Source organism: Oribacterium sp. FC2011, assembly GCF_000701645.1.
Lineage (GTDB): Bacteria > Bacillota > Clostridia > Lachnospirales > Lachnospiraceae > Oribacterium.
Map to the genome: position 1 here is coordinate 57,672 of NZ_JNJM01000012.1, position 85,549 is coordinate 143,220.

The window sequence follows — 85,549 nt, forward strand, 5'->3', positions numbered from 1 at the left end:
TTATAGTTTGATTCTTCCAGAGCTCCGATCATTTCGGTCAGCTGCTTTATCTGATCCTCTTTAAGTCTGCTTTTATATATGTAAAAAACCTGCTGAAGCTCCTGCCTCGAAACCAGTGAATGAAAATACTCCTGCACATGATCCATGAAGAATATGATTTCTTCTGAAGAATTTATATGGGATTCCAGCCACCGGCAGTGGCGAAAGGCATGATAGTACCTGGAAAAAGTGGTCTGAAGTGAACCTACATAAAAAACTGCACCGATGCCGGCTTCTTTCAGCTGTCTGATGGTGTACTCAAGATATATCGAAATCTCTTCTCTGTAATCAGTAAGATTCCTGTGTCCATCGACCTTTACCGTCTTAAATACCAGAAGGTGGTTGTCATCCATTACAAAACTGAAATCCTGGACCCAATGTCCTTTTCCCTGTCTGAGAACGGCAAGCACTTCATCAGGCTCCATAGCTTTGTTTCCAGACCTATCAGTTTTTCCAATCTTCGCGAAATTCAATTTACATAAAATCGGAACTCTGACCAGTGACTCATCATATTCCAACTGCTTTGCGATGCTTCTGATCTCAGCTGCATCTGCATATTCCGCCTGGGTTAAAAGATTCAGGAAATGTTCTTTCCTGCTTCTTCTGAGGCGAATGCTCTCCTGCTGCTTTTCAAATTTAAGCATGGTCTCAATGGCCATACGGGTAATGAGCGCAACATCATGTATCTGATCCGGATCTCCGGTAACTCCCACAACTCCTTCTTTACGCCCATCGCAAACTATAGCCATATTTATGCCCGGAAGCACTCCGGGGAATAATGAATCTTCCCGAACCACCAGAACATCCTGTGAACTGTGAATAACTCGATTCGCAGCTTCGTGGTACTTTCCCACACGTTCCTGATCCCGGCTTGCTATGATCACTCCCGATTCATCCATGATGTTAATGTTGTAGCCCGTATATTGGGTGACCTGCTCGATAAATTTTCTTGCTAACTCAGGTTCGATCATGAGAGGATTTTCCTTTCTGCAAAGAAATCAGCTTTAAAAACATCCCAACCCATCCACGCAAGGAGCAACAATTGATTTGCGTGATGATAAAATTCATTTTGAAGAAGCTATGACAAAACCATTTGACATTGGGGCTTTTGGCATTCTCGTTATGCCAATTATTTCATCAGTAATCCAGCGCCAACTTTGCCATGAGGACTGCACCCCGACAGAGGACAGCTTCATTTCCTTTATAATGGGCTGAGTGAAGAGGCCAAACCTTATCACCTTCATCTGTGGTTCCCAACCAGTAAAAAGCTCCCGGAGTTTTTTCGAGATAAAAGGCAAAATCTTCTGCAGTCATGGCCGGTTTATCAAGTCTTATGGTGTCTTCTTTTCCAAAAAGTTCTTCTGCCTTACATAAAACGTAATCTGCCATTTCAGGGTCATTCATAACAGCATTATAACCATGTTCATAGGTCAGTTCTCCGTCTATGGAGAATGCTATCTTTATCCCTTCAAATATTTCTTTTATACGCTTCTCGGCAGTTTCTCTGATATTTTTCTCGAAACTTCGCACAGTTCCTTCAAGCCTACAGGAACCCGGCACGACATTATACCTGGATCCAGACTGAAAAGTTCCTATGGTTATAACTCCTGACAGCATAGGATCCATATTTCTGCTAACCACAGTCTGAACAGCATTAACAAACTGACAGCCTGCAACCAGCGCATCATTTCCCTGATCCGGCATGGCGCCATGGGAGGTTTCTCCCAGAAACTCTATGGTGAATCTGTCAGAAGCTGCCATCTGTGGGCCTGCTTTTACACCAATTTTTCCGGCGGGAAGGTTTGGCCACACATGAAGTCCGAAGACCGCATCTGCATTCTGAAGCGCACCTTCCGCGATCATGTTTCTCGCACCGCCTCGGGGATTAAATTCTTCCGCCGGCTGGAAAATGAGCCTCACGGTTCCTTTCAAATCCTCCTGATGAAGTTTCAAAAGTCTCGCTGCTCCAAGAAGCATGGTGATGTGATGATCATGACCACAGGCATGCATTACTCCTTCATTCTCGGAAGAAAAGCTAAGACCCGTGTCCTCTGTGACGGAAAGCGCGTCCATATCCGCCCTGAGACATACGGTTTTACCGGCTTCTTTTCCTTTTATCTCCGCAAGAATCCCATGGCCTCCGACATTATCCCTGATCTCATAGCCGCCTATATCAGAAAGCTCTTCCAGTATCTTTTTTGAAGTTTCAATTTCCTGATTCGAAACCTCCGGATGCCTGTGGAACCAGCGCCTGAGATCTATAAGATGGGCCTCAAACCCTTTTGCCTCATTAATAAGATCCATAAATTCTCCTTCTTGCTGCCGCTACATACTTCGTAGCCATTATAACACCGCAGTGTCTATTTGTAACAGTTCGGCTGGGGAGAAGCCGATCGATTCGTTCGTTTAAATATATCACATTCCTTTTAACAGTTGAATCAATCCTAAAAAAGACCCCTATACCATATCTGATATAGAGATCTCTGTTTGTTATCTTAACTTAATGACTTTGGTTTTTTACACTCTTCTTGGAAAAAATACATACCTTGTAACACATTGTTAAACTATGGACAGCTTATAGATACTATTTCAGCATTGAATGATTTAGTACTGTACCAATGCATTTACATCAATATATCTTATCCAATCCGTTTCCGTCATGATGCCTTCAGAACTTCCAAGCCAGTTTCCAGCTTCAAATAAGGTGGGCACGTTTGTGGGATCAGATCCGATTTCATTGCTAAATTCTGACTTTCCATCACTTCTCAATTCACAGGCATAATATTTATTATTCTCATCAAAAGCAATATAGTAATCGCGATCTATATAACCATATTGTGATCCATTTTCACGGCGATGATAGACCGGTCCCGGAAATAAACTACTATTTTCTAGTGTATATACGATTTCATAATATGTTTCAGGATAGATCTCTCCGGTAATAAAATTCTTCGAAGCAGGCGAATAGCGAAGCACAGTGATGGTCTTACCATTATTGCTGACAGTTACAGTATCTTCATATTTTTGTACTTTATAACTATGACCATTCTCATCAACATTATAAAGGACACTATTAGAATAGACTTTCTGCTCTCCATCAGAAAGAACCTTTGTTCCTCCTAGTTTCCAAGGGAAAACCTTTACTGGTCTTAAAAAAGGATCAGATTCAGCATATTTAGCACTATATTTATATAGAGGTTCATAATAATACCCTCTACCAATCGAGTACGCATATGACAATCGTCCATTGGCATCCGAATAGAAATAATCTCCTGTTTCAGAATCCGAATAGGCATGATCTTCTACGATAACATTTGTTGTAATATCTGCATTTAAAGTGCCTTTTCCTGTAAGGGTTTTAAAGAAACCGTTAGTCAGTAAATACCCATTTTCATCAAACACATAGGGATCAGCTATGCCATCTCCATCTGAATCAATCCATTTTTTTACTTCTTTGGCATACTCCCCACCATTCATCTTGTATCTAAGACCGTTAGAATCAGTCTCCCATGTACCTGCATAAGTGTTGGTGCATACCGCAGCCATAACCGCCACGGCTGCAACCATTGATAATAATCTCTTCACAATAAAATCTCTCTCAACATTTTATAACATTATTTTTGATATTTGGCACCTATTAAAAACTATTCCAAAATCTTCTTCAAGTCTTTGTCTATCTTCATCAGATAACTCAAAGGTACCTGAACTATCCCGGATTCTCACCATAGTTATAATCACTTCCGAAAGCGAAAGCTCCATCTAAAGTTGATGGGTCTATATAGGTGTATCCATCATTGTTATATGGGTTTGTATAAGCATCAGCAGCTTTTGGCATGACCATGATAGACTGAGCAATAGCTTGTAACACAGAGGCATCTTCTCCTGCATATACATTGCATACACGAGTGTTTAATTCATCAACTGTCATGGACGTATTTCTCCATTGATCACAGATATTAGTATAACAAGTGTAAGCTTCTTCTGTCGAAGAAACATCAATACCCTGTGATTTCAAAGTCTCAAATGCAATATCTTCATAATAATTTCCGAATGCAAAACTACCATCCGTAAAATATCCACTATAATCGCCTACTTCGTCAATGTTTTTGGTGAAACTAACAACATCCTTCCAACTACTTGCCATTGAAATCATTGGCATCGCAGTACAGATTCCTGCTGTCAAAATCACCACTGTTGCAATTCTTAATTTGTTGCTGATCAAATTGATTCTCTTCATTTTTCTACTCCATTTACCTTATTAACATAAAAAACTCATGACCCTGCCTATATTGTTTTATACGAGTATATCCCTCGAAATTATTAATGTCAACGCAGCCAATCGCATTTATGTGGCATATTTTAAGTTTGTAGTAACAGTTCAGCCAGGATGCCTTATTTTCGCAGTGAACAAGGCATTACATTGACCCATATTCCGGTTACCAGCATTTGAGTCATCCTGAATGGCAGGTTATAATGACTTAATTTCAGGTAATCTGGATTTGGGTCATCCTGAATGGCAGGTTACATTGACTCAATTTCAGGTAATCTGGATTTGGGTCATCCTGAATGGCAGGTTACATTGACTTATATTCTGAATTCTTAGTTTTAAGGTCAATCAGTGGTTCCAATAACTCCGGATGGTGGGGAAAAGAGTCGACCACGGTCTTCGCGAACCATTGCCGGCTGAACTGTTACAAACTTTTTCATTCATATTCTCAAGAATTTCTTTTCTGTTCTCTATATATTCTTTTGTATCTTTGATTTTTTGTTCACATTCTTCATTGTTTTGTTTTATATATCGCATTCATGCTGGATTTTATTAATTGCTTCTCTATGTTCATTATTAATAGATTCAAGAGACTTATTGAATTGAGCTTTAGCTGCTTCAATTGATGAAGTGGCATAAGTTTGAGCATTTATAACATCATTCTGAGCCTTTTCAATTATTTTTTTATTCTTATCCTTTAGTTTTATTACATCATATATGAGTCCGATTACTATAATTACTAGGATTATGATTACGTAAATAGCATATAGATTATCCACTATTGAACCTCCTAGTGTGGTTGGTTGATATATCAAGGATAGCAGAAACATTTAAATTTAATCAATTAGCAATGGTGGCTTTACCCACTATAAATGACGAAAGGCCCAAAAAAGCCAATAAAAAAACAAGCGAACTAAATACCATCAGACCGTCCTTCCTAGAAAAATCCCAGAATTCTTTACCGTAAAAGAGAATTATTCAAATACAAACAACACTGAAACGCCACAAAACCGTGTTAATTACCTTTATTTCACCAAATGTATAAGTGCTGAGTCACCAAAATAAACGTATTGAACTCCATATCCCTTTTTCTCAACAATCGTCAAAAAGGTCTGTAAGCTTTCACTATAGTTTATAACCGGTGTCACGTAGTAAAAATTATCCATCTCCAGATATCCCATCTGCTCCAGCTTGCAAGTCATTTCTATTTCATCTGCAGATCGGATCCACATTCCTGCTGTCTCAATATTTTTGTTAAAACTATCTTCATAAACTTCATTGTGACGAAGGTAGAAATTAAACATTGCATCATCCCATTGATGTAAAAGTGTTTTTGATTCATATGCTCCATCAGCATACCAGAACGATACTGCCTCCCTGACATCATCCTTTTTCCAATTAGTAACATCAATCATGATAATTTCTGTCAAGCAAAAAATCATAAATCCAATAATACATATTTTCATTATAATCCCAGGATAAAAATTTATAGAAACTATATATGTCATAAACTGTCTGATTCCAAGAATGAGTGCAACCAGAACTGCAGGGATAAAAAACAGAGCATATCTCCCACCCAGATTGTTACATCCATAGCTATCTGCCCAAGAATTGTATCCGTAAAATGAGCAGGCTACAGCAATAAAATACATTATCCATGTAATGTTCAATACCCAAATAAGCTTTAACAAAACGCCTTTGGTTTTTATGCTCATGATAATGGTAATTATGGCAGCAACCATCGATGCCCCTAGAAACAACAGCCCCATTGACTCATATGTGTGGATTTTAAAAAACGTTGATAAACATACAATCATACCTTTTATAAAATCCACAAAAACATTAACCGTAAAATATGGCACATGTGAAACTGATATGCTTTCTTGCAATGTCATTTGAGGTATAAGAAAAAACGTGAGCAAAGGAAGGGCAGCCACAACTCCCGTGATCATGGTTCCGGCTATATATACTTTTATTAAAGATTTTTCTTTTGCATTGACAATGTGAAAAAGCAAAACAATATACATAGCCACTATTAGAAATACAACTCCGTATTGACTGTATACCGAAAGACTTGCAAATACAAAAAAACTAGAAATTGCCATGACATTAGGCTTTAGTAAAGTGCTAATAAAGAAAAAGGTTGTCCATGAAGCAAAAGCAAGCATCAAATTATATTCCGCGCATTCAAGTCCGTAATATGCCACAGAAGATGTAAATATGTATGCCAGAGCACCGATGTTGGGATAAATGTCATCATCAGATACTTCTTCTACAGCCTTAAAGATGCCTATTGATCCAATTAATGTAGTCAGGATACCGGCCAATCTGAACCCAAACTCTGAGTCAAATATATTAAGCCAGAAAAACATCAGGAAATTATACAGCGGTGGCTGATATGTACTGCATATTCGTTCATACATATTTAATTCATCCCCTGTGCTTCCCGGCACTTTACCGGTCATGTATTTTGAGAAAAAATATTCAACCGATTCATCATACCATAGTCCACTCCTTGTTGCACCAAACACGTATACAATCGTACCTAATATCAGGATCACGATGAGGTATAAATATTTCTTTTCCATCTTTATGTTCATTTGATATCCCTTTAAAATCTATAACAATGATCAGATTCCAGAACTGCTCTTCTTGAAAATAATCAGTCTGCTGGCAATATAATTCAATATAATAACCAAAATGTTGGTCGAAAGCTTAACAAGTACATCCTTCAATGCAAAAACTTGAACAAAAATAAACATGCATATCCAGTCAACAGCACCGGTCGCTATACGACATCCAAAAAAAGAGATGACTTCCCTAAGCACCATTTTTAAGGTCTTTGACTCACTATGAAATACCCATTTTCGATTAGTAAAATAGGCAAATAAAACCGCCAAAATCCATGCAATTGTTGTACTTACCATTGTATTTAATATAAACACATGTGCACACACCCAATACGTAGCGGTATTAACAAGAGTTGTGCAAACGCCAAAAAACAAATATGGAATTACATCCTTGTATTGCACTATTAGCTTTTTAAAATTTCTCAATTATCTCATCCCTCTCTTAAATTCGCTGAAATCACCCAAAGCATTCCACCCAATTTTAACTATTTTAGGAATGTTTAGTGAGTTTTTACCGCCTTGCCGAGGTTTAAAGGTTATTTCCTTAAATGCTATTTTTTCTTTATAGAATGAAAAAAAAGTTGTAATCATTATATTGGGCAAATTGTAGTTATCTGAAAATCTGTCCATATATTTATCCAAAACGCTTGCTTTCATCAAACGAAAAGGAGCATTTGCATCAGGAATATTGACCCCAAAATATAATTTCAAGCACAAACATACAACTTTCTCTACAAAAGCTCTATCATTTCCATCCCCTCTTACGGTTCTATTACCAAAGAGTCCTGCATATTGCTCCCTCAAATTCCAGAAATCATCAAATTCCATGGGATTTGTCTGCCCATCTGAATCGGTCTGGAATATATAGTCTGCACCGTTTTCTATGGCGTACCTATAAAGGGCTAATACCTTGGGTCCATGGAACTGATTATCATTTTTAAGAATCTCCAATTTAGGGTACTTACTATTTTTCAGGTCCTCCAAAATTTTATGAGTATTGTCATTGCTCCCAAAATCCGCTATGACTATTCTGGAATATTCACTTTTTCCATCCAATACCTGATACCAGTCCGTCACGACCTGCTCAATATTGTCTTCTTCATTATAAGCCGGCATCACCACATACAAAGAATCCATCTATCTCCCTCCCAAAAAAGAAAAAGGGCGCAGAAAAAGCGCCCTTCAAAAGCATAAAATGAAGCGTTCTACTCACTTATGTTATTGCAATTACATTCTTTACGCCAAACAATTTCCAAAAAATATATAAAACACTTCAATAAGTTTATCGAAAAGTACGAAATTTTCAACAGTTTAACGTGATGTTTGCCGGATATTTCTTTTTTATTGAAAAAACGGACGCTGATCTCGGATTATCCGCTTCTGTCAGTTCTCAGAAATAATATCAATAAAAATATATTATGAATATTCGGATCTTTGACACCCCAAACCCTCAGAAGGCGCACCACGCCTTATTTTTGTCAATTTTTAAATATTCATAATGCGTAATAGCGTAATTTGATGAATAATCAAAGCAGTATTCTTTTATACTGGAGATATTAAAGATTTATTAAAAAAACATCCTTCACTAACGATGGAGAAATAGCAGAAAAAAGTCCTATGAAATCGATGATGATGTGATTTCAGAAGAAGAAAAATACGACGGGTTCTACGTTGTTTTCACAAATCTCGAAGATGATGCTTCAGAAATCGCAAAGATTAATCACGACCGCTGGGAAATCGAAGAATCGTTTCGAATTATGAAAACAGAATTCAAATCAAGACCTGTATATCTGCAGAGGGACGATCATATAAAAGCACATTTTTTAACTTGCTTTATTTCACTTTTGATATATCGAATCTTAGAGAAAAAGCTTGATGATAAATATACTTGTGAAACACTGATTAATACGTTAAGCAGCATGAATATGATTGACATTCATGAAGAATATATTCCTGCCTATACCAGAACAAAGATAACCGATGCCCTACACGAAAATGCAGGATTCAGAACTGATTATGAAATCATAAGAAAACGAGAAATGCGAGACATCTGTCGAAGATCCAAAGAATGATCATAAACGCCCCTTTCGCGTCGGGGCGGAACCGTGAAAGTTAATTATTATCGAAACGTCAAAAGGGGTGGGTGAAAGGGGCAAGAACAGCCATGAACAACTAATTATTACGCACTTCGCGAAAATTAACAAAAGTCTCAGGAATGGCTTATAGAGCCAATCCTGAGACTTAATAGACACTTGTACTGTCAAAGACAGGGATATTAACATCTTTCGTCAGAGCAGTCAAATGCCCTCCTTCACAATGAAGAAAGCCATTAATTTAATTCAACGGAATATTTCACCTAACATCCCATTGAGCAGATACCGGGTTAATAAAATAATAAAAATCAGGAAGTAAATTAAATGTGCTCCATATCTCATCACCAGATAGAGATTGTTCGTATATCCAAACATCACCATCGTCATCGTCTTTTGCTTGTAGAAGGCCCTTCCATGAATAATCATGTCCTCCTAAACTAAAACTAATTTTATTCTGGAATGTAGTACCATAAAATGCTGCATGCATATTACCTCCGGACCACCCTGTTCCAAGCTTTACACCATACTTTATCTCTGGTTCACAGACAATATTAGTCGCACCTGAGTTTTGCAAAACTTGAGCTATTTCGTTCATACTATATTCTCTATTTTCAAATCCGGAAAATAGCTCTAAACCATAATGTGTTTCTGGCATACTACTGTATTTCCATTCACCATCAACCTTTACACCTATAACTGAATCATATTGACTTTTTTTGAAATCAGGATTTACAGTAATAACTTGATTTGTCGACACAACACTATTAGCTCTTGCAGTATCAAAAGTCATTATCTGCTTAACGCCATTAAAAATCCATGCGCCACGATCATCTACTGTGAGTCCATCTGGTGTTATTCCTGATCTAACGACAACTCCATCTTTGAAATAAATACGTTTCTTAACCCACTCAGTATCATCACTCTCCCATCTCCAGCCATCTGCAAAAGATGCCATCGACATTAATAAAATAAAAGAGACAGTTAATAGAATTGATAAGCTTTTTTTAAACAACTTCTTGTTTCCTCCTACTTTACATCCTCATACATCATCCTTTACAACAAGTAAGTAAAGTTCACGCTCGTTTTAAGAATTGTCTGTGTGCACACAAGTATTGACAGCGGCAGTCTTCAGCAACTAATCCATTTATAAATCACTGGTATTCTTAACTTAATGCCAGTGATATTTGCCACCTATTAAAAATCTCTTCCAAAAAGTTCTCTTAAAGCCGCCTTTTCTTCTTCTGATGGCTGCCAATTAGCAGGCATATAAAAATTTTCCCCATAGATTGTCTTTTCCCCTGTTGTAGCATCATTAAACTCATAGCATTTACCATCAGCACCATAAGAATATCCATTATAAGTTTCATTAGCTCTCATACGGCCAGTCTCATCAAAGCCATACATATAGCTATCTATCCACTGTTCTCCTGTTGCAAAAGTTCCGTCATCCTGATAGTAGTACCAATTATCTCCAAACTGAACCCACTGTCCCGCATATACGCTCATGCTTGCTACACCGATTGCGGCAGTTGTCATCGCTACTGCTGCTGCAATTTTCACCTTACTGCGAATTGAATTAAAAATTTTCATACTATACTCCTTGATTACATGTATTTTTCCTTTTTTTCATTCTATCCCCCCCGCCATTAAATTTCAATTATAATTTCAAAATTGATATCTGCTTTTTAACATAGTTTTATTTATGTCTCTATTTGTTTCTTTCCAAAAACATATATTGGCATACCTTTGGGTCAAAAATTAACGGCAAATTGAACTAAACCCTCAAAATATTGCCTTAATTCAGGACCTAAAAAAGTGGCACATTATATAGGTATTATCGACTGATATTCACAAGTTGTTTCGGATCTTTGATACCACAAACCCTCAGAAGGCGCACCACGCCTTAATTTTTGTCAAATTTTAAATATTTGTAATGCGTAATTGCGTAATTTCCGATATAATTATATTAGATTCATTCTGTTGTTGGAGAATTCGATATGCGTATTACTAAATCCGGGAAAAAATACTACATAATTCGTTCCATAAAGCGTGATGGAAAACGTTCTTCAGAAGTTGTGGAGCGTCTTGGGACTGATGAAGAAATCATGGCTCTGCATAATTGCACAGACCCACGTGCATGGGTAGATCAACGTTTAAAAGAGCTTAATGAAGAAGAGAAAAAATCAATCACAAAAGTTTTGGTTCCTTTTGAATCTAAAACTCTTATTCCAATGGGTGAGAAAAAATCATTCAACGTGGGATACCTTTTTTTACAACAGATCTACTACGATCTTTATCTGCCAAATATCTGTGAACAGATCTCCAGAAGACGCGGATTCCAATACGACCTGAACAGCATTCTTTCAAGACTGATCTACGGGCGTATTCTTTTCCCATCTTCAAAACTCTCATGCTATGAACAGTCGGGAAGTTTATTAGAGAAGCCTGAGTTTGAAGCACACCAGATTTACCGTGCATTATCTGTTATTGCTGATGAGTCTGATTACATTCAAAGTAAGCTTTATGAGTACAGCAAAAAAGTTTTAAAAAGGCAGACTGGAATACTGTACTATGACTGCACAAATTTCTTTTTTGAAATCGAAGAAGAAAGCGGTATGAAAAAATACGGCAAGAGCAAGGAACATCGTCCAAATCCGATTGTTCAAATGGGACTGTTCATGGACAAAACCGGAATACCTCTCGCATTCTGCATTAATGATGGAAACAAAAATGAGCAGACTTCTCTCATACCTATGGAAAAGCAGCTATTTAAAGATTTCGCACTTTCAAAGTTTGTGGTCTGCACGGATGCCGGTCTATCTTCGGAGACAAACCGGATGTTCAACAACTTTGGCGGGCGATGCTTCATTACAATGCAGTCAATAAAAAAGCTCAACAAAGAACTTAAAGACTGGTGTCTGGATCCCACGGGATGGAGACTGAAAGGTTTCAAAGAGAAGTTTGATATAAGAGAAATAGAAGAAAACGAGGATACACTTAATCTTATTTTTTATAAAGAAAAATGGGTTGAAGGATACGATGATGAACGAAGAGTTGAATTCAATCAGAATCTTGTGGTTACATACTCTATCAAATACCGGAACTATCTCCGCAAGATAAGAAAAAATCAGATCGATCATGCAATTCGCGCCATCAATAACAGCGACAAGATTGAGAAGCGAAATCAAAACGACTATCGCAGATTCATCAAAAAAACTGCCTTTACCAATGACGGTGAAATTGCAGAGAAAAAGAGTTATGACATCGATGATGATGTGATTTCAGAAGAAGAAAAGTATGACGGTTTTTATGCTGTTTATACAAACCTCGAAGATGATGCATCTGAGATCGCGAGAATAAATCATGACCGATGGGAAATTAAAGAATCTTTCCGAATAATGAAAACAGAATTCAAGGCAAGACCTGTGTATCTGCAACGTGACGAGCGAATCAAAGCACACTTCTTAACATGTTTCATTTCACTTCTTATCTATCGAATCCTGGAGAAAAAACTGGACGATAAATATACCTATGAAACTCTGATTAATACATTAAGCAGCATGAACATGGTCGATATTCATGAAGGATACATCCCAGCATATACAAGGTGTGAAGTAACAGATGCCTTACATGCAAATGCAGGATTCCGAACCGATTATGAGATCATCAGAAAACGAGAAATGCGGGGTATCTGCCGAAGATCCAAAGAATAATCATCGAAGACCCTTTCGCGTTGGGGCGGGCCGTAAAAGTTGACTATTGCCAAAACGCGTCAAGGGGTGGGCGAAAGGGGCAAAGATGATTTAGGAAAACAGAAAATTACGCACTTCGCGAAAATCAAGAAAAGTCTTGGAACTGGCTCGTAGAGCCAATCCCAAGACTTAATAGACACTTGTACTGTCAAAGACAGGATTTTACCCCATAGAGAGGATTGCCTCAATAATCAATATATTATGGGTGAATTTCTTTCAGTTATATTCCTTCAGAAGCTCCATCAGCCGTTTCATGGCTTCGCTGCACCTTTCCTCATCATGTATGGCGTATACGAGGTAATAGTAAATAGGCGGTTCCAATGACACAACATGGCAATCCCTGCCATAGTCTGAAAGAGCATGCTCCGGAAGAAGGGCAATGCCGGCTCCGGAGGCAACCATATTGGCCATGGCTCTGAAAAGATTGATGCGGCAGATCACATCCGGACTGCAATTATGTTGACTAAGAGCCGCAGATACTATGTGCTGAACCGCGGTGAACTCCTGCTGCAGAATAAAACGTTCCCCATCCAGAGCCTCTAAAGAAACCGGTCCCGGATACTTTTTCTTTAGAACTGGTGGCGTGATCAGTTTCAATTCTTCTCTGTAGATCTTTGTATATTTTAATGAGCCACCACTTAAGCCCTGTACCACAAGAATCGCCATATCAACATTATCCTTTAAAAGCAGTTCTCTGGCGCGATCTGTATCTGCTTCAGTGATATCGATCTGAATGTGTGGGAATTCTTCCAGAAATGTCGATAGCACCCGGGATATCATGAGGGATCCGGTCTGACGGCTTAGAGCAATACGGATTTTATGTGATGTTCGCCTCAGATGTGTATCAAGCTCAGTTCGAAATCCCCTGTCTATTTTTTTGGCAGCTTCAGCTATGGTTACATATCTACGTCCTTCATCTGTAAACTCACAGTGTCCACGATGATGGCTAAACAGTTTCTTCCCAAGATTCCTTTCCAAAGAGTTCAGATACTGCGTAAGTGCCGGCTGGGAGATATACAGATTTTCTGCCGCACGGGTTATACTTTCGGTTTCATATATTTCGTAAACATAGGAAAATGCCCGGAAGTTCAATGCCTCCTCTGCCACTTTCTCATCCCCCACAAACTGAGACAGTTCACTTTTTATATGGACAAGTTTTGCTCCATATCGAAGATAAAGCTTTCCCGTAAAAGTAAGCTCACGATTTTTCCTGTCAAATAACGTGCATTCCAGTGCAGCTTCTTCCGCCATAAGGCGACGGCTGAGAGTTGACTGAATGCATCCACGCTCATCTGCCGCTGAGGTAAAGGTTTTATATTCTTTTAATGCGGATAGATCTAAAAAAACCTGATAATTCATTCCGGTGTTTTTCCCATCAATGTTGATGCATTATTCAAAGATATCAATGCACAAAACTTATATATATTATGTCTGGATTTTATTAGACTCAGAAAAAGCTGTCAAGCTATACTGAGCTCATAAGTTGAATGTTATCAAAGCTGGTTAGAGCAAATTATCTCTGTATTTCTATGCCAGAAATATAACCCTTAATATGCGTATATTAGATATATCTGCTTAGCTTACTTTAATTTCAAGGAGGTAACACATGGCCACATATGACAAAGATTTTGAATTTAAGGACCCCAAATACCGCAGCGCTACGTTAACAAACGGAATCGCCCGTTCCGGACAGCGTGCTCTTCTTTATGCCAACGGCATGGACGAGGAAGACATGAAGAAGCCTTTTGTAGCAGTTATCGGTTCTTTTTCCGAGATGGTTCCGGGACACCGTCATCTTCAGGAACTTGCCGAGTACGTAAAGATGGGTGTTATCGAGGCAGGCGGTGTGCCTGTTCGTTCAGAAACCATCTGTATCTGTGACGGATTATGTCAGGGCCATATGGGCATGAGATATCCTCTCGCAAGCCGCGAGCTCATCGCCGATTCCGTAGAAATGGTGGTTGAGGCCCATCACTTCGACGCCATGGTTCTCCTTGCAGGCTGTGACAAGATCCTTCCTGGTATGATCATGGCAGCTGCCAGACTGAACATTCCTACCGTCATCGTTCCGGGTGGTCCAATGCTTCCGGGCTACGTTGATGGCAATCCTCTTTTCTGTTCTTCCGAGCTTCGTGAATTCCCGGGCCGTGTTGAGGCCGGTGTGGTAACTCCCGAACATATGAAGGAGGTTGAAAAGCTGACATTACCGACAGTTGGCTCCTGTGCGCACCTTGGAACCGCAAATTCTATGTGCATGCTTTCAGAGGTTCTGGGACTTGCACTTCCCGGCGCCGGAACAGCTCCCGCAGTTTCAAACAAACGTAAGCGTATCGCCAAAGCCTCAGGCCGCGAGGTCATGAAGATGCTGAAGGAAGGCATTACCCCGAGAAAGATACTGACAAGAGAAACTCTTCTAAATGGTATCACCGGTGCCATGGCAACAGGTTCTTCAACAAACCTGGTTCTCCACCTTATGGCTATAGCTAATGAAGCAGGCGTTAAGCTTGAACTTTCGGATTTCGACAGAATAAGCCGTGAGGTTCCGTTTATCTGTAACCTTCAGCCATCAGGAAAGTATCCTATCGCATCTCTTGATAATGATGGCGGTATCACAGCGGTTCTTAAGACTGTTGAGAGCAAACTCAATTTAAATTCGCTGACACTTACAGGTGAAACCATCGGCGAGCGAATCAAAGACGTTGTGGTTCAGCACGGAGACGTTATAAAGACCATGGAAAATCCTCAGAAGCCTGAAGGCGGTATCGCTATTCTGAGAGGTAACCTTGCACCTAACGGCGCCGTCATAAAGCAGTCCGGCGTTAAGGAATCCATGTATTACTTCAAGGGAACCGCAAGAGTTTTCAACTCCATGGAGGAAACAGACGCTGCCATCTCCGCAGGGGAGATCAAGAAAGGAACTGTCCTTGTCATCCGCTATGAGGGTCCCAAGGGAGGCCCCGGCATGAGGGAAATGCTTTCAACCACCTCTCTCATCATGGGACGCGGAATGGATGAAGACGTTGCTCTCGTTACAGATGGACGTTTCTCAGGAGCCACTCACGGACCATGCATCGGTCATGTATCACCTGAAGCAGCCGACGGCGGTCCTATCGCCTTTGTTCAGGACGGTGACGAGATCACCATCGATATACATAACCGTAAGCTGGAGATCAATGTAAGCACCGAAGAATTTGAAAGAAGGAAAGAAGGCTGGAAACCACTGGTTAAGCCTCGTCTTAAGGCTCTTGCAAAATACGCAACCCTTGTTACCAGTGCTGATACCGGTGCTATTGTTGATGAAAGCAAGCTGATACAGTAAATAAAAGATTGTTCCATCAATCCAATTCTTGGAGTAAAATATACCCATCGGGGACGGTTCTCAACCGCGAGAATCGTCCCCGATGGATTTTTTGTAATAGGGGACATTTATGAAAACAGTTGTAGCAAAGTTCGGCGGTACATCTCTGGCTGACGCCGGCCAGTTCCAAAAAATAAAGGATATCATCGAAAAAGATCCTTCACGAAGGTTTATCGTGGCATCCGCACCGGGTAAAAGATTTCCGGAAGACATAAAGGTTACAGACATGCTTCTGAGATGCTATCAGAATGCAAAAAACGGTGAGGATTATGAACAGGATCTTACTGAAATAAAGAAACGCTTTCAGGAAATCATGGAAACTTTGAACATTGACTTCCCAATCGATAAAGAAATAGAAATTATCAGAAAACATCTCAGTGAAAACCCTGACGATCAGTATATGGCCAGCCGCGGCGAATATCTCAACTCTCAGATTCTCGCTTCATACCTCGGATTTACCTTTGTTGATCCGGCGTGGTGCGTCTGTTTCAATGAAGACGGTACCCTGGACAATGTCATGACTAAACGTGCCATGAGCGCTGCTCTCCGCCCCCTCAAAAACGCTGTTGTGGCAGGTTTTTACGGTGCCGATGCAGAAGGCAGGATCCATACATTTTCCAGAGGCGGCTCCGATGTAACAGGAAGCCTTGTGGCAAGTGCCATTGAAGCAGATCTCTACGAGAACTGGACCGATGTTTCCGGTCTCCTGGCTGCAGACCCCCGTATAGTGGATTCTCCAAAATCTGTTGAATATCTCAGCTATCGTGAGCTTCGTACCCTTTCCTATATGGGTGCCTCCGTACTTCACACAGATGCTGTTTTACCTGCATCGAATTTGGGCATTCCTATCAATATAAGAAACACCAACCGTCCCGAAGACCCGGGAACCACTATTGTGCGAAAACTTCCGGAAGGTAAAGTAAAGTATCCTGTAGTCGGTGTCGCAGGTCGTATCGGTATGTCTGTGATTCAGGTTGAAAAGGTCATGGTCAGTGATGGATCAGGATTCAGCGCTGTCATGCTTGACATCCTTAAGGAACGTAATCTTCCCTTCGAGCAATGTCTCACAGGAATTGACACCATCACCCTTGTTATCAGAAGTGATCTATTAAACCCCTGCAAAGATGAGCTCCTGGAGGAAATAAAGGCAAAGCTTAGCCCCGACTACCTTGGCATCAAGGAAAACCTCAGCATGATAGCTGTTGTTGGTGAGCGCGGCACCGAGTCCAGCGATGCCAATGTTAAAGTCCTGCACGCTCTCGACGAAGCCGGCATCGAGATCAGCACCATAAATCAGGGAGCCGGCAAACTTAATCTCCTGATAGGTGTACCGGAGGAACGTTATAAAGACGCCATCCGAGCCGTCTATTCTTCCATCGACAGCTCACTGAACGAAGCTTGATAACCCGAACAAAAATGAGGCTTCATGCCAACGTACCACTGAATTTTCAAGTACATTACATTAAAAGAGTCCGTCAGAGATTTACACTTCCGTGTTCATCCCTGACGGACTTTTTTCTTCATGTTCTTTCAATCAGCAAGCCTGGCTGGCATTGAAGCCTCTTTTTATGTGTTTCAAGAGACTCAATGTTTTTTCTTTCTCTTCTTTTTCTTACTGTTCTCCGAAATATCTTCTCCGTTGCCGGATTCAAGTTCAGCTTCCTTTACAGTTTCCTCAGCAGCTTCTTCTGTCTCGGGGACATCTTCAGCCTGCTTCTCTGGAGCTTCCTGAGTAACTTCTTCGGCAGCATCACTCTCTTCGGATTCAGAATCAGTCTCTTTTTTTTTTCGGATTCTGAAGCCTTCTCATCTTCCACAGAATAGAACTCAATCTCAACATCCTCATCATCCACAAGATCTTCGTCATCGATATCATCGAGGTCGTCATCTTCTGAAGTCTGGAAACCGAGCTTTTCGTTCAAAGCTTCCTTCACAGTTCTGTAAGCATCCTTACCTGCATCAATGGCAAGATTCTTGGTATCAACCGCAAGATTCTTGGCTGCATAACCGAGATCCTTAGCTGCCGCCTTGAATTCTTCCTTACCCTGATTGTTCTTTAAAGTTGTATAAGACCTCTTTGCAGAATTCTTAACCTCATTTGCTGACTCAAGCACATCTGTAAAATCCTGATCAACTTCCTCAGAAAACTTCTGATACTTGTAGAGATAAGAAACAACTGCCGCAACGCCGCCGGCCAAAGCCGCAAATCCGATAAGTCCACCTAACCCTTTTTTCTTCTTAGACATATTTATATCCTCCATTCGGGCAAACAGTTGCCCCAATTTTTTCAAAAAACTATAAGAAAATGATACCACCAATAAAGAGCGATGTAAAACAAACATTTTTCAAATTATAAAAATAAAGCCGGAGGGCATGCCCTCCGGCTCGTCTGCCATTATTTACCCTGCTCCGGAAGCTTGAAGGAGGACTTAAGTCCTACGATACGGTTATATACCGGATGTTCAGGAGTTGAATCCTTGCTGTCCACACAGAAGAAACCGTTGCGGACAAACTGGAAGCTGTCATAAGGCTTAACCTTCATAAGCTCCGGCTCAACCATGCAGTTTGTTACTGTTGTAAGTGAGTTAGGATTGAAGTTAAGGGTTCCGTCATCGTTCAGCTTACCCTTCTCCTCATCGATAAGCTGCTCATAAAGACGTGCTGTCACCTGACCTGCGGTAGGAGCATTTACCCAATGGATAGTTCCCTTTACCTTACGGCCTTCGAAACCTGAACCTGACTTTGTGGCAGGATCATAGGTACAATGTACAACTGTAACATTACCCTCGGCATCAGTCTCATAGGACTCAGCCTTAACGAAATATGCAGACATGAGGCGAACCTCGTTTCCTACATAAAGTCTCTTATACTTCTTTGGAGGCTCGATCATGAAATCATCACGCTCGATGTAAAGTTCTCTTGAGAATGGCACCTGACGGGAACCAAGAGCTTCATTCTCGAGGTTATATGGTACCTCAAGCATTTCTTCCTGTCCCTCAGGATAGTTGTCGATCACAAGCTTGATAGGATCGATGACTGCCATCATTCGCTTAGCTTTAAGCTTCAGATCCTCTCTGATGCAATACTCAAGAAGTGAATAGTCAGAGCTTGAATTTGCCTTTGAGATACCGGAAAGCTCAACGAACATACGGATGGACTCAGGTGTGTAACCGCGTCTTCTGAGAGCTGCGATGGTCACAAGACGAGGATCATCCCAGCCGTCAACCACGCCATCCTCAACCAGCTTCTTTATATATCTCTTACCTGTTACAACATTGGTGAGATAAAGCTTTGCGAACTCGATCTGTCTCGGAGGATTCTCAAAGTCACAATGCTTAACTACCCAGTCATAAAGAGGTCTGTGATCCTCAAACTCCAGAGTACAGATGGAATGAGTGATTCCCTCACAGGCATCCTCGATAGGATGAGCAAAATCGTACATAGGGTAGATGCACCACTTATCACCTGTATTGTGATGATGCATGTGGGCAACACGATAGATGATCGGATCTCTCATATTGAGGTTAGGTGATGCCATATCGATCTTTGCACGAAGTGTGAGGGTTCCGTCCTCATACTTTCCATCTTTCATATCCTGGAACAGCTTGAGGTTCTCTTCCACACTTCTGTTTCTGTTTGGTGATTCCTTACCCGGTGTAGTGAAATCTCCGCGGTACTCTGTGATCTGCTCTGCTGTAAGATCATCCACAAATGCAAGTCCCTTCTTGATAAGAAGTACTGCCTTGTCATACATAACATCAAAGTAATCGGAAGCAAAGAATACTCTGTTCTCAAAATCTGCTCCCAGCCAGCGAACATCTCTCTCGATGGCCTCAACAAACTCTGTTTTCTCCTTCATAGGATTTGTATCATCAAAGCGAAGATTGAACTTTCCACCGTATTCCTTTGCAAGTCCTGAATTAAGGATTATGGACTTTGCATGTCCTATATGAAGATATCCGTTTGGTTCCGGCGGGAATCTGGTCTGTACATGATCATATACTCCCTCCGCGAGATCCTTGTCGATCTCACGCTCTATAAAGTTCTTTGACTCCTGTGGCTTCTCCACAAGCTCGCCTTTCTCGTTTCTGATTTCTTCAGACATAAATGTTCTCCTCTGTAAATGCTGATTTTTTGCCGTTTCAATCCACCATAGGGATGTCAGTCAATCCGGCTTCTTATAACATTTGCAGTTAATATGGCGCAAATGTTTATCTTTCTGTTTTTATGAATAAAGCCAGATGGCTGAAATCAGACTCTCAGCCAATCTGGCATCTTATCAAAACCCTTTGGATTTTACAACTTTCCCGGTTTATACGCAATAATCTGCGTAGTTTTTTATTGCATAAGTTCGGTATCTCTCATAGAAATGCCCGGAGCCTATGACTTTTTCTTGTTTTTCAGCCTTTCGCTGCTCATTCTGTTGAATCCAACCCGGTGCATCTCATTAAGATCTTTTACCTCAGAGTATCTTACTATACCTACGGACGGGTGAAGAGTACAGTTATAGCCATTAACATTATTAATATCCATGATAAGCTTACGTATCTTGTTAGCAACTTTCTCTATATCCCCAGGTTTTCCCGACTGAGTAAATGCCAAAAAATCATCTCCGGAATATCTGACAAGTGTTGCACTGGTGCCAAAGGAAGCTGCCAGTTTCTTTCCTACAGCATAAAGTATCTCATCTCCGAAGGCATGTCCGTACTGACTTATAAGATCCTGGTAGTTATCTATGGAGAAATATAATTCGGCGAAATCAACGCCTCTTCTGTCGTACTCATCCTTGTAGGAAGATACCGCCGCCATCATTCCCCTGGTATTGAGAAGTCCGGTAAGGTTATCAGTTTCCTGAATATCGAATTTGCTTACTCTGTCACGCTCTACCTCTGTAACATCCTCGAAATAGCCAATGAGACCAATGATACGTCCGTTGTCATATACCGGCATCTTTGATGCTCTGATATCTCTGATGCTGCCATGGGCGATACAACGTCCCGGTACCCTCAGAGTCACCGCTCCTTCTCTGAGAACACGATACTCATCTCTCTTATATGGCTCTGGAGCAACGTGCCATCCCATTTCCTCGTCAGTCTTTCCGATAAAATCAGACTGACTCCTAAAGCCATAATAATCCATGAACTTCTTATTGGCCCCCACGAATCTGCGCTGCTTATCCTTCCAGAACATGCCGAGTGAAGTATTGCGGTTAAGATTATCCCAAAGAAGTTCTTTGGTAAGCTCAGATCCAAGATTATTGCTGCTTCTCACGGCAGCCATATAATTCTGATAAGCTGACAATTCTGTTGATTTTATGTTGTCAGCATTTCTTATGAATACAAGGGCGTGATCCGAGGCCACCAGAACCGCCAGATATATCTTCCAGGTGTAATCCCCGCTAAGGGTTTTTGTCCTTATGTAAGCATTTATAAATCTGCTGTCTGTCTGCTTTATTCTTTGCTTGAGAGTACTCGTATCAAAGAAATTCAGATAGTTGTTCCTGTCCGCTTCATAAACATAGTTTTCAGCAAATTGTTTAGTCAGTTTTTCAATGTTTCCGCTTTCAAAATCTCTTTTTTCCGAATCCCTCAGATACAGTACTTCAAGGAAATTCTTATCAAGATCCAGCATTGAAACACTGTTGTATATACCATACAAATGCTTCAGACTGGCATCCAGCTTCTCAAGCTTTACCTTCTTGCCATCCTTGTTGCTGTTAGTGAGGCTGAAGAGTATCGCACATCTGTCAAAATTGCGGGCCACCACCCGGGCCTCGAAATAACAATAGTAACCGTTTATGGTGAAATCCGAGTAGCAGGAACCTAATTCTGTTGTTTCTTCTATTGCTTTCCTGAGCTTCCGTTTATCGGAATCTCCGGAAATATCGTTTAAATCATCATCCTCATACCCTATCACCTTCAGAGTCTTCAAGTACTCGGCGTTACGGTAAAGATACCTGAAAGAATTTCCGTCATACTCCACCATCGCATAGGGAATAACACTTTCGTAGGCTGATTCCACAGGCATATCTGTATTTCCGGCGGGATTTACCCTGGTAAGGGAAGCCGGGCTCAGGATGTTGATGCTTCCAACTTCATCAAAGTACTTTACCTCATCGGGATGCTCTATCTCAATTCCCTTAAGGGAAAGCTCTTTCATACAGTCTTCCACAGGAAGAGGCTTGCAGAAAAGAAAACCCTGAATCATCTCACAGCCAATGCTTCCTAAAAATCTTGACTGCTCCTCAGTCTCCACTCCTTCAGCTATGGTAAGGATACCTATCTCCTTAGCCATGTCCACAACAGATGCCACTATACGGCACGCTTTAGGACTGAAATCCCTGAGGAATTTCATGTCTATCTTTATCTCATCAATTTCAAAATCCTTAAAAATATTTAATGAGGAGTATCCTCCTCCAAAGTCATCCATGCAGATCTGATAACCTGCATTTCTGAACCGGTCAAGCTTCTCCTTTATCTTTTCCGTATCCTGATTGAAAGCATCTTCATTTAGCTCGATAATGACAAACTCTCTGGATATTTCATATTTTTTTACAGAAGCTTCCACAACTTCAAAAATATCGCACAGCTCAAAATCCTTCCTCGATAAATTCACTGAGAAAGGAACTATCTTCTTACCTTCATTGATCCTGTTTCTGAACTGTCTGCAGGACTCCTCTATCACATAACCGTCAAGCTTATAAATAAGTCCATGCTCTTCCAGAACATATATAAAATCCCCAGGCATAATCAAACCATGTTCAGGATCCTGCCATCTGGAAAGTGCTTCAAATCTGCTCACCTTTCGGCTTATCCCTCTTATGAGCGGCTGAAAAAACACCTTTATCCATCCCTTGGATATGGCATCATCTATGCATTCGACGATATATTTTTCAAGATCAAAATTACCCATACTACACCCTACGCGCGCTTACATGAAGTCATCTATCTATAACCAGAAAAAAATAGTTAAAACAACATTATCCGAACTTAATCTATTATTCTGATTATAATCATTTGCCCATTACAAAGTCAACGAAACCAACATGAAACTAAGGAAAAACCATAATTAAATGTAAAAAATCCGCGGAACTTTATCGCTCCACGGATCTTTATTGAATCACTGATTATTTATTTACGAGATCTATCATGACATCGGGAAGTATACCGTCATTTCCGGCCCACATTTCTTCGATCTGTGACTCATCTACAGGTGAAGTTCCGATACCGCACTCTATGGTAACAGAAGGTATGTCAAGCTTCTGAACTGCCCAGTCCTTGAATCCTGCTGCGTCCTTTTCCGCCCAGGTATTGGAAATCCTGTAACCTGTATTCCGGTTTACGATAGAAGCAAGATTGTAACCTTCGTTTTTATAGTTTCCGGTCTCTCCGAAATACCAGTAGATAACCTTTCCCTGTGTGTGGTAGCTGATGGTTCTGTCCGGCATCAGACTGCGGGTGAGGTCTGCAAGCACCTTGGTCTCGATCTCACACTCAGGTGCTGTTCCCTTATAGTTCATGGATGACGGATGGTCTACCTTGGATGGAGTCTCCTCCCAGTTTGCATCGAAATTACGGTTAAGGTTTACACCGTTAAGGTTGTTCTTCCAGGTTCTCAGATACTGTTCCATATCGGATGCGTTGTCCATTCCTGCGATGGTCATGACTGACATTCTGGCATCTTCTGAATTGAGGGCTTCCAGTCCGCCCTGAACCAGGGTAATTCCGTCAGGATCCACCATTGGCACAAAATGAATACAGGTGTTGTTCAGAAGATCCGGAATTGAGCAGCCTTTGTAAACTGTTCCGGCCTGCTGCATCTCAAGAAGTGACGCTATCTGTCTCATGACAACCTGACAAACTATATACTCTCTTGCATGGATTCCGGCATGAACCAGAATCTTGTGTTTAGCCAGAGGATTACCAACCACAACATGGTAAAGATTACGGCTATCTGCTGTGGCGGCAAGGACGTCCATCTGCATATTGGGATATTGAGCCTTAAGTACTGTAAGATCATCAACCATATTCTGATAGGTGTAAGGCGCAATATTGTTAAAATGGTATCCTGATGGAAGTGGTAATGTCTCCTCCTGCACCTCAGCCGTCTGGTCTGCTGCAGTCTGGTCAGTTTGTGCTGTCTCTGCTGCTATACCGCCAACTGATGGTCCAAACTCTGAAGCTGCAGTCTGTTCTGTGCCTGTTCCTGCTACCGGACCGTTTGACTGTATTCCTGTTGTATCCGTTGAAGTATCATTTCCTGTCATAACCGCTATCGGACCCTCTTTTTCCGTTAAGGCATCCTGTGCTTCTGTGTTTGTAGTTGCTTCCTGCTGAGTTTCATTCCCGGATACAGCACTCTGATCTTCTGCATTATTCAATGCTTCCTGAGCAGTACCGTCTGCTTCAACTATAGCAGTGACATAGCTTTCTCCGCTTACAGTTTCTTCCGCATAACCATTTAAACACAAAATTGCACTGATTGCAGAAGCTGCAGCCATGGCAAATAGAAATTTTTTCATAAACACCCCTGATGATTTATTTCTTGTAGTATTATAATCATGCTACAGTATAGCCTACCTGAATTTGAGTGTGTACCTACGATTTTTTTAAGATTTTATCCTGACATGCCGAATAAAATATCACTATTTATACTTTTTCTTGATGTAATATCGTTTTTGATAAGTCATTTAGCGGCAACCTTCCGTGGATTTGCTGATTTTTACTCTCATAATATTTATCGCTATGTGAGCCTTGCAGTAAGCAGCATTACGGGACTGCTGCCTTTTTCTCTGACTGAGCTTTTGCTGTATGCATTGATTATTTTCGTTATATGGGATTTTGTGAAACAGCTGAGTAATTCTGTTAAGATTTTCATAAATAGTAAAGATAAAGCTTCAGTGTCGGTTTCAGAGAACAATGCTTCTGTCTTGAGAAAATCATTAAAGCCTATGGTTCTTTTCGCCCGGCACATCTTTTTTACTGCTTCTATTCTTTTTATTCTTTATGTGTTTAACTGCGGAATAAATTACAGACGGACCAGCTTCTCATCCGAAGCAGGGATTACCGGCTATGACAGTCAGAGAAACATTCCCTCTGAAACTATGAATACAGGTGATACTTCAACTTCTCAAAATGATGAAGATTACGGCCTCGTGGAGCTTTGTACTTATCTTGTAGAAAACATTAATCTTACGGAAGAAAAGCTTCTGGAAAGTTCACAAATGTCGAATGACACCACATTAGCCTCAGGTTTATACAATGGGAACGAACATCCTGTAATATCTGGTTCTGAATCCCAAAACCGGGGTGATTACGGCTATGATCTGCCTCTGTCTCCTATAAAGCTGTATAACGGAGCTTATCTCGGGGAAACTTCTGCTTCTGAAAGAGCCTCTGTAACCTACCTTTGGGAAACAGGCAAACTTGGTCAGAAAGCAATGGAAAGTCTCGGAACACGTTTTTCACGACTTTCGGGACATTATCCTTTTCCGAAGCCCCTCATAAATTCCTGGATTCTAAGTATCCAACAAGTTACGGGAGTTTACTCACCTTTCACTATAGAAGCAAATTACAACCGGGATATCCCCTACTATGACATTCCCTTCACCATCTGTCATGAATTATCACATCTCAGAGGTTACATGCAGGAGGAGGAAGCCAACTTCATCGCAGTTCTCGCCACCGTCGGTTCCGAGGATCTTTACTTCAATTACTCGGGCTTCGTTTCTGCCTGGGTCTATGCCGGAAATGCCCTTGCCAAAACCGATCGTGAAAAATTTTCAGAGCTTTATATGAAGATAAATCCTTACACCCGTCAGGACATGATGTACAACAACGAATTCTGGAACCGATACGATACGAAAGTGGCCGAAGTGCATGAAGAGATTAATGATACATATCTTAAGTACAACGGCCAAACGCAAGGAGTTAAGAGCTACGGTCACGTGGTAGATCTCATGTTGACATACTTTTCGGAAAACAGAAGTCTGAAATAACCTTAATGTTCAAATCACGATTATTCAGAGCTTTCAGATCATCCTTCCAGAAAAACCAGGAATTTGAGAGCAATATCTTTCCTGTCGGAAACCACCGGCACTCCGAAAACCGGAACCGTGGCCGCAAAGAAGCCACCGTCAGATATGATTTTTGTGTCTGTTACGATTATTCCGACGGGAATGGGATCCTTCATCTTTTCGGGATCGGGAACTTCAAATTCTTCTCTGTCAACCACATCCGGCTTCCCCATAAGATCAGCCGCAAACTGCTCCATCTCATCGAGAGTTTCCTCTGAATCTCCGTCATTCTTGCCTGAGTCAATGTTTTCACCGGAAGTCTGATCACTGTCAACCTTATCTTTCTCTTCTGTTCTTCCGGATTCTGAGCTATAGGCATCAATTTCTCCTGCCTCGATACTCTTCATTTTTTCTTTGATATAGCCATCTATATAGTAGATTTTGTTTGCTTCCTCATATCTTCGGAACTCTTCTTCACTGAGCACTTCTCTCAGATCCGAGAAGGCACCACTCAGGGCATAATAAGTAAAAACTCCAGGATCGATAACCATGGCGTCAAGGTCATGAGATGCAAAAAGAGCTGTGATCTTGGCATTCTGGGCTATGGTGTACTGGCTGTTAACATTGGGATTGAAAGAGGCTGTTGTATCGATGACAACCTTCTCCTTTCCGCCATCTATTTCGGCATATTCCGCAAATCTCTTCTCCAGCTCATCGGCACCTATGGACATCTCCTGACCGGAACCATTGAGAAACATAGCGTAAAATCCCAGAGGTTTGTTGTTTATCAGAGTCTTCAGTACAGAAACCACCAGTATGATCACTACCAAGGTAACAATTATCGGAAACTTGTAATATTCAAATATGTACTCAGCCTTCTGCCCGAAAGTCATCCTGCTAAGCTTCTTCTTTTCATTTTTGATTTCATTCTTTAATTTTTCGTTCATATCTGTAAGCCTGTCTTTGATTTTTCTTCTATCATTCTGTATTCAAAGGTCTCCTCTCACTGTGATGAATCACTTTTTTTACATACTTATCAGCATCATCAGGGTAATTTCGTTTTCTCAGCGATAGGACTTTACCAGCTATACTATCAGAATGCCGGAAAAATATCCACTTTACCAATTACTGGTTTTGATATACATTGTAGGTGAAACTAAACAAATTTTTTTAGCAGAGTAGGCAATCGAGCGTACAGTGCCTTCCGAACGGGGAGTTTGTCGGAGGGACGAAGCCAATGCAAAGCACGGTCAGGGAATTCGTTTGAATATGAACCTTAAACTGACCGGGAAATATCCGAACAGGATAATGCATCGGCGCGGTTCGATGGTCGCATCCCGCTGCAGTGGAGTATAACCTCCTTTGTAGTCAGGGGCTGCAAAGGAGGTATTATTATGAAAAGATTCTCAACGAGAAATCTGGTAACCCTTTCAGTTCTTGTGGCTCTTCAAGTGATCCTGACAAGATTTTGTTCCTTTAATGCCTGGAACGTCAGAATAGGCCTTGGATTCACAGCACTTGTTATCGCCGGAATTTTCTACGGACCCGTTGCTGCGGCTCTTGTGGGCGGTTTAGGTGATTTCATCGGTGCGGTGGCATTTCCTACAGGCCCATACTTTCCCGGCTTCACCCTGACCCAGGTTCTTATGGGGGCTGTATTTGGGCTGATGCTCTATCAGAAGCACTCCTCGGAACCCTTATTTTCAAAAGCTTCTGATTCCGATGCTGCGTCCTTTTCTTTTAAAACAGGTTCAGCTTCGATGATCCTTCGTATTGCAGTGGCCGTTCTCATTAACCAATGTATACTTAGTCTCCTGCTGAACACCTTCTGGATTTCCTTTGTATACGGCTCAAGCTTCACCGGACTTCTGGCTACAAGAGCAATGCAGGCAGCTGTAACAGCTCCGATACAGATGATAATAATTTATGTTCTGAGCAGCGTACTGAAGCGTGCGGATATCAGAAATGTTCTGGCTGTCTGATACTCTCCCAATCCGGACTTGCAAAACACTCTCGAAGAACAATCTGTCCGGGGATATGTTTCTGTAAACCTCATGTATCACTAAAAAAACTTGCCCGTCATGGAGGATGATCACAATTCACAGCATCCTGCATGACGGGCTTTTCAGAGAAATAATTAAAGAATGAAAGGCAACTTGTATGGATTGGAATGAAGCAATAGCTCTTTTACATGGCGCAGACTGGAAACATGCGAAGATTGGTCTTGATCGTATGAAGGCCCTCATGAGCGCCCTGGGAAATCCTCAGAAAAAACTAAGATTCATACATATAGCAGGAACCAATGGAAAAGGATCCACCTGTTCCATGGTGAGGTCCATTCTTACGGAAGCCGGCTTTAAGACCGGATTATATATTTCCCCTCACCTCTTCAGTTTCAATGAACGTATCTCCGTAGACGGCACAGACATTTCAGATGATGACCTCCGTCGGATTTCCGGGAAGGTTAAAGCAGCCGTGAAAGATCTCAATGAAGAACCTACTGATTTTGAACTGATAACCGCCATGGCACTCTGCTACTTTTATGAAGAAGGCTGTGACTATGTAGTTTTGGAGGTTGGCATGGGCGGTCGTCTGGATGCCACCAATATCATCGATGCTCCGGAAGTGGCTGCTATCATGAGCATAGGGCTCGACCACACAGAGGTTCTGGGTGATACAGAAGAACTGATCGCCGCAGAGAAAGCCGGAATAATCAAATCCGGGGCTCCACTTGTTGTTCTGAACCAAAAGGGTTCTGTCCTTCAGGTCATCGCTGACAAATATATCGAGGTTAACGGAGCTAATGCCGAAGTTTCTGCTCTCATTCCTTTCCGGAAAGATTCTGAATACAGCCTGGAAAAGCCACTCTTACACTGTGACTTAACAGATAAAACTGAAAAGATGGTCAAGTCATACCCTGACCAGATCGTAAACCGTTTTTCAGGACGGGGTTATCTTACCGTCACAGATCCTGAGAAACTGATTGTTCACTCCTATTCTCTGAAAGGAGAAGTTTTCAGCTACAGATCAATAAAAAATATAGAATTACCTCTGCTTGGTTCTTACCAGATTGATAACGCCATGACCGCCATTGATATCATTTTGAGCCTGAAAAGCCGAGGCGCAGACATTGACGATGAAGCCATAAAACAGGGACTCCTTAATTCCCGGTGGCCGGGAAGGTTTGAACTTCTGTCCGGAGATCCGGTATTCATACTGGACGGAGCCCACAATCCAAACGGTGCAGAGGCCCTCGCGGAATCCATAAAAGTGTTTCTGCCGGATCAGAAGATAATCTTCGTCATGGGAGTTATGAAGGACAAGGATCATCTGGAAATGCTGAAAATCATTACTCCATTTGCAGACAGCTTCATAGCAGAACTTCCATACGATGGTCGAGGACTTGAACCTGAAGAACTGAAAAAAGAAATTTTTACTGTCTTTGAGGGACCGGTCTTCACTGCTCCTTCCATTAAAGATGCCATAGCCATGGCAGTAACCCGGGGAAAAGAATTGAATCTCCCGATAGTTTGCTTCGGTTCACTCTACCAGGCGGGAGAAGTCAGAAGATACTTTCTGCATTGAAACAGTTCTGTCCGGGATGAGGTAAACCGGAAGCACCTGACATCCATTTATAAGCTTTATGTACAAACGTGAATAATCATAACCCAACGACTTATAGTCTCAGCTTATATCCTCTACTAATCAGAATTTATTATGAAAACATATTCTTTTGTGGTTAAATATAAAGAAAGACTGTTTTGGGAAATTTTTTAAAATAGTCTCTGAGAAATTACTTTTTTCAGTTTATATTTCTTTTTCAGGAGGAATCCATGAGGATAATTGACATACTAAATAACGGCAAAACAACTTTATCTTTTGAGGTCTTCCCGCCAAAAAAAATAGAGAACTTTGACACTGTTCAGCAGGCTACTGAGGAAGTCGCAGCCCTTAATCCAAGCTTCATGTCCGTAACCTATGGTGCCGGTGGCGGAACATCGGAATTTACATTAAATATCGCAAAAACCATCCGGGATAAGCACGGAGTTGAGGTTCTCCCACATCTTACCTGTGTTTCCTCCACCAAAGAACATGTTCACAACATGCTTTCCAAATTCAAGGAATACGGCTTTGAAAATATCATGGCTCTGCGAGGTGATATCCCAAAGGACGGCACTCCTCACCATGATTATCACTATGCTTCGGAGCTCATCGCTGACATCAAGGCCCACGGAGATTTCTGTATCGGAGGTGCCTGCTATCCGGAAGGTCATGTGGAGTGCACCCACAAGGACGAAGACATTAAGAACCTGAAGAAAAAGGTGGATGCCGGCGTTGATTTCCTTACGACCCAGATGTTTTTTGATAATGCTGAGTTCTTCAACTTCCTATACAGACTCAGGGAGAATGACATCCGCGTGCCGGTGCTTGCGGGTATAATGCCTATTACCAATGCCAGGCAGCTGGGCAGGTCTGTTGCTCTCTCAGGAACTTCTGTTCCAACAAGGTTCAGAGAGATAGTCGACAAGTTCGGAGACCATCCGGAGGCCATGAAGCAGGCGGGAATCATTTACGCAACCGAGCAGATCATTGACCTCATAGCAAATGATGTAAAGCACATACATGTTTATTCCATGAACAAGCCGGATATCGCTGAAGCGATACAGAAGAATCTTTCGGAGATACTGAAGATCTGAAGTTATATCGACTACATCGGTTTTTCTCCATGATTTTGCAGAATGTGAATCTCTCTTCTGCCCTCCGGTGAGTGCATATCGGAACAAACATTGATTTACACACTGCGATTCAAATTTACCGTGCCGTCGCCCCGCGGGGTACGGCACTTTTAGTATTTTATGATAGAACTAAGACAAAAAGAAATATACCGTTTCCTGGGCTACCAAAAGATCACCCCGTCACCGGAGGTTGATGAGCGGATAAAGGAATGCGTTGAAAAAATGCAGAATGCTGCGGCTCCCCGATGCTTCTATAGAAGCTTTCAGGTTAAGCAGACTGCCCCTGATATCACAGAAATCGCGGGACTCAGCATTAAATCAAAGAATCTGTACAAAAACCTGGAAGGCTGCGATCATGCCTATATGTTTGCGGCAACTGTAGGCATCGGCATCGACATGCTCATAAAGCGAAGCGAACTGACAAGCCTCATGGAAGCCTCCATCTATCAGGCGGCCGGTGCGGAAATGGTGGAGTCCTTCGCCGATTCGGAAGTTAAAAAAATAAGAGAAACGGAGAATGCCTCCGGCTATACATTGAGGCCACGATTTTCTCCCGGTTACGGCGACCTGCCTCTTGCCCTGCAAAGCGATTTTGCAAAGATACTGGATATGCAGAAATGGTGCGGGATAACACTCACGGAAACCCTTCTTATGGTACCCAGTAAGTCCATCACAGCTTTTATTGGATGCGCGAAATCCTCCGACCTGCCGGAATCCGAATATCTTGCAAAAACCATCAATCCTTTGGAACTCTCTTCATGCACTCTGTGTAGTAAGGCGAAGGATTGTTTATACAAAAACAGCTCCAAAGGAGAACAAACGAAATGCGAAAAAACATATTAGACCGCCTGGGAAAAGAATGGATATTTTTTGACGGAGGCACCGGCTCCATCCTTCAGGAAAAGGGACTTCAGCCGGGAGAGCTTCCTGAAACCTGGAACCTTTTGCATCCAGAAGAGATCATTGACCTTCATCTCGGGTACCTGAATGCCGGCTCCCATATCTTCAACACCAACACCTTTGGTGCCAACAGGCTGAAATTTCAGGACAATCTTGATGAGATAGTTACTGCCGCCGTGAACCTTGCAAAAGAAGCAAGAAAAAGATCCGGACGTGAGGAGGATGCTTATATCGCCCTGGACATCGGTCCAACAGGAAAGCTGCTTAAGCCAATGGGGGATCTTTCCTTTGATGATGCGGTGGATATATTCGCCGAGGTTGTACGAATCGGAGCCCGTGAAGGCGCGGATCTGGTACTCATCGAGACCATGAACGATTCATATGAAGCTAAGGCTGCTGTCCTTGCGGCAAAGGAAAACTGTGACCTTCCGGTTTTCATAACCTGTGTTTTCGATGCGTCAGGAAAAATGCTTACTGGTGGCACTCCCGAGTCAGCCGTTGCCATGCTGGAGGGCCTGGGTGTTGATGCCTTGGGAACAAACTGCTCTCTCGGACCTGAACAAATGATTCCTATCGTGGAACGTCTGGTGAAGGCCGCCCACGTTCCGGTGCTGGTGAATCCCAATGCAGGTCTCCCGAAATCCGTGGATGGCCGGACTGTCTACGATGTGGATCCGGAGGCATTTGCAGGATTTATGAAGACCATAGCAGGCCTGGGCGCTGTTGGGCTCGGCGGCTGTTGCGGCACCACCCCCGCCCACATCAAAAAGGAAATTGAAGCCGTGACTTCTCTTCCATTCCGGGCTCCGAAGGCTGAGGCTCACACCGTTATCTCCTCCTTCTCTCAGGTGGTGGAGATCGGCGGAGGTGCAAAGCCTGTCATCATCGGCGAGCGCATCAATCCAACAGGAAAGAAGCGCTTCAAGCAGGCTCTAGTGGAGCATGACATCGATTACATCGTGGATCAGGGCTTACAGCAGGAGGATGCCGGAGCTCATGTTCTGGATGTTAATGTTGGTACTCCGGAAATCGACGAAACGGAACTTTTGGATGAAGTCCTCACCAGACTTCAAAGCGTGCTGGCACTGCCCCTTCAGATCGACACTTCAGATCCTGTAGCCATGGAGCGGGCACTGAGACATTATAACGGAAAGGCTCTTATCAATTCCGTAAACGGCAAAGAGGAGGTAATGCACAGCGTATTTCCGCTTGTGAAAAAGTACGGCGGAGTTATCGTGGGACTTGCCCTGGATGAAGGAGGAATCCCTGATACTTCAGATGGTCGTATCGCCATTGCGAAAAAGATTTACGATACCGCAGCATCCTACGGAATTCCTAAAGAAGATGTGGTTATCGACGGTCTCTGTATGACCATATCCAGTGATCCACGGAGTGCCCTTGTGACCCTTGAGACTATAAGACGGATCCGTGATGAGTTGGGTGGAAGTTCCATCCTGGGAGTTTCCAACATAAGCTTCGGACTTCCTGCGAGGGAGTTGGTGAATTCCTATTTCTTCGCCATGGCACTTCAGAACGGACTGTCCTGCGCAATCATTAACCCGAACAACCAGGCAATGATGCAGGCCTACAGAAGCTTCTGCGCTCTTACCGCTCAGGATGAAAACTTTCAGAATTTCATCGGGGCTTATCAGAATTACAAAACACCCGACAAGCGGGTTTCAGAGGCAGTGGATGCCTGCCGCTCCAGGGTTCTCAATGCACTTGGAATTTCAGCCGGAGACCTTAAGTCTTCCGGCAGTCCCCTAGGGGGTAATGCTTCCTTCGTGACATCAAACGGAGGTATTTCGGGAAATTCAGGTGGTTCAGGTGCAGGCCAAAACGGAGCATCCGGAAGCTCAGGTACAGTTACCGGAGGTGCGTCCGGTGCTTCATCCCAGGGCGGCTCCGGCAACGGTCAAGGCTATCACTCAAAACTCATGGAAGCCATCGAACGTGGAATGGCAAAACCTGCTGCCGCTGCAACAAAAGATGCTCTTTTAACAAGGTCTGCTCTCGATATCATCAATCAGGATTTAGTACCTGCCCTTGATATAGTCGGAAAAGGCTTTGAAAAGGGAACTCTCTTCCTGCCACAGCTTTTGATGGCGGCTGATGCCGCAAAGGCTGCCTTCACTGTAGTAAAAGAATCAATGTCCGACACACAGCAGGAATCAAAGGGAAAGGTTATCCTGGCTACCGTAAAGGGTGACATCCATGATATCGGAAAGAACATAGTGAAGGTTCTTTTGGAGAACTACGGTTACGATGTTATTGATCTCGGAAAGGACGTTCCGCCTGAAACCATTGTTGAAACCGCAATTCAGCAGGACGTAAAACTCGTTGGTCTCTCCGCCCTTATGACCACCACCGTCGTGAATATGGAGGAAACCATCAAACAGCTCCACGAAAAAAAGCCCGACTGCAAGATCGCAGTGGGCGGTGCCGTCATGACTCAGGACTACGCCGACAAGATCGGCGCCGACTGCTATGGCAGTGATGCCATGGCAACCGTAAGATATGCGGATGAGCTGTGCGAAAAAGGATTGCTGTAAATCGAGCGGGAGGGGCTGTGCCCCTCCCGCTTCTATCTTACTTACTGAAATCCACCGCATTTCCAAAGAAATCCGTTCCCTTCATGGTCTTTACATTTACGGTATACCATGTCCAAGTAGTTTCATGGAAAGTGCTGCCATCATTAACGTATTCATACATCCTTATGGTGATGGTGTTATCATCATCCCACTGTATTTCCGCTTCCGGGGCGCCGCTGAGCTTCTTAGCTCGATCCACAATTTTCAGGACTCTTTCTCCGGTCTCATCTCCTTCGCCCATATCGTAAAACTCATTCGCTTTCTCGGGAGTCATACGCATAAGCCCGATATGATCAACCTCTCCCGAACTCCAGGTCACGGTTCCCATCGCGTACTCTTCATCCCGGTTTTTTGAAATATAAAAATCGGTGAAATCGATGTTTCCTATGTCCGCTACAGTATGTACTGTTGCAGTCTTGGAATTCCATTTTCCTTTTCCTATGTCATATCCACTTTCAACGATAGACTGACTGGCATCTCCCGGATTAAATAACCACCAGTTAAGCTTCACAGAGAAGTTATCGCCATCAGTATCTATCACTGCATTGAGATACCTTTCATATCCGTTGAAGTAACCTGAGTCTGCACTGAACATGTAGCACTTCCAGCCACCCTTCAGAAGATAGGGTTCATCTCCGGTAACGCGATCCACAAACTGTTCGTCGAGAGCATTGGGCCACTGTCCCATTGAAGAGTTGTAGACTTTATCGATCATCCAGTCGAAATCCATGGCAAGAGCCGTGTCTGTAGTGGACATCGAATTGGCGATGTTTTCCTGGGCAGCTCTGTCTATTGACGAAGACTTATTTTTCTTCTCACTTCCGCTATTTATACCGAATTTTTGTTTGAAAAAATCCTGCTTGCTGGTTCCGGCATAGGCGGTTAAGGTTGTCACTGCTGTAGAAAGCGCCAGAACTCCAAGTAATATATTATTTTTAACTTTTTTCATGCCACTACTCCTCTCAAAAATCCCTACAAAAGTCCATTCATGTAATAATATCGTTCATTTAAGAGAATTTTATAATAGTAGCACTTTTTCTGTGACATACTCTGATTAAGATGCCTTATCAATCATATCGTGAATATATGCCCTCAGACCCTCATCTGTATCTATACCGTATTTTTCATTAATTCTGATATAATACTTCATAATTCTCTCTTTAGAAAGAAGTTCACTGGACGATATACTGTCGCCATATCCTTTGCTCGCCTCCATCCACGGATCCTCATTATGTGTGATCTTTTCCAATACCTTTCCGCTATACATTCCAAAAGTATTCACAACTCGATTGACCACACGCTTCTCAGTTTCAATCAATACATCCTCAGTTCCGCCAAGAAGCGCGAAACGCGCATCATCGACCGGATTATATTTAAAATCCCTGAAAAGGTCATAGACCTCAGGATAAACCGGACCGTGAGCACATGCTTTGCAATCCTCTTCAAAAAGTGATCTTCCGTAAAGCGCAGAATACACCCCCTGAATAAAGTAAAGCAGCTTCTGCAGCATAAGAGGCGTTACCTCTCCCAACTCATCAAAAATATATGCTATAACCCCGAGCATCTTATCAGAAACAGAGAATAGACTTCCTATACTTTCTGCGGCAGTAAAAGCTTTCCTGTATGCCGCATCTGTCAGCTTTCCGCGGTTCTCCATGAGTTTCTGTTTCATAAACGTCGGAGAGGAAAGCGCCGCTTTAATAACATCCGAATACTCTTTGGACGGTATCTGCCCTTCCAGATATCTCGGTATCGTAACCTCACCGAACCCAAGCGCCAGAGAAAGCGGAGCCTTACCAATTTTATATATCTTCATAAGCCTCTCAATGTCATCCATTGAAACAAGCCCCTCTGCAGCCCTGTACTGATCATCGATTTCCTGAACATTCTTATCAATAAGACCGGGGATACTCATTTCTTCTCCGCACTCTGCACAGACAGCTACGGTGATTGCAAATGTATATTCCTTATCCCTTATTGTTTTTACAATGTCTTTCTTTTTCAAATAGTATTCAGTTTCTTTCCTGCACTCGATACAGAAATCTCTTCTTCCCTTATCTGACATAATGATCACCTCCGATTTGACTACTGATCATTTAAAATAATACGTAAGTGGATACTTCTGTTCATGGAACGAAATTACAATTACAAAACAGTTCTCCAACTTGTTGAACTTGATATACAGAGCTACTGTTTTTTCTTCTGTCCCATTTCTCTCCAAAAGATTCACATTTTTGCCGAATACATACAGATTCTCATGTTCAAAACCCTTATGTTCATTTTGCAATATTTCTGAAAAGTCCATCACAGTCAAACTCAATATGATTTCTTTTGCTTTTGCTTCATCGATAACATAATCGAGAAACAGATTGATGTTGTCTTGGCGTTTAGAGTTACGATCAAGCCGGTAATTGTCATTTTCAACAGCTTTTTTTACCTCGGAGAGATACTTCTCGATGTCTTTTTTATTTATGATCAATGCTTTATCCTCCGCGATGTATATGATTGCTTTTTTTATTTTTTATATCATTATCATATACTTCTGATTGCTTTTTTTCAATATCCAATCACCAAAAAGGAGGGGCTAAACCCCTCCTACCTTAATACTTTCTCATTTAGTTAAGGAGGGTATAAACCAGAAGTAATTGCTGCATAAAGATGATTTAGGCTTTTTTGAGTTGTAATAATACATGTAATGTAAAGGCGGACATGCAAAATAGACAGATTTCCATCTGCCTTATAAAAGATGTATACTACTATTGTTGTTTTAGAGGGGCTGTCGCACTAAGATTAAGACAGCCCCATCATAATTTATCATCAGTTTATGTTTTGCTTTTAATCAACTCATCAAATTTATATATTTCAAGGGTGCTTTTCCCTGATTCAAGTTCCCGAATAATCTCCTTCTCGTGCTCGTATTTTTTACATGCTTTTTCAAATACCTCATCTTCTACGTTTTGAGGAATAACAACTACACCATCACAGTCTCCAAATATGATGTCCCCCGGATTTACCTGCACTCCTCCACAACTTACAGGTATGTTAAGCTTTGCAAGGCTCTCCTTTACCGTCCCTGAAGGATTAAATCCCCTGGAAAAAACCGGGAAACCAAGCTCACGTATATCCTCTGAATCACGGCAGCTTCCATCTATCACAACTCCGGCAAGTCCCCGTAACTTACATGCGGTTGCCATTATGTCGCCAAAGTGTCCTGCCTCAGAATAGCCGTTAAGATCCAACACAAGCACATCCCCCGGCTGCGCACCGTATATTGCCTGATGAAGTGCCAGATTGTCTCCCGGATAGCACTTTGCAGTATAAGCCCTTCCTATCATTTTCATTTTAGGACTTACGGGTTTGATGCCGGTATCCATAACACCATGATTTGATACTGTATTGTTATTATCAGCTATATTCCCTGTAGGAAGTTTTAAAAGGTCATTTCTTATTCTTTCTGTGAGTTCCATGTTTATTCTCCATTCGTATATTCGATCACTTGAAACAATTTATGAAAAATGTGATGATCAACGGGTTTGTAATATTTATGAAAATAACTGTTACAACCGGAAGTACAAACCATGCGGTTGGTGCAGGTCCATTTTTCTCTATGATCGCCGACATATTGGCAACAGCGTTGGGTGTCTGTCCTAATCCTACTCCACAGTGTCCGGCAGCCATGACAGCTGCATCATAATCCCTTCCTGTAGTATTAAAGGTCACAAAAGTAGCCCACAATGCCATTACTACTGCCTGAGATATAAGTATCACAATCATCGGAAGTGCAAGGTCAACAAGTTTTGCTATATCAAGTGACATAAGAGCCATGGAAAGGAAAAGATTAAGGGCAATGTTTGATATGGTATCAATTTCATGCATCCTGAGGTCGATTCCTCTTGCATCCGCAATATTTCTCACCAACGCTCCTCCGAAAAGGCAGCCAACGTAATAAGGGAATGAGAGTCCGGTCAGCTTAAGTGCCGCTGAAATATAAGACCCTATAAATGCAGCAAGAAGAAGCAGTAAAACACTGTCAAACAGACTCTTTTGATTCAGTTCAAAAACCTTCTTCTTTTCTTCAGCCATCGACTGTCCTGAGCTCTTAAGATCATATTTTTTGATAAGACGTTCCGCCACAGGGCCTCCGGTAATACTTCCAAGAAGCAGTCCAAAGGTTGCTGCCGCAACACCTATTGTTGTGCCACCAACAGCTCCCAACTCTTCAAGTGTCGGTCCAAAAGATGCTCCGGATCCTACGCCACCGGACATTGAGATGGATCCCATTGCGATACCCAGAAGTTTATTGATCCCGAAAACCTGACAAAGTCCGACTCCCACCAGGTTCTGAACAAATAAAAATATCACTGCTCCTACTGCAAGCTTTGCTCCAAGTTTTCCTGATTTTTTCAGCACAGCAAGACTGCATGTAAAACCTGTTCCTGTAAAAAACAGGTTCATAAAGAAATCCTGCAGAGTATTTGTCATCTCAATAGTAAATAAACCTGTACTCTTACCTATAAAGATCAAAATACTGCATATCAAACCACCAATTACCGGTACCGGAATAAAATATTTCTGAAAAACAGCAACTTTACTCTTTATATAACGTCCAAGCATATAGACCAGAACTGCAAGTCCCGTCGTTTGAATCAGATCAAATTGAATTGTCATATCTATCTCCCTTTTTACACGTAACATTTTCTACTTCTTGAATAATTTGAACCGGTTCTTTATTTTCTATGACTAATCTACCATTCGGAAAATAAGTTGTAAAACAGATATATTTGATTTAATATATCGTTAAATCAGATATTTAATCCAATACTATTTCATCCCCACTTTTATATTTTAAATTTGTTTTGGAGATTCTAATGACTTACGAACAGATAGAAACATTTCTTATTGTAGCAACTTACAAGAATATAACCGCTGCATCGAAATACCTTTTTGTATCTCAATCCACTGTTTCATCCAGACTTCAGCAACTGGAAGACGAGCTGGGTACTCCTCTCCTTATCCGTCACAAAGGACAGAGAAATGCAGAGCTGACAAATTACGGCTCGGCATTTATCCCTATAGCAAGTCAATGGGCATCCCTATGGAAAGATACCCAGCATCTAAAAGCTCTTCCTGATATAAAATCATTGAATATTGCGAGCGTTGATGCTGTTAATAACTACACTTTAGTCCCAATGTTCCAAAAGCACCTTGAGGATCATCCAAGAGTCAAACTTTCGATAATGACCTACCATTCCAGTGAAATATATTCCCTGGTTCAAAACCGTACAGCTGACATCGGCTTCGCATTTTCTTCGATTTCTTATCCCGATGTCATTGCAATTCCTGTATATAGGGAATTAATGTATTTGATCTGTAATAAAAAGAGTAATTACGGAGATAATATTTCCTGTAAGGATCTCCCCGTAGAAAAAGAGATATATCTTCGATGGGGATCAGACTACCAGCAGTGGCATGACAGACATTGGAGCCCCGGTGTATATCCTTTGATATCAGTTAACACCGGCTCTATGCTACAACGATATCTGGATTATCCGGATAATTGGGCGATTGCACCAATGTCTGTAATTCAAGGTGCCATGCGATCCAATCCGGAACTGACTTTCCACAGCCTAAAGGAGCCACCTGCTCCAAGGATCTGCTATGAAATTAAGAATCGTTTTCCAAATGTTACACTTTTGGAACCAATTGAACTTCTTGAAAAAGAACTTCAGGAATTTATTGAAAAAGACGAAAGCATATGCTCTTTTGAAAGCTGGATGCTCAATAGCTGAGAAATGGCCTGTCCCTGGTACATAAAAGATGACACTGTTTATATTGAGCTTATTTGAAGACATTTTGAAATCCGCAAAATAAAATGATGTGAGCGTCAGCCCTTCGCTAAGCGAATTTTGATGGGCTGACGCTCCAAGTGAGTAAAGGTATTATTCCTACATATAACCCAGAATATGTAAGGCACTGATAAAACCTGATATCTAAGATTCTCGATTAAAATTCATTTTTTATCTGATTTAACTCTCTGTTAAGTTCCTTTAGATCAAGACCCTCAGGGATATCTCTGCTAAGTATGCTCTGCATGGAAAGCCCAAGGGGGATCACATCCTTTTCAGTCATAAACTTCACAAGTTCCGGCAGATATTTCTCAAGCACTGCCCTCGCATCAGGATCATCGAGAAGATCATTGGCGGTATCCTTTAAGGAAAAATACCCTTCCCTTACGACATCATCATCTGAAAGAAACCAGTTTTTTACCGCCTGTCCTGCATTATTGCCCGGTAAACGATAGTTTTCATCCTCTGAATCTACACGGACGAAAACACACTCATCCGTAAGTCCCTCCGCAGCTACCTTTATCCGGTTTTCTCCTTCGTGAAGAGGTACATCAGAAAATATGATCCTGCCGTTACCATCATTCGTACCACTGCCGAATTCCTTTTCATCAACATAAAGCACCGCATCGCTGAGATTGGTATAAACCTTGATCTCGATACTCTCTTTTGCCCTGTTCACGAATCTCTTGGAACAGATATGCAAAAACTTTTCCTCAGACCACTTTGCTTTGTAGTAGTAGAATGCATCCTTTCTGGTATTTCTGTCATAGGTCACGAGGCCCTTGGCATTGATATTTTTCTGCCCGCCTTCATTTCGAAGCCCGCTGTGAAAATCAAACATATTCCAGACATAGCTTCCGTACAGGTAATCCCTGCTCTCGAAAATAGGATAAACAGTCTCATGATAGAGAGCCTGATACTCCTCTGAGTAATCTCTGACCATGGGGTTCTCTGCATGCAGGCTAATGTTTGCGTCCACACCGTACTCACTTACACCGAGAGGCATTTCCGGACGCTCCTCGTGGAATCTGTTGAGGTAGTCACGGTAATCCTCCATCTCTCCATAGTACCATCCGAAGTAAATATTGTAGCCGACCATATCCGTAACAGAATTAAGCTTACTCTTAAACTTAACTGTATAAAGATTGGCAGCCGTAACAAGTCTTGAAGGATCCAGTTCATGGGAAAGCTGCTGCATTTTTTTCAGCTCTTCATGCATAAACTCCGCATCCCGGAACATGCCGATTTCATTCTGGATTCCCCAGCAGTAGATGGACGGATGATGGATATTCTGAAGTATCAGTTCCCTGAGCTGCTCCTCTGCATCAGCTTTCAGCTCTTCACTGTCCGTCATTTTGAGCATAGGGATCTCCGCCCATACGAGATAACCCTTTTTGTCTGCGGTCTCATAGGTATACTGAGGATGCTGATAATGTGACAGCCTTACGGAATTGGCACCTATTTCGTCGATGAGTTCAAAATCCCTGTCGATATTCTCCCGGCTCACTGCATTGAAACAGCCCTTGAAATCCTGATGCTTTGCAACACCGTTTATCTTTATATGCTCACCATTAAGGAACAGTCCCTTGTCCGAAGTCATGGTAATATCTCTGAATCCGGTCTCAAGCTCCACCTCATCTAAAGTTTCTCCCGCACGTACAAACTTCATCTTTACCTTATATAGATTGGGAGCGGTTTTTCCGTTCCACAGGATTACATCAGGGATGCGGAAGGTCAAGGCCATACTGCAATTTATGGAGCCTGATGCGTGAATGTTGGCACTTTCTGAATCAACTTCTTCTGATCTCACATCAGTGAGCAGTGTACCGAAAGGATCTGTGATTTCCGCAACTATCTCAGCTTCTTTATTCGTGCGGGCATGAATTTCCGCATTCAAAATGCCGGTATTTCCATCGATGCCGGTCCTTAATATCACACCACTTGTGCCGTAATAGGTCGGATCAAAAAAGCTTTCATGTTCTGTCACCAAAAGATTAACACCCCTGTATAGTCCTCCGAACACAGTGAAGTCTCCTGTAAGAGGTGAGATACCCTCGTCATGAACATTTGTCAGAAATATCCTTAACTTTACTTCTTTATTGCAGAGCAGCTCCTCAGGTATCTCGCAGTGAAATGCTCCATAAGCACCTCTGTGCTCTCCTATCTTACGGTCATCTGCCAGAACAACCGCATGCTGATCTGCTCCCGGAATGTCCACAAAAACATGTTTCCAATCAGGATCGATCTGTATGGTCTTTTGATACAGCACAAGTCCCCTGTAAGGGTCTTCATCCCTGTACCATGTGTGAGGAAGTGTGACAGTTACAAAACTCTCTGACGAAATGACATCGCTATAAACAACTTTTGAATCCCCTGTCAAACCACTTAAATCCCTGATGTTTCCATCAGGGATTTTATTAAACTGCCAACCTTCGTTTATCTGTATCTTATGCATTCTCTTTCCTCATTTCATCAATTCTGGCTTCTACCGCCTTCATCTTCTCCGGTGTAAGGTCGTAATATTTCATGGCGATGACATTAAACACTGCTCCCAAAAGCTCAAGACCGTAGTAGAAAACTATGGCGATCAGCAGGAGACTCCGGCTGTATGGAGTATTGAGATCCGGAAATGCTTCCTTGAAACCAATGAGCGCAAATCCGATACCTACAAAAGTCGGTCCAAAGGATGAGATCAGCTTATCCATAAATGAGAAAACTGTTCCGACCATACCCGGAATATACTTTCCTGTTCTTGAGGCTTCATAGTCATTAACGTCCGCGATCATCGGAGGAATGATGGAGCTTGTGATCATCTGGAAACCACCGCCTATAACAGTCACAAGGAAAAGTACCACTGTAAATGCGGTAAAGCCACTGAATGCCTCGCCATAGCCATTAACAAATCCCGGAAGACTCAGTGTCTTCGGATCCATGACCATCCAAATAAGTATGGCGATGGTGTCGAAAAAGATCACACCCCAGGAACCTATCTGCATAGCTTTCTTGAGACCGAGTTTGGCGCCGATCGCACCGATACCAAGTGCCATCATCAAAAGCCCTACGATGGTTGTGTAGAGGGTCCAGCCTCCTGACAGCTCATAGTTACCAACTACAATGCCGTAAAGTACAAGCAGGATTGCACTTGTCTTGCAGGTATTTGAGAACTGGTCTGTGGCTCTTGCAACGATGAGCATCTGAAGTGGCTTGTTGTTTTTTAACACATCAAGATAATCTGAAAACCTGATATTTTTCTTTCCGGAAGAATTGGTCTCGGAAAATGCCGGTACATCCTTTGGTGCGATGGAAATATAAGCAATAACGATTCCGATGGTAGCGATGACTGCTACGATCAACCAGTACTCATGGAAAAGCTCAGCACTCTTCATGGAGCCGTATTTTACGGCAAGTCCCGCAACTACCATCTGCATCACAGCTCTCATAACACGAACCAGTACTGTACCAACGATGGAAAGTATAGGTCTCTGGGCCGGATCATTGGTGAGGCAGACATTACCCACATGGTTTGAGATATTTAAGAATGTATATCCTATGTAGTAAATGGCTGTAAAAAATATAAAGAAAACTGGCCTCAATGCTCCTTCCGGAAGTCTGTCAGTCACATTGAACATGAGAAAACTGTTTATGAAAAGAAGCAGACCGCCCATAACAAGACACAGTCTGGTTTTACCGAAGTTTTCCTTTTCTTTAAATCTGTCAACAAAAAATCCAACGATAGGATCAGTTACACCATCCCAAAGTCTTGTTATAGTTGAAAAACTTGATGCAAGTATAACTGCCATGCCTACATATCCATTGAGATAAAAAGACATGATCATAGTGAGACCCATGTACAGATTGACCGCCATGTTGGCTCCGGAAAAACCAACTATCCTCCATACAGGAACGTTGTGTATGCCATTCTCTTTTATATACTTTTTGTACTTGTCCTGTGACATAGTCTCTACAGTTCCTTCTTTCATACCAATCTTCGATTCTTTCCGCATTGCCGCTTCCATAGCCCCTCCTGAATTTACTGAATGATGATGCCAACATTTTTTAATGTTGGCATCATCATACCATCAGTCGTATAATGAATATAGAACTATAGTCTTTGTTTTAGAACGATACTACTTTTCATGGTAAATATGTCAAATAATTCACATACACTTAAAACAACTTCATCAGCAATAGCTTCATCTGAGGCATCTTCAACTGAGATGACTTCACCCCAAACTGCTTCTATGGAAACCTGTATGAAGCTCGTACAAAAACTATTTCAGGTCAGATTCTATACTATTAATGATTTCTCTGAGGCAGAAGCATTCAGCCGCGAAAATATGCTTAGTGATCTACAACTTATTTTATCACCTGACGCACTTATGACCATGAGATCCGGTGCTGAAAAACATACTCTCTATCTCCTGACAGATATTTTTCATATTTCGATCATAGTCTTTATGTTGGACGACAGCTTTATGCTTTTTGGTCCCTTTACCTCTCTCATACATACCAAAATGCATGCGTCACATATCATAAATGCGCATGGGATCAAAAATCTTCAGATCGAAGATTATCTCAGATATCGCGAGCACTTTCCCAATATAAATAAGGAACGGGCTGAACACATAGTAAGATGTTTTCTCAACACCGTATATGGACACGAAGAAAACTACACTCTGAGGGATCCGGAAACATTTGCCATGGAGCAGGTATATGAAGATCATGAGGAAGAACAAAAGACCGGTATCGATCTTCTGCAGCTGCGATATGCCAATGAAAAAGAGTTTATCAGAAGTGTGGAAAATGGTGACAGCAGTTCCGCTCTCAGATATCTCGATAGGATGCAGAGTGACGTAAGATACATGAAGGAGCTCGGTTCAACCATAGAAAATGAACGTATCGGCTGTGCCATCACGAGAACCACTCTCAGATTAACCGCCATGAATGCCGGCCTTCCGGCTTATATCATAGATAAAATATCAGGACAAAACACAAGAGAAGTTTTCCGGGAGAGACACCTGGATAAAATACTTGCAAGCAAAGAAAAAATGGTCGTAAATTTTTGCAATGCCATAAATGAGCACAAATCTGAGATTCACAGTACTGTAGTCACAAATGCCATTTTCTTTCTGAACAGCAATTTCAAAAATGACATAACCATCGAGGATATCACAAGTGAACTCGCAATATCCAAAAGTCACTTTATGTCTGAATTCAAAAAAGAAACCGGGACAAGTCCCATGAACTATCTCAGATCTATAAGGATCAAAAAAGCCTGCACCCTTCTTTCGGGTACAGGCAAAAATATCATGGAAATAAGTGAAGATGTTGGTATCCCGGACAGCAATTACTTTGTGAAACTGTTCCGGAAAGAAACCGGTATGACACCTACCGAATACAGAAAAAGCAACCGGTTATGAAATAACAAATCTGCAGACGGTTCTATTGACTGCTTTTGTAAAGTAGTCAACAGAACCCTCAATAAAGGATTTAGCATGCCGGAGTTTACCCATATGATGGATATTCTCTAGCATGCTTTTTTATTTTACGTTTTTACACTGTTTCACCTTCTGTCACAGTAAGGTAAGTATATTCCTCACTTCTGTGTAAACAACCATTCCATAACAGCTACACAATTATAGGCATAGTCGAAGGATGCCATATGATATCCGGCGCCACCCATAGGGCTGTTTCCGCTCTGCTGCCCGGCTGTTTCGGATGTCTCCTGACCATCAGCTGCTGCCTGTTCACTCACTGAAGTTTGATTGCTGTCCGGTGCCTGGCCATCCTTTGGTGCCTGGTTGCCCTCAGGTTTCTGTCCGTCCATCGGAGGCTGGTTACCTTCAGGTTTCTGTCCGTCCATCGGAGGCTGGTTACCTTCAGGTTTCTGGCCATTCATTGGAGGCTGGTTACCTTCAGGTTTCTGGCCGTTACCTGCGCCGCCTGCTCCACCCATCGTAAAGCTGCCGGCATCGATGGTACCTGTCTTCCATGAGATAAAATACTGGTTTTCGTCTGCATTAAACAGATCATTTGCCGCAGAACTGAGCTCATCCACAGACCATGTGCCATCCCACTGTACATATTCATAGGAAACACCGTCAGTATCAAACATTTCCATCACTTCCTGAGCCCCGCTCCAGGCACTTGTATCGTCCTCTGCCGCAAAATATACAAATGACTGATTCTCAAGTCCTGAAAGAGCATTTACATCCCACTGACCATCTACAAACATACATGCAGCATAAAGATCGGGATACTCTGATGCCAGGATCAATGTAGTCATGCATCCCATTGACTGACCGGTACCGTAGATCCTCTCAGCATCAACTGCATACTCCTCGCACATATAGTCAATGTAACGTTTTGTAAGTTCTACATACTCTGTTGTAGTATACCCGCTGTGATCATCAAGGATAGTCTCAGGATACGTAGGAACTGCTACGATGGTAGGATTTACACTCTGCCATTCATCGGTAGCCCAGACAAGAGCACCTCGTCCCTGTGTTAAAGAATAAGTGGGATCGTCACCTGCGCAGGTTGAGTCACCTATAAAAACCACCATGGGATATGAAGCAGTTTCATCATATCCTTCAGGAAGGTACAGATTGTATGTTATGGAAAGTCCGGTTTCTTCATCTGTAAATGTCTTCTGCTCGAACCTTCCTGCATAAGTCGATACCAGACTCTCCTCATCTTCAGCGAGGGTGTTCGCTACTGCGCCAAGTCCTGCTGCTGTGATATCACTCTTTTCAGCATCAGCCTGTGATTCCTTCGCTGCAACTGATGTTTCTTCTTTCTTATCTGTTTCCTGAACCTCTGTATTCTTTTCTTCTGCTGCCTGGGTGGAAGGTGCTTTGTCAACAGTGGTCTGGTTTCCACATGCTGCCAAAGTGCAGATCATGGATGAAGCAAGTAACAGTGCTAAAGGTTTTTTGAACATTTCATTTCTCCTCATATCTTATATTGTATTCTGCTGATCACGCAGCAGTTTTCGTTTTCCGTGATGCACATGTTACAACATTTTCCTTAAACGAAACTTAAAACCTCCCATACCGCAGCAAACCAAGGTGAAAGTTTCATCTCCTCACTTAGTTCTGCCTCTCCACAATTTGAGATCAAAAGAGCATTTGCTTTACTGAATGCATCGTTGTGATAATGTATCTCCCGGTCACTGAGATTACAGAGCACAAACAGCTTTCTGCCATCAAGTTCTCTTTCGTAGGCAAAGATCTCGCTGCTTTCATCATCCAGAAGCCTGTAAGTGCCGTATACGATAAGATCCGACCACTCGCTTTTTCTTCTCAGGGAAACAAGCTTTTTATAGTAGTTAAAAACTGAATCAGCATCCTTAAGCTCAGCTTCGGCATTGATCTCTTTATAGTTTGGATTCACCATGATCCACGGAGTTCCGGTGGTGAAGCCTGCGTTTTCACTTGCATCCCACTGCATCGGAGTTCTGGCGTTGTCTCTTCCCTTTGCTTCGATGCCGGCGATCATGGCTTCACGAGTCATCTTTCCGCTGTCTACAAGCTCATGATATGCATTGATCTCCTCGATATCTCTCAGATTTTCAAGGCAGCCGAACTTACAGTTTGTCATGCCGAGTTCCTCGCCCTGATATATGTAAGGTGTTCCCTTCATGAAATGAAGCATAGTAGCGATAGCCTTAGCTGAAAGTGGTGAATCATCCCCAAGTCTCGAGACGATTCTCGGCTGATCATGATTGTCAAGGAAGAGTGAGTTCCATGCCTTGCCTTCAAGCTCTGTCTGCCACTTACTGAGATTCTTTTTTAACTCACGAAGATCGTATCTTCTGGCAGTCCACTTTCCATGCTCATCATAGTCGAGACCAACGTGTTCAAACTGGAACACCATATTGAGCTCCGAGCCATCGAGAGAAGCGTACTTCTCAGCCTCTTCTATAGTGACTCCTGCGCACTCACCAACTGTCATGATGTCATACTTTGAAAGTACCCTTTTGTTCATCTCCTTCAGATACTCATGTACATGAGGTCCGTTTGTGGTGTTTTCAAGTCCGCCGTAACCGGTGTTGGCATCTACCTGTCCATCAGGAAGACCCTCAACCTTTGAGATCATAGAGATAACATCCATCCTAAAGCCATCTATACCCCTGTCACACCACCAGGTCATCATCCTGAAAACTTCATCTCTCACTCTCGGGTTATCCCAGTTGAGATCCGGCTGCTTTTTTGAGAAACAGTGAAGATAGTACATATCTGTTTTTTCATCGTACTCCCACGCCGAACCGGAGAAACTGCTTCCCCAGTTGTTCGGAGCCTGACCATCCCTGCCCTCACGCCAGATATAAAAGTCTCTTTTATCATTGTCCTTCGAGGATCTGCTTTCCACGAACCACTTATGCTCATCAGAAGTATGGTTCACCACCAGATCCATAACTATCTTTATCCCACGGTCATGGGCACTTTTCAGAAGAATGTCAAAATCCTCAAGTGTTCCGAACTCATCCATGATATCCTGATAATCCGAGATATCGTAGCCGTTGTCATCGTTAGGCGACTTATAAACAGGGCTTAGCCAGATAACATTGATCCCAAGCTCATGAAGGTAATCAAGCTTACCTGTGATTCCCTTGAGATCACCTATTCCGTCTCCGTTGGAGTCACAAAACGATCTCGGGTAGATCTGATATACAACACTTTCTTTCCACCACTTTTTCTCCATATTTCCTCCGCTTCCTTATGATCTGCCGTCAGTAAATGCCGTTTACGTTTATGCCTTCGTCTTCGACATCATCTTCGTCATCATCGTCTTCTTCTGAATCGAAATCCTCATAGTACTCATCGTCATCAAAGAACTCTTCATCATCAGGTTCGTCGTAAATCGATTCATAGTATCCGGAGGTCGAGAAACCATCATCCTCATGATCTGACAGCATCCACTCCATAAGCTCAACTATCTGATCATGCTTACCGTCAAAACGATCATGAACATAGAAAAGAGAAAGGATATCCTCACTGAATTCCAATCCCGGAATCTTGTTATGGAACATTTCGACTATATTCCATAATGTAACAGAATCATCATAAACTATATCCATAAGAAGGACGTTAAGTTTATCAGGATTGTAATAACAGTGGATCATATCTCCCACTGTATCTTCGCCGAAAAGATCCATATAGATCTGCCTGATGGCTTTTGCATTAAGCTCCGAAGCATCATTCAGGTATGATTCCGGATCTTCCACCGCTATGCGGTAATGATCAAAGGTCTCATTCTTAAGCTCCAGAAACTCCAAAGTGTCGGCAATTGCAGTCTGAACAGTCACATTATTCTGCTCCGCATAGGATTTAAGTATCTCTACATATTCATCGGGAAATTCCATCTTAACGCTCATAATATCTCCATTCTTCTTACATAAGATTCTCAAGCTCTGCCATGAACATATCATAGTAATCGTCCTGTCCCTCCAGCTTAGGAGAATTTTCACCACCACCGTTTGTGGATCTCTTTATGGCTGCGTAAAACTCTTCTCCGTAGGTCAGGATATCCATTTCGTACAACTCGTAACCTTCCCGCCTTGCTATCTCGCAGAAAGCAGCAAGTGGATTCTTCTCCTTTTTCGTCGCCAAAAGCTCTTTTTGAAATCCTTCATCCTTCAGCGCCTTTTGGCGAAGGGCTGACATTACTGTCTCAACGTCCATAATTTCCTCCCGAATGCTCAATCCTCATGCTTAATAAAATACCTGGTGATCGCCGCTCCTATAAGTCCTCCCAGTGTCAATGTCACTGCCGCAAGAAATACCGGCTTTCTCACATCCACACGTGTCGGAATCTCAAACTCCCCTCCGTTTTTACAGATGAGTCCGATTTCTCCGTCTGCAATGAGATATGACTCCCCATAAAGCATTTCCTTATTGGTAACTGTGTCTTTTCTAATGTAAGCTCCGTCAGTCAGACAATAAAAAGCTCTGTTTGTACTATCCGGATAGGTTATCTCCTCAAACAGCTTTTTTCCATCCAGCATGGCATCGATGGTTTGATCGTAATGAGGGATAACATTGGTATCCGTAAGCCCAAGGCCTTCCAGAAAACGCTTATAACCGGCATCCTTTGATTCACCTTCAAGCTCCGGCTGTGCGTATACAATGTCTGCGCAGTTCATGGTTCCGGCGCTTACTCCTATGACTATGCCCCTGAAGCCTTTGATCCACTCCTTAAGCTTTATCTTATGGAACCAGGCGTTCTCCGTGGGGACATGACCTCCCGCAAGGATAACCACATCATAGATCGCAAGGATCTCAACGATTTTTTCATCTCTGGCATCAAGAACATCAATGGAATCCATACTGAGCCCTGATTTATTGAAAGCATCAAGATATGTCTGTGCCATGGCTGTATTCATCTCGGAATTTTTAGGATCCGAAGAAATGAGAAGCCCTTTGCTGTGATCCTTCCAGTCATTCTTAAGCCTGTCCACAAACTGATTTCTGTTATCAAGCTTTTCCGGTAACCCTGTACGGCGGTCAAACCCACCCGGGGTTGAAGTCATGTATAAAATCATTTATTTCTCCTGCTGTTACTAAATCCATACTATATCGGATCATTAATTAAAGCTTTGATCCGTCAACATGTTCGTTTTACTTTCCCTGTTGTACTGATTTTACCCTGCCATTATAAGCCTTCCAAACCAGCCATGACAGCAGATAATTTATTCCCATGACAACCACTACCCAGATAATGGTCTTGATGACGGGCTGTTCATATACTCGGAGGAAGAAGTAAGGTCCAACGGTGATGCGGGCAGCGTTTAATATAAGCATTATCACCGCATATACAGCTGTAGGTATCAAAGTCCAAACCGGGGCAGCCTTGGGAAGTGTCGCCTTATCCTCCAAAAACAAAAACGAAAACAGAGACATTAACGGCACAAAAAAGTGATCCAATGGATGAACTCCGCTGAACAGCTCCTCATCAAATCCCTTTTTTGGTCCAAGTACTGCAAGTACGATAAAAAAGGTCAGCATAAGACTGCATACAACCACATATCTCACGGTAATGAGCCAGGCGGGAAGCTCGTCGGATCCCTTATAATGCTGCATCATATAGGTAGAAACAAACCCGCTGGTCCTCCCTTTGGAAAGCGCCGGCAACATAAAAAGAACAAACGCCCCACTGCTCAGTAAACACAGGAAATTTGATACTTCCGTATAGTGATAAAACATTTCAAGTCCGTTGCGGGTTGCATATACGTAGTTAGTTATGATGATTTCCATCAATACTATGATGATATGCAGGAACAACGCAGTTCTGAGTTTCGAATTCTTCATTTAAACAATCAAAGCCCGCCGGCATCCACCGTCGGGCCCTTTCCCTTCATTTTATATTCTTTTTACTGTAAATACCACGCCTCTGATCCTCAAACGGAAACATTACAGGCATTTACCATCTCATTGCTTGTAATTACAGAGATTTCAGTGTTACCAGCTGGAAGAAGTGGTATCCCACCTGAAGCGGCAGGGGCAGAACCATATCTGCCACAGTCTCAAGCGCAATCTTTTCTCTTATTCTCCTTTTGGCATCCGGAGTAAGACGTCTCTCTTTAATCTCTTCGAGGCTTATCTTTGACTCATCAACGAATTCGTCTTCAGGAACCCATATTTTCTTAAGCTTGATCTTCTCCAATGCCGTTATCAGTTTGTCTTTTGGCAGAACTTTGGAATCAAAACCAATGGCAACACCACCGGTCCTTCTGTATACGCGAACCTCTTTTACGCCCTTGATTTTCCGAATGGCATAGGAAAGTCTCTGATCCTTGACGTAATCCAGCTTTCCATCCTTCAGGCGTATACGTATTCTGTTCTCCAACTCATTTTTAATCGTGAATTTCATTTCGAACCTCATGCTCTCAAAAAACCCGATGCTATGGAAGAACTGATATGGTCAGTTTCTCCCCGGATAAAATCATTATACAAAAATGGTTGTGATATCATCAAGTTGTTTTCTGCCGAATGGAAGTCACATATAACTCAGGCTAACCATCAGAACAACAGCCTCCTGGTAGTATGTGCGTCAAATGTCACCGCATCCACTCCCGTGGTTTCAATCTGGTACAGCGCATTGGCCGCAAGATGCTCCGCCGCCTGCTCAAGGTCACGGCATCCGGTGGTATCTCTGTATTTTTCCAGGATCACGCTTATTGCTCTGTCATCCACCACGCACTCCTCCGGTCTCATACCCATGCGTTTAAGCACCTTAGGCAGCGAAAACTTTTGGAATATGATTTTTTTCTCATCCGGGGTGTAATCCGGAATATCGATAACCGCGAATCTGCTCATGAGTGGGTCTGATATACGGGACTTGTCATTGGCCGTAGCCACCGGATAAACTCCGTTTGTGGGTATACGGCATTCGATGTAATTGTCCGTGTAGCCGATATTATCGAGAAGGGTCAGAAGGGCATCCGCCGGATTTCCGTTAATGCTGTTCTGATCCGCCTTATCAAGCTCATTAATGATAAAAACTATATTGCTGGAGCCGCTCTGTGAGAATGCCTCCATAATGCGCCCGGCCTTGGCATTGGCATAAACCCGGGGACTACCGGTCAGCGCCTCCGAGTCATGTATGGCACTCATATCGAGGCTGGTCCATGGAAGTCTCAGAATTCTCGCAACCGCATAGGCAAGCTGGGATTTTCCTATACCCGCAGGTCCCGCAAGAAGCAGTCCGTAAGACGGCAGCGTGTGGGTTCTGTTTATCTGAATGATGGTCTCCATGATGCGCTGCTTCACCCGCTCCAGTCCGTAAAGTTCTTCATCCAGGATCTGACGTGCTCTGACAGGATCGATAGCAGCGAAATATTCGCCCTTCCACTGAATGTTGAGAACCATCTGGAGAGCTCTCTCCGCGTGGCGTCGCTCCTCAGGGGTGATGGTCTTGGACCTGATAAGGTCAATGTTTCTGTCCGCCCAGGATTGCATGTTCTTCGGAAGTGTTTTCTTAGCGCAGGCAAGGAAATTCAGCATGGAATTTATATCTCTGAGATCCTGATGTCCGACCTCAGTCATTTCATCATTTGGTTCCTCATCGTCAGGAGCCTTGCTTTCTTTAAGCCTCTCAATGATAAGCTGCAGAAAGCTGTCTCTGTCGGATTGAATGTTTTTCCCGTCGGGAGTCACAGCCCGGATCTTGTATACACAATAGCCTTCCTCCCTGCTCTCACCGCTAAGCCTTACTGAAACATGATTCTCTCCAAGCCACTTCTCAAGGTCAATGAACCTTTTATCAATCTTAAGGATATGGTGATTAAGGTCCCTGCCATCCTTATCCTTGCCGCTTACATCTGCTTCAACTTTTCCTTCCGTATAGGCAAATGATGTCCCCCTGACAGGGTTCACGAAAACTCCTGCCGCATGCTTCGGAAGCTTTTCCTTCTCCTCGGAAAGAACCATTATGGGACAGTCTGCACTTAGTTCCTTGTCATCTCTCTCCACAATCTGCCATGTGACCAAAGAGCTGTCTACGTCTGATCCTGTGATTTGATCTTTATTGTCATCTATTTTGTTGAAATCAAATATTCTGTCTGCCATGGAATACCTCTTGATACTACTATAAAAACCCTCAAATCATTGTACCATTTATGCGATGTCGTTTTGTCTTTCCTCTTTAGCAATTCTTGCATAACTGATGTTTATATCAATCAGCGATTCCATACAGCAAAGCATTTACTATTGCTGCTGCAATGTTTGAGCCGCCTTTTCGACCTCTTGCAACTATCAAAGGAATATCTTTATATTCTTCGGAATTTCTGCGCTCCCAGATCAGTTCCTTTGCTTCCACCACATTTACGAAGCCAACGGGAACGGCGATGATACCCGCAGGTCTCAGATTTTCCTCACGTATAAGTCTTTCCAGTTCTATCAAGGCAGTGGGGGCATTGCCGATGGCAAAAATGATATTGGAAAATGAGCCTGTTGATCCACTCTTATTTTTTGATGTGTTCGATGAAGGAATAAATTCCTTTGATTTTTTCTGAACAGATATCTCTGTTATCGGAAGTTGCTTTGCGAGTATCGCGGCGTGTTCCATGCTGACCGTAGCCCTTGTTACACCTTTTGCTTTTGCTTCCGAAGCCACCTCAGGGTCCGACATAAAACAACGAATCTCACAACCGTATTTTGCCGTAGTCACCTTACTGATGCCAGCTTTCACCATCTCAGTATCGGTAACTATGACAGCTCCCGCCGAAAGTGCAGCTCTCATCCGGTCTACTGCATTAGCGGAGAAAACCAGATTTTCATAATAATCAAAATCCGCGGAGGTATGGATACACCTCTCAATCACCGGTGCCTCCGTCTCAGGGAGCCTGACTCCCCTGCGGGAAAGCTCCTCCCGGATGATTTCCATGCTCCGTCGTTCTATGTCCCTTGGTTCAACGTGTTCAAACTTAATCATCTTAAAGTCATTTTTTCGGAATCCCTTTTATCCATATCTTTATGATAAGGATATTTGTACTCCAAAATCTCCTGCCTTCTATTTCTCCACTCCGACCCTTGCTTTAATCCCGTCATCGTAAGGATGCCTGTCCTTTACCATATTCGTCACATAATCAGCCATGGAAAGAATGGTAATGTCAGGGTTTCTCCCAGTCAGGATCACTTCCACATATTCCGGCAGCTGAAGAAGAAACCTTGCCAGCATATCCTGATCCAGAAGCTCTTTATTTACAGCATCAAGAATCTCATCAAACACAAAAAGTGCAACTATATCCGGCCTTTTCACATCTCTGGTTATGATTCCGGATTTTTTTCGTCTTTCCTCAAAAGCTTTCAATGCCTTTGGCTGATTCTGCAGGATCATGGTCATGGTTCTGATGGCCTTGCCGAACATCTCGTCACAGTCTTTTCTTGTGGCAGCAAGCTCTTCCGGGGTCATCTTTGAAGTCCACCCGTAAAAATGCTCAGGAAAAAGAACCAGTATACCCGGTATCTTCTCAAGTACACTGATTTCTCCGGACATGCCGTCCTTAAGGAACTGACAAAACACCACAGGAATGTTGTGTCCTGCCGCCCTGATGGCTGCCCCTACCGCCGCACTGGTTTTCCCCTTTCCATTTCCATGATAAATGTGAACCATCTGTAAACCTTCAGTCAATTTCTATTGATCACTGCTATAAATCCCTGAGCCATCTTCATATCTGTTAAGATGCCTCAGGAAATCTCGAAACACATTTGTTTCAAAACCTTAACTTTATAGAATCATACTATATATCTTTTCCATATCCAATGAATCTCTCAAAATTGCAGCAAGTTTGTCGTACTGTTCCTCCTTGAACTCCCTATAGCTTCGCTCTGATATTTCGATTTTGTCGGGATTGATTCCCTTCTTTCTGTAAAATATATCCAGAAATGCCTTTCGGAGTTCATCAGAATCAAAGAAGCCATGAACGTAGGTGCCTAAAACATTGTCACAACATGTAAAAAGGCAATTCCCGAAATCCTGTTCTTTCTCAGTGGTCTCTGTCTGCTCATTCTTTAATGCATCAACGCTTAAACCATTTGATGCCGCAATATCTCCGGTTTTTCCCATATGGATTTCATAGCCACTGACTGTTTTTCCGTTTAATGTCTCGAACGATCCACCTAAGCCCTGAAGTTCAAATGTCACTCTGGTTCTAGTCTTTTCTTCGGCAAACTCTGTGACTACCGGCAGTAATCCGAGACCTTTCGTCTCAGTTCCGATGCCGGTCTCCGCACCCTTTTCATCAATGATCCGCTCCCCAAGCATCTGATAGCCACCGCAGATTCCTATGATAAGTGTGCCTGCATGGTGCTTCTGCATCAGCTTTGCCTCAAGCCCCGTGGCTCTCAGCCACTCCATATCTCTGATGGTACTTTTCGTTCCGGGGATAATGATCACATCAGGCTCTCCGAGTTCTCTCACATTTGAAACATATCTGAGAGAAACTTCCGGTTCCATAGAAAGCGCCGTGAAGTCCGTGAAATTACTGATGCGGGGCAGGCGGATAACAGCTATGTCAGGAAACGAAACCATAGTTTCGTTGTCATCTCCCAAAACATCCTCCAAACTATTTCCATTACCGCCTTCCGTTTCTTTATATATTTGGGGGCCTGACATCTTTCTTATGTATTTTCCGGACCTCAACTGATCCGACAGCGAGTCTTCATCATCTATCACCACATCCATATAAGGCACAACTCCCAGGATGTCCTTGTCGGTTTTTTCCTTCAGGATATCTAAACCCGGATCAAGAATTGTCTTATCTCCCCGAAATTTGTTGATTATCAGTCCTTTTATGCGCGCCTGTTCATGTTCTTCCAGCAGTGCTATGGTTCCGTAAAGCTGCGCAAACACTCCTCCCCTGTCGATATCACCAACCAGAAGCACCGGCGCATCCGCAAGCTCCGCCATGCCCATATTTACGATATCATCGTCTCGAAGGTTTACTTCCGCGGGACTTCCGGCTCCCTCTATAACGATTATGTCATACTCCGAAGCCAGCTTTTCATAGGCTTCTTTCACAACAGGTATGAGAACTTTTTTATGCCTGTAATATTCCCTTGCGGTCATGTTGCTGCTGACTTTTCCATTAATAATCACCTGAGAACCGACATCTGTTGTAGGCTTCAAAAGAATCGGATTCATTAAAACCGATGGCTTAACACCTGCTGCCTCCGCCTGAACCACCTGAGCTCTTCCCATCTCGAGGCCTTCATCGGTTATGAAGCTGTTAAGAGCCATATTCTGAGATTTAAAGGGTGCAACTCTGTACCCATCCTGCCTGAAGATACGGCACAGTCCTGCCGCAATGAGACTTTTCCCGGCATTGGACATTGTTCCCTGTATCATGATCGCTTTAGCTTTTATCTTCTGTTCCAAAATCCTTTGCCCTTTCAAATCTTTAACTTGAGACTACCCGTTTTTTCTTGTTGCATCGGGATACCTGTATCTCATCACACAGCTTCAGCTATATATATCCTTTGATTTCTGAGCCAGTCAATCATTTCTGTTTCATTAACATCCTCCGAAAGACCACTGAATTTTACAAAAGATTTTTCGGAAATGATCTTCACCATAATATTTGGATCCTTTGGGAGACCATCCTCGCGGTTTTCACATAACTCATCCTCTTTACGGGCTCTTCTGACATAATTCTCATCTTCCATGATATATAAATCATAGTTTGCAACGACCCGGGAAAAATCCTGTATACGCTCAAATGTAAATTTTGAAACAGTATAAAATCCAAAAGACCGGTAAAGAGATTCCGAAACAGGAATGAGAAAACAAAAGGGCACTCCCTTATCCCGAAGTATCTCAAAGCTCTTTGTTAATACATCCGTCATATACCCCTTGTGGCGGTATTCTTTTTTTGTAGCCACAGCATATATGTAATATATTTCAGCCGTTTGTCCGTTTTTACCGCCAACAGTGAGTGGATTCAGATGCGACATGGCAACAGCTTCGCCATTCTCCTTCCTGCATACTATGATGTTATCACTACACCTGTCCTCATAGTACCAGTCAGAAAACGGTCCCTTGTCATCTGGAAAGACTTCCTCATAAAGAGCTTTTGTTTCATATTTCTGATCTTTTTCTGTTAATACACAAATTCCGTTCATACAGATATTTCCCATGTCCCTATGGCACCTCCGGATATATCAATTCTGCACATTGCTCTTTGGGATCTGTCAACACTCCGATACTTTGATAAAAATCAGCATTAACACAGGGAGCTTCCCCACATCCTCTCACTGCTGTACGGTGAGTTCATGGTGTTAATACTTCATATCAGCCTTTAAAGTCCTTCTGCAGTACCATGTATTTTCTTTCATAGCCGATAGGATTATAACTTTCTTTTGCTTTTCTGAGTCCCGGAAGCCCCATATCATCCTCCCGGTTTATAAGCTCTGCATCCGGAAACTCATGTATCAGAAACTGCTGGTTTATGACCTGATAAATCCCGGGTATTTCGGAATTACCCTTCTCTATAGCTATGCAGGCCATATTTTCCCTCGGATTTAAAGCTCCCAATGAAAAGGCCTGAAGGTGACCGTCTATAAAGATGCCGCCTGCTCTGAATTCTTTTAGAGAAAAGCATTCCTTCATCATCTCATGGATACCTATAACTTCATATTCCAGAGCATCTCCGGTTTCTTTTTCATCTTCTGTGCGTTTTTCATACCATTTATCAAGAAAATCAAGCAAATCTTCCCTGTCACTGCAGCGGAGTGTCCTGTATTCCCATCTTCCTTCATATTCTTTTAAAAACTTGTTCACAAGATTTTTCTTTTTATGATATTTTTTACCCGAAAGATTTCTGAGATCATCTCCTTTATAGAGATAATCCTTAAGATCAGCTTCCTCTTTCACATAGTAACGCGGATCATCTTTTAAGGCCAATGTCTCTACAGCTTCTTCGTCAGCAAGATACATTTTTAACGGCTTCTTCAAAACCTCGTTAAAATACTTTTCAATGACAGAAAAATAGTATTGAAGATCTTCCTCTTTACAAAAAGGCATGGCCGAAAAGCACTCTCCATCACTTTTCATCAGAATCAGCAACGCTTTATCATCTGCTATAGATACCCGGATATCGTAACTTTCTCTCCATATAAAAGTATCAATTACACCGCTGTCACATGCCTTATTGGGTCTCATATAATAAAAAGGGGCTATTCTTTCAGCATCAGCTGACCTCGGTATAAAAAAATCCAAATTCATTTTAGTCTCCTATGTAAGCGCATGTTTTTCAACCTTTGTTGTCCCTTTTATTAATTCGTAAAGCTCCTGAAAATCCACTTAGTAAAGCGCTGATTTAATCAGTGTTTCCCTGGAAATCACTTCTTGGGATCAGCTCTTCTCCTCCGAAAAACAGCTTTCTGATTCCATCACTGCCTGTTAAAAGGAAGCCTTCCTCCCCTGCTTCTTTCCAGTAAAGATCATTTTCAAAATATCTGTCACCGCTGATCACTGATCCCGGGCTCTTATATGCTTCACGGTCCTCATGGCTGTGGTATTCGTGTTTCAGGAACTCAGAATCTTTGTCTGCATATATTGAAAAATCAAAGGTATGTTCCCGGTCAGGGAAAGTAATGAGGTACCCGTCATTTGTTTTTTGGAATGACAGGTCATTAAAATCACTGTCCCTGCCTTCTATCACCTTTATTTCTCCCTTTTCTTCCTTCTCAACCCAATAGGTTTCCTTCATACGGATACGAATATCCGGTTCATCCACCTTGTGGAAACCGTATCTGTGGTAAACTGCCCGACCGCTGTAAGTAGCTATATCTTCAAAAGAATCCGAAAGGTCAAAATTTTCAAAGAATAATCCGTCTTCTTCCCGCGATTTCACCCAAAAATCCAGATTGTATTTCTCAAGGACAGCTTCATCAGGAACTCTGATGGAACCTCCTATCTCGATCAACTGTCTGTTGTCCTTATTTCGTACAAATTCCTCAAGGATTTTCAGAACATCATCATTGGCGGCCTCCTCCAGCTTCAGGACAAGTTCTCCCGGAAGCCAGACTTCGTTTACAAATGTTTCTCTGTAAACATTTTTTTTGCCCCCTGCCGGGATACGAAATCCGGTGCTCAGTCTGTCTACATTACAGTCTTCACGAAAATCTTCAAGATTCAATATTTCAAAAACGTAATCCTGACACACTTCGTTAAACAGGGTGTTGTCATATGCGATATATACCCCGTCTGATCTTGTATCTACGAGATAGTCCCGGGTTTCACCCTTATCGGAGAATGTTCCCGTAACAAGGTCTGTAAGATAGTGGGGACCGCTGGGGATCATAATTACATATCCTTCGGAAGACAGAACCTGAGATCCCTTCATATGCTGATCCAGCCATTCCTGCATCTGTTTTTTGCCTGTTTCTTCCAGGTTTGTCTTGTCACCTTCCTCATACTGAGGACCGCGGCAGCTGGAAAAACCGCAGGACACAAGGAAGATCACAACTATGAGACCTGCAAAAAACAGTCGTCTTTTATTTCTCATTCTTTGATATAGAAACATTTCTTTCATCTCCGTTTTGATTGAAATCCAACTGCTCCTTATCTGTATTTAAAATCAGTCTTTCAAAATATAAACCGTATTCTTTTTCGATACTTTCTATATTATCAACTGTATAAATCGACAGATCTGTCTCTTCCGGTACATAAACATTCATCCCGACAACGATCAGATCTTTTCGATCTCTGTCTCTGACAAAATCACGTACTTCTCCGTCGGAAAGTACAAGAGAGGCCGGAAGATACCCATGAGTCTCTATATTAGTAAGCCAGAATCCCAGTGCACCTTTTTTCAGTTTATCGTCTGTTTCGGCTCCCGGCTTATGGGCCTCATCAACCATGATCCGGTCTTCCATTCCCATTGAGAGCACGAATGACATATTGCTGTATTCAGACTTATCCATGATTAATTCATCTACTCCGAGACCCTCTTCCACAAGAGCCCGGCATTCATCATAAAACTCCTGTCTCTTTTCCCCTCCCGGGTCAAGATACAGTTCCCCATTCTCTACATTCATGAGGTAATCGTAGGTTTCCCTGCCGTCTGAAAACTCTCCTTCAACAAAACCGGTCAGGAATATGGGACCGCCGGTAAGCTGACAGAAACTGTTTTCCATAGATACAGCCTTTCCATCGGGACAGTTTTTGCCTATCCATTCTTCCATCTTTTCCGCTCCGGTCTTAAGTTCATCCGAAGCTTCTTCTTTTGTATAATGCTCCCTCAGCCCCTTTGTCATGTCCGTGTTGCAGCCTGTAAGCATCAGGCCGGAGACTGTCAATGTAAGAAAACCGGTTATAATTTTTTTAATCCCTGTCATATGAAACAAACTCCCTCCCTTTTTTCGTTAATTTCTTTGTCCGTAAAACGTCGATAAAAATTCAAAGCAATGCCAATGTATTCCTGATTTCTGAGGAATCTAAAGCATATTATTTATATTATTAAAACCTTTACAAGCTACATTTTTTATGTTCTTCCATGTCTCTATCAACTCAGCATTTTCCTCATGCCTGCGGACACAGATCCTGAAGAATCTTCCATCAAGCCCTGAAAAATCGCTGCAGTCTCTTATCAGTATCCCTTTTTCCTTCAATTTGTACTTAAGGTCTTTTGAATTGCACGAAACTTTGAAAAGAATGAAGTTAGCTTCTGAATCGGGATTATATATCCTTTCAGCAAGTCCGTTTCTCAGGATTTCATCTATCAGATATTTCCGTTCTTCTTTTATCATTCGTCTCGTTTCCTTGAGATAATCGCCATCCGAAAGAGCTGCCACACCCGCCATCTGCGCCGGTGTATTAATCTCCCATGGTGACATAGCTTCTCTTATTTTTCTGATCAGATCCGGATTCTCAGTGACCAGATATCCAAGTCTTAGCCCCGGCATACCATATATCTTCGTAAATGCCCGGAGGACGATGAGATGATCATCATCCCTATTCTCGTTCTCATGATCATCAAAACTGCTGTCTGTTAATTCATTTGCTCTTTTCCTGATGTTAGGAATCAACGAATACTCTTCTTCACGGGAACTGAATGGCAGAAAACATTCATCCACTATGAGCCATATAGATTTCTTCTCGCAGACTTCATAAATGCGAAGGAGCATCCGCTTTGGAATCATGCTTCCATCGGGATTATTCGGATTACATAAAAAAACGGCAGACCCTGCTGCCAGGTGCTCTATTCTGTCAATAAAGGCAGCCACTGCATCATCCGTAAAGCGAAAGGAATCCTCTTCCTTTAGAATAAAGTCCAGAACCTTTGCACCGGCTTTTTCCGCCGCTGATCTGTATTCAGAAAATGATGGGTCCGGAACCAGAACCTCTTTTGGCTTCAGCACCATCATAAGTCGATAGATCAGATCCGAAGCCCCGTTGCCAAAAAGTATATCTTCTCCGGGTACATCGAGATATTTCGATAACGCATGTCTAAGCTCCCTCTGCTCCCAATCAGGATAGCCGGTGCTTAGTTCTACACCTATTACGGCAGCTTCCTTTGCGCATTCCGGCATCCCAAGAGGGTTTATATTCACAGAGAAATCCAGCGTAACCTTATTTCCGTATATGTCTCCTCCATGATTGTAATTCAATTAAACAGTCCTCCATCAAAGAATATCGATAAGTCTGTCTACATCTTCATCCTCTGTAGCCCAGCTGGTAACAATACGTAAAACCGTGTGCTTATCATCCGGCTTTTCCCAAAAACCAAGCCCGGCTTTCTCTTTCAGCTCAGATGCCTTTTTATCTTCCAAAGTAACAAAAATCTGATTTGTGGGGGAAGAAATCGGAGAAACATAGCCCTTTTCTTCAAGCGCTTTCCGTATCCTGTCAGCGGCCTTAATAGCAGTCTCTCCTATCCTGCTGTAAAGATCAGAAGTAAATAATGTTTCAAACTGTATCGCCGCAATGCGTCCCTTGGCAAGAAGGGCACCATGCTGTTTTATAATGGTAAAAAGATGAGGTATACGATCATGCTGAGGGATGACTACTGCCTCTCCAAACAAGGCTCCGCACTTGGTGCCACCAATATAAAAAGCGTCACAGAGCTTTGCCAGATCAGGAAGAGTCACATCGTTCTCAGGACACGCCAAAGCATAAGCAAGTCTTGCGCCATCCAGATAAAGCGGAATATCATAAGCCCTGCATATCTCGCTGATATCCTTAAGTTCGCTGAGTGAATATAATGTCCCATACTCCGTTGGGTGTGAAATATAAACCATTCCCGGCATAACGGTATGGTCTCTGTTATCATCTTCCTGATATCGTTTGATGCATTCTTTTATATCTTCCGCTGCAAGCTTTCCGTTATGATGAGGAAGCTCCAGTACCTTATGGCCTCCTGCCTCTATAGCGCCTGCTTCATGTCCGCTTATATGACCGGTTTTTGCCGCCATTACACCCTGATATGGACGAAGCATTGCATCAATCATTGTAGCATTAGCCTGAGTTCCCCCAACAAGAAAATATACATCCGCCTCCGGAGCCTCACAGGCTGCTCTTATTTTATCTCTGGCAGCTTCAGAAAACTCGTCCATACCATATCCTGTGGTTTTCAACAGATTAGTCTCTGTCAGTCTTTTCAATATCTCAGGATGTGCCCCTTCCATATAATCGGATGTAAACGAAAGTTTTTGTTGTGTTTGCATTGTTATCCCATCTTCAATAAACTGATTTTTTGCAAGCTCACCTTCACGTGAAAAGACATTACTCTTTAACTCTTCATCGGAAAGGAACAAATTGTAAAGCATTATCTCAAAAATACGATTTGAGACTCGGACTGTATTATGATCGTTTTTTATAAGCCCATACATCTGCATCTGATCCAATTCATCCTGAAAGGCATTCCAGGTAATTTTAGTGCCTTCCATCAGGATGCTTCGAATTGATGCCCTTAAATTCGGGTAGTTATTTAGATTTTTTGTCAATGACTCAAAAAGCGTATTTTTCTCACTGAGAATAAGTTTTACAGCCTCATCAATTCCTCTTGCGGACCACACTTCATTTAAACTCATACTGCCGGAAATTACAGTATCCAAAAGTTCACATATCCTGCTGACAAGGAATGGATACCCACTTGTATAGTCATGAATTAGTTTTGCAATTTCTGCAGTATCCATCCTCACATGATGGTCTTTCTCATACTCATCTAACATTCCCTTGATTCCGTTCTCTGACAGGCTCATGTCAATATCGAAATCTGATGCTATATTCCATGGACTATTCTGCTTTGCTTCAGACTCTTCGCGTATCTTACTTTTAAGATGTTTTATATCTGTGACCCCTGCAAGGATAACAGAGTGAAATGTCTTTATTCCTATAGTATCTCTGTTTATATAGTTATCCCTAAGCTGTGCCAGAAAATCCAAAAAAACCTGATTATTGGTTGCACTATCCACCTCATCTATGATCATAACAATCTTTCGTTCGGACTCATCGCACCAATCGAGCAATGTATCAAACATTTCATCTAGTTTAGCTTTATCCTCTTTTCTTGCCACATATTCCTCTAATTGTTTTTTGATATTATTGGGAATTAAGAAGCCTGCCTTGCTTCGCCTTATTATCTGGCGACAAAACGCCCTTACAAACTCTTCTTCTGTTTTAAAACCGGCAGCACCGATAGCCGCAAAACTCAAATTTAGAACTTCATACTCTGCTGTTAAATATCTGGAAAGAGCATTAAGAGTTGTAGTTTTTCCATACTGCCTTGCCCTGTTAATGGTAAAATACTTACCTGCATCAACCATCTTCTTTATTTCTTTTACCCTCTCAGAGAGATCCACCATGTAGTGTTTTTCAGGTATACATACTGCACTTGTATTAAATGTCTTCATTTAAACATTGTCCTTTCTACCGCTGCATCAATACAAATCTTATGTAAAATCATATCTTCTCTTTTGATACTGCTCTCGTTCCATATAGATAATTCTTGAAAGCATATAAACCACATAGTCTGGTGGAGTTCTTACTCCCTGCTCCCAATGAGATAATGTCCCAACCGGAATATGAAACTTTTTTGCGAAATCGGCCTGTGACAATCCAGTGATTTTTCTCAATTCTTTAATCAGCATTTGAATCACCATCCTTCAAAAGCTTTGGAATTAATATAAGTCTTCCACGTTTGGTTCTAACCGATTGGAATTCCAATCGGTTAGAATCGGAATTATGAAGTATTTCCTTTAATGTATACCATTGATATAGTATGCACAAGCATTACACATATTACTTTTAATCCGATTATTTTACTTTCATTTTACCTAAAAGAAAATCATATCAGTCCAAATCTCACCATTACCTCTTTAATAATCAAAATCCCTATAACATAAATCATGAATACTGAGAGATACATCACTCTGTTGGCGGTTTCGATATCCTCCGGCTTTATATCATGGAGCCTGTCTCCGATTTCCGGTTTTTTTACAAGCTTTCCGAAGTACCACGCATCACCAAGGAGGGTTACTCCCAGGGCTCCTGCCATAACTGCTTCAGTTTGCCCTGAGTTCGGGCTCGTAGACTTCTTTGCATCACGCATCCAGATTTTGAAGGCATTTTTCCAGTTGAGGTTAAGAAAAGCTGAGGCTATTACCATGAAAAGTGCGGTCACTCTCGCCGGAATAAAATTCAGTATGTCATCAAGTCTGGCTGCCGCGGTACCAAAATATCGATATTTTTCGTTTTTATATCCAATCATGGAGTCCATGGTATTCACTGTCTTATAGAACCAGCCGCCGGCGACTCCGAAAACCATCATGAAAAGGAGCGGCGCTACAACTCCGTCGGAGGCATTTTCAGCCACGGTCTCTACCGCCGCTTTTGTGATTCCGGATTCGTTAAGCTGTTTTGTATCTCTTCCGACGATCATGGAAACTGCTTCCCTGGCACCCTTTAGATCTTTTCTTTGAAGCGCCTTGAACACCTTCATTGATTCTATCTTTAGCTGCTTCATGGCCAGCATCTGGTACGCGAGAAACGCACTTATGGCACAGGAAATGTTTTCCCCGAACATGCGGCTTATGTGGATTATGGTAAGGGGTATCGCTGTAAATACCACCAGCATTATCACTACAAGTATCCCGCCGGCAATGCACTTTTTTTCTTTATCCTCTTCCGCTTCTTCGGAAAGCTTAAACATTTTTCTCAGAATTATTTCCAGACACTCGATGGCTCGTCCCATAGCCATAACCGGATGAAACCAGTTATGGGGATCTCCGAAAACAAGGTCAAGTATCAGTGCCATGATAAGAATTATTATACGTTCGTACATTTTATTTCCCGTCTAAATTATGTTTTATATTTTTCAAGTCATCCTGATGTGTTTTGATAAGGTTATTTCAATCTCTGAGGAATCCCTGCAAGTAACCTGTAAACTCTGTCGGCTCTCTTAGCAAACAAGCAACTGACTCGTCCAGCTGCCTCACGCCATTCCCGTTCATCCTTGTCCATGGGTACAACCCCGGATCCTACTTCGTTCATGATGATGACAAGTTCCCGTGGATTTTGTTCCTTAAACCGGTTCTCAGAATCCATGGATAAATGAACGGCTGTATCAGTACCATCAATTTCCATAGTGGCTGATATTTCATCAAGCCACTTCTCCGCCTCAGAAACCGGATCTTTGCCTTCCTTCAGATTCTCACGAACCTTCTCTTCATAATGTTCTTTCACTTCAGCATCAGGAAACTCGCTTTTACAAAAGTCATGCTTTCCCTGACACATTCCGCCTATGATAAGAATCATATTTTCCTCCACAAACGTCATCTAAGATCCATGATCTTCCAGACTAAGATATTTGAAAACAGAATCAAAAACTCACAATTACACAGAAAATATCCGCAAAGATCCCCTGTGGTTCCTCCAAACTGAGGCACTATCCTGTATCGATATCTAAGAAATGAAATCACTGCAGCTGCCAATGTCACTGCCGGATACGCAAGCTCAATATTCCCAAATATGTAAAACAAAAACATACAAAGAACCGTCACCACAAGCTCTGCCAGAAGCACAGTCTTCACATTCTTATCCGCACTATCTGAAAACTCACTGACCATTCCGTCCTTTTTTGCCTTCGGGAAGCTGACAACACTGAGTCCGCTTAGCTCTCTTGAAATCACAAAACTGAAACACACGGCAATCAGCGCTTCTATGTCTATCTCTGTTGCTAGTGCAAAGGCTCCAAGCATATACATTACCCCAAAGATCACAGCAAAGGCTCCCACATGGGGATCCTTCAATATGGAGAGCTTCTTCTCTCTGTCACCGTAGCTGTGAAGTGCATCCTCTGTATCGAAAAGCCCGTCAAGATGTATGCCTCCTGTCACTGCCACAGGAACCAAAAGCAAAAAAAATGCCGTAATCATGTTATAAGTTTTGATAAATCCAGCCAGCCGCCATATAAAAAGCTCCAAAAATGCAATGACCACCCCGACCAAAGGAAAAAAGCACATGGCATACTTCATGCTCTTTTCATTCCAGTCTGCTTTCGGCATGGGAATCCTTGAATAGGTTGAAAAAGCGATAATAAATGAATCTGTCATTTAGCCGATTCTCCTCTATAAGCTCAACACATAATAAATATGTCGGTGATAAAAAATTAACAAACCGTTTATTTTTAGGTATATTTTTAGGCCATATGAGTTTATTATATATATTATGAAATATAAGTCCAAGTGATGCACTTAGGATTCGTGATCCAAAAATTATTTATATCCCGGTTGTATCAGCCCTTCAATGTACGTTTTTCTGGGTGAAGCAGCCGACTACTAAACAATGTGACATTTTTAAGCAATGGGGAGGTTTATATGGAGTTCAAAGGTATTAAGCACATTGAAGGCGGACAGTTTCTTCACAGGTATGATGTCCTGTATGAAACCGATGATCATAAAGAAATAACTTATGAAATGGCAAGCCGCAATCCACATATCACATCACTGGAAGAGCTTTCCAGCTGGGGAAGTAAAACCGTAAGTATAATCGGTATTTCCCGTGATCATAATCGTATCCTGCTTAACAGGGAGTTCCGCCCGGCTGTTGGTGACTGGGTATATAATTTCCCTTCAGGCCTCATTGATGAAGGCGAGACTCCAACTCAAGCCGCAAAGCGCGAACTGTTGGAAGAAACAGGTCTTCACTTCGTTAAGCGTATAGTCCGTCTGGCAAGCAGCTTCAATGCCATCGGCATTTCCAACGAATCCACTTCCTGCATTATAGCCATCGTTGACGGTGAAATACAGGGAATTGATTCGGACACCGAGGAAATCCATGCAGCATGGTTTAACAAGGAGGAAGTAAAAGAGCTCCTTAAGACCGCAAAGATGTCCGCCAGAGTACAGCTCTTCTGTTTCCTTTGGGTTTACGGAGATCTTTCTCTAAACAAATTCTATGAGTATCAGGATGACTTCGGACCTGGAACAGGTCGCCTGAAATAAGCTATAAAAAAATCTGATCGCACCGGGTGCGCATAATTTATAATGGATACAAGGCCGTTATGAAATCAATTAAAATGCCGGTCAGAAGAGCCCCAACTCTTCTGACCGGCATTTTTTTTATCTGCCCGGGAAAACCTCAAAATCTTTGAAGCTCCTTTTTTATATTGCCCCAAAGCTGTCATAATAGATACAGTTATGATCACATCCACCCATCAGCAGTTTCCTGCAGGATTTCATCCGATAGGTAGCCTCCTCTTCACTTTGATATCTGTTTATTCTCTTTCTGATATATCCGATATTTTCAAAATTATCTTCTTTTCCTGGTATCAGTGCCGCACAGGTATTGACCCAGATGACATTACAATCATCATGTGCACATAAATCCAGGGACAGCTTAAAATCATGGGATCCGGTTGAATATGCCGGAGATATGATCATTGTAAGCATAAATCCTCTCATTATACGTTCCATATACTCATTGGTCAGGAAATCCTTGCATATCATTACAGCAAAGCGACCTATGCCTTCATAATGAAAGATGGTTATCTTATTATTGGGTCTCAGATATTCCCTGTACTCTCCCTGTTTTAACTTATGAAAAAACGGGTTATGTTTACACTGTCTTGTGAGCTCATGACCATATCTGTCCAAAACCGGAGAATAATTCAGTCCATCCACGCTGCAGGATGGCAAAACCATGAGTACAGGAATCTGTTCCAACTGCTCATCATTCAATGTACTCAGTTTATCCCGGATAAAAGTCTCCATCATGGGATTTCCAAGCATCTCGGGGAAAACGATCAGTTCACTCCCGTGTTTCCCTGCTTCCGTGATCTTTTTCCAGACCAGGTCATTATCACTCTTAATTCTGGATTCATTATATTTAATGTCAAAAACCAGATAATCATCTAAACCATGATAATTCAGATCAAAATTGGTTTTTGCGCTGATAGGAGAAGCTGCAACATTAAGCTTTTTGGTTTTATCGAATATGGGAAATGATCCTTTTTTTATAAATACATGCTCTGCTTCTATTCCGGGAATATCCTGAACTACCAGCAGATACCTGAGATAACTGTCTATACGTTTGTACGAAAATGTCTGCCTGTTTTTTCTTGACCATACACAATTCATCTTGGGAAACAGGGATATCCCCGTGGATGCTCTGTTTGTATTGATTTCTGAGGAAACCCTGTTTCCTTCAAGGATTTCACGTTCATCATATAGAAGCACGGAAACAGTTTCATCCAGAGCCTGTAAAAATCTGATGACGGCGTTTTTGTCATTTTCTGCGAATATTTTATCTTTAAAGCTATAGAGTTTATCAACGTACTCAGGACTGAGATCCGGCTCAAAAATCGGAAGATACTTTCCTTTATCGCTTAAACTGAGAAAAGTATCTTTAACGATACGATCATCAATACGCCTTAACTCTTTATCAGAGAGACTTTTGTAGAAGATAAAATGACTTTTACCGACAGACTCCAGATAAGCGCATAGTTCTGCGATAATGTTGTATAGTGATATTCTCTCAGGAACAATCTCCTTCATTTTCACCTCCATGAGTCAGGCAAGCATAGGTTTGATACAAGACTATAGTTGACCCGGAAATCAACTTAAAAATCATTTTCAAGCCCAATCTCTCCTATATATCAGATGCTGACATATTGTTTTAAGGCATTTATTTTACACCAACAGGAATACCTGCCACAACTTCAAAAACTTTATCCGCGTCTTTTGCTATGCTCCGGTTTATTAATGCCAACTCTCTCAGAAATCCCATAGTCTCTTCCGGATACTGATTGCCGTCACAGTATAGCTCATTGGTGACAACTATAAGAGCTTTGACATTAGCAGCAAGTTCTCTGAGAGGCTCAGTGATTTTATGCGGGTGACCATTGGTTTGGTAGCATTCATTGGCATAAAGGTTGGTGAGATCCTCAAGAAGAACTATTGAAGATTTCAAATACCGGCATGAGTCAGATAAGCTGATTGAATCCTGAACTGAATTATCATTTGTATTCTCACTTCCGGACATTTTTATCTCATCCAAAACCTTCGATATCTCAACAGATCGCTCAATGGTAACAAATCCCTTTCCCGCTCTAAGGTTCCGGTGTCTCTCTATCCTCTTTCTCGTTTCTTCATCATCATAAGGAAACATGGTGGCAATGTAAAAAAGACTATCACCATTCTCTGTCAGTGAAAACGCCAGATCTTCTGCATATTCAGATTTTCCCGAACCGGCTCCACCGGTTATCAAATAGTACATTATTTCAGCCTCTCTGTCATGACCACTAAATAACATTATTTCTGCACGATAACATTTTCTATGTTACGGATATAAAATCATATTATCATACCTGATTCGGCATTCCTGAATCATTGGAATCTCCGGTACGCTTCTACCTTTATATCAGAAAAAGTCCCCATACGGTTGAAGGCTTCCACCGCTGAAGAAAGTATCGGCATCAAAAGGACTGCTCCGGAACCTTCTCCCAAGGACATTTCTGCATCGATTATGGCACGAAGTCCCATTTTTTCGAGAGCTTTTCGTGGAAGCTTTTCCTTCGATACATGGGATGCCAATGCATAGTCCGCGACTCTCTCATCAATCATATAGGCGCCGAGGGCTGCTGCGGTTGAGATGATACCGTCAATCACAATTGGAACCTCATATTTAACTCCACCAAGGAACATTCCGGCCATAACGGCTATTTCCATGCCCCCGATCTGAAAGAGGCCTTCCTTAGCCGTTGCTGCCGAAATAACTTTGACTTTTTCCCCGGAAACAACATCTATGGTTTTATTTACCGCTTCATCATTTAACCGATTAAAATCATCTTGTGCGATGTCTTGAAGTCCTGCCTGACCTTCGCGCTCTTTCCCGAGTCTCTCCAGTGCTCTTCTTACCACATCCTGTTTTCTTTTAAGCCCTTCTTCACTGAGTCCGGCTCCGTAACCCACAGCCTCTTCCGCACTGCTTCCCATGAAATAAGCAAGTAATGCTGCCGTTGGTGTGGTATTCCCGATTCCCATTTCTCCTGTACAAATGATCTGATAACCGGCTTCCTTAAGCTCACGAACGATGTCCATACCGAGCTGCAATGCCTTTTCACCGGTTTCATGGCTCATGGCAGGTTCAACTGCTATGTTTCCGCTGCCGTCCTGAAGGCGTCTGTCGTTTACTTTACCCTGGGAAAGTCTTTCTGAATAATGATTTAATTCTGAATCCGATCTATATTCGGAATTTTTTACAGATTCATCTTTATTCTCACCTTCAGTATCCTCAGTTACTCCTTCGCTATATCTCGGTCCTATCATCCCCACATCGATAGTATATACATCAACTCCATTTTTTTCGGCAAAGATGGCAGTTGTAGTCTTCCCCTTTGCAAAGCTGTCTGCCACCTTTCTTGTTACAGAACTGTCGGTCTGAGACACGCCCTCTTTTACGCAGCCATGATCTCCGCAGAGCACCACCAGCGCTTTTTTATCTATAGACGGAGTTAGAGTTCTTTGTATCCCACAAAGCTTTATAACCTGCTTTTCAAGAACGCCGAGACTATCGATAGGCTTAGCTATCCCGTCCCATTTTTTCTGAGCCTCCCGTTCAAAATGATATCTCTCACAACATTTCATAAAACTAAAAATCGCTTTCGGATTACTATAATAGTAAAAATGCGGCCAGCCGCAGGACATAGTTTTTCCATAGAATATTCCTTCATATGAAGCGGAACTTCCGGTTCCTACACTATCATCCTTCTTTTCAAAATTTAAGATGTTTCTCTGCTTTCCGGCTTTTGGCTTTGTCAGCACGAATCCATCCCCGTTATATTCACAATCATATCTGTGGAACTCATGACCCTTAAGAACTGTACCCGCTTCACCAAACAGACCGGCAGCCTTAGTCTCTGCGGAAATATAACCGAAACGGACAAGCCTTTCCTTCTTTTCTGCATCTCCGGTGAATACTCCGCACATATGGTGTTTTTTTTCTGTTTCTGTACTGTTCCTGCCGGCATCTTCATTATCAGCCGTCTTTTTATCAAAAGCTTCCTCTTTAGATACTTTTATCGAATTATTCAGATACATATACCCGCCGCACTCTGCAACAACCGGCAACCCGCTTTTTATGACTGCGGCCAATGATTCTCTCATGGAAGCATTGGCAGAAAGTTCATCCGCATAAAGCTCAGGATATCCGCCTCCGATGATGATTCCATCCAAATCTTCAGGCAGCTTCTCGTCATGTAACGGACTGAAGGTCACTATATCTGCCCCCATATTCTCCAAAAGCTCACGGTTTTCCTGATAGTAAAAATTGAAAGCTTCATCCTCGGCTATTCCAAGCTTTATCTTAGTATTCAGTTTGTACTTTGAATCATCTTCTCTTGAGGTTTGGCTGGTATAGTAAGAAGCCTTAAACTCAGAAATCTTTTCTTCCGTCAGCTTTCCGGATTTCGTTGTCCCGGCAATCTCCAAAAGACCGTCAACATCAACTGTTTTTTCAAGCTGTTCACTGACAGCCTCTATCCAGGAATTGAAATCCTCCATATCCCCCGGCTCGATAAGTCCCAAATGCCGTGACGGAACTCTCTGATTCTTCATTTCAGGCATATAGCCCAGAACTCTAATTTCAGGACAATTATCTTCGATCACTCCCTTCAGCCTATCATAAAACATAGGTGATACTCTGTTGAGAATTAATCCCCTTATTCCAGAATCACCATTAGTAAAATCCAACATCCCCTTGATAAGTGCAGCTATTGAAACACTTGCCCCTTTGCAATCCATTACAAGCACCGTCGGGCAGTCAATGATATTTGCAATCTCCCAAGTGGACCCTTCTGATGAAACTCCACCCAGCCCGTCATAAAAGCCCATGACTCCTTCAATCACAGAAATATCCGCCTTCTCAGTTCTTTCCGCATAAATTCTTCTCAACATTTCCCTTGACACAAAAAAGCTATCAAGATTAGCAGAAGGAACACCAAGCACCTCTCTGTGAAACATCGGATCTATATAATCCGGACCACATTTAAAGCTCTGTACCTTAAACCCTCTTTTTTTCAGCACACTAATAAGACCACACGTCAATGTGGTCTTCCCGGAACTGCTTTTATCTGCTGCAATTACAAAGCTGTGTTTCATATATTCTCCGTTTAAAGAAAAATTTACATTAATTTAATTGTAGATTTCCCCACCCTTTGGTATAACACGTATATACACATTATACCAAAGGAGGTCATTTCACTATGTCACAAGTAACTATCAGGTCTTGGGGAAATAGCCAGGGAATACGCATTCCCAAAGATATTCTGGATAAAATGGGGCTCGCTATATCTGATGTGCTGGATATAGATATATCCAAAGACTCTATAGTACTTCGCAAATCTTTCAAGCACAAAACTTTTGAAGAAAGGCTTGCAGAGTATAATGGAGAAATAACCGTATGCGATTTTGATTGGGGTGAACCTGTTGGAAAGGAGATTTCCGGAAATAAAGGAATAACCGGAACCGTTATCTGTGAACAAATAAAACTCATAGACCCAACAGTTCGAGGTTGCTCAAAAATAGACAATATTCCTTACTCTGACATTATGAACATTTCTGATGCCATCCAAGGCATGTTTGAATATGATTAATGAATCACGAGTTATTAACTCGTGATTCATTATATTAATTTCTTACTCCGTCTTCTTCACCAGGATCTTCACCTCATTCGCCGGCGATTCCCCTTCACGGCAGCTGTATTCTATCTTCTCGGCCGAATTCTCGACCATGGAAAGTGACAGCTCATTGTCCGTATCTCTGATGTCGAATTTTTCTCCACCATAGGTAAAAGTGATTTCTGTGCTATCATCCTGCATGGAGTACTCCACTGCCACATGGATGTCCGGCTTAGGATACTTCGGAAGGAGTATCTGCTGCACCGTCTCCTCGATGGCGAGACGTATGCGGTTTTTCTCAGCGGACTTCACATCATTCTGAAGGAGATATCTGTCAAGCTCCGCTCCAAAGTTAATAAAATCATAATCCCTGCTGTCGATCACAGCCTCGAAAACCTTCAGTCTTCTGATAAATCTTCTGGTATTCTCCTTCTTCGGATGCTCGAAAATCTCCTCGGGAGTGCCTTCTTCGTAAATGCCCTCCCCGTCCATATAGAATACCCTGTTTGAAATTGCCCGTGCGAAATTCATTTCATGGGTAACTATCATCATGGTCTTTCCGCTCTTGGAGAGATCCCTGATAACCGCCTGCACCTCGGAAACCATGGTGGGATCCAGAGCACTTGTTGGCTCATCCAGCAAAATCACCTCGGGATCCATGCACAAAGTTCTGGCGATGGCAACTCTCTGCTTCTGTCCACCTGACAGCTCATCGGGGTAACTCAGGGCCTTATCCGCCATTCCCACACGACGGAGATATTCCATGCCCTTATCATAGGCCTCCTGCTTGCTCTTCCCAAGAAGATCCATGGGAGCAAGCATCAGATTCTCAATAACAGTGAGATGCCCAAACAGATTGAAGGACTGGAACACCATGCCCATTTTCATTCTGGCTTTTCTGATGTCATAGCCCCGTGCGGTAATTTCTTCACCGTCAAATATTATCTGACCACCGGTGGGCTTCTCCAGCATATTGAGGCATCGTATCAGGGTTGACTTTCCGGTACCGGAAGGCCCGATCACCGCGATAACGTCACCGTCATTTACATTGAAACTCACGTCTCTAAGCGGTGTCACCGAATCATATTTTTTAGTTAAGCTCTTTACCTCAATCATCAGTACGCACCCCCTTAAGTATGTCTTCTCTGTTACGGCGTTTCGGGTTAATGTTTATCTCTATCTTATCCACCAGGAATGTAAGCATAGCCCCAAGAATGAAATATATAACGGCCACCGCAATAAGCGGGAAAAATGCTTCATAAGTGCGGCCTCTTATTATGTCTCCCATCTTTGTCAGATCCTGAACCGCGATGTATCCGACAATGGCAGTTGACTTTACAAGAGCCACCACCTCGCCCTTATAGGTAGGCAGGAAGTGCGGTACCGCCTGAGGGAATATGATCCTGAAAAAGGATTTGATATCGCTGTAGCCTAAGGAAAGGGCAGCCTCTGTCTGGCCCTTGTCCACAGCCCCGACGCCCATTTTCAGCATTCCGAAAACCCCGGAGCCAAACACAAATGTAAAGGCTATTACCGCCACAACAGTACCGGTTATCTTCATTTTTGCGAAAATAATATAGTAAAGGATCATCAAAAGAACTACTACAGGCATTCCCTGTATGAGCCACACAAATACCCTTGCAAAGGCATTAGCCGCCTTGTTGCCATTTCTGGTCCCCATGAATATAAAAAATCCGAAAGCTGTTCCGAAGATGATTGAAAGAACCGTTATCACGATGGTTGTCATGATTCCGGAAAGGAAAAGCTCATAACGATTCTCTCTTATAAAGGTCTTTTCGAAGCTTGCTTTAATTCTGTCAACGAAAGATGTACCGGCTGCTTCATGGGTTGCGGTGCGCACAATAAAAACAAATGATGCAGGAGCATACTCCAGGAAATCCATTTTTTCCTTGCGCTCAGCCGTAGTAACTATCGAACCGCAGATGACATCCGCCTTTTCGGCTTCGAGGGATGAAAGCACGGCTGCAAAATCCATGGGGATAAAATTCACATGAACATCCAGTTCCTTCGCAATAAGGAGTATGGTTTCAATGTCAAAACCGAGACATTTGCCTCCCTCTCCCATGTAGCTCATAGGCTCCAGGGCATCACAGCAGGCTGCATTAACCGTGCCGTTACTGCCGGGCCAGTCCTGCTCCGGAATAGTTTTGATGCTGTCATCCGCTCCGGTCCACTTTTTCCAAAGAGCTTCCTTGGTTTCGGCGGGGATCCGGTCAAATGCCTCCTGCCATACATCACGCCTCTCGTCTCCCTTTTTAAACCCCAGTCCGAAAGCAGTATCACCAAGAGACTGAGGGAAAACACAGAGGTCCGGATCCTTATTGGCAGCAAGCTCCGCAACTGCATTGTTCATAAGTCCGGCATCTGTCTTTCCGGTCCTGATGGCAAGCATCATATCCGGCATGGTGGTGAAATAGGTGAACTCCTTGACATCTGATACCTTTGAAAGGATCATGTTCTCAAAGGGCGCTCCGGTGATCATGGAGATAGTTCTACCCTTAAGTTCATCAAAGGTTTTGAACTCCGGCTCCTTATCTCCGGAAGTGATCTTTTTCTCCTGATCGATGCCTCTGAGATCTGCGGCCGGAACTGTAAGTACTATCCCGTTTTCATATGTAGCATCACTGAAAAGTACCTCTTCCCGGCGTTCCGGAGTGACATTCATTCCTGTTGTAATATCGCCTCTTCCGGATTGAAGATCGGGAATACGGGCGGCAAAGCTCACATCCTGGATTTCAAGAGCATAGCCTTTATCCAAACAAAAATGCGCAAGAAGGTCTATATCATAACCCACATTTTTCCCGTCTTTTATATAGGACCAGGGCATATCTGTAGCGGTGGTTATCACTCTGATGGTTCCGTTTTTTCCGGTAAGGACTGACAAGTCAACAGTTTTCCTGTACTCATCAACACCCATCCAGATATCATCCATAAGCTGCAGGACGCCGTTGCTTCTTATCTCTCTAAGGTACTCATTGAACTCCTCACAAAGCTTTTCGCTTTCCGGATCGTCTTTTCTGAAGGCAAAACTTACATCCTGTTCCTTAATACTTTCATGAATATAGTCAATATCCGGATCTTCAAAATGCATGGTCTTTACATTCGGCTCATCCGCAAGAAACGCATCTATCTTACCTGAAAGAAGTGCTGCAGCGCAGTCCGGATAACTGTCGATATAAACATACTCACTGTCAGGAAAAAACTCTTTTGCCACGTCCTCCATCAGGGTTCCTGTGAGTACCCCGATCTTTTTTCCGTTATAATCGTGCCAATCCGCTGCAAATGAGCTTACTGTAAACACACATGTCAGCAGTAAAACAATTGTCATCAAAAAACGTATCGGATATTTCAAAATTTTCATCTCCTGGAAATTCTTGTAATAGTTATGGGATTTTCCGCCCTGTGCATGTGATAGCTTCCGCGTCTTTCAAGACCGGTTGACTGGATCTCCACCATCTCAAAGTTATAATCCGTAAGTCTTCTCTCAACCTCCAGAACCTCTGCAACCGATTCAAGGGTAACCGTATTTATGACAATGACTACATCCGGATTAACCCTGACAGCCCAGTCTATGATCTTCTGAAGATTTCCCTTGCTTCCGCCAATGAATACTCGGTCCGGAATAGGCAGCACTCCCTCATCCGCAACATTTTTTCTCTCTCCGGGCTTCTGCATCTCAAACTCTTCAAAGCATTCGGGAGCTTTGCCGCGGATCACGCGGATATTGTCCACCTTGAACTGATATCTGTTTCTTTCTATGGTATCGATGGCTTCCTGATTCATTTCAACCGCAATGACCTTTCCCTCAGGACACGCAAGCCCCGCCTCGATAGACATTGAACCGGAACCCGCACCGATATCGTAAATGATGCTGTCCTCTTTTATGGCCAGTCGGCAAAGGCTCAGAGCCCTTACATCACGTTTAGTGATAGGCACAGCTTCAGCTCTTTCAAAATGCTCGTCTCCGATGCCGTAGGAACGTACCGGGGTCTCTGCATTGTCATTTTCAAAAAGTGCGATGGCAAGGCGGTCGAACATCTTACCCTTCATGTCCCTGGGCTTTCCCACGGTAAAGCACTCGTCAGGATAGCTCAGCCTCTCTCCCACAATGATCTTCACAGAGCCGAAGCCAAACCGGGCAAGCTCCTGGGAAATCTTTGAAACCGTATCTTCGCTGCCCAGAAGTGCACACACATACTTGTTTTCACGGATCAGCGGAATCATGTCCTTATAGCGTCCGTGAAGACTTACCAGCTTAACATTGGCCATACTTACAGAGCGTTTACTAAGGAAATACTGGATGCTGGAAACTCCGGCATAGTTTCGGATCTCAAAGTTCTCGGCTCTGTCCTCATCCTCTGAGTCATCACCACCGTCAGGTCCCATATCTTGTTCCAATGCTTTCTTCAGTGGTATGGCACCGCTGTAAACGCTGGTATCTCCCGTAAATACGCAGGAGATCACTTTCTTCTCGGGATGACCTTTGATGTAAGCCACCATATCATCTGTTTTCACAGCCTCACAGATTTCTATATCCAGCTCAGGAACCGCGTCTTTTGCTGTCTTAAGGGCTCTCGCCGCACCCATCAGAACCTCAGACTCTTTTATTGCCTTAATTGCCTGAGTTGTCATCATCTCCGGACTTCCCGGACCAACACCGATCAAATTTATAATTCTCATAACATTCCTCCTTTTAAAATATCACTTAAAGACATTATACTATACCATTCCTCCTCATGGACATCCGATAAAACCGGACGGCCGATAACCAGAACCCTTACCCCCAACTCTATGGCAGCGTCGCACTTCTCGGGAAAACCTCCGATCTCTCCGGAATCCTTTGTGACAATGTATCCCGCGGAGGCATATCTCAACTGCGCAAGATTCATATCAACACCGAAGGGACCCTGCATGAGGATCAGCCTGTCTCTGCGAAACCCCAGCGCCATGCATTTTTCAAGAACCTCAGGAGTAGGTAATGCTCTCACATAGCAGTACTCCTCAAAATCCGGTATGGCAGTATATTCCTGAATTTCTTTTGAACCTGTAGTTATGAGTATATGCTTTCTTTTCTCCGGAAAATTTTCGAAAGTTGAGTTGAGCCATCGTACGGCGTTTTTTACATTTTCGAAATATATAAAGTCTGAGTTTTCTGTATCAGAGTCTGCCTCAGGACGAAGTATCCTCAGGCATCTGACTCCGGAAGCCCTGCAGGCTTTGTAGATATTTTCCGTAACTGCCGCAGCATACGGATGGGTTGCATCGATAACCAAAACAGCCTCAGCTCTATCTTCTGATATCTTCTCTAAAAAATCATCATTGATGGGATGTTTATCAATTACTGATTTGGACTCACCCATGGTTGAACTTCTAAAGAGACTATTCGCAGTTATAAAACGCTCCGCCATTTCCTCAGAGTTCAGCCTTCCAACATTTACAGCCAAATGCTTTTCCGTTGGAAGAAGTCCTGCTCCGTAGTCGGTAGCCACAAAGACTTCGGTCTCAAGAAAATCTTCTCGTCCATCAGCCTCTCTTTTTTTGTTTTCTGCCACAATATGCTCCGCAATTTTCCGTCCTTCGGTGGTTCCGCCAAATAAAAATATATGCATAAAACTCCTGCTGCTGATTAGCAGTCACAATTTCCCAACGTAAGCAATGTAATCATCCGTAAAAACACATGCCTACATGCCTTTTATCACCCTTTATACCCTCTCGGAGTAACCATTCTGGATCCATCCGGTGTTTCAACAATCTTCGTCTCCGAATTGCCTATGAAAACTGTAGTCAGCATATCAATTTCAGAATTTTCACCAAGCTTCTCAAGCTCATATAATAAAAAGATCCGGCTCTTACATCCATCCCTTCCGATGTTTCTGACATATCCGCAAACCCTGTCAGAAGGAATCTCTTTTCTGAGAATCTCACAGGCTCTCTTAAAAGTCTCCAGCCTCTTATGACTCACCGGATTATAAAGAACTATAACAAAATCACCCTCTGCTGCTGCACGGAGTCGTTTTTCTATTGTTTCCCAAGGGGTAAGTAAATCCGAAAGGCTGATCACACAAAAATCATGTCCGACAGGAGCTCCCAGAACTGCCCCTCCGCTGAGAACCGCAGAGAGTCCCGGCACAGTTTTCACCTGAACACCGCAGTAACATTCCTTCTCGGAAAGCTCATACAAAAGTCCTGCCATACCGTAAACCTCGGGGTCACCTGATGAGATAACGGCAACATTTTTTCCTGCTGTCGCAAGCTCCAGAGCTTTTTTGCATCGTTCCTCTTCTTCATGCATCCCGGAAACCACGAATTCTTTTTCAGGATACTGTTTACTTACTATATCTGCATAAGTCTTATAACCGACTATCACATCCACACCTGACAATACTTCCCTTGCTTCCAATGTCTCGTACTTTACATCTCCGGGCCCGAAGCCCACAGCATATACCGTTCCCATTTCACCCTCCGTGAACCAAATCATTCATATTATCTAATTTTATCCTAATCAAGCCCTCAAAAAAACCCCTTACCAAATTCCGCGTTACGGTCTTATCACAAAAAAAACTGCAAACCACCGGGATGATTTGCAGTCATTTTTATATTTTGTTTAACCCTTAAATTTTATTCCGTCAATGAAATCTTCGATGATATCATCTGTAGCCACCTGGATTTTTTCATCTTCGCTGTAAGTAGATGAGATCTTTAATACAAGGAGATCATCTCCTCTCGGAATGAAATAGTTCACATAAACCGAGTCACCTTCCTTGTAAGGTCCATTACTCATAAGTAATGTACATCCTTCGATATCCAGGAAGGTTACGTCATCTTTTCTCTCCAGCTCTGCATTTTCATCCGCAAGTCCTGCACGAAGCTCTGTGATGGCATTGTCGAGATCGTTACTCTCTGCCTTATATACAACAATCAGGAATTCGTTCCAGTTTTCGCTTTCGACATTGCAGAACATATCCGACTCACCGGTTTCATAAGAGCAGATCTCTCGCATATCAAACTTTGCGGTATAATCATAGCTTCCTTCATAATCAACAATCTGATCTTCATCCTTTGTCGGAGGTGCATTAAGAACCGGTACCGGTGCCCATCCGTATTCCTGATACTGGGTGATATACAATCCGTTAGTGTTGATATAGTTTGCCAATGCTTCTGCCAGATACTTGTCACGTTCATTTGAAGCTTCAAGATATGCATCCTTAAGACCTTCTTTACCGAAAAGCTCCTCCAAAGAAGCATCAAAACCGGCCCCATCCTCAAGAAAATCAAAATCGGTTACTAAGGAACCACCTTTAGTTGTATCAAGATGCGCAACGCCTCCGAAGGAACCTCCATTTACATTCAGAAGGGAAGTCTTAACAAGGTTGAAGCCTTCTATATAGAATTCTCCCCATAACTTCACGTCCTTTGGATCGCTGTCATCTGCCTTAAGAACGATAGGCACACACATTGTTAAATCCGGCGCCACATCCCCGAAGCTGTTTTCAATAAGGAAATGGCACACACCGTCTGCATAATCAGCCCAGTCCTCAGGACCGTTGTAATGATATTCCGGAAGAGGTAATGTTGGATAATCGGGCTCAGAAGCTGTTGTCTCCTCTTCTTTGGCAGCTTCAGTGGTTTCTGCAGAAGTCTCTTCAGTTTCTGCAGGAGCAGCTGTAGTGGATTCTTCCACTGCCGCTATGGTAGTCTCAGTATTATTTACATTTGCTGCCGGCTTCTGACATCCGACCATTCCAAAAGCAAAAACACAAAATGCCATTGCCAATGCTGCTTTCTTCTTCATAATACTTCTCCTCTCTTTTAATTCATTAATAATAGTTTATATATACTACACAGATACCGCAACTGCCAATGTCACACTTCCGTATATCTGCTTATGCACCAAAACCCTGTCCTGCCCGTTACGTGACGCGGCATAGGCAGCCGACCTTTCGCAGACATTGGACACCCCGGTGACACTTTCAACAAAAGCACTTGAGGCGAAATCTCCGTCCAGGGATTTAAGCTCTGCCGCTGTATATGTAACAAACGGAATCTCCCGCTTATAGCTGAAGGTCAGTATCCCCTGTTCGTTCTTTTTAAGGTCAATGCTTACCAGGGCATCAACTGCTTCTCCGGATATTCCGGCTGACTTCAGGCAGTTATCGTAGGCCTTTGCCACATCCTCCTCAGAAACACCTTTTCTGGCGCCGATTCCTACATATACACGCTTTGCGATAAGCTTAAGGCCGATGGCATTAAATGGTCTCACCACGGGATCTGCCTTCTCCAGGAGTTTACTCTGATAGCTTATGATGATATCTGCCCTGTCAATGTCATTCAGGCCCACCGGCTCATATTCTCCGATACCGGGTCTCATATTAAGGTGTTCCATGCCAATGTCACTGTATATACGCAGCTTTTCGCCTCTCAGCACCTTAGCCGAAACTTCTTTTGCTGCTCCGAAATCAGTGATGATAAGTCCATTCTCCTTTGCAAAAACATCAACAGAAAAGGCACCTTCCAGATCTGACGCAGTGGTTATCACCGGCTGAGCCTTTATGAGTTCTGAAACAAAAGACGTAAGCTCATTGGCGCCCCCCAGATGACCGCTGAGAAGGGATATGACGAAATGCCCGGCTTCATCTATAACAATTACTGCCGGATCCTCCGACTTGTGAGATAAGAAAGGGGCTATTGCACGAACCGCAATTCCTGTGGAGCCGATGAAGATGATGGCATCTGTCTTTTCTTCAAACCATTCTTCCGTTATTTCCTTCAGAGCCCTTGTGTCAGAAATGTCCGGCAAGGCTTTAGTCTTTGCATGAAGACCTATATCCATCTTCTCAGTTTTCTCAGCTATCCATATTTCTGTGCTTCTGAGAAGTCCCCGCCCCTCTTTCTCTGCTCTCCAGGTCCCGGTTCTTCTGAAAAGTCCCTGTCCTTCCTTCTCCGCTTCCATCCAGCGGTTCTTTAACTCCTCTGAAAGCCTGTATCCTTTTTCAGTAAATGCTATTACCTGAACCTTCACTTATCCTCCTTCCGGATTCTCTCCCATTTGGAAAGATTTCCGAATATACGATCCCATTTATAAATTCATCAACTAAATAAAGTATCTTTCAGTCAGAAGAAGCCTTCCCTCTGTAACATGTAACAAATTCACGGTCATATAATTTTGAGTACTCATAGACCGTTTTATCATCAATTGCCCGTCCTACTATTATCAGAGCCTGTTTCATATTTCCGTCGGCTCTTCTTGCTTCTTCTCTCTGAAATGCCTCCGGAATTTTGTCCAAAGTTGTCCAAACCACCTCTTCATCCGGCCAGGTAGCCCTGAATACCACAGCTGAAGGAGTATCCTCAGGATAACCTCCGGCTATCAGCTCCTTCCAGACCTTTTCTGAAAGTGTGGCTGATAAAAATATTACCATGGTGGACTGATGCGCCGCCAGAGCACTAAGCTTCTCCTTCTCAGGAACCGGGGTTCTTCCCTCAGCTCTTGTTATGATAACTGTCTGTGTTACTCCCGGAAGTGTATACTCTTTTCTGATTGCTGCTGCCGCTCCTGAAAAAGAACTGACTCCGGGACAGATATCATAATCTATTCCATTTTCCTTAAGCCAGTCCATCTGCTCCCGGATGGCACCGTACAGAGACGGGTCTCCGGTATGGAGTCTCACCACATTCTTTCCGGACTTTTCAGCTTCCTCAAAAACCTTCAGCACCTCCTGAAGATTCATATCCTTGGAATCGTAGATCTCTGCATCACTTTTGCAAGCCCTAAGGAGCTCAGCATTAACCAGAGATCCCGCATATATCACGATATCCGCTTCTTTAATAAGCTTTAATCCTTTTACAGTGATAAGTTCCGGATCCCCCGGACCCGCACCAACAAAATGAACCATTTATTTTCTCTTGTCTCCTTAAAATACTGCCTCTGTGATATAAAAAACCCATTATCCGGGTTAATGCCTTTTGCACAGCACTTCTTTACTCCTCTGTTAAAGCTGCATTTTGAAATATCAATATCCGGCAAACAGATATATATGTAATTGGCTCACTAAATGTAACAGTTCAGCCGGTGGACCATGGGGACGGGGTTAGTGGTCCACCGGCTGAACTGTTACCACTAAAATTTAAACTCATCCATCAGCTTATCCGCATCTCCGGCTTTTCCGACCATCCCAAAACGCTCTGAATAGACTATTACACCGAACCTCATCCGACCCTTTATCCGCTGCTCCATATGAAATTCAATCTCCTTCATAATGGATTCCATAACAGCCTCTCTATGCCCCATGTCATCAAGAAGTGTAAGCATTTCCTCCGTGGTAGGTGCTTCCTTCATAGCCCTCACCTGAGATGCATTTCCTCCGCAAAGCGCCAGATGTGCCGCAAATATCTCCCACCTTCCGTCCGCTACCTTACTGTAGGTATTCATGATCCCTGCAGCAAGCTTACAAAGCTTTCCGATGTTTCCCACCAGCAAAAACTCCAGGCACCCATAGGAAACCGCAAGGTCTATGGCATCTCCTATATAATTTGAAACCGTAACAACCCGCTCTGTATTAAGCCCAAGCTTTTCAACATAACGCTGCCCGTAATTTCCCGGAACCGCGATGATACTTAACGCTCCATCATTAATCTCTGCAGGAACCCCGGTCATATGATCATTTTTAATCAAATCTGTTTCCATATCAGTTGTATCAACTTTTGATAACTGACAGTTTTCCTTACACTGACAATACAGCTTCTGCCGTATTTCCGTCTCAATTGTGGCAACTATCGAAGCTTCCGACATAGGCTCAACTATCCCTGTGGTTCCCAGTATAGATATGCCCCCCTCTATTCCAAGCCTCGGGTTAAATGTTTTCTTCGCAAGCTCCTCCCCCTCCGGGACGGAAACCGTAATGAGGAAACATGATTTTTCAGTTTCACTACTTTTTCCTTCTAAATCATCAAACTCCCTATTGTTATCCTCTGTAGATTTAAACTTCATGTTTGATCTACAGATATCCTTAGGGAATTCTGCATCTTCCTCGTACATTTCCAGCACATCCATAGCTGCCCGGAATATCATCTCTCTCGGTACAGGATTAATGGCACTCTGCCCCACTTCCTGCTGAAGCCCCGGCTTCGTGACAGTCCCCACACCCTTACCACCAGTGAGAAACAGCCTATCACTCTCCTCGCATCTAAAGGCGTTTTCCGTAACTTCTTCATGACTTACAACCCGAACCTCAGCATGCACCTCAGTCCCATTAGTCACATCCGGATCATCCCCCGCATCCTTGATGGTATAAAACTCCGCACTTTCCGCCTTGCGTCCTCCCACAGAACCCTGTAAATACTCCTTAGAATCAGAAACTCTGCAGACCTCCATCGTCACCCTCTCCCCTCCGGGAAGTACAACACTGACCTCCTCCGGAACGTTACCGATCAAAACCCTCTCCATCGCAGCCCTCGCACACGCCGCCGCACAAGTCCCAGTAGTCAATCCACGTCTTAGTTTTTTCTGATTTTTGCAAATATATTCATTCATATAAATCGATACTCTTCAGTACTTCATCGTAAACAATAGTATACAAAACTTAATAATCCGGAAATGAGTCAATGTTAAGTCCGATTCTACATGACCCATATCACCAAAACACAAGATATGAGTCAATGCCAAGTCTGATTCTACATGAC

68 protein-coding genes, 3 pseudogenes and 1 riboswitch (1 of these 72 running past the window's edge) are annotated in these 85,549 nt (G+C 42.7%); of the genes and pseudogenes, 14 read left to right on the top strand and 57 right to left on the bottom strand.

The features are described 5' to 3' along the window. From T357_RS0110980 to T357_RS0111015, 8 genes are all read right to left on the bottom strand, one after another. Positions 1-1,010 carry the 5' portion of a CdaR family transcriptional regulator gene (locus T357_RS0110980; RefSeq protein WP_029201203.1) on the bottom strand. It extends 151 nt beyond the left edge of the window, so the window shows 1,010 of its 1,161 coding nt (coding positions 1-1,010); its start codon is at positions 1,008-1,010; its stop codon lies beyond the left edge, outside the window. A 166-nt stretch (positions 1,011-1,176) separates the two neighbouring features. After that, positions 1,177-2,343, bottom strand: a complete 1,167-nt coding sequence (locus T357_RS0110985) for a M20 metallopeptidase family protein (RefSeq protein ID WP_031552351.1) — start codon at positions 2,341-2,343, stop codon at positions 1,177-1,179. Between the two features lie 300 nt (positions 2,344-2,643). After that, positions 2,644-3,624: a hypothetical protein gene (locus T357_RS0110990; RefSeq protein WP_155991388.1), complete on the bottom strand. Its 981-nt coding sequence runs from the start codon at positions 3,622-3,624 to the stop codon at positions 2,644-2,646. Between the two features lie 121 nt (positions 3,625-3,745). Beyond that, a complete protein-coding gene (locus tag T357_RS0110995) occupies positions 3,746-4,276 on the bottom strand; it encodes a hypothetical protein (protein WP_031552355.1) in 531 nt (176 codons plus the stop codon). A gap of 554 nt (positions 4,277-4,830) precedes the next feature. Further along, on the bottom strand, positions 4,831-5,085 hold the full coding sequence (locus T357_RS0111000; RefSeq protein ID WP_031552357.1) for a hypothetical protein: 255 nt from the start codon (positions 5,083-5,085) through the stop codon (positions 4,831-4,833). Positions 5,086-5,331: 246 nt separating this feature from the next. Further along, positions 5,332-6,906 (bottom strand): glycosyltransferase family 39 protein, encoded by a 1,575-nt coding sequence (locus tag T357_RS0111005; protein WP_031552360.1) that lies wholly within the window; start codon positions 6,904-6,906, stop codon positions 5,332-5,334. 30 nt (positions 6,907-6,936) lie between these two features. After that, positions 6,937-7,338, bottom strand: coding sequence for a GtrA family protein (locus T357_RS22200; RefSeq protein ID WP_255342823.1), 402 nt, complete (start codon positions 7,336-7,338; stop codon positions 6,937-6,939). Positions 7,339-7,362: 24 nt separating this feature from the next. Beyond that, positions 7,363-8,073 carry a glycosyltransferase family 2 protein gene (locus T357_RS0111015; protein WP_031552367.1) on the bottom strand — a complete coding sequence of 237 codons (711 nt, stop codon included), beginning with the start codon at positions 8,071-8,073 and terminating at the stop codon, positions 7,363-7,365. A gap of 423 nt (positions 8,074-8,496) precedes the next feature. On the opposite strand from T357_RS0111015, the pseudogene T357_RS0111020 reads away from it, so the two are divergent. After that, positions 8,497-9,008 (top strand): annotated as a pseudogene (locus T357_RS0111020) (IS1634 family transposase); the annotation flags it as partial. 280 nt (positions 9,009-9,288) lie between these two features. Here T357_RS0111020 and T357_RS0111025 read toward each other — a convergent pair. Both T357_RS0111025 and T357_RS20310 read right to left on the bottom strand, forming a co-directional pair. Further along, on the bottom strand, positions 9,289-10,041 hold the full coding sequence (locus T357_RS0111025) for a hypothetical protein (RefSeq protein ID WP_031552373.1): 753 nt from the start codon (positions 10,039-10,041) through the stop codon (positions 9,289-9,291). A gap of 182 nt (positions 10,042-10,223) precedes the next feature. Further along, positions 10,224-10,619 carry a hypothetical protein gene (locus tag T357_RS20310; protein ID WP_031552376.1) on the bottom strand — a complete coding sequence of 132 codons (396 nt, stop codon included), beginning with the start codon at positions 10,617-10,619 and terminating at the stop codon, positions 10,224-10,226. A gap of 407 nt (positions 10,620-11,026) precedes the next feature. On the opposite strand from T357_RS20310, the gene T357_RS0111035 reads away from it, so the two are divergent. After that, complete coding sequence (locus T357_RS0111035; RefSeq protein ID WP_031552379.1) at positions 11,027-12,742, top strand: IS1634 family transposase; 1,716 nt, start codon at positions 11,027-11,029, stop codon at positions 12,740-12,742. 255 nt (positions 12,743-12,997) lie between these two features. Here the strand turns inward: T357_RS0111035 and T357_RS0111040 are convergent, their stop codons facing one another. Continuing rightward, positions 12,998-14,140: a LysR family transcriptional regulator gene (locus tag T357_RS0111040; RefSeq protein WP_031552381.1), complete on the bottom strand. Its 1,143-nt coding sequence runs from the start codon at positions 14,138-14,140 to the stop codon at positions 12,998-13,000. Between the two features lie 247 nt (positions 14,141-14,387). Here T357_RS0111040 and ilvD point away from each other — a divergent pair, with 247 nt between their 5' ends. Together ilvD and T357_RS0111050 are read left to right on the top strand one after the other, a co-directional pair. After that, the gene (gene ilvD, locus T357_RS0111045; RefSeq protein ID WP_031552384.1) at positions 14,388-16,100 is read left to right on the top strand and encodes a dihydroxy-acid dehydratase; all 1,713 of its coding nucleotides are present in this window, start codon (positions 14,388-14,390) and stop codon (positions 16,098-16,100) included. 109 nt (positions 16,101-16,209) lie between these two features. Next, positions 16,210-17,541, top strand: coding sequence for an aspartate kinase (locus tag T357_RS0111050; RefSeq protein WP_031552387.1), 1,332 nt, complete (start codon positions 16,210-16,212; stop codon positions 17,539-17,541). 262 nt (positions 17,542-17,803) lie between these two features. Here T357_RS0111050 and T357_RS19250 read toward each other — a convergent pair whose 3' ends face one another. From T357_RS19250 to T357_RS0111070, 4 genes are all read right to left on the bottom strand, one after another. Then, positions 17,804-18,385, bottom strand: coding sequence for a hypothetical protein (locus tag T357_RS19250; protein ID WP_090816737.1), 582 nt, complete (start codon positions 18,383-18,385; stop codon positions 17,804-17,806). A 149-nt stretch (positions 18,386-18,534) separates the two neighbouring features. Beyond that, entirely contained in the window at positions 18,535-20,244 is a 1,710-nt protein-coding gene (locus T357_RS0111060; protein WP_031552390.1) for a glutamine--tRNA ligase/YqeY domain fusion protein, read from the bottom strand. Positions 20,245-20,519: 275 nt separating this feature from the next. Further along, positions 20,520-23,051, bottom strand: a complete 2,532-nt coding sequence (locus T357_RS0111065; protein ID WP_031552393.1) for an EAL domain-containing protein — start codon at positions 23,049-23,051, stop codon at positions 20,520-20,522. A gap of 214 nt (positions 23,052-23,265) precedes the next feature. Beyond that, complete coding sequence (locus T357_RS0111070) at positions 23,266-24,660, bottom strand: M14 family zinc carboxypeptidase (protein WP_049962388.1); 1,395 nt, start codon at positions 24,658-24,660, stop codon at positions 23,266-23,268. 156 nt (positions 24,661-24,816) lie between these two features. On the opposite strand from T357_RS0111070, the gene T357_RS19255 reads away from it, so the two are divergent. Continuing rightward, on the top strand, positions 24,817-26,136 hold the full coding sequence (locus T357_RS19255) for a DUF3810 domain-containing protein (RefSeq protein WP_197027334.1): 1,320 nt from the start codon (positions 24,817-24,819) through the stop codon (positions 26,134-26,136). A gap of 38 nt (positions 26,137-26,174) precedes the next feature. Here the strand turns inward: T357_RS19255 and T357_RS0111080 are convergent, their stop codons facing one another. Next, positions 26,175-27,101, bottom strand: a complete 927-nt coding sequence (locus tag T357_RS0111080; protein ID WP_031552402.1) for a hypothetical protein — start codon at positions 27,099-27,101, stop codon at positions 26,175-26,177. 225 nt (positions 27,102-27,326) lie between these two features. Continuing rightward, positions 27,327-27,499: riboswitch (THF riboswitch) on the top strand. Positions 27,500-27,548: 49 nt separating this feature from the next. Here T357_RS0111080 and T357_RS0111085 point away from each other — a divergent pair. The 5 genes from T357_RS0111085 to T357_RS0111105 all read left to right on the top strand — a co-directional run bounded on the left by T357_RS0111085 (position 27,549) and on the right by T357_RS0111105 (position 34,342). Continuing rightward, positions 27,549-28,136, top strand: coding sequence for a folate family ECF transporter S component (locus tag T357_RS0111085; RefSeq protein ID WP_031552405.1), 588 nt, complete (start codon positions 27,549-27,551; stop codon positions 28,134-28,136). Between the two features lie 178 nt (positions 28,137-28,314). Beyond that, on the top strand, positions 28,315-29,739 hold the full coding sequence (locus tag T357_RS19260) for a bifunctional folylpolyglutamate synthase/dihydrofolate synthase (RefSeq protein WP_044916782.1): 1,425 nt from the start codon (positions 28,315-28,317) through the stop codon (positions 29,737-29,739). Positions 29,740-29,987: 248 nt separating this feature from the next. Continuing rightward, complete coding sequence (metF, locus tag T357_RS0111095; protein ID WP_031552411.1) at positions 29,988-30,851, top strand: methylenetetrahydrofolate reductase [NAD(P)H]; 864 nt, start codon at positions 29,988-29,990, stop codon at positions 30,849-30,851. Positions 30,852-31,010: 159 nt separating this feature from the next. Next, positions 31,011-31,733: a vitamin B12 dependent-methionine synthase activation domain-containing protein gene (locus T357_RS0111100; RefSeq protein ID WP_049962389.1), complete on the top strand. Its 723-nt coding sequence runs from the start codon at positions 31,011-31,013 to the stop codon at positions 31,731-31,733. Next, positions 31,715-34,342 carry a homocysteine S-methyltransferase family protein gene (locus T357_RS0111105; protein WP_031552416.1) on the top strand — a complete coding sequence of 876 codons (2,628 nt, stop codon included), beginning with the start codon at positions 31,715-31,717 and terminating at the stop codon, positions 34,340-34,342. Before T357_RS0111100 ends, T357_RS0111105 begins: the two co-directional genes overlap by 19 nt. Before the next feature lie 37 nt (positions 34,343-34,379). Here T357_RS0111105 and T357_RS0111110 read toward each other — a convergent pair whose 3' ends face one another. The 5 genes from T357_RS0111110 to T357_RS0111130 all read right to left on the bottom strand — a co-directional run bounded on the left by T357_RS0111110 (position 34,380) and on the right by T357_RS0111130 (position 39,049). After that, positions 34,380-35,330, bottom strand: a complete 951-nt coding sequence (locus tag T357_RS0111110; protein WP_031552419.1) for a hypothetical protein — start codon at positions 35,328-35,330, stop codon at positions 34,380-34,382. A gap of 105 nt (positions 35,331-35,435) precedes the next feature. Then, complete coding sequence (locus tag T357_RS0111115) at positions 35,436-36,446, bottom strand: Panacea domain-containing protein (RefSeq protein ID WP_031552422.1); 1,011 nt, start codon at positions 36,444-36,446, stop codon at positions 35,436-35,438. A 27-nt stretch (positions 36,447-36,473) separates the two neighbouring features. Continuing rightward, positions 36,474-36,860 (bottom strand): type II toxin-antitoxin system MqsR family toxin, encoded by a 387-nt coding sequence (locus T357_RS0111120; RefSeq protein WP_031552425.1) that lies wholly within the window; start codon positions 36,858-36,860, stop codon positions 36,474-36,476. A gap of 343 nt (positions 36,861-37,203) precedes the next feature. Next, on the bottom strand, positions 37,204-37,848 hold the full coding sequence (locus T357_RS0111125; protein ID WP_031552428.1) for a 4-carboxy-4-hydroxy-2-oxoadipate aldolase/oxaloacetate decarboxylase: 645 nt from the start codon (positions 37,846-37,848) through the stop codon (positions 37,204-37,206). Between the two features lie 25 nt (positions 37,849-37,873). Then, positions 37,874-39,049, bottom strand: a complete 1,176-nt coding sequence (locus tag T357_RS0111130; protein ID WP_031552431.1) for a sodium/glutamate symporter — start codon at positions 39,047-39,049, stop codon at positions 37,874-37,876. 200 nt (positions 39,050-39,249) lie between these two features. Between T357_RS0111130 and T357_RS0111135 the strand changes: the two genes are divergently transcribed. After that, positions 39,250-40,170: a LysR family transcriptional regulator gene (locus T357_RS0111135; RefSeq protein WP_031552434.1), complete on the top strand. Its 921-nt coding sequence runs from the start codon at positions 39,250-39,252 to the stop codon at positions 40,168-40,170. Between the two features lie 214 nt (positions 40,171-40,384). Here the strand turns inward: T357_RS0111135 and T357_RS0111140 are convergent, their stop codons facing one another. Together T357_RS0111140 and T357_RS0111145 are read right to left on the bottom strand one after the other, a co-directional pair. Continuing rightward, positions 40,385-42,682, bottom strand: coding sequence for a glycoside hydrolase family 2 protein (locus tag T357_RS0111140; protein WP_031552437.1), 2,298 nt, complete (start codon positions 42,680-42,682; stop codon positions 40,385-40,387). After that, positions 42,675-44,243, bottom strand: a complete 1,569-nt coding sequence (locus tag T357_RS0111145; protein WP_081828137.1) for an MFS transporter — start codon at positions 44,241-44,243, stop codon at positions 42,675-42,677. The genes T357_RS0111140 and T357_RS0111145 overlap by 8 nt, the downstream gene beginning before the upstream one ends. 129 nt (positions 44,244-44,372) lie before the next feature. Between T357_RS0111145 and T357_RS0111150 the strand changes: the two genes are divergently transcribed. After that, positions 44,373-45,647 carry a helix-turn-helix transcriptional regulator gene (locus tag T357_RS0111150; protein WP_197027335.1) on the top strand — a complete coding sequence of 425 codons (1,275 nt, stop codon included), beginning with the start codon at positions 44,373-44,375 and terminating at the stop codon, positions 45,645-45,647. Between the two features lie 176 nt (positions 45,648-45,823). On the opposite strand, the gene T357_RS20315 is transcribed toward T357_RS0111150, so the two are convergent. From T357_RS20315 to T357_RS0111260, 22 genes and pseudogenes are all read right to left on the bottom strand, one after another. Next, entirely contained in the window at positions 45,824-47,170 is a 1,347-nt protein-coding gene (locus tag T357_RS20315; protein ID WP_049962390.1) for an alpha/beta hydrolase-fold protein, read from the bottom strand. Between the two features lie 86 nt (positions 47,171-47,256). Beyond that, positions 47,257-48,933 carry a glycoside hydrolase family 13 protein gene (locus T357_RS0111160; protein WP_031552448.1) on the bottom strand — a complete coding sequence of 559 codons (1,677 nt, stop codon included), beginning with the start codon at positions 48,931-48,933 and terminating at the stop codon, positions 47,257-47,259. A gap of 28 nt (positions 48,934-48,961) precedes the next feature. Continuing rightward, entirely contained in the window at positions 48,962-49,606 is a 645-nt protein-coding gene (locus tag T357_RS0111165) for a hypothetical protein (protein ID WP_031552450.1), read from the bottom strand. Positions 49,607-49,622: 16 nt separating this feature from the next. Continuing rightward, positions 49,623-49,913: a hypothetical protein gene (locus T357_RS0111170; protein WP_031552453.1), complete on the bottom strand. Its 291-nt coding sequence runs from the start codon at positions 49,911-49,913 to the stop codon at positions 49,623-49,625. Between the two features lie 17 nt (positions 49,914-49,930). Beyond that, the gene (locus T357_RS0111175; protein ID WP_049962391.1) at positions 49,931-50,773 is read right to left on the bottom strand and encodes a Type 1 glutamine amidotransferase-like domain-containing protein; all 843 of its coding nucleotides are present in this window, start codon (positions 50,771-50,773) and stop codon (positions 49,931-49,933) included. A 76-nt stretch (positions 50,774-50,849) separates the two neighbouring features. Further along, positions 50,850-51,539: a hypothetical protein gene (locus tag T357_RS0111180; protein ID WP_031552459.1), complete on the bottom strand. Its 690-nt coding sequence runs from the start codon at positions 51,537-51,539 to the stop codon at positions 50,850-50,852. 133 nt (positions 51,540-51,672) lie between these two features. Next, positions 51,673-52,101 carry a hypothetical protein gene (locus tag T357_RS0111185; RefSeq protein ID WP_031552462.1) on the bottom strand — a complete coding sequence of 143 codons (429 nt, stop codon included), beginning with the start codon at positions 52,099-52,101 and terminating at the stop codon, positions 51,673-51,675. A gap of 149 nt (positions 52,102-52,250) precedes the next feature. After that, positions 52,251-53,798, bottom strand: a complete 1,548-nt coding sequence (locus T357_RS0111190; RefSeq protein WP_031552466.1) for an AAA family ATPase — start codon at positions 53,796-53,798, stop codon at positions 52,251-52,253. Between the two features lie 106 nt (positions 53,799-53,904). After that, positions 53,905-54,663: a precorrin-8X methylmutase gene (locus T357_RS0111195; protein ID WP_031552471.1), complete on the bottom strand. Its 759-nt coding sequence runs from the start codon at positions 54,661-54,663 to the stop codon at positions 53,905-53,907. A gap of 78 nt (positions 54,664-54,741) precedes the next feature. Next, positions 54,742-55,344: a cob(I)yrinic acid a,c-diamide adenosyltransferase gene (locus tag T357_RS0111200; protein ID WP_031552474.1), complete on the bottom strand. Its 603-nt coding sequence runs from the start codon at positions 55,342-55,344 to the stop codon at positions 54,742-54,744. A 114-nt stretch (positions 55,345-55,458) separates the two neighbouring features. Next, positions 55,459-57,078, bottom strand: coding sequence for a cobyric acid synthase (locus tag T357_RS0111205; protein WP_031552477.1), 1,620 nt, complete (start codon positions 57,076-57,078; stop codon positions 55,459-55,461). 104 nt (positions 57,079-57,182) lie between these two features. Beyond that, the gene (locus T357_RS20320) at positions 57,183-57,851 is read right to left on the bottom strand and encodes a GNAT family N-acetyltransferase (protein ID WP_197027336.1); all 669 of its coding nucleotides are present in this window, start codon (positions 57,849-57,851) and stop codon (positions 57,183-57,185) included. Positions 57,852-58,020: 169 nt separating this feature from the next. After that, positions 58,021-58,953, bottom strand: coding sequence for a DUF2156 domain-containing protein (locus T357_RS0111215; RefSeq protein WP_031552483.1), 933 nt, complete (start codon positions 58,951-58,953; stop codon positions 58,021-58,023). A 94-nt stretch (positions 58,954-59,047) separates the two neighbouring features. Then, positions 59,048-60,256, bottom strand: coding sequence for a hypothetical protein (locus T357_RS0111220; protein ID WP_031552485.1), 1,209 nt, complete (start codon positions 60,254-60,256; stop codon positions 59,048-59,050). Continuing rightward, positions 60,228-61,070, bottom strand: coding sequence for a hypothetical protein (locus T357_RS0111225; protein WP_031552487.1), 843 nt, complete (start codon positions 61,068-61,070; stop codon positions 60,228-60,230). The genes T357_RS0111220 and T357_RS0111225 overlap by 29 nt, the downstream gene beginning before the upstream one ends. Positions 61,071-61,169: 99 nt before the next feature. Then, positions 61,170-62,342: a pyridoxal phosphate-dependent aminotransferase gene (locus tag T357_RS0111230; RefSeq protein WP_049962392.1), complete on the bottom strand. Its 1,173-nt coding sequence runs from the start codon at positions 62,340-62,342 to the stop codon at positions 61,170-61,172. A 15-nt stretch (positions 62,343-62,357) separates the two neighbouring features. After that, complete coding sequence (locus T357_RS22205) at positions 62,358-63,398, bottom strand: threonine aldolase family protein (protein WP_031552548.1); 1,041 nt, start codon at positions 63,396-63,398, stop codon at positions 62,358-62,360. A gap of 165 nt (positions 63,399-63,563) precedes the next feature. Then, positions 63,564-64,586, bottom strand: a pseudogene (locus tag T357_RS22210) (AAA-like domain-containing protein); the annotation flags it as partial. Positions 64,587-64,625: 39 nt separating this feature from the next. Continuing rightward, positions 64,626-64,823: a helix-turn-helix domain-containing protein gene (locus T357_RS0111245; RefSeq protein WP_197027337.1), complete on the bottom strand. Its 198-nt coding sequence runs from the start codon at positions 64,821-64,823 to the stop codon at positions 64,626-64,628. Between the two features lie 197 nt (positions 64,824-65,020). Further along, entirely contained in the window at positions 65,021-66,016 is a 996-nt protein-coding gene (gene cbiB, locus T357_RS0111250) for an adenosylcobinamide-phosphate synthase CbiB (protein ID WP_031552494.1), read from the bottom strand. 62 nt (positions 66,017-66,078) lie between these two features. Next, positions 66,079-66,489 carry a bifunctional adenosylcobinamide kinase/adenosylcobinamide-phosphate guanylyltransferase gene (locus T357_RS20325; protein ID WP_049962393.1) on the bottom strand — a complete coding sequence of 137 codons (411 nt, stop codon included), beginning with the start codon at positions 66,487-66,489 and terminating at the stop codon, positions 66,079-66,081. A gap of 17 nt (positions 66,490-66,506) precedes the next feature. Continuing rightward, positions 66,507-67,286 carry an adenosylcobinamide-GDP ribazoletransferase gene (locus tag T357_RS0111260; RefSeq protein WP_031552500.1) on the bottom strand — a complete coding sequence of 260 codons (780 nt, stop codon included), beginning with the start codon at positions 67,284-67,286 and terminating at the stop codon, positions 66,507-66,509. 264 nt (positions 67,287-67,550) lie between these two features. On the opposite strand from T357_RS0111260, the gene T357_RS0111265 reads away from it, so the two are divergent. Further along, positions 67,551-68,177 carry an NUDIX hydrolase gene (locus tag T357_RS0111265; RefSeq protein ID WP_049962394.1) on the top strand — a complete coding sequence of 209 codons (627 nt, stop codon included), beginning with the start codon at positions 67,551-67,553 and terminating at the stop codon, positions 68,175-68,177. 159 nt (positions 68,178-68,336) lie between these two features. Here the strand turns inward: T357_RS0111265 and T357_RS0111270 are convergent, their stop codons facing one another. The 3 genes from T357_RS0111270 to T357_RS20330 form a co-directional block, all read right to left on the bottom strand. Next, entirely contained in the window at positions 68,337-69,728 is a 1,392-nt protein-coding gene (locus tag T357_RS0111270) for a carbon-nitrogen hydrolase family protein (RefSeq protein ID WP_031552505.1), read from the bottom strand. 130 nt (positions 69,729-69,858) lie between these two features. After that, complete coding sequence (locus tag T357_RS0111275; RefSeq protein WP_031552508.1) at positions 69,859-70,449, bottom strand: bifunctional adenosylcobinamide kinase/adenosylcobinamide-phosphate guanylyltransferase; 591 nt, start codon at positions 70,447-70,449, stop codon at positions 69,859-69,861. Between the two features lie 110 nt (positions 70,450-70,559). Next, the gene (locus tag T357_RS20330) at positions 70,560-73,331 is read right to left on the bottom strand and encodes a cobyrinic acid a,c-diamide synthase CobB (protein WP_049962395.1); all 2,772 of its coding nucleotides are present in this window, start codon (positions 73,329-73,331) and stop codon (positions 70,560-70,562) included. A gap of 104 nt (positions 73,332-73,435) precedes the next feature. On the opposite strand from T357_RS20330, the gene T357_RS20870 reads away from it, so the two are divergent. Then, entirely contained in the window at positions 73,436-73,825 is a 390-nt protein-coding gene (locus T357_RS20870) for an AbrB/MazE/SpoVT family DNA-binding domain-containing protein (RefSeq protein WP_081828140.1), read from the top strand. A gap of 423 nt (positions 73,826-74,248) precedes the next feature. Here the strand turns inward: T357_RS20870 and T357_RS0111290 are convergent. The 9 genes and pseudogenes from T357_RS0111290 to T357_RS19275 all read right to left on the bottom strand — a co-directional run. Next, a pseudogene (locus tag T357_RS0111290) lies at positions 74,249-74,965 on the bottom strand (amino acid ABC transporter ATP-binding protein); the annotation flags it as partial. Continuing rightward, complete coding sequence (locus T357_RS0111295) at positions 74,958-77,222, bottom strand: ABC transporter permease subunit (RefSeq protein ID WP_197027338.1); 2,265 nt, start codon at positions 77,220-77,222, stop codon at positions 74,958-74,960. The gene T357_RS0111295 and the pseudogene T357_RS0111290, both read right to left, overlap by 8 nt. Before the next feature lie 5 nt (positions 77,223-77,227). After that, positions 77,228-78,550, bottom strand: coding sequence for a precorrin-6Y C5,15-methyltransferase (decarboxylating) subunit CbiT (gene cbiT / locus T357_RS0111300; protein WP_031552523.1), 1,323 nt, complete (start codon positions 78,548-78,550; stop codon positions 77,228-77,230). Next, positions 78,547-79,479: a precorrin-6A reductase gene (cobK, locus tag T357_RS19270; RefSeq protein WP_044916786.1), complete on the bottom strand. Its 933-nt coding sequence runs from the start codon at positions 79,477-79,479 to the stop codon at positions 78,547-78,549. The genes cbiT and cobK overlap by 4 nt, the downstream gene beginning before the upstream one ends. A gap of 86 nt (positions 79,480-79,565) precedes the next feature. Further along, entirely contained in the window at positions 79,566-80,324 is a 759-nt protein-coding gene (gene cobJ / locus T357_RS0111310) for a precorrin-3B C(17)-methyltransferase (protein ID WP_031552530.1), read from the bottom strand. Between the two features lie 150 nt (positions 80,325-80,474). After that, complete coding sequence (locus tag T357_RS0111315) at positions 80,475-81,662, bottom strand: hypothetical protein (RefSeq protein ID WP_031552533.1); 1,188 nt, start codon at positions 81,660-81,662, stop codon at positions 80,475-80,477. Between the two features lie 45 nt (positions 81,663-81,707). Next, positions 81,708-82,889: a cobalt-precorrin 5A hydrolase gene (locus T357_RS0111320; protein ID WP_044916787.1), complete on the bottom strand. Its 1,182-nt coding sequence runs from the start codon at positions 82,887-82,889 to the stop codon at positions 81,708-81,710. An 88-nt stretch (positions 82,890-82,977) separates the two neighbouring features. Then, positions 82,978-83,763, bottom strand: a complete 786-nt coding sequence (cobM, locus tag T357_RS0111325; protein WP_031552538.1) for a precorrin-4 C(11)-methyltransferase — start codon at positions 83,761-83,763, stop codon at positions 82,978-82,980. Positions 83,764-83,987: 224 nt separating this feature from the next. After that, positions 83,988-85,400, bottom strand: a complete 1,413-nt coding sequence (locus tag T357_RS19275) for a cobalt-precorrin-5B (C(1))-methyltransferase (RefSeq protein ID WP_081828142.1) — start codon at positions 85,398-85,400, stop codon at positions 83,988-83,990. Between the last annotated feature and the right edge of the window lie 149 nt (positions 85,401-85,549).

What these genes read in the sequence shown, in the direction of transcription:
- T357_RS0111315 (WP_031552533.1), bottom strand. Translation starts at nt 81,662, where the DNA reads ATGAAGAAGAAAGCAGCATTGGCAATGGCATTTTGTGTTTTTGCTTTT.
- T357_RS20870 (WP_081828140.1), top strand. Translation starts at nt 73,436, where the DNA reads ATGTCACAAGTAACTATCAGGTCTTGGGGAAATAGCCAGGGAATACGC.
- T357_RS0111275 (WP_031552508.1), bottom strand. Translation starts at nt 70,449, where the DNA reads ATGTACTATTTGATAACCGGTGGAGCCGGTTCGGGAAAATCTGAATAT.
- ilvD (WP_031552384.1), top strand. Translation starts at nt 14,388, where the DNA reads ATGGCCACATATGACAAAGATTTTGAATTTAAGGACCCCAAATACCGC.
- T357_RS0111150 (WP_197027335.1), top strand. Translation starts at nt 44,373, where the DNA reads ATGTCAAATAATTCACATACACTTAAAACAACTTCATCAGCAATAGCT.
- T357_RS19275 (WP_081828142.1), bottom strand. Translation starts at nt 85,400, where the DNA reads ATGAATGAATATATTTGCAAAAATCAGAAAAAACTAAGACGTGGATTG.
- T357_RS0111110 (WP_031552419.1), bottom strand. Translation starts at nt 35,330, where the DNA reads ATGAAAAAAGTTAAAAATAATATATTACTTGGAGTTCTGGCGCTTTCT.
- T357_RS0111160 (WP_031552448.1), bottom strand. Translation starts at nt 48,933, where the DNA reads ATGGAGAAAAAGTGGTGGAAAGAAAGTGTTGTATATCAGATCTACCCG.
- T357_RS0111195 (WP_031552471.1), bottom strand. Translation starts at nt 54,663, where the DNA reads ATGATTAAGTTTGAACACGTTGAACCAAGGGACATAGAACGACGGAGC.
- T357_RS0111200 (WP_031552474.1), bottom strand. Translation starts at nt 55,344, where the DNA reads ATGGTTCACATTTATCATGGAAATGGAAAGGGGAAAACCAGTGCGGCG.
- T357_RS20310 (WP_031552376.1), bottom strand. Translation starts at nt 10,619, where the DNA reads ATGAAAATTTTTAATTCAATTCGCAGTAAGGTGAAAATTGCAGCAGCA.
- T357_RS0111170 (WP_031552453.1), bottom strand. Translation starts at nt 49,913, where the DNA reads ATGGACGTTGAGACAGTAATGTCAGCCCTTCGCCAAAAGGCGCTGAAG.
- cbiB (WP_031552494.1), bottom strand. Translation starts at nt 66,016, where the DNA reads ATGTACGAACGTATAATAATTCTTATCATGGCACTGATACTTGACCTT.
- T357_RS0111265 (WP_049962394.1), top strand. Translation starts at nt 67,551, where the DNA reads ATGGAGTTCAAAGGTATTAAGCACATTGAAGGCGGACAGTTTCTTCAC.
- T357_RS20320 (WP_197027336.1), bottom strand. Translation starts at nt 57,851, where the DNA reads ATGAACGGAATTTGTGTATTAACAGAAAAAGATCAGAAATATGAAACA.
- T357_RS0111080 (WP_031552402.1), bottom strand. Translation starts at nt 27,101, where the DNA reads ATGAACGAAAAATTAAAGAATGAAATCAAAAATGAAAAGAAGAAGCTT.
- T357_RS0111065 (WP_031552393.1), bottom strand. Translation starts at nt 23,051, where the DNA reads ATGGGTAATTTTGATCTTGAAAAATATATCGTCGAATGCATAGATGAT.
- cobJ (WP_031552530.1), bottom strand. Translation starts at nt 80,324, where the DNA reads ATGGGAACGGTATATGCTGTGGGCTTCGGGCCCGGAGATGTAAAGTAC.
- T357_RS0111015 (WP_031552367.1), bottom strand. Translation starts at nt 8,073, where the DNA reads ATGGATTCTTTGTATGTGGTGATGCCGGCTTATAATGAAGAAGACAAT.
- cobK (WP_044916786.1), bottom strand. Translation starts at nt 79,479, where the DNA reads ATGCATATATTTTTATTTGGCGGAACCACCGAAGGACGGAAAATTGCG.
- T357_RS0111140 (WP_031552437.1), bottom strand. Translation starts at nt 42,682, where the DNA reads ATGCATAAGATACAGATAAACGAAGGTTGGCAGTTTAATAAAATCCCT.
- T357_RS0111050 (WP_031552387.1), top strand. Translation starts at nt 16,210, where the DNA reads ATGAAAACAGTTGTAGCAAAGTTCGGCGGTACATCTCTGGCTGACGCC.
- T357_RS0111205 (WP_031552477.1), bottom strand. Translation starts at nt 57,078, where the DNA reads ATGATACAGGGAACAATGTCCAATGCCGGGAAAAGTCTCATTGCGGCA.
- T357_RS0110995 (WP_031552355.1), bottom strand. Translation starts at nt 4,276, where the DNA reads ATGAAGAGAATCAATTTGATCAGCAACAAATTAAGAATTGCAACAGTG.
- T357_RS0111165 (WP_031552450.1), bottom strand. Translation starts at nt 49,606, where the DNA reads ATGAGCGTTAAGATGGAATTTCCCGATGAATATGTAGAGATACTTAAA.
- T357_RS0111085 (WP_031552405.1), top strand. Translation starts at nt 27,549, where the DNA reads ATGAAAAGATTCTCAACGAGAAATCTGGTAACCCTTTCAGTTCTTGTG.
- T357_RS0111040 (WP_031552381.1), bottom strand. Translation starts at nt 14,140, where the DNA reads ATGAATTATCAGGTTTTTTTAGATCTATCCGCATTAAAAGAATATAAA.
- T357_RS20315 (WP_049962390.1), bottom strand. Translation starts at nt 47,170, where the DNA reads ATGTTCAAAAAACCTTTAGCACTGTTACTTGCTTCATCCATGATCTGC.
- T357_RS22205 (WP_031552548.1), bottom strand. Translation starts at nt 63,398, where the DNA reads ATGCAAACACAACAAAAACTTTCGTTTACATCCGATTATATGGAAGGG.
- T357_RS0111220 (WP_031552485.1), bottom strand. Translation starts at nt 60,256, where the DNA reads ATGTTTCTATATCAAAGAATGAGAAATAAAAGACGACTGTTTTTTGCA.
- T357_RS0111105 (WP_031552416.1), top strand. Translation starts at nt 31,715, where the DNA reads ATGCGAAAAAACATATTAGACCGCCTGGGAAAAGAATGGATATTTTTT.
- T357_RS0111115 (WP_031552422.1), bottom strand. Translation starts at nt 36,446, where the DNA reads ATGTCAGATAAGGGAAGAAGAGATTTCTGTATCGAGTGCAGGAAAGAA.
- cbiT (WP_031552523.1), bottom strand. Translation starts at nt 78,550, where the DNA reads ATGAGAATTATAAATTTGATCGGTGTTGGTCCGGGAAGTCCGGAGATG.
- T357_RS0111135 (WP_031552434.1), top strand. Translation starts at nt 39,250, where the DNA reads ATGACTTACGAACAGATAGAAACATTTCTTATTGTAGCAACTTACAAG.
- T357_RS0111175 (WP_049962391.1), bottom strand. Translation starts at nt 50,773, where the DNA reads ATGATTTTATACATGACTTCAACCCCGGGTGGGTTTGACCGCCGTACA.
- T357_RS0111145 (WP_081828137.1), bottom strand. Translation starts at nt 44,243, where the DNA reads ATGGAAGCGGCAATGCGGAAAGAATCGAAGATTGGTATGAAAGAAGGA.
- T357_RS0111225 (WP_031552487.1), bottom strand. Translation starts at nt 61,070, where the DNA reads ATGACAGGGATTAAAAAAATTATAACCGGTTTTCTTACATTGACAGTC.
- T357_RS0111245 (WP_197027337.1), bottom strand. Translation starts at nt 64,823, where the DNA reads ATGCTGATTAAAGAATTGAGAAAAATCACTGGATTGTCACAGGCCGAT.
- cobM (WP_031552538.1), bottom strand. Translation starts at nt 83,763, where the DNA reads ATGGTTCATTTTGTTGGTGCGGGTCCGGGGGATCCGGAACTTATCACT.
- T357_RS0111035 (WP_031552379.1), top strand. Translation starts at nt 11,027, where the DNA reads ATGCGTATTACTAAATCCGGGAAAAAATACTACATAATTCGTTCCATA.
- T357_RS0111260 (WP_031552500.1), bottom strand. Translation starts at nt 67,286, where the DNA reads ATGACAGATTCATTTATTATCGCTTTTTCAACCTATTCAAGGATTCCC.
- T357_RS0111125 (WP_031552428.1), bottom strand. Translation starts at nt 37,848, where the DNA reads ATGGAACTCACAGAAAGAATAAGAAATGACCTTTTAAAACTTCCTACA.
- T357_RS0111185 (WP_031552462.1), bottom strand. Translation starts at nt 52,101, where the DNA reads ATGAAATTCACGATTAAAAATGAGTTGGAGAACAGAATACGTATACGC.
- T357_RS0111190 (WP_031552466.1), bottom strand. Translation starts at nt 53,798, where the DNA reads ATGGCAGACAGAATATTTGATTTCAACAAAATAGATGACAATAAAGAT.
- T357_RS0111005 (WP_031552360.1), bottom strand. Translation starts at nt 6,906, where the DNA reads ATGAACATAAAGATGGAAAAGAAATATTTATACCTCATCGTGATCCTG.
- T357_RS19250 (WP_090816737.1), bottom strand. Translation starts at nt 18,385, where the DNA reads ATGTCTAAGAAGAAAAAAGGGTTAGGTGGACTTATCGGATTTGCGGCT.
- T357_RS0111070 (WP_049962388.1), bottom strand. Translation starts at nt 24,660, where the DNA reads ATGAAAAAATTTCTATTTGCCATGGCTGCAGCTTCTGCAATCAGTGCA.
- T357_RS0111270 (WP_031552505.1), bottom strand. Translation starts at nt 69,728, where the DNA reads ATGAAGGAGATTGTTCCTGAGAGAATATCACTATACAACATTATCGCA.
- T357_RS0111180 (WP_031552459.1), bottom strand. Translation starts at nt 51,539, where the DNA reads ATGAAGAATTCGAAACTCAGAACTGCGTTGTTCCTGCATATCATCATA.
- T357_RS0111130 (WP_031552431.1), bottom strand. Translation starts at nt 39,049, where the DNA reads ATGACAATTCAATTTGATCTGATTCAAACGACGGGACTTGCAGTTCTG.
- T357_RS0111060 (WP_031552390.1), bottom strand. Translation starts at nt 20,244, where the DNA reads ATGTCTGAAGAAATCAGAAACGAGAAAGGCGAGCTTGTGGAGAAGCCA.
- T357_RS0111215 (WP_031552483.1), bottom strand. Translation starts at nt 58,953, where the DNA reads ATGAATTTGGATTTTTTTATACCGAGGTCAGCTGATGCTGAAAGAATA.
- metF (WP_031552411.1), top strand. Translation starts at nt 29,988, where the DNA reads ATGAGGATAATTGACATACTAAATAACGGCAAAACAACTTTATCTTTT.
- T357_RS20325 (WP_049962393.1), bottom strand. Translation starts at nt 66,489, where the DNA reads ATGATTCTTATCATAGGCGGAATGTGTCAGGGAAAGCATGACTTTTGT.
- T357_RS20330 (WP_049962395.1), bottom strand. Translation starts at nt 73,331, where the DNA reads ATGAAACACAGCTTTGTAATTGCAGCAGATAAAAGCAGTTCCGGGAAG.
- T357_RS0111100 (WP_049962389.1), top strand. Translation starts at nt 31,011, where the DNA reads ATGATAGAACTAAGACAAAAAGAAATATACCGTTTCCTGGGCTACCAA.
- T357_RS0110985 (WP_031552351.1), bottom strand. Translation starts at nt 2,343, where the DNA reads ATGGATCTTATTAATGAGGCAAAAGGGTTTGAGGCCCATCTTATAGAT.
- T357_RS19260 (WP_044916782.1), top strand. Translation starts at nt 28,315, where the DNA reads ATGGATTGGAATGAAGCAATAGCTCTTTTACATGGCGCAGACTGGAAA.